The organism is bacterium (genome assembly GCA_021371935.1).
In the GTDB taxonomy this organism is placed as follows: domain Bacteria; phylum Armatimonadota; class UBA5829; order UBA5829; family UBA5829; genus UBA5829.
This window is the reverse complement of record JAJFVF010000021.1, coordinates 1-115,343: the sequence shown is the minus strand read 5'-3', so window position 1 is coordinate 115,343 and position 115,343 is coordinate 1. Positions and strand designations below refer to the sequence as shown.

The following is a 115,343-nucleotide window of genomic DNA, read 5'->3' as shown; positions in this document are numbered from 1 at the left end:
ATTGCACCTGACGCCCATCTATGCGCCTTCCTACAGCGGTTCGGCTCTGCATTTCCAGAGGCTCTCAGAGACTCTGGCAAGCCGGGGTCATGAAGTGAGCGTCATTACAGCCAACGCGCTCGATTACAGGGCATTTTGGGTCAAGAGCCTGCCGGTGAACAATCTTGCTGCCAAGGAAGTTATCAATGGTGTGCAAGTAAAGCGGCTGCCTGTCTGTCGCAGGCATTCTTCAAAAAGCTACTGGCGTCTGGTTCATTATTCTTGGAAATACAGATTGCCCGGCAGCGACTGGCTGCGTACCTGGTATGACGGTCCCATACTTCGTGGCATAGGCGAAGCGGCTCGCGGCGATTTCGATATAGTATGTGCCGGTCTCACTCCCTCTATGATGGTGGTATACGGGCGCAGGATTGCGGACAAACTCGGTGTGCCTTATGTTGTTATTCCTGGGTTGCATACAGACAATCCATTTAATACTGAGCGTGCGAACATAGCGCGAATTTTGAGGTCAGCAGACCATGTTTGCCCCAGCACTACGTTTGAGCGCGATGTGCTTATATCCGATTTTGCCATCGATCCAGACAAGATCAGCGTCGCAGGATGTGGTGTAAACCCGACGGATTTCGACAATGCAGACGGCCTGCGTTTCCGTTCAAAACATGGCATACCTGCGGATGCTCCGATAGTGTTGTTTGTTGGAGCGGAAGTGGCTCATAAAGGTCTGCTGGTGCTTGTCGAAGCTATGCGGGCAGTATGGTCTGAGTATCCAGAGGCGTTTCTTGTTATAGCGGGAGTGCGCTCATCGGCCAGTGAACAATTGAACAGGATTTTGACTGAAGATAAGAGTTTGGCTCAAAGGGTCATCAGGTGCAGTTCATTTGACGATTCGGAAAAGGCAGACATATTTGACGCCTGCGATGTGTTTGCAATGCCTTCGTGGTCAGAGTCATTTGGGATAGTCTATCTTGAGGCTTGGATGCGTTCAAAGCCTGTCATAGGCTGTCGTGGTGGTGCGGTGGAGACTGTCATATCGCATAACCAGGACGGCATTCTTGTTGATCCAAAAAACAGCAGCGACCTTACGCAAGCTCTGCTTAAGCTGCTTGGTGACGCTAATCTGCGCGCAAGATTGGGTGCCAACGGCAAAAAGAAGACCATCGAGTATCACACATGGGATAAAGTAACAGACCGCCTGCAGGAGGCATATCGGTCTTTGGGTGTGAAATGAGCGTATCGATTATCATTGTCAGCTACAATACAAAAGATTTGTTAAAAGACTGTCTAAACTCGCTTATAGCGTCCCAGACGGGCGATTACGACATTTGGATAGTTGACAACGCCTCCACGGATGGCAGCGCGGATATGGTCGAATCAGATTATCCAAATGTAAATCTTATAAGGTCGACCAAGAACCTGGGTTTCGGAAGAGCCAATAATCTGGCGGCGCTTAAGTCTGATGCGGATTATATAATGCTCCTGAACCCGGATACGGTACTTACATGTGACCTGCTCGGTCCTATGGTGAGATATTTGGAGGAGCATCCTGAAGTAGGTGTAGTCGGTCCCAAGGTGCTCTGGCCGGATGGTGACATCCAGCTTTCATGCGAGTTGTTCCCGACGATAAAGTATGAACTGGCCTGGCAGGTCCGTTCCACTTTTCTGGATAAACTCTTTAAGCCTGACCGTCTGATCGAGCATGTGCGTATGCAGGACTGCAATCACGATGTCTCGATGCCTGTGCAGTTTTTATGGGCGACATGCTGGCTTGTTCGGCGGCAGGTAATTGACGAGACCGGTCTCTTTGATGAGACGTTCAGGCTCTATGATGAGGATTTGGACTTTTGCGCCAGGCTTGCCCGCACCCAATGGCAGGCTCATTATCTGCCTTCCGTGAGTTTGATTCATATAGGGGGCATGAGCAGCACTTCGCTCGGTAAGGCGATCATGATGCGCAAGGGGCGCAGCCTGTATTATAGAATTCACAGGGGCATTTTCTATGCTCTGGCTTACAAATTGTTGATGTTCGGGTCCGGTATGCTCAAGATGACTAGGCATGCATTGCTGGGGCTGGTAAGTCATGAACACTGGAGCAGGGCCAAGACTCACTTCCATTTGGCAATACGGCGGTAGGAGATGACAGCAAACAGGCCGTTATCCATTGCATATATAGCGAACACGGGCGAGTTTGGGGGAGGCGAGCGATATCTATCCAAACTGGTGGGCTGTCCGTCGGGTGAGGGCATACGGGTCTATATGCCGCCGGGCACGGCAGCCGAGGAGTTTGCGCGAAGAACAAATGGCGCGCATGTCGAGCCATTGTCTACTAACGGCTACAGCATCCACCCTGTGTCGCTTGCTCACTCGATCAAATTCTATAAGGGCCTGGATTGTGACTTGTTTCACTTTAACCTTGCCAATCCCTGCTCTTCGACTATAGATATAATAGCGGCTCGACTGTTTACAAGGGCGCCTGTCGTGTTAACGACTCACCTGCCGACTATATCCAAAACAGTGCGTGAGAAGATATCTGGGCGTACGGCGCTTGGGTGTGCACATATGGTGATCACAGTCTGCGAGTCCGCACGTCGTTTTTTGATTGAGCGTGGCGTGGATGCCGAAAAGGTGCGTACTATATATAACGGCGTCACTGACTGGGTCACACCCGACAGCAAAGTCCGTGAATTGCGTGATGAGCTGCATATCGGTAAAGATGATGTGATAATCGGCACAGTCGCTCGCCTGGAGAGGCAGAAGAACATATCCTCTCTGCTCCATGCTTTTCAAAGTGTGAGTATAGAACATCGAAATGCGGCTTTATGCATTGTCGGCACCGGCAGTCTGCTGGACGAATTGCAGAGGCTTGCGCATGAACTGGGCATTGCCGACAGGGTTCGTTTTTGCGGGTGGCGCAGCGATACATGCGATATACTGCGGATGCTGGACATTTTTGTGCTGCCGTCTGCGTTTGAGAGTTTCCCGTTTACGATTGTCGAGGCGATGATGGCTGGGCTGCCTGTGATAGCCACACGAGTCGGCGGAGTCGATGAGGCTGTGATTGACGGCAAGACCGGCATCCTGGTCGAACCCAAGGACGATGATGCTCTGACCAAAGCCGTCAAATTGTTGCTGGATCGACCCGATATGCGCTTTGAGATGGGCAATGCTGGCCGTGGTGAGGCGCTTGCGCGGTTTACGGAAGATGAAATGCTGCGCAGGACTTGGGAGTTATATTCTGAAATGACTGCAAAGCAGAGGTGTTCGGGATGAAAGTGCTCTTTGTTGCTGCGTGGTTTCCGTACCCGGCTGACAATGGTTCCAGGATTCGCACATATCAGCTCATTAAGGCATTGTCAAATAAGCATGAGGTATATCTCGTGTCTTTGCTTCAGGATGATTCGGACCCGGTCAATGTGAAGTATTTGAGCGATATATGTAATGTTGTTTCATTGCATCCATCCCGATGGTTCAAGCCGGGCAGTTTCAAATCGATGCTTGGTTATCTATCGAGTCGACCTCGTTCGATGGTTGATATTTATGATCCCGCCGTGAGATCATCTGTCGGAAGAGTGCTAAATGAGATCAAGCCGGATGTAGTGATCGCATCTACTTTGGGTGTGGTTGAATATGTCTCTCGTCCGCTTGATATACCCTGCATATTGGATGAGCACAACTGTGAATATGCCGTTCTTCGCCGCAACGCAGCAAACATCGACGGAGCGTTGAAAAGGCTACGTTACGATGCCGGATGGAAGAAGTTTGCACGTTGGGAAAGCGGTGTATGCCGTTCGTTCGATAGTGTCGTGATGGTCTCGGATGGAGACTGCGAGCTGATGCTGGAGGCTGCACCCGATCTGAGAAACCTTGAGGTCGTTCCAAACGGGGTGGACACTGACCACTATGACCCAGCAAACCGGCATTCTGAGCAATCGACACTTATATACAATGGCGCAGTGACATTTAGGGCGAATCTTGATGCAGTAAGATACTTTACGTCCGATATATATCCATTGCTCATCCAGAGCATGAGGGACATAAAGCTGCGAATTACCGGGCGCACAACAGGTATCGACCTTAGAGGGATATCAGACTGTCCAGGCATTGAGTTTACAGGATATGTCAACGACATTCGAGATGTTTTGGCATCCAGTGCGCTCTGCGTTGTCCCACTGCGTCAGGGCGGCGGCAGTCGGCTGAAGATACTTGAGGCAATGGCGGCAGGCGTGCCGGTAGTATCGACCAGCATTGGAGCCGAGGGGATAGATGGTGTGGATGGCAGGCACCTGCTGCTTGCGGATACGCCACAAAATTTTGCTGATTGCATCCTGCGTCTTTTGAATGATGAATCGATGGCGGCTGAAATGGCAGCCGATGCAAGAAAACTCGTAGAAGAACGGTATTCGTGGTTGGCTTTGGGACAATCGTTTGTTGATATCGTGGAGTCGACGTGTCAGGCTCACATATCTAGTTGACACTGGTCGGTTGTTTGGAATAATAATAGTATAATGTAGAGTATGAAGAATGACGCTTTAAAACAATAACCTTAATGGAAGTGTGAGCATGATTGTAAAGTCGATAGCGCCAGCCCGTATACTGGATTTTGGCGGTTGGACGGATACATGGTTTGCTGGCAATGGTAGGGTGCTTAATTTTGCAGTTGATTTATATGCCAAGGTAATAATTATGCCGCGTGAAAAACCGGGTGCAAGTATTGTTGCTCAAGACTACGGTGAAGCAATTGATATCCCGGATCTTTCGGCTGTGCTCTATGACGGCAAACATGATCTATTAAAAGCCGCTCTTAATGTTACTGAAGTTGATGGGGTGGATATCAGAGTATATTCAGATGTTCCTCCTGGCTGCGGCACCGGCAGTTCGGCAGCGGTTTCGGTTGCGTTGATAGGTGCTCTTGCAGTGCTGGCGGACATGCATTTGACTCCACATGAGGTTGCTGCGTTTGCTCATAAACTTGAGACTGAGGAGCTCGGCATTCAAAGTGGTGTTCAGGATCAAGTGGCCTCCGCGACCGGTGGTGTATGTCTTCATACGATCGATCCGTATCCGTCTGTCAGCTCTTCACCGGTGCGGCTGTCTGAGGATATCTGTCTTGAGCTGGAGAGCAGACTTCTGCTTGTTTATACAGGTGAAGCTCATCTGTCCGGTGATGTGCATAAAAAGGTCATAGCGGATTATGAATCAGGAGCCGTGCGTACGGTTCGCGCAATGGATATTTTGCGGGAGACGCCGTTGTATGCAAAAAGCGCCTTGATGCGTGGAGATTTTGTAGAGCTTGCCGAAATCATGAACGTAAACAACGCTGCACAGAAGCAACTGCATTCGGATATATCTAATGATAAGACCGAAGAGCTTGAAGATGTTGCTCGCAAGACAGGAGCTATGGGCTGCAAGATCAATGGTGCCGGTGGAGGCGGAAGTATCACATTCCTTTGCGGTTCGGAAAACACTAGAAATGTGGAGTCTGCTATAAAGAGTGCCGGGTTCCGTGTATTGCCTTGTCGTCTTGATTTCCGCGGTCTTGTTACATGGGCTACAAATCGCGATGGTCGAGGCGTTCAACCCATGCGACATGGTCGAAAGGCATATACCAAAACCATATCTTTGGCGACGATGCTGGACTAAGGATTGTTTAATGCCCGATCATAGCAACAAAACGGACCGCGAAACATGGACTCCCGAGCGTATATCGTTCTTAGTTCGTAATATCGTTCTGGTAATAGTCGGAGGGATAGCACTCGGATTATTCGCGACTGCTGCCAACTTATACTATGTGGCGGCTGCGGTATTTGGTGCAGTTTTGGTTGTTGTTGTAGCGTGGCAGTTCGAGGCAGCTCTGGTAGTGTATGTACTGGTTGCATTTGTGCCTTGGGGACGGACGCCTGACATCGCGGTTGGTGGTTCCGGCGCCGGCAAGGGTGTGTTTATCAGTGAAGTAATGTTGGGTTTTCTGCTCGTCATCTGGTTTGCCCGTTACCTCTTTGGCAGCATCCCCAAAGACAGAGTCAAATCAGGTTTTTATGTGCCGCTTGCCCTGTATATAGCATATTGCATTGTCAATGTGGTGAATTCATACATATTCTGGGATCCTCATATCAATCGCATATTTCAAAATCCTATGGTCAATATCGTCGATCTGGGTCTGCGAATTTTAAGTGCGGGTGCTCTAGTGATGGTTGCCACAACGATATCCAACAGGAAGTGGCTCAAAATCACAACAATCGCTATGCTCATACCCGGCATCTACAACCTGCTGAATGCTCTCGTCGGCTACCCAGTGCCGGTTTCTGCACTCTGGTGGTCATTTCTGACTTTGCTGCCTGCGTGTTATTTTACTGCAATGGCTCTTGATATTGATAAAAAGCGGTGGCAGCGTATTCTCTGCGGCGTTGTTGTTGCGTTGTGCCTGTATGTAATCTGCTTCAAGGTAGTTTCCTGGGTGTCGGGTTGGCTTGCACTGTTATGCGGGCTGGCAGCCGTTCTGGCAATAAAAAACAAGCGTCTGTTTTGGGCTGCGTGCATTGTTTTTGTGGTTGTTGTAATTGCTGCATGGCCGTTTATCAATAGGAATGTTGTTGAGGAATCGAAGACTGGCGGCGATTATGACAGGTTTTCTCTGATGCTTGGTGCGTGGAAATACGCGACGCATTTCCCCCTGGGTGTCGGACTTGGCAACTATCGGTCTTATAACTCATTTTATTATGGCCACAAGTGGGGGACCACTGCCTACACATCTGCACATGGCACATATTCCCAATGTCTTTCCGAGACGGGCATTCCCGGGCTGATTTTATTTTTATCCATACTTGTGATGGGTTTTCGCTGGATGCTGGTACGGTATAGGGCGATGCCGCCCGGCTTTTCAAAGACATTTTTATTGGCAGTGCTCGGCCAGTTCGTTGGGATATCGATTACGGCGTTTTTTGGCGACTATATAATCCCTGCCTATCACAATGAGGGGCTGACAACTTTTGCAACCACAGTTTATTCATGGCTCTTTTGGGGCTTGGCGATCGCGCACATCAGGCTCAGTGGGAAGGACGTATGATGGACCTATCGATCTCGATAGTGAGTTGGAACACTCGTGACTTGCTGGACCGGTGTTTGGAGTCGATATATAAGTCGGCCAGTGCAATCGATTTTGAGGTCACAGTTGTCGACAATACTTCATCAGACGGCAGCGTCGATATGGTTCGGCAGAAGTATCCTGATGTGCGTGTGATCAGTAACTCCGAAAATGTCGGATTTGCACGAGCGAACAACCAGGCATATGCAATGAGTTCGGGCAAGTATTTTTTACTATTGAACCCGGACACTCTGGTCTTAGGCGATGCGCTCAACAGGCTGATTGACTTTGCCGAAAATCATGCCATGGCAGGTGCTGTGGGTCCGTTAGTGCGAAATGAGGACGGTTCGCTGCAGTATACGTGGGCGAAGTTTCCGACCATGTTGAGCGAGGTGATAGGATATCACGACAGGCGCGTTATTGGTATGGCTCGTCCGCCTTCAGATGTCGATGAAGCACGTAGTCTTGCGCCTTTTTGTGTAGACTGGGTAGGGGGATGCTGTCTGCTGATTAAGCGGGAGGTAGTTGAGCAGATAGGTCTTATGGACGAATCTCTGTTTATGTATTGCGAAGAGACCGACTGGTGTCTGCGGCTCCATAAGGCTGGTTGGCAGGTATGGGTAGAGCCATCAGCGGAGATTATGCATTATGGCGGCAGGAGCAGCGCTCAGATATCGCAAAAGTGTGAGCAGACGTTGCGCAGGAGCAAAACAAGCTATTTCCGCAAACACAATGGCCCTGTCCAAGCCTGCGTGCTCGCAGGACTGCTGGCGTCGAAATCGTGGATCAGTCATAAGATGCGGAAGAGTGTCCGATAATAATATGGAAGATGATAACCAAGTCAAGATGCCGCTAAATGGGGATAGCACACGCTGGCCTTGTTCAGTAGCGCTGGTTGTATGTGCTCTGAATCCTGGTGGCACACAAGCGGTTGTTTTGGGTCTTGGTCGTTATTTGAAATCATGCAGATGCCAAGTCGACGTTATTACAGTCGAAGAGCCGGGCGTATGGTCTGATCGTGGTGAGGAGTTCGGGCTGCGGATAATTGACCTTGGAGGCAAGGGCAAGAGCCAGTTTGAGCGTGCATGCAGGTTCATTGCATTCATGCGCAATAGCAATTATGATGTTGTTTTTACTAATAATGTGCCTTCGGCGCACGCTGCGCTCGGCGGTATACCCGATAAAATCCTGGTTGTGCCCATTCTTCATGCAACGGATGGTGCAAATGCCGACCTGGCGACTGCCAACAATGCGGCATGGAATGTTGTTGTAGGTGTAAGCCCTGCAGCCGAGCAAGAGGCGCGATTGCGTGCGCCAAACAAGTCTGTGATTTGCATAACCAATGGAATCAATTGGCCGAGTGATGTTTCCAGGCGTGAAAAACACCTATCAAGTCCTATTGAGTTGATCTGGATAGGGCGGATGGTGCAAAAACACAAAAATATCTTTGCTCTGCCCGCCATAGTATACGAGTGCCGGCAGATCGGCATCGACTGTCACCTTACAATTATTGGTTGGGGTGAGGATGGAGATGAGTTAAAGCGTCTGGTGGATCAGTATGAGGTCTCCGATTTGGTAACTTTTACCGGGCTTCTTGAACCGGATGAAACGCGGCACAGATTGGGCGATTCGCATGTGCTTCTTTTTCCATCAGTGAGCGAGGGACTAGGAATGGTATTATTGGAGTCTATAGCTGCTGGTTGTGTGCCAATCGTGTCGCGTCTGCCGGGGGTCACCGACATTGTCGTCAAGGATGGGGTAAACGGATTCCTTTGTGATCCAAAGTCGGCAATCGCATTTGCACAGGCTATAGGCGAATTGAAAAACAATCCAGACTTATGGCTGACAATGAGCAAAAATTCGGTTGCCATGTATAATGAAGAGTATACCGTGGAAGCTATGGGACGCTCATATACGAATCTCATCCGCAAAGGTTTATCCGGAGGTTACCCACTTTGCAAACGGCGCAGTCGTATGCCCAGCATTGACGTGTCTGTTTTCGCAAAATTCTCCGGTTGGCCAAAATTGGCGACTGCCGTCATATCAAGGCTTATAAGCTGTGCGGCAATGTTTTGTGCGAAGAAGTATAGAACTGAGATGAAGCAGGTATAGACAGTTCAATGACCATAACGTGTATTATAGCGACTTTTAACAGGGAGCAATTGCTGGTGCGTGCGGTAGAAAGCGTTTTGCAGCAGCAGGTAGATGCGGAGTTCGAAGTCATTGTATTGAACGATGCCGGCGAGCCGCTTCAGCCTGCCGACTGGCAGAAAGATTCTCGCGTGCAAGTCTACAACACCAACAGTGTAGAGAGGTGCTTTGTGCGAAATGCAGGTGCCTCTATGGCCAGAGGTGAATGGCTTCACTTTCTTGATGACGACGATTATATGCTGCCTGGGGCATATTCTGCTCTGTTGGAAATACCCAGGAATCCAAATGTCCACTGGCTGTATGCTGCTTACAATTGCGTTGATGACGATGGAGAGCTTATCCAGAATATATCACCGACACTTGAGGGAGATTTATATGCGCTTGCCGTTGCGGATATTGGGATACCTTTAGGCGCTTCGTTAATCAACCGGGAGGCATTTTTATCAGCGGGTGGTTTTGATCCATATCTCATACCCGGTGAAGACAGGGAGCTTATTCAGCGTATATCATTATCAGGAACTTTTGCGGCGTGCCAGGATATTGTCATATCGGTCAGGGTGGGAGTTAATGGCGCAACTACAACGCCATGGTCTCTCAGTACCAAGATGTCCCGTATGATGCGTGAGAAATGTTTTTGTAATCCTCGATGTTTGCCGAGGGTATTTGAGACTCTTCCAATGGATGGCGGCCGTGATATCGTGCGGGGCCGTTTGGTGCGTTTCTATGGTGTATCTGCGATAAGGAATATGCGCAGGTCGCCCTTGACGGCACTTAGTCGGACGATGGTTGCCATGCGGTTTTGCTTGGCTGGTATACCCAGCGGGCGCTTTTTCAGGGGGCTTTGCGGCGGCTGGTAGATAACGGAGATTGCAATAGATTGCAGAGAGCTTTGGAAGCTATGGGATGCTCATACGCAAATCTCATTCTTGGTTGGCCAAAGTAGTGGCTGCCGTCATATCAAGGCTTATAAGCTGTGCGGCAATATTTTGTGTGAAGAAGTATAGAGCTGAAATGAAGCAGGTATAGACAGTTCAATGACCATAACATGTATTATAGCGACTTTTAACAGGGAACAATTGCTGGCTCGGTCGGTAGAGACTGTGCTTGCGCAGCAGCTTGACGCCGAGTTCGAGGTCATAGTGTTAAATGACGCCGGCGAACCGCTGCAGCCTGCCGACTGGCAGAACGATTCCCGTGTGAGTATATACAATACCAACAGAGTGAACAGGTGTTATGCATGGAATGCGGCTCTGGCCATGGCCAAGGGTGAGTATATACATATTTCCGGTGATGACGATTATATGCTCCCCGGCGCATATGCGGCTCTCTTGGCGCGGGCAAGGCAGACCGGAGCGGAGTGGACTTACGGCGCATATAACTGCGTGAATGATGATGGTGAGTTCATCGAGACGATATTGCCCACAATGGAGGGTGATCTATTTGCGCACACTGTTGCGGATATCGGCATACCTATGGGTGCATCATTGATGTCAAGAACAGCCGTATTATCGGTAGGCGGCATGGATCCCGAGCTAATTCCTGGTCAGGATCGGGACCTCACACTGCGAATAGCCCTTTTCGGCAAAATTGCGGCGTGTCAAGACATCGTGGCAGCATTCAGGGTAGGGCCGCAGGGTGCGACCACAACTCCGTGGTCTCGCAGTGCCCAGACCGGGCGCATTATGCGTGAGAAATGTTTTGCAAATCCGCGTTGTCTACCCAGACTTTTCGAGAGTATATCGAAGGCTAAAAATCGCGGTGCATTACGTGGTCGGCTGGCGCGTTTCTATGGTGCTTCAGCAATCAGGCATGTGCGATGTTCTCCGTTTACAGCGCTCAGTCGGGCGCTTGTAGCTGTGCGTTTTTGCCTTGCGGGTGTTCCTGACAGGTGTTTTTTCAGGGGACTTCGCGGTGGCTGGTAGGTTATGAAAATAGCAATAGATTGCAGAGAGCTTCGCGGGCAGGCTGGTGGTTTTAGGACGTATCTCATCGGTCTGCTTGAGGGGCTTGCTGAAGTCGATACGGACAACGAATATCTATTGTATGTCTATTCACCGTCAGATTTAGAGGGTATACGCATTCCAGTGCGTTCATTAACAATCGACGTGTCGGGTGGAAGGCTTTGGTCCGACTGGTTTTATTTGCGCAAACATATAAACTCCGATAACCCGGATGTGGTTCACTTTCCGGCGAATTACGGTCTTGTCGGCATAAGTGTTCCATCTGTTGTCACGTTGCATGACTGCATATCGCTCGATTCAAAAGCGCGATGTGCGTCCGTGAAGTCTGAGATTCTCAGACGGTATTCTGCCATGATGACTGGTATATCTATTACTCGCGCAAACTCGGTAATAACGGTATCGAACTATTCTCGGGATCGGATCGCGAGCAGATTCGGATGCGATCGCAAGATTGTCGTGACATATGAGGCTGCACGGGCCAAACCAGAGAGCAGAGAGGTCTGTGTTGATCCAGACTCTGCGTCAACAAAGCCATATCTACTGGTTCTTGCGTCAGTTGACCGCAGGAAGAACACATCGTTGGTGATACAGGCTTTTTCGCAGACGCGTTTGGCGCGTGAGCAATGCAGGCTAATGATCGTGGCATCGCATCCTGCTGCGCAGCGACTTGTCGAGCGTGAGGCTAATGAGTTTGGTGTATTTTCGCTTATCGACATAAAGTCACAAGTTGATGACCGAACGCTGCAATGCTTGTATAGTGAGTGTTTGGCGTTTGTGTTTCCAAGTCTGGATGAGGGCTTTGGACTGCCGCCGCTTGAGGCAATGGCCTGTGGAGCTGCGGTCATATCTTCCGACAGAGCATCGATGCCTGAAGTTCTAGGTGATGCGGCGCTCTATTTTGATCCCGGCGACGCGGTCGACCTTGCGGACAAAATGGACGTTTTAGTTGACCATGAGGAGTTGTGTAAGAGCCTTGGTGAAGCTGGTTTACGCAGAGCATCGGCTTTTTCGTGGCATGAGATAGCCCACAGCACGCTTGCTGCATATAAGGATGCTGTCAGATGAGTTTTTGCGCGGTGAATGTATAGACACAGAGTCTGGAATGGGTAGAGTATGAACATGATAACCAAAAGGCTTTTGATAATAGCAGCGGTTTTATTTTTAGCAAATCCGGCCATATGTACTCCGACAGTGGGAACGGTTTCCGCTTCGACAAGTGTTGGGTTATACAACAAGTTCGAGGCAACTTTCTCCATAACAACGGTTGCGACGAACCCATATTGGCCATATGATGCAAGTCCTGCTGCAAACACGACCGACCATCCGAATGCGGTCCCATCTGGAGTGGGTGTAACGGTGGATGGGATTTTTCTGCCGCCGGGGGCGACGGATTGGAGCGATGCAGTTGTCCAGCCAGGCTTTTATTGTCTGGACTATTCAACTGACTCGACAAACCCATCTTTGGCAATAGACACAGGCGCATTGTGGGTGTATCCATCAGGCTCGCCTGTGTGGAAGGTCCGTTATGCTCCAACGGCGTTGGGCACTTGGTATGGCAGAATTCGCGTCACTGATGCCTCCGGTACGTCTTACGGCAACGTATTTTCTTTCGAGTGCGTTTCAAGTGACAATCATGGCTTTGTAAGAGTAGCAGAGAACGACAAACGCTACTTTGAGCTTACTGACGGCAAATATCTACCGCTGATAGGCTGCACCAGTGCCGCCACCGATCAAATGTCGACTCTTAAGAGCATAGGGGTCAATCTGGTAAGATCCTGGTGGCAGAGCAGCAGCACCCAGTTCCCGCTATTTGGCGCCGGCGGTCAGGGTGGGGATCCGGTTTGGAAGAATATCACATACAGCACGGATTATGTCAGACCGAATCACATTACTTCATGCCTGCTTCCAAACACCGGCACTGTTTGGGAGTGCATAAACACGTGGCTCCCGGTTAAGAAGAACACCACTTATCAGTTCAAGGGGACTGTAAAGACAGTGGGTCTATCCGGGTCGGACGGCTGCGGTGTATATCTGGCGGAGCTTCAGACTGGTAAACAGTCCACCAGGCTGAGCGGAAACAACGATTGGCAGGAGCTTACTCTCAGCCTGAGTTCGGGAAGCAATTACCAGTTCCGTGTATATGTCGGTGTGCTGGGAGCGACATCAGGTTCAGCCTATCTCTCTGATTTATCGCTGAAGGAGGACTTTGGCGGTGGTCAATACGGTCCCGAACTGCTGCAGCGCGCTGATTTTCAGCCTCAAAACAGCTATTCTCAGAAGATAGCCTGGAATATCGATCAGTTCGTAAGTGCAGCGCAATCAAACGATGTTTATGTAAAAGCCGTAATAGAGGAGGCTGGTGATTCGTTCTTCGGCTGTATACAGAGCGATGGCACTTGGGGGACAAAGTCTGCTGAAAATGTCTACGCAAGCGATACGCATGCATCTCGCACATACCAGACATATTTTTGGAGATACCTGATTGCCAGATGGGGTTATTGTACGGCTATACATAGTTTTGAGTTCGTGAATGAGGGTGACCCAAACAGTTCCGCGCATCAAGATGCTGTGGCGGCTCTCGGCAGATATATGAAAACGTATGATCCCAATGAGCATCTTGTCGGCTCGTCGAACTGGCACTCAGTTGCGCCGGTGATGTGGTCGGATTCGGATATAGGCATAGCTGATATACATATGTATATGGGGTGGGACGTGCCTTCCGGCGGCAATCGAATTTGGCCGGGCTGGGATGGAAGCTGGACGCTGCCATGTACTGCTACAGCGCTCAGCAGTAATTACTCTATAGATGAGACTGTCAAACACTCTGGCCGCGCATCACTGAAGGTAAATTTGCCTGCAAATCCGAGTTCAACGTTTCTTCCGCAGGACCAGTGTCCCATGCAGTTTCAGTTTGCCCAGAAAAATGGCGATCAGATGCGCTTGAATTTTTGGGTAAAGACGCAAAACTACACGCCATACTCCAACTCGGGGTGTTTCTGGTTTGATATGAGTGCAGCGCGTTATGGTGGAGATTGGCTTGAGAAGTATTCCGGTCCGCAATATGCAATTCCCTCCGGCGACAATGACTGGACATACATATCAAAGGAATGGACTGTAAGCACTGCCGAACCGGGTGCGACAATGGCGTGGTTCCGCCCCACTCATGTCGGCAACCATTCATCTGAACCCGGCACTGTATGGGTAGATGATATCAAGATCGAAAACCTCACAACCGGCTGTGTAAGCAATTACAATGGTGGTTTTGAGTATATGATTCCTGAGAGCTACGATGTCGTAGCGGATCACTGCGCCTATTCTCGAATACTGCGTGCGTTCAATTTTGGTAAACCCGTAATCAGGGGCGAGACCGGGATATGCAACACCGGTGGTTCCAACGAGCAGGACCCGATTTTGTCAAATGACAGTGCAGGGATCTGGTGGAAAAAACTTGTTTGGTCGCATACTGACCCCGGTGGCTTAATAGATATCTACTGGTGGTGTGACAGACTCTATTCTGAAAAGTTTACATATGCGGCGGCATTCCAGAGTTTCATGGCGGGCATACTTCTTGCGAACGGACATTATGTCGATGCCGATGCTGCATCAACCGACCCATACTTGCGCGCAATAGGCCAGAAGGACCTGACAAACAACCGAGCTCATCTCTGGATCGACAATGCTTTGAGCACTTGGAAGAACGCCGTCGATGGTGTCAGCGTATCACCCATATCCGGTACGGTTACTCTTACCGGCCTCAAGGACAGCGTATACGATGTCGAGTGGTGGGATACATCTACAGGCAGCGTGAGCAGCAATGATGAGCTGACATGCACCGGAGGCAGTTTGGTTTTGTCGGTGCAGAACCTGCAATCCGACATTGCCTGCAAGATATATTTGAAGCCTGCAAAGGTAGACCTGCGGATAATAGTGCCTGCTTCTGAGGTTATTCCCGGTCAGGACGTCACTGTGACGGTAGAATACACGAACAATGGTGAAACAGACGCATCCAACGTCACCATAAGTGCGCGTGTGCCGGCTGATATGACTTATAATGCGGGCAGCGCCGAACTGACGGGTGGCACATGGGACTCAGCAACTAAGTCTGTGTCGTGGGTTGTGGACCATATTGCCGCTCACGAAACAGGGACCAGGACGTTTTCAGCAAAGGTCAATTAAGCCCCGTTCAAGGAGTACCATACACCGATGCGCTATTTGTCGGCTTGCATAAAAACTCGAAAGAACAACCTGGACTTTATACGTTTTTTTGCCGCGTCACTGGTCATCATTTCTCATGCTTTCCCCTTGTCTACGGGAACAGACAAGCGTGAGTTAATGGTGCTGCTCACTCACGATCAATTGACTTTAGGGCGTTTTGCGGTTGCGGTGTTCTTTATAATCAGTGGTTTTCTGATTACTGCCAGTTACGACCGTTCGCAAAACATCAAGCGTTTTGTGAGGGCACGTTTTTTGAGAATTTTCCCCGGTTTAGCGGTGGTTGTGCTGCTTACGGCATTTGTGCTTGGTCCGATGGTGACGAGTATGCCGCTTGCAGAATATTTACACGAGCGTCAGACCTGTAGATACCTTGGCACGATGTTTCTGCGCAATTCCGATGCGCTGCCGGGTGTTTTTGTATCAAATCCCTTCCCAAATGCGGTAAACGGTTCGCTTTGGACGCTGTTTTTCGAGGTGCTTTGCTATTGTATAGTTGCCGTAATGGGGATAGTTGGGCTGCTCAAGAGGCGGCCAATACTGATTCTCTTTTTGCTTGTAATGATCGCGCCGCTGCCGGCGAGTTGGACATGGCACAGATGGCATATATCCACTATGCTTGCCTTCACCAAGCTCTTTGCGTCTGGGATGTTGTGTTATGCCTATCGCGATCATATCAGGCTCAGCAAATGGCTGGCTGTTGCAGCGCTTGTTGGACTGTTGGTATCGACTCAATTGGGCGGTCTTGACCGGCTGCTGCCGATTTTAGGGACATATCTGGTTATGTATTGTGCATTTACGCCGTGCGGCAATCTTTGGAGCTTTGCCAAGCGTGGCGATTTCTCTTACGGCATGTATATATATGCTTTTCCGATCCAGCAAACCGTGATGCTGATAAGCGGCGGCAGGATGAGTCCAATATTCAATATGCTCATATCGTTTCCGTTCGTTCTCTTGTTTGCCGCACTCTCATGGCATATCATAGAAAAGAAGTGTCTCAAACGAAAAACAGCGGTCAAAGCGTCAACTGCGTGATAAAGAGTTGCGGCATGGCAATGGAATATGGCATTATCCATTAGCGCGCATTATTCATGAGAAACGTGAATGATGCGCGGCCCGGACCCGAAATATGCTCGACGAGCATAATTCGGGTTAGGTGTCTGAAGGTATATTGATCCATTCGGTATAATTCCAATACAGGCCACAGGCGATTTGGAGTCAACAATATGTCAACAATCGATGGCATCGGCAAAGGGCATGATCGACGAGCGCGTATATGGGTATTCGCGATCATAGTCGCTGCCGTCATAATGTATATCCCGACATTTGCCTATCTGCGCAATAAATGGATGGAAGATGCGCAGTACAGCCTGGGTTTTCTGGTGCCGTTTGTCTCCGGCTATTTTGTATGGAAAAAGTGGCCTGAGGCTGTGCAGTTGAGCAAATCGCCCTCAATATGGGGACTTGTCATAATTCTATTAGGCCTATTGCTTCATCTTTCGGGCATGCTACTGGATCTCTCGGGTCCGTCCGGCGTATCAATAATAATCTTGCTGATTGGCGGGTGTCTATACTTACATGGCAAGGGACTATTAAAGCTGATGGCATTTCCGCTTGCCTATATGGTGTTTATGATTCCGGTGCCCGGCGGGTTGATCGACCGCCTCGGCCTGCCGATGCAGCTTCTCGCCAGTGGATCGACAGCCCACATACTCGGCCTCCTCGGGCTTGACGTATCTCGTGCGGGCATTCAGATATCGGTCGATGGCTACCAGTTTGAAGTGGCTCCGGCCTGCAGTGGGATGAGTTCACTTGTCGCGCTGGTTGGGGTGAGTGCGGTTTTTGCATATCTGACGCGCCTGCGTCCCGCCTATAAGTGGACACTCTTTGCATTCTCGCTTCCTATTGCGCTTGCCGCTAATATAGTCCGCATTACCACAATTGCTCTGGTCGGCTACCAGTGGGGGTGGGAGAATGCGATGCATATATATCATGAATGGTCCAGCCCGATCTTGTTTTTGGTGGCCATAATATTGCTTTTTCTGATCAACTGGGGGTTTGAATGGCTAAGCGCTCGCCGAACTACTGCCTAGTATTCATACTACTTATCATATCGACCGGAATAACATACTGGGCGCACAGCAAGCCTTTCGTCCCGGCTTCGAGTGCCGACCTTGCATCTATGCCCAGGCATATCGGAGCCTGGCGTGCGGACGGCCTTGATATCGAGCAGACAAAGAATGTATTGGGCGGATGGATGGTGAGCAAGGAAAACTTTCTCGTGCGCAACTATATTGACGATAACGGCAACCAGATAAATCTTATGATGATTTACAAAGGTCATGACAGGCGCGGCTGGCATATGTCGGAGATGTGCTTCAGCGGATCGGGCTATAATGTGACTCAGACGCGCATGCTCATTCCGTATGCCGGTCACAAGTCTCCGGCTGTCAAGCTGGTTGCTGTGGACACAAACACCGGCTCGAAGATGATATCCGTCTATTGGATGGCTCAAGGCAGACACACGGAATCGAGTTTTGCAAAACAGCAATTGTCCATGGCTTTAGCGCGTCTTCATCCGTCGAGAGATGGTTGGGCATTCATCCGCGTCACAAGCGGTGTTTACGACTCTGAATCAGAGACAATGACCCAGATTATGGACTTCATCCAGTCGGCCTCCGACCCTATGATACGAGCGATGAAATAGCGCAAAAGGAAGCTTGCTTTGACTAAGCGCCTCAAAATTCTGTTCCTGGCACACCTATTCCCTCTGCCTTTGGACTCAGGCGGCAAGATCAAGTCGTATTATACGCTCAAAGCGCTTGCAGCCGAGCATGACGTACGTGTGCTGGCGTATGTCAGGTCAGACGATGAACTTGAGCACTTGAGTGAACTTGAGTCGATATGTAAGGTCGATCTTGTGAGGTTGAACCGCAGCAAATTTAGACAGCTTTATGATCTTTTACGTGCAATAACAATGGGCAAATCGTTTATAGTCAGCCGCGACTATAGGGACGATATGCGCTGCGCATATGACCGGATCATATCGGATTTTCAGCCGGACGTGGTCCATATAGATCATCTTCAAATGGCTCAGTTTGTGGACTTTGGCGGCTCTTATAAGACCGTGTTGGACCACCATAACGTAGAGTCTATGATTATCAAACGCCTTGCCGATACGTCTGAGAGCTTGCCGGTGCGCATGTATGCGGGGATCGAGTGGCCGAAACTCCAGAGGTATGAGATGGACATCTGCCGCAGGGCATCGACGGTGCTGACGGTAAGCGATGAGGATAAATCCACACTCACCAGGCTCTGCTCCGAGTTGAACAATATAGTGAACGTACCGATAGGCGTGGATGTGGACTATTTCCAGCACATCGAGCGAACCGAGGGTTCAAACAACATACTTTCGATAGGCACGATGTACTGGCCTCCCAATATAGATTCTATGCTGTATTTTTGCCGCGACATTTATCCTTTAGTCAAGGCTAAGATGCCTGAGTGCACACTAACGATAGCAGGCCAAAGACCTGTTGAGTCGATCAAGGCTCTGGCGTCCGATCCATCGGTTGCGGTGATCGGCTATGTCAGCGATTCTCGCGATCTCGCGAAAGACTGTGGCGCATTCATAGTGCCGCTGCGCTCAGGCAGCGGTGTGCGCGTAAAGATATTGAATGCTTTAGCTATGGGCCTGCCTGTCGTATCGACTTCGGTAGGAGCCGAGGGTCTTGAAGTTGAGTCCGGCAGACATCTTATGCTTGCCGACAGTCCTGCGGACTTTGCGGATGCAGTGGTGAAGGTGCTCCAGGACCGCGAGCTTGCCGACAGCATCGGACGGAGCGGCCGTGCCCTGGTCTGTAAGAAGTATTCATGGCAGGTAGTAGGGGGCAGGCTGCTTTCGGTGTATGGTGCTCTGGCCGATGGAGTTCGATCATGAACATACTCTTCATAGCTCCATATGTTCCGAGCCGGATCAGAGTCAGGCCGTTCCATCTGATAAAGGAGCTTTCAAAGCGGCACCAGGTCACTGTGGTCGCGCTGGGTGAGACGGACGGGCGCAAAGTCGAGGGCGCGGACGAACTGCCTGATATCGTGAATGACCTGCATATCGTGCCTCACTCGAAGCTGCGCGGTCTTTCGCAGTCGCTGATCGCTCTGCCGACCCCGATACCCATGTGCGCAGCATTTTGCTGGTCACAGGCAATGAAGCGAACGATATCGAGGATAATGCGCCGATCCAAGTTCGATATTGTTCATATCGAGCATCTGCGGGCTGCCCATTTTGCATCTGTAATGGGCAATGTGCCTGTAGTGTTCGATTCGGTCGATTGTTTGACGAGTCTGTTCCGTCAGATGGCCTCCGAGCGCAGGAATCCCATATCAAAGCTGGTCATGCTCGAAGAAGAAATAAAACTGAGAAGATATGAGCCTCGTGTATTGCAGCAGTTCGCGCGTGTTGTGATAACCGCAAATACGGAGCGCGATGAACTGCTGGCGATGAACCCTTGTCTTCGGGTGGACGTAATTGGTAACGGAGTGGACACGGATTATTTTGCCCCACTGGGCACGTCTCGCAGCTCGAAACGTATTATATTCAGCGGCAAGATGGGTTACAGTCCGAATGCCCAGGCAGCAGCCTGGTTTGCAAAGGAGTGTTTTCCTATAGTTCGCAGCAAACACTCGGATGCCGAGTTCATCATTGCAGGCAGCGGTCCGTCGACTGATATTATGAGCCTGTCTGCGATGCCCGGCATAACTGTCACCGGATATGTGCCGGACATCCGTCCATATCTGGATTCGGCTCAGGTTGCGGTTGCGCCTATGCAGGTTGCGGTCGGGATACAAAACAAGGTGCTGGAGGCTATGGCGATGGAACTGCCTGTGGTCGCCACGCCCATAGCCCTGCGAGCTTTTGGTGACGACTGTCCGGGCACGATATGTGCTCAGAGTGCGGATCAAACGGCGAAAGAAGTAATCAGGCTGTTGGATAACTCTGAATCTGCACGTGATATCGGATGCACAGGCAGGCATGAGGTCATCAAACGATTTTCATGGATGTCGAGTGTTCGTAATCTGGAGCAAATATACGAAGAAGTGGTCGCAAATGGAGGAAATAGATGAGTGTCGCAGAGGATGACAGGACCAGCAGTGCGAGCCAACGTGTTCTGAGGATGCAGGGTATAAACTGGTCTCGCATACTTGCGAGTGTTGGGATATTTATTGTGCTGGGCGCTATCATGGCCGGATATTACGTGCAAAATTTTGTAGGGCTGACCACCCGCGACCAGATGGACACTGCCCAGATCAGCTTGAACATATCCACCGGCAAAGGCTTTACGACGCGTTTCATCAGGCCGTTCAACGCCGGGCTTATGAATGATATGTCCGCTCCTCTGCCTGAAATAAACCATGGTCCTCTTTACCCGTATGTTGTTGCAGCCGTGTTCAAATTGACTGCAGTCAGCGACCAGGCAGTTGTTCGGACATCGATGATATTTGGGTTTCTCACTTTAATAGCGACATTTGTTCTTGGCAGGATGCTCTTCGACTGGCGCACGGGCATATTGGCTGCGGTCGGCATGTGCATCTCTGCGTTTGTGCTGCAGTCAGCTATGTCTGCGAGTGAGTGGACGATGGCTGGATTCTGGTTCGTTTTACTGATGCTGGCAATCGCGGCACATCACAAGAGTTCGATGAGCGGCGGCAGGGCAGGTTATTTTTATGTATTCATATCGGCTATATTGATCTGCCTGCTTTATATGACGCATCAGACTCTCATATTTTTGTTTATTCCTGTTGCTCTATATTTTGCCTTTACTGGCCGCAGACGAATTCAACATTTGGTTTTGTTTTTAGTAATTACTGCAATCGCGGTTGCTCCATGGGCATACAGGGAAGCAAAGCTGACAGGTGGATCGATCTTAGGAGCAAATGCGTGGGATATAATGGCCGATACCGGTGAGTATCCGGGCAGCACTTTGTACAGGAGCATGGACGGAGTTGGCCGAGGTATGACCGGAGTCTTGTTGTATCCTATAGAGCACTTTTCTTCTTTTTCGCGAAAGCTGATGACCGGCACATCAAGCGCACTCGTCGATCTGCTGACCATACTGGGGTTAGTAATACTGCCGCTTGCGGTCGTGAGCATGCTGTATAAGTTCAAACCACCTACTGCAAACGCGGTCAGGGGGTTGCTTTATGTCCTTGCTCCGATTCTACTTGTGTCAATTGCGCTTTATAGCATTGATCATAATGCACTTGTTTTACTGGCGCCTATGGCAGCAATATACGGCAGCGCATATTTCTTTCTTTTGTTGGATGCAAAAAAACTGCACCCGGTGTTCTGGAGAGGCCTGATGATCGGCGTTATAGCGATTACTTTCTGGCCTGCTCTCGCCCAAATCATCTGGAGGGCTCCAGAAAAATATGATACTTTGCGCGAGGCATCGACGATCTTGTCCCAGGGAGACAAACTCAATATCGGGTGCATATATACTGATATTCCATGGCTTGCTGCCTGGCGCAACCTGCATATGGATGGGGTTTGGCTGCCCCTGTCCGACAAAGATATAGAACATCTTGGCCTGAACGGTTTCAGAATGCACACGATCGTGCTGACGAATGAGTCTCGCAGCCTGCCTGCCGATGAGATATGGTACAGGCTCTTTACAAGCAAACTGCAGCGTGATTTTATTGCAGACCCTGATGCGGTGTTGGAGCGGGTCCGCGTTCACAGCCAAAAGCTGGGCCATGACAGCGAGGAAGCAACGAGCATTAAGAGGTTTTTCAATCAGAGCCAAAGGAACTCAGAGGTCTTTGAGGCTCTAGAGGGTTTCAGACAGGCTGATCTTGGTCCATATGCTTCCGACGAAATACAGGTCTACGAAGCCGGTTCAGAGTAGGGCAAAAAATAAGGCGGGGCATGTGCCCCGCCAAATTATTTACAACTCGCACCAAGCTTGGCGTTCATAATTTACTTCTTGATTCGCAACTTGCGCAGTCCAGCAATACAGCTCAGACCCGCAAAGCCAAGGAGCATTGTAGATGCCTCAGGCACCACTGGACCTGCTACGACTCCACTAAATCCAAAGTCATCCTGGCAACTTGCATTATAGAAAGCCACCGGTGACCAAGGATGGTCGAACGAGAAGGTAAACGTCTCGCCGGTATTAAGGCGTTCTGCATCAGTTCCTTCCCAAGTCCAGTATACTTTAGTGGCATCTGCGTATCCGCTCCAACCGGATGCGGTTGTAGCCACATTAGAGACCAGTGCTATTACTTTGCTACCCAGAACAATGGTATATCCTCTGACATAATCAGCTGGTGACACTGGTGTCACATCGTAGCTGTAATGCCACAGGCTGCCTACCTGGGTGACGCTGGAAACAACCTTAATCGTGCCGGTTGTTCCGGTGCTGGTCAGATATGTGGTCCAATCTGTTGCCTGTGCAGCAGTGGCCAATACACAAAGTGCCAATGCAACAACAAGCAGCACTACAAATCTTTTCATTTGTATACTCCCTCCCTTCTAAAAACAATCGCGTCCCTCGAGCAGCATTGCCTATCGACCCGACGCAACAACTGACGGCAAATCCCGCAAAGTCAAATTGCCGTGCAGGTATATGCTGCCTAGCTATACTCTTTGATAATAGCCGAGATTGATACGAATGTCAATAGCAGAGACGAAAAACCAGTAATTCTAACAGGGGGATGGGCTGGCAAATGGTAATATGTGTGTGTAATGAGCGCTGTGTGTGTTAATAATGATGATATCTCGGCCTGGTCAGGATGAAGCTGTAAATTTTTATGTCGAGCACCTTGTGTTTTTTTGAAGATAATATCTGGCGCGCATTATTCACGAGAAATGTGAATTATGCTCGTCGAGCATAATTCGGGCTAGCTTACCTGAATATCCACCACAGTGGTGAAAGCGTCTGAATCGCGTTCCAGAGATTGGTTTTCTGTTTGTGCTCAGTTACATATATAACGTCTCCGCGCCGAACCAGTGGTTCGTCGGCAGCGCCTCTAATAACCTGTGTAAGGTCGACAGTAATGGATTCGCCAACTTTTGCTTCCGGGCCTGAGGCGTGCATTATTTTGACCTTTCGGAGGTCTCCGACGTTGGTAACGGCACCTCCCGCAACACCGACTGCTTCGCTGAGTGCCAGCTTTCCTTTGAATGGATACTGTCCAGGTCTATTGACGCCTCCCCATATCGTGAAATAGGATATCTCGAGTTCAGGCACATATATTGTGTCGCCTGGTGCGAGGATTACGTCAGCTGTTGGGTCACCTGCCATAGCCTTTTCATAGTCGATTTTAATCGGTTCGGCGGTTCCTTCTCTTTTTACGGTAATCTTTGCGGGATCGGCTTCAACAGTAATTCCACCCACCAGCCCCATCGCTTCACGAAAAGTCATATTGCGTTTCAGTGGGATGGAACCGACCTTGGTGACCTGACCGGAAGCAATTACGCTGCCAATCATATCCACTCGGGATACGACTATCGTGTCTCCTGATTCCAATTCTCTATTGACTGTCAGGTCTTCGCCGGAGAGGTATTTGGCGAGGTCGAGGTCAATAATCTCGTCACCTCTTCTAATGTTTACGTGAGAAAGGTCTGCTGTATCGTCATAACCGGCCTGTGCCAGTGCCTGCAGGACCCTGTCTCCCACACCGATCTCAATGAGTCCACGCTTGTTTACCTGGCCGACGACATACACCTGCATCTTGGCACGTTCCACAAATGAAGCACTCACCTGCGGATTGACTAGCACTTTATTAAGCGCCTTGGTAATAACTGCAGAAGCGTCGGTTGTGTTGAGACCGACAACCTTTACTGCGTCGACCATGGGCATCAGAATGCAGCCGTTGCCGTTGATCTGATATTGTTTAGAGAAGTCCTTCTCTCCATCAACAATCACGTCGATCACATCACCTTTAGCCAGTTTCGAGCCGTCCGCGATGGCTGCCATAGGGATAATGCAGCCTGCAAGCAGCATTATAGCAAGAATAATATAGGTTGCCTTCATTAGGTGATTGCCTCCGTGATCAGAGATTCCATAAATATTATTCCCGTGCATGGGCTTATAGTCAAGCAATTTTATGCCCGGAACCTTTATTTATTGCAGCCTGCTCATGGATACGCTGCAGGCGTTCTTAATGGTTCCTGCAAAGTTTCACTGACAGTATTCCTTGGTATAACTTCATCTGTAATGGAGAGGAAAGTGCATTGAACGACGAGCAGCAACCATCGAGACTAAGCAGATTCTTCACTTCCCACAAGAGACCGATCATTGTGGTTGGTGTAATACTCGTCTGCATCGGCGTGCTGGTATATTGGATATTGAGTCTGGGCAAGGAATCGACCGACGATGCCCAGGTCGCGGGTCATCTTGTTCCGATCAGTCCAAGGATTGCAGGTCACGTAGTCGAGATAAATGTCAGCGATAACCAACTTGTGGATAAGGGCTATCTGCTTGTTCGACTGGATCGAAAGGAGTATCTTGACAGGGTTCGCAGGTCATCAGCAGCGGTGGATGCAGCAATTGCGCAGGAGTCGGTGAGCAACAGACAGGTGTCGGTTGTGGGCAAGACGGCCCCTTCTGCACGCGATCAGGCCGAGGCTGCAGTCAGAAGTGCTCGAGCAACCGTGTCAAGTGCAAACGATCAGGTAATCGCAGCGATTGCCCAGGCAAGGTCGGCAGATGCACAAGTCCGGGCGGCGCGCGATGTTGTTGAAGCAACGCAGGCAGTTGTTAATGCCGCTGCTGCTCAGGTCACTGCTGTCGAGGCGGAGGTAAAGGCCGCTCAGGCAAATGAGAAATCCGCTGCCGCTCAGGCCAAGAATGCTGCCAGCAACTATATCAGATATAGGGATATGTACGCAGCCGGAGCAGCTTCGGCGCAGCAGTTCGAGAACTTTGAGACTGCAAACATCAGCGCCCAGGAAGCTCTGAATGCAGCCAGGCAGCAGGTAGCCAGTTCAAAAGCAGCTCTGAGCCGTACACTTGCCGGTCTGGCAGCTGCAAAGGCTGTTCTTAAACGTGACAATTCGCAGAAAGCTGCAGCAGTAGATGCATCCAATCAGGCCAATGCAGGTGTGGACACGGCAAAATCCGAAGCAGACCGCGCGCTTGCGCTTCTTAAGCAGTCGCAGGCTGCTCTTGCGGGCGCTCAGACTGTTCCCGAGCAGATTTCGATCAGCAAAGCTCAAAGGGGCGCAGCCAAAGCGTCTGTCAAGCAGGGCGTGGCCCAGTTGAACAACGACCGCCTGCTGCTCTCATATACAAATATAAAAGCTCCGGTCAGGGGAGCCGTCAGTGAGAAGAGTGTGCAGATGGGTCAATATGTCCAGCCCGGCCAGATGCTGATGGCTGTTGTCCCGCTCACAGATGTCTGGGTGGTTGCAAACTTCAAAGAGACCCAGACAGGCCGCATGCGTTCCGGTCAGAGGGTGACATTTACGGTGGACTCATATCCGGGCATAACTCTCAAAGGCCGTGTAAACAGCATCGGGGCAGCAACGGTTGCCAAGTTCAGCCTGTTGCCGGCTGAGAATGCGACCGGCAACTTTGTCAAAGTCGTACAGCGCATACCTGTAAAGATCGTCCTGGACCAGAAGCTGCCCAAGGGGGTAATTCTCAGGCCGGGTCAGAACGTGATTGCAACAGTCTATTTGCGATGATTGGGTCAATGAGTCAAAAAGTTTATGAGGATGCATCCCATATTATAGGTAAACAAGTCTATGTCATTCCCGCGAAAGCGGGGATCCAGATCGTCGGAACGCAGGTTTCTGGATTCCCAGTCATGCTGGGAATGACATGTGGCTTCATCCTGATTTTGAGATGCACCTAGATCACGATCTATTATATCCCTCCAGGTATCTTACCTGGAGGGCTTACTAGAGCCAGAAACCAGAGCTTATATGGAAGAGAGAGCAGACAACATAAGTGAGCAGGGATGGTGTCCGGTCGGCACACCGGGCATAGTTGCGATTGCGGTAATGCTGGCGACCTTCATGGAGGTGTTGGACAGCACGGTGGTCAACGTCTCTCTTTCTCACATTGCGGGCAACCTCTCAGCCACAATCGATGAGAGCACCTGGGTCCTGACCTCATATCTGGTTTCAAATGCAATCGTGCTGCCCGCCACTGGCTGGCTGAGTATGCTTTTCGGACGCAAGCGCTATTATATGCTTTCCGTCGCCGCATTCGTGGTTTCATCATTTTTGTGTGGGTTTGCTCGTTCGCTGGACTCGTTGATTCTCTACCGTGTTCTGCAGGGTCTTGGGGGCGGTGCACTTCAACCTATATCCCAGGCCATCCTGCTCGAGTGCTTCCCGGTCAACAGGCGAGGGATGGGCATGGCCATATTCGGGGTCGGGGTAGTCTTTGCGCCGATCATAGGACCAACACTCGGTGGATGGATCACGGACAACTATTCCTGGCGCTGGATATTCTATATCAACATCCCGATAGGCATCCTGTCGATGATAATGGCGCAGATATATGTCGTCGATCCGCCGTATTTGCGGCGCGGGACGATCAAAGTCGACTATATCGGTCTCGGTCTGCTTGCGCTGGGAATCGGCTTTCTTCAGGTTGTGCTGGACACCGGTCAGAAGCACGACTGGTTCCAGACATCGTGGATACTGCATCTCTCGATTATTTCTGCAGTCAGCTTGATCGCACTGGTCGTGTGGGAGCTATACACGCAGCACCCGATCATAGACCTCACAGTCTTCAAGGTGCGCAACTATGCGCCCGGTGTCTTTCTTATATTCATGCTGGGAATTGCGCTATATGCAAGTATGGTCCTTCAGCCGGTGCTGCTGCAGACTCTGTTGGGATATTCAGCCATGCAAAGTGGGCTTGCAATGTCTCCCGGCGGCATTGGGACACTGTTTTGTATGCCCATAGTGGGCTATCTGGTCGGGAAGTGGGACTCACGTTATATGATCATCTTCGGCCTGTCACTGCTTTCTTTGTCGATGTTTATAATGTCCGGCTATAACCTGCAGATCAGCTTCTGGGACGCGGCATATCCGAGGATAATCATGGGTGTCGGGCTTGCATTTCTATTTGTCCCGCTTGCCACAGTCACCTTTGCTTTTCTTTCACAGGAGAAGACAGGCAACGCCACAGGTATATTCAATCTTCTGCGCAACATCGGCGGCAGTGTAGGTATTGCAGGTGTAAACACACTGCTTGCCCGGCGTGAGCAGTTCCATCAGTCCAGGTTGGTCGAGAACATTTCGACATTTGATCCGACATTTCAGCAGTGGTTTAAGGAGGCAGTCGCGGGACTCACCGCGGCAGGCCAGAGCTATCTGAATGCCCAGAAGCAGGCCGTAGCTGTTGCCTACCAGATGGTAATCCGCCAGTCTGCAATGATGTCTTTTGTGGATACGTTCTGGCTGCTGGGTGTAGTAATGATTTTGCTGGTACCTCTGGTATTTTTGATGCGGCGCCCGCAGCGCAGTCCGCAATCGCCGACTGCGGTACACTGAGCTTGAAGCTGGTGTCGACGCGGATCAATGCAGCGCCGACACCATATGTGCAACTATCTATTCTATATCCGACTGCTGCCTGACTCTTACCAGGTTGGTCAGTTCATCACCGGACATCTCGCATGAGCTTATTCCGGTGACTGCCACAACATCACCCATACTTGGAATGCTTACACCTGTCGGAACACTCACTTTAACATTATTCAGAGATCCATCTGATATCTTGAACCAGCTCGGAGTCGAAGCTGTATCGACATCTATGACCTTTCCCCATACCCGCACCAGCAAGCCGATGTTGTTTATTCCTGCCAGCTTTTGCCATTTTTTCTCCAGCTTGCCTGTGTCTGCATTCTTGACCAATTGCCAGCCATAGATTCCCTGTTGGCCTTCACCTGTGGTTCCATCATACAAGAAGTCACCACCGCCGAGGCACTGATTTGTCATTCCCAGTGGACTGACCGATGCAGAATCAGTCAGTAGATCATACGAGGACAGCGATATAGCCTTTTCTCCGTCGATAGTAGTCAGTGTGCCGTAAATGCTTATCAGTTTTCCAAGCTCGGCTTCGCTGGGTGCGGGAGCCACCTTGATTCCGCATAACCTGTTTGTATCCTCAACATATATGCAATCGTCGAATTTCCCTGTGACCACACAATCCATTGCAAGTATTTGGCTTTCGCTGGATCTCGCTTTGGCTGTCGATAACGGTTCAAATCCCAAAACCGTACGTGGTAGTGTATTAACGGCCTCGTTACCATTACCTAATTGGCCACATGCATTATTGCCCCATGCCCACACAGTGCCGTCATTCTTTAGCGCCACTGTATGGTAAGCACCTGCTGCAATGCCAATAACACCGTCAATACCCAAAACCTGCGCTGGAGTTGACCTGGATGTATATGTTCCATCTCCTAACTGTCCGTAATGGTTGATTCCCCACGTCCAGACTGTGCCGTCGCTTTTAATAGCCGCCGTATAATACCAGCCTGCCGAGACAGCAATGACTCCATCAAGCCCTTGAACTTGTACCGGTGTCAGCCTTTTGGTAGTTGTTCCATCGCCCAGTTCGCCATGTCCATTGCCACCCCAAGCCCACACCGTGCCATCATCTTTCAGAGCTAATATATGTCCAAAACCGGCGGCGATGGCAACTATTCCAGATAACCCGGAGACTTGCACTGGGATATATGTCCCATCACCAACCTGAAAGTAGCGGCTTGTTCCCCAGGCCCATACCGTTCCATCATTTTTCAGCGCAACTGTGTGACCAGCGCCTGCAGAGATATCAACTATACTATCGAGGCCAACAACACGCACTGGAGTAAGCCTGTTAGTCGTGGTTCCGTCGCCTAGTTCACCACTGCTATTCATTCCCCACGCCCATACGGTGCCGTCTGCTTTTAGGGCTACCGTGAAATTACCACCTGCCGATACAGCGACAACTCCAGTAAAGTTGACAACTTGCACGGGAAAGTATCTGTTGGTTGTAGTCCCATCGCCGATCTGACCCCAGGCATTTTGTCCCCAGGTCCACACCATTTCGTCATTTCTGATGGCAGCCGTGCCATTGTAACCAGCCGCTATTGATTCAACTTCAGTGATGGATGTCTTAACTGGTGTAGATCTAGTAGTGGTACAAGTTCCATCTCCAATCTGACCATGGCTGTTGTCTCCCCAAGCCCATACAGTGCCGTCGCTCATCAAGGCCACAGTGTGATTGTAGCCCGCCGCAACAGAGATTGCCTTTACCGCCCAAACATTTGAACCAAGAGACAAAAACACTAGCACAAAACCGATTACAAACCCGTTCAGCTTCATCTTTTTCCTCTTTTGCTTAATAGTTGCCAGCCTGTCAGTAACACATATAAGAATATTCGTGAACCGAGAATGTTCCGCAATATATAACTCATCACCATATAATTTTAACTCTTTGCTCAGCACCATCCTGGACTAAATACTGCGGGTGAAGAAATTGGTAGCAGATTGAATGCAATGCCTGCTGATGACACTTGCAATCACACGATTATTCGGCTAGAGTAGTTTTCTATGAAAAGTCAATCAATCGTATCCATAGTGCCCTGTGCCGACTATCAGCCCGAGCATGTCTCATCGGCAGTCATAAAATCTCTGGAGCTTGCGGGTCTGGACAAAGTTATTGACAAGGCTCGAAATATTCTCCTGAAGCCCAATTTACTCTCCACTCGCCTGCCTGAGGAGGCCGTGACCACTCATCCTGCAATCGTACGTGCTATCGGGCAATGCGCACAGTCGAGCGGCAGCCGTGTATCGCTGGGTGACAGCCCACCATTTGCAGGCGAAAACGCGCAGAAATATGCAAAGCTCTGTGAACGGACAGGCATGTCTGCGGTTGCGAGTGAACTTGGTATCCCACTTGTAAGGTTTGAGGAAGATGTGGTTACGGCAGCTAACCCCGGTGCCATGTTCTACCATTCATTTGAAGTCTCGCGCCTTGCCCTGGAATCGGATTTGATAATCAACATCTCCAAGCTCAAGACCCATGGCCTGACTGCATACACAGGCGCAGTGAAGAACATTTTTGGTTGCATTCCCGGTGTGCGCAAGGGCTTGTTTCACGTTCAGTCAGCCGAGAGAAGTGAGAATTTTTCTCAGATGCTTGTCGATTTGCTGCGAGTGTTCAGGCCAGCAGTGAACGTGATGGACGCAGTTATCGCGATGGAGGGCGAGGGTCCCAATGCAGGCAGCCCGAAGCAAGTAGGGTTGATTATTGCGTCAAATGATGCAGTTGCGCTGGATGCGGTAGCCTGCAGCATAATAGGCATCGATCCAATGTCCATAGACACCACCAGGCTCGCCCATGAGCAGGGTCTTGGGTGTGCCGATCTTGACTCGATTGACATTCGCGGCGAGTCGATAGACTCCGTCCGGGTCAGCGATTTCAGGCTTTCATCGGGAAGAAATGACTGGCACAGGATACCTTCGCCGATACGCAAGATATTGAGACGCCAACTTGTAGCAGTGCCGATAGTGAACTCATCCGAATGCGTAGGCTGTGGTGATTGTGCCCGGGCCTGTCCAGTGCATGCGATCACTGCAGCCAGGCCTCCGATTATCGATCTGGACAAGTGCATTCGGTGCTACTGCTGTCACGAGGTATGCAACTTTTCGGCTATACGGTTAAGACGCGGGTGGTTGGGAAATATGTTTGACATCCTGACAAAAAGATGACCTGGCCGTTGGGCGTCCAGCCAAGTCTCAACAAATACAGGTAGTGAAAGGAGAAAAAAGAAGCACTGGTAATTATACTAGGTTTTTGGCAGGCAGTCAACCCTATTTTAGTCAATTTTGAAAAAATTTGCCGGTAATTGACCACAGTTTAAGGAACTAATCAGATTCCAGATATCTGCCGAACCATTCCGCAGCCAGTCGTGCGACTTCTTCGAGTGCTCCCGCCTCTTCAAACAGATGTGTCGCTCCAGGGACAATCACCATCTGCTTCTGCCCGCCGAGCAGTTCATATGCCTGCCTGTTCATTTGGATCACAGGCACGTCCATTCCTCCCACAATCAGCAGGGTGGGTGATTTTACCTGTGACAGGAATTCCAGGGCGAGGTCGGGTCTGCCGCCTCGCGAGACAACTGCGCCAATCTCCGGCTTGTCGGCAGCGGCCATAAGAGCTGCGGCTGCGCCTGTGCTTGCTCCGAAATAGCCGATTTGCAGGTCGGCTGTGGAGTCGTTTTTCTGCAGCCAGTCCGTTGCCATTTTCAGCCTGTCTGCAAGCAGTGCAATATCGAATACCTTGCTTCTGTCCTCGGCTTCCTCAGGTTCGAGCAGGTCGATCAAGAGGGTGGCAAGCCCTTCACCTCTGAGGTAATTAGCCACGAACTGATTTCTCGGGCTGAGCCGACTGCTGCCGCTTCCGTGCGCGAACAGCACCACTCCGATGGCATTTTCGGGCACACCCAGCATCCCTTCCAGGCGTATTCCTTTCCCCTCGATATGAACCAGCCTGTCGATTGTTGTTCTCATTGATATCACGTTCCTTCCGGGAGAACTGTCTTTTCGACTTATTAGTTTTCCCGGGGGAACGATATATCGAAACAGTTTGTGTTATTTGGCGGCTGCGGCTTCCTTTGCTTGCAAAGCGGCTTTAGCAATAGTCGATGCAGGAATGACCACGTACAAGGAGTCACCATAGCCCATCGATCTGGAAGTAGAGTCACTATCCTGGCTCTGATCCACACGGATGACCACGATCCCTACGATCTTTCCGTCTGGTGTAAACGTAGGGCTGCCGAGTCCGAAGACGCCTGACACGACGTACAGTGTGCGCGGTTTTGTCAGCACGGCTTGCACGCGGTCGACATATGCCGCCAGCGCCCGGTTTGCAATCTGGCCTAGCCTGGAGATTACAATCAGTTCATCCAGCATTTGTGGAGCGCCTGCTTTTGCCAGATCGACATAAGTCATAGGTTTTTCGGGTGCGGTTTTGGGTTTGATGAATGCAAGATCGAGGTCCTTATCACGCAGCACAATATCGGCCGGTATTTCTGTTCCGTCTGAGAGTTTCAGCTTCAGGTCGACCACGTCTACGGACATGCTGTAGCTCTCATCCTGTTCCATATAGGATGTGAACAGGGTGGGGTCTATATCCGAGAGTGACGTTACGGCCAGTCCGGATGGGTCAATAATCGTAGCAGTGCTTGTGACTTTATGCTGTTCTTTATCGCTGCCGCCTTGATAGGAGACCTTAGTCTCCAGCACAAGGTGCACTGTCGTGACTGCGTCCTTACATGTGTCTGCGACAGTCCGCCCATCACTGGCGATGTCCGCGGCGCAGGATACTGCAAATACTGAAATGCTCATAACTACCAGAGCCAGAAGCGCAATATTGCCGATGCGTTTTTCCATATTTTGTATCTCCATGATCGGTCGATTACTCTTGAACTAAGATATCAAGAATTCAACCGTGTGTCCAGCTTGCATATGTTCGGGATATCAGGAGCAAATCTTTATATTTCACGGGCGAATGCCCCGAAGTTAGTTTGATGGTTAATCGTCGAGCTTAATAAAGCTGAATCGGATCGTACGTACAGACGAAGGCGGCTCACTTTTCTTCAAAGTTGCCGCCTTCGTCATGTTTGGATGTGATGTGTCTACCGACCGCTATTTACCCCACTTTAGAAAATACTAAACAAGATTTCAGCGATCCATCGACCTGTCGTGTGCAGAGTCGGCAGCTTCAATAGCTTCGAGCACGTCTTTTTCTGATATAGGTCCGGTGAAATATGTCAATTTGCCGTCTACGAACACGCCGTTTGACATATCCTCATCCGATCTTGCCTGACCCACATCCGCCTTTGGCCTGACTTCATCCGGCGAGTGACTATCCATAACAACATCGACCACCTTACGATCGCTGACCCCGACATAGCATCTCCGACAGTCGATGATATCAATTTTGACCTTTGGAGAATCCATTGGAGCGTATGTGGGGCAAGATTTATTATCAAAGCTGAAGTAATAGAGCGTGCCCTGATCGCGTGAATCGCCCTCGACCATACCCAAATGTCGGAAGAATGCCGCAGGCATGAAATCATAACCGGCGGCAGTGCGTTTCTTGTAACCTTCGACTGCCAGTCCGGAAGCGCCGCTGGTGCGCGCATCTGCCACAGCGCCTTCAACCAGCATTCTGCCGACTCCTTTCGCCTGACAGTCCGGCTTAACGAAGAGGCATTGGACCATGTATAGCCCTTCGCCTTCAACATCCAGAGGAGCGCTTTCAATCGGGTAATAGAGAACAAAACCCGTCACGTCATCGTTGTTGTCGCGTGCAACAAGGCCTCTGAGCATATTGCTTTCCAGCCATACTTCAAGCTGTTCGTATATTTCGTTGCTGTTGGGTTTTTCCGCAGCACAATAAACGCCGTCTTTCAAGTTAGCTGTCGAAAGTGGTTCAATACGCATTTGGGTGCCCTCCTTGTGTTATGCAGGGTTTATACCCTGAAGAGCTTGTTTTGAATCCTGTCGGAGGATAAGTATTTATCGGAGTCGAATGAAGCCGTGTGACGGCTAAGATCAAAGTTGAAGATGTGTATGCGGGCTATGACGGCGTGCAGGTTCTCAGCGGCGTTTCGATGGATATTGCCGACTCGGAGTTCGTGGGCATTATCGGTCCCAACGGCAGCGGCAAGACCACACTGCTGCGAACGATGTCTCGTGCGCTTGCACCCCAGTCAGGTTTTGTGCAACTTGACTGTAAAAACATATACAAAATCCCCGCCAGAGAGTATGCGAAAAGAGTTGCCGTTGTGCCTCAAGAGACCCTTGTGGCATTCGATTTTAGCGTAATGGAAATCGTATTGATGGGTCGTTCTCCCAGATTGGGTCGATTTGCAGTGGAGTCGACAAGGGATGAATCGATTGCACTCGACGCCCTGCGCCATACAGGCACGGACCATCTCAAGGACCGGCCTATAAATGCGCTTTCAGGCGGCGAGAGACAGCGGGTGATGATGGCGCGCGCGCTGGCTCAGGAACCTGAAGTGCTGCTGCTCGATGAGCCTACTTCTCATCTGGATATCAGTTTTCAATACGAGATAATGGACCTTGTGAAGGGACTGAACCGGGAGCGTGGATTGACTGTCATCGCGGTCCTGCACGACCTCAATCTGGCCGGGTCATATTGTGACCGTTTGGTCATTTTAGGGCAGGGGAGCGTTCAGGCAGGCGGTCTGCCTGAGGAAGTGATTACGTCAGAGAATATCCGGCGTGTATATGGAGCCGAGGTCTGGGTGCGGCGTCATCCAGCCACAGGCAGGCCGTATGTGATATCCGGCATAAGCGCGAAGTCAAAGAAACCGGACAAAAACTTTGACAAACCTCTACGCATTCATGTTGTAGGCGGGGGAGGCACAGCGGCTCCAATATTTGCGAAGCTGCTGCGCCGCGGATACCAAGTTTCCTCGGGTGTTCTTAATCAAAGTGATGCAGACCAGGAAGTTGCGGACGCACTGGATATTGAGTATGTGCCGCAGCAGTTGTTTGCTCAGATAACGCCGGACTCGCATGCAAAACATTTGGAGCTTATCAAGTCTGCGGATGTGGTAATACTCACCGATGTCCCGATAGGTCATGGAAACATTCTCAATGTCGAGGCTGTGCATGACGTCGCTGTGTCCGGCAAGAGAGTGGTTCTGCTCAAGCCCGATCTTATAGGCAATCGCGATTTCACCGAAGGCAGGGCGAGCGGACTGGTTGAGGAGATATTGAGAGCAGGTGCTTATTCTTGTGAATCGGTTGATAAGCTCCTGCATATAATAGAGGAACTGAGTATTACTTCGGATCAGGCAAATAACCAGCCCTGATTATCCCGACCTTCGATAGAGAAAACTCAGCGGCGGTTCTCAAGCAGCCGAAACCATAGATTACACTTCTTCTGAAGTTGATAGACGAAGCCTCAGGGAAATATTTGGTCGGGCAGCTTATCTCACCAATCTGATAACCGAGCCATATAATCTGCGCAAGCATCTGGTTGTCGAACACAAAGTCATCCGAGTTTTTCTCCAGAGGCAGTTTTTTGAGCAGCTCGCCAGAAAAAGCTCTGTAACCGGTGTGATATTCTGAAAGTTTGACTCCCATCAGCACGTTTTCCACTGCAGTAAGAAACCGGTTAGCCGCATATTTCCAGACTGGCATCCCCTGTTTTATTGCGCGCTGATGGCCTCCGAGTATTCGTGATCCTATGACGCAGCCATATAGCCCATTCCCGATAAGACATGCCATTGCGGGAATGAGTTTTGGTGTATATTGATAGTCCGGATGGACCATGATTACGATATCGCCGCCTTGCTCAAGCGCGAGTTTATAGCATGTTTTTTGGTTCGCTCCATAGCCTTTATTTTTTTCATGCACATGGACAATAGTATTCGGCAGAGTGCGCGCGATCTTGACCGTCTCATCATTGCTTGCGTCATCGACCACAATAACCATATCCACGATTCCCTGCGTCAGAATTTCATCGTGTGTTTTGCGCAGTGTTTCCGAGGCGTTAAATGCCGGCATAACCACGATCACTTTTTTGTTTTGGAACAACCTTTATTTCTCCTTGTCAAGCTTATTTTGAGCTTGCAGCGATCTGGCATAATCGAGCCATCTCACAAATATCTTGTTTTTGGGGGATATCTCAACAGCTCTGGACAGTTGGTCTATGGCAACGTCCAGCTTACCTTTTTTGACAAACACAATCCCGAGGAACCCATGTGCTCTAGGTTTACTCGGGTATAGTCGTATAACCTTTCTTAAATGCTCCTCCGCAAGATCCAGCTTTGACTGCATAAGGTATAAAGTGCCGATCTGCAGATGCGTATATGCATCATTCGGATAAAAATGCAGAGTTTCTTCAAGGCACTCAGCCGCTTCATCCAGGCGTTTTTGTTTGACCAATAACGATGCGAGATTATGTCTGATGATATAGTACCTTGGCAGTGCGCGCAAGGCCTCGCGAAAATATTGTTCTGCGGCATCTTCATTGCCTGCTTTGTAATATGCGGAGCCAAGCAGACCATTTGCCAGACTGTTTTTGGGGACAATTTCGATCGCACGATTGAGCAGCGTGAAATCGTCATGCCAATAGCTGACCTGTCTATAGGTGCAGACAGTGAGCGCAGTAATTATTGTGAGTGCAATAAACGCGACCAGAGCCCTTCCGCGCCAGACTTTGAGCAGTGTTTCAGGCACGCTCCAGGCGATCATAATTGCTATCCCGATCATAGGAACATATGTATATCTATCCGCCATAGCCTGCAATCCCACCTGAACAAACCCGATCACCGGTAATAGTGTTATCAGGTACCACAGCCACCCGACAAGCGCGTAAGGTCTTTTTCGTGAGCGCACCAGGATGTAGGTAATCGCGACCAATGCAACCCCACAAGAGACAACGAGCCACTGGGGTAGTGTGTCCAAGGGGTGCGGATAGAAAATAGCGAGGTCACAAGGCCAGATCATCTTTCTGATATATGCAAAATAACAAACGATTGCATTGGCTGCCTTTACTCCAAAGCCGCACTTCCCCATTTCACTCGTAGCGCCCACAGATATCTGAGTCACTAGGGTAATAATGACAGCGCCCAGCGCAAGAATGGCCGGCGGCACTTTTTCAAGAACGAGCTTTTTCAACGGGACCGGTTTGGTATCATCGCATGTATGTGCTTTTGCCTTCAGCCTGCCCAGCGGCCAGTAATCGAGCAGGAGGAGAATGATCGGCAGAGTGACCAGCATCGGTTTGGCCATCAGCCCGAGTGCAAAGACGATGAGCACCAAGGCATACCTGCGCAGATTCGGCTTTTCAGCATATCGAATATAAGCAAGCGTCGTGAGCAGCCAAAATAGCGTGCTGAGCACATCTTTTCGCTCCGATATCCACGCAACCGATTCCACATGCAGCGGATGGAGCGCAAATATTGCTGCAACGAACGCACTTTTCCAGAGCGAGCCGGTCATGCGGTGCAGCAGAATCAACAACAGCAGTGCATTGGCTATGTGCAGTATCAGATTAGTGAAATGAAATGCTCCCGGATCGAGGCCAAAGAGCTGATAATCCAGCATATATGTGAGCCATATCGCGGGCTGCCAGTTGCCGTTTACGGTTCCCGTCACAGCCCAGAGTATGTTCTTATATGTCAGGCCGTTTATGTGCTGATTTTCTGTGACAAACACCGGATCGTCATAAATCACGAACTTGGACCCGGTCAACTGCCAGTACACCGCTCCGGTCACAATGGTGAGCAGAACGCAAATTATAACTATTTTTGCGCTGCAATTGAGCTTCACAAGCCGACCTCCGGTATAATCATGTTCATTGTGCTTTTTTGAGTGACTTGGCATATTCGAGCACTGTTTTGATTTCGGTGTTTTCCGGTGAAAGTCTTGCGGCTTTTGAGAGCTGTATAATGGCTTCATTGATCTTGTCATTGTTGATAAGTGCGATACCCAGGTATTCATGAGCCGTGGCGCTTTTCGGATGCAGACTGACGGCTTTTCTCAGATGCGGTTCCGCGAGTTTGGGCTTGGATTGCTGAAGATATATAGAGCCGAGTTGTATTTGAGCAAGGCCGTCATCAGGATATATTTTCAGTGTGGTGCGAAGGATTTTTTTCGCCTCGTTAAACCGGTTTTGGCCATACAATAATCTCACCAGATTGTGATATGCGAACAGATCGGTTGGTTCTATTCTGATGGCTTTACGGAAGTGCATTTCTGCTGCGGCTTCATCACCCTGGTCATAGAATTTGCTGCCGAGATTATTGTGTGCAAGATAATTGTTTGGGACAACCTCCACTGCGTGACTAAACAGCGTAATATCATTTTCCCAATAGCCCGCCTGCCGATATGTGCATATTGTTATGGCGGTAATTGCGATAATTGCCGCAAATGCAGCGATCCCAATCTTTGCATTCTTTTGTTTTTTTAGGAGAAGATCAGGTATGCCCCATGCGATGATAACAGCGATCCCGATCATAGGGACATATGTATATCTATCCGCCAATGCCTGATTGCCTACCTGAACCAGTCCGATCACCGGCACGAGTGTTATCAAATACCACAGCCAGCCGACCAATGCATACGGCTTCCTGCGCGAGCATGCAGCCAGCCATGTCAGAACAATGATGAGTATTGCGCTGTCTGCCACCACCCATGGTGACAGGTATGAGCCTGGGTGCGGATAAAAAGCTGCAAGATCGTCCGGCCAGAGAATTTTCCTGAGATAGACAACGTAACAATAGATCGCATTGGCAATTCTCACTCCAATCGGAAACGGGTTGATCTCGGCCGTCGAAAAGCCGGCCTTTTGCGTGATTAAGGTTATGACTGAAACAGCCATCGCCATCACGACCAAAGGCACTTTTTCAACAATCAGCCATTTCAACGAAACTGGCGCCGGTTGTTTGAGCTTCAGCCTGCCAAGCGGCCAGTAGTCGAGCAGGAGAAGAATAATAGGCACAGTGACCAGCATAGGTTTTGCCATAAGCCCGAATGCAAAGACAACCGCCACGACGATATATCGTCTCAGATTCGGCTTTTCAGCATAACGGATGTAGGCAAACATAGTGAGCAGCCAAAACAGAGTGCTGAGCACGTCTTTGCGCTCTGCGACCCATGCCACGGATTCCACATGCAGCGGATGGAGCGCAAATATTGCCGCCACAAACGCGCTTTTCCATAATGAGCCGGTCATCCGTTTGAGCAGATAAAGCAGCAGCAGCGTATTGGCAATGTGGATTATCAGGTTAACTAGATGAAACGCACCGGCGTCGAGTCCAAAGAACTGATAGTCCAACATATATGAGAGCCATATCACAGGCTGCCAGTTGCTGTTGATGACTCCGGATGCCGCCCACCGCAGGTTTTGTATAGTGAAGCCCTTGATATGTGGATTGTTTGTAACACACTTGGCGTCATCAAAGGACAATAGTTCAAATCCCCCGACTTGCCAATACACTGCAGCCGTCAAGACTGCAAGCAGAGCGCATATGAGTAGTGTTTTATATCTACCTGGTTTGATTTTTAGGTATTTGAGTCTCATCTGGCTGCCCTTTTCAATGATTTCGCGTATTCAAGCCTCTGCTTAATATCCGGGTCTTGTGGCGAGAGCTTTGCGGCTTTGTTCAGGCGGGCAATGGCCTCGTCCACTTTTCCTTTTTTCAGGAGCAGCATTCCTATCGCCTGATGAACCTTAGGGTCCTTGGGTGATTCACGAAGCGCCTGCCTTATGTTCTTTTCTGCCGGGTCCAGCCTAGACTGCCTAAGGTAAATAATGCCCAGCCTCAGGTAAGCGCGTCCTTCATGTGGAAAACTTCTGAGCAGTGCGTGCGTCTGCTTTATTGCTCCATCCACATCTCCCATTACATATAGCTGATTGATAATATTATATTGAGCGCGCATGCACGTCGGGTCGATCCGCACCGCCTCGCGAAACTGCTCCAGCGCGGCCTGATTTTCTCCCCGATACATCAGCGCCACACCAAGGTCGTTGTGCGCCGTATAGTTATCTGGAATGATCTTTATTGCATGGCCGAACACCGCCGCATCATCGCGCCAATAGCCGATCTGGTAATATGTGCACACTGAAAACGCGGCAATCGCTATGAGAGCTGTGGACGCTAGAATAGCAGTTTTACTCTTATTAGGATTAGTGTTTTTGTAAACCATGTCAGGCACAGCCCAAGCTGCAATAATGGCGATCCCGATCATAGGGACATATGTGTATCTATCGGCCATCGCTTGCATACCGACCTGAATGAACCCGATTACCGGCGCAAGCGATATCAGATACCAGAGCCACCCGACCAGCATATACGGGTACCTTCGAGCGCGCGCAAAAAGCCATGTCAGAGCAGCGATCAGCATCACACAAGCCATGACCTGCCATATCGGCAGCGAGTCTTTTGGATGCGGATAAAATGCTGCAAGATCGTTTGGCCAGAGCATCTTTCTTAAGTATGTCACATAGCTGAAAGCAGCATTTGCCGTCCTCACACCAAAAGGATACTTGTCGAGTTCCTGCATTGCTCCGCTGGCCTTTTGAGTGAGTATTGTCACTATCCCGACGGCAATCGCGGGCGCAATAAGCGGCAGCTTCTCAAGCATAAGCCTTTTCAATGTGGCTTTGCGATATCCTTTGGTGGACTTATTTTGCCCGGCTATTCCCAGCCTGCCGAGAGGCCAATAATCGAGCAGAAATAGGATAATCGGCAGTGTAACCAGCATAGGCTTTGCCATCAGTCCCAGTGCAAAGACTATGAACACCAAGATATACCTGCGCAGATTCGGCATTTCGGTATAACGAATATAGGCCAGCATCGTGAGCAGCCAGAGGAGTGTGCTGAGCACATCTTTGCGTTCGGATATCCATGCCACGGACTCCACATGCAGCGGGTGGAGGGCAAACATAGCTGCCACAAACGCGCTTCGCCAAAGTGAGCCGGTCATTCGTTTGAGCAGATAAAGCAGCAGCAGTGTGTTGGCAATATGGATTATCAGATTTGTGAGGTGAAACAGTCCCGAGTCGATCCCGCCGATCTGTGAATCGAGCATATACGACAGCCATACCGTCGGCTGCCAGTTGCTATTGACCACACCCTTCATAGCCCAGCTTATGTTGGACGCGGTTAGGCCGTTTATTCTTGGGTTATTGACCACATACAGCGGGTCGTCATATACAAGGAACTTGAAACCGACCACCCTGCAATATACGATGCATATCAAAAGCATAAGCAGAGCGCATACGATAAAGGTGGTCTGCCTGGTAGTATCGGGCTTCATTTTTTGCCTGCGGCCTTGCGAGCTTTTAGTGATTTTGCGTATTTATACCTTCGCTTAATATCCGGGTCTTCTGGCGAGAGCTTGGCAGCCTTGGACAACCAACCCAAAGCCTCATCGACTTTCCCTCTCTTAAGGAGCAGCATTCCCATTGCCTGATGAGCCTTAGGGTCCTTGTGGGATTCACGAAGCGCCAGCATTATATTATCTTCTGCCAGATCCAACTTTGACTGCCGCAGGTATATAATGCCGAGCCTCAGGTAAGCGCGCGCCTCATGTGGATATTGATTTATCAGCTTGTATGTTTGGTTTATGGCTTCATCCACATCGCCCATCATGTATAGCGTATTGATTACATTAAACTGTGCACGCATAGACCTGGGTTCGAGACGTGCCGCCTTGCGGAAGTGTCTTAAAGCGGCTTCGTTCTTTCCCCGCATCAGCAGAGCGGATCCCAGGTTATTGTGCGCAAGGGAATTGTTCTCAACGGCTTTCACAGTATAGCTGAACAATATGTAATCATTGCGCCAGTATCCGACCTGATGATACGTGCATACGGAGAAAGCTGTAATCACCACGATGGCAAGCAGCGCAATCGGGCTAATGACCTTATGATCTTTTTGTGGGAAAATACTCGGGACGCCCCAAGCAACCATTATTCCGATTCCTATCATTGGGACATATGTGTATCTATCTGCCATAGCCTGTGCACCAACCTGGACAAGGCCGATCACCGGCAGCAGCGTTATTATATACCAGAGCCATCCGACAATCGCGTAGGGGTGTCTGCGGGACCTTATGACAAGCCAGGTGATGGCGATGATGAGAATCGCGCTGCCTACCACCTGCCATGTCGGCAGTGAGTTTGCAGGATGCGGATAAAACGGTGCAAGTTTGGTCGGCCATATTGTCTTGCACAGATATGCAATACAACTATACACTGCATTTGCCACTCTCACACCAAGCGGGAATATACCGAGTTCCTTCAGCGACCCGCTCGACCTCTGAGTTATAACCGTCACAACCCCGACAGCAGCTGCAAGCACAACCAGCGGCACTTTTTCCAAAATAAGCCGCCTCATCGAAACCGGCGCGCAATCATCGGTTTTGGGAGTGTTTTTTTGCCTGCGTTGGAGCCTGCCGAGAGGCCAGTAGTCGAGCAGAAAGAGGATTATCGGCAGTGTCACCAGCATCGGTTTTGCCATAAGTCCGAGTGCAAAGATAACCGGCACCCATATATACCTGCGAAAATTCGGCTTTTCGGTATATCGGATATAAACCAAAATGGTAAGCAGCCAGAACAGAGTGCTGAGCACGTCTTTGCGTTCGGTCACCCATGCCACCGACTCCACATGGAGCGGATGGAGGGCAAAGAGTGCTGCCACGAATGAGCTTTTCCAGAACGATCCGGTCATCCGGTTCAGTAGGAAGAGCAACAGCAGTGTGTTTATGATGTGCAGCATCAGGTTGGTGAGGTGAAATACGCCGGGGTCGAGTCCGGCTATTTCTGAATCGAGCATATACGACAGCCACACCATCGGCTGCCAGTTGCTGTTAATTACTCCGGTTACTGCCCATTTTATGTTTTTTGCGGTAAAGCCGACAATGTGGTGGTTGATTTTGATGCACAAGTTGTCATCAAAGTCCAGGAACCCGAAACCTGCCACCTGTCCATATACGATGCCCGTCACCAACACCAACAGGGCTGCTATGAGAAGTTTGGATCGCTGACTGCTGCTCAATTTAATGACCTTGAAGCTCAGATTATTGAAAATATTATATCACATCGCATTTTTGTGCGGGATGAAGAGTTCTACGCTATTTGCCGTAATCTTCATCTCGCTCTATAATTAGATATAGCAACAATGGTAAGCGTCGGCCATAACCGGTCAAGCGAGACCTTTGCGCTCTGTTTTATGCGCAGGGTCTTTTTGTCATATAGTGTAGACCGACAATTTTGGGGAACAGTTCAGTTTTATTGGAGTAAACAAACCTCAGCGAAAGTTTCATCCTCCCAATAATACGCGTAATGGGAGGGCGAGGCTCCCGCCGAGCCGAAAACTCCATTATGACCGGACTCTATCTGAGGAGACTTTAACTTGAGCGCATTCTGGGTGTCTTTGGCCGGTGTATTCGGCCTTGAGATGGGTGACAAAACGCAGCTCGTCGCCTTATGCCTTGCCAGCCGGTATAACACTCGTGTCACTCTCGCCGGCATATTCAGCGCCACTTTAGTCGTGCATGTTTTTTCGGTGCTTTTAGGTGGTGGGGTGGGCAAGCTAATGCCGCCGGAGTGGGTGCAGTTTGCCGCCGGTCTTGCATTTATTGGTTTTGGATTGTGGACACTGCGTGGAGACAGCCTAGAGGAAGATGAGTGCAAGAATATTCAGAGCAGATCGCCGTTCTGGCTGATATTCACCACATTTTTCCTGGCCGAACTCGGCGATAAGACAATGCTCGGCACGGTCGCTTTCGCAGCGGACAGGCCATTGATACCTGTATGGCTGGGTTCATCGATGGGGATGGTAATCGCCGACGGCCTGGCGATAATGGTCGGCCAGTTGATGGGCAGACACCTCCCTGAGCGTCCCATAAAGATCGGCGCCGGGGTAATATTCTTAGGCTTCGGCATATTCAAGACAGTCCAGGGTGCACTTGTTATAGGATCATACTCTTGGGCTTTAGCCGGATTGATTACAGCTGTTCTGGCGGTCTTCTTCCTTCGCGGCGGCGGACCCGATAAGGTCGAATCAAGGGAAGAAGAGGACGATAACACGCCTGCGCTTCACGTTTGACAGTCCCAGCCGCTTACCGTAGAATAAAATAGGGCGGGGGATGCATAGTCGTCCCTCGTTTTGTTGTTAATAATGTATTAACTGAGCAGTGGATCATGTATTCATTTTTCAGCTCAGCTTTCAGCAATTATGGAGCATTATCAGATGACCGAGTATGTTGCCCCTCGCGGCACCAGAGACATATTGCCTGACGAGACCCCTCGCTGGCAATATGTGGAATCGAAGTTCAGGCAGACATGTGGTCTCTACGGCTACCGTGAGGTCCGCACGCCCACCTTCGAGCACACCGAGCTGTTCACGCGAAATCTGGGCGAGGCTACCGATGTCGTTTCCAAGGAGATGTATACATTCGAGGACCGCGGCGGGCGCAGCATTACATTGCGTCCCGAGGGCACTGCTCCGACCGTGCGAGCATATGTCCAGCACAATCTGGGTGCATCACTGCCGGTCAACAAGGTGTACTATATAGGCCGAATTTTCAGGTATGAGCGACCACAAGCCGGGCGTTATCGCGAGCACACTCAACTCGGCATAGAGGCATTCGGCTCGATCGACCCTGCAATAGACGCTGAGATAATCTCTATGGCAGCGCAGTTTTTCACCAGCATCGGGATCGAAACATGCGAACTCAAGCTCAACTCGATTGGCTGCCCGGACTGCAGGCCGAAATATCGTCAGGCTCTGCTCGAGTTTGCAAAAGGCAGAGTCGACAAGCTGTGCCAGTCCTGCACTCAGCGCTATGAGCAGAACCCTATGAGGATGCTCGACTGCAAGAACCCGGACTGTAAATCCGTGCTTAAGGAAGCTCCGAAGCTGCCGGAATATCTGTGCGATGAATGTGCCGAGCACTTCGATAAGGTAAAGGTTTATCTTTCAGCGCTGAATATTGATTATGATCTCGACCCGAATCTTGTGCGCGGTTTCGATTACTATACCAAGACAGCCTTTGAGTTTATATCGGGCGAACTTGGCGCGCAGAATGCTATAGGTGGCGGCGGCAGGTATGACAATATGGTCCACGAGATAGGCGGCCAACCGACCCCTGCGATGGGTTTTGGTCTGGGTTTGGACAGACTGATGCTGACCCTGGACACCATGGGCATCGATCTGCCGGTCGATTCCAGCACGACTGTGTTCATCACGACAATCGGAGATGAAGCGCACGATGCAGCAGTCAAGCTCGTCGCCAAGCTCAGGCATGACGGGATTTCGGCTGATATGGACTATACAGGCCGCAGTCTGAAGGCTCAGATGAAGATAGCGGACAAACTCGGCACAAAATATGTAATCATTCTGGGCGAGGATGAGGTAAAAAAGCAGCTCGCCACAGTCAGGACCATGGCCACATCCGAGCAGAGCAGCGTGCCATTTGTCGAGCTTTCGGAGTCACTTATTTCTTAACTTTTTGACTTACCAACTCCCCGGAGGGAATAATGGAACACAGAACCAAATACTGCGGCGAGGTATCCGCTGAAGATATAGGAAAACAGGTGACGCTGCACGGCTGGGTGAACAGCAGCCGCGACCATGGTGGACTGATCTTTATAGACCTGCGTGACCGTGAGGGTCTTGTGCAGACAGTCATCGACCCGGAGGAACAGCCGAAAGTATTCAAGATTGCCGAGAGCGTGCGCAGCGAGTTCGTGCTTGAGGTCATGGGCAAAGTTGCGCATCGACCCGAGGGCACCGAGAACCCGAATATCCCGACCGGCCAGGTAGAAGTTCACATCGAAAAGTTGAACATACTTAACACCTCGCTCACGCCTCCGTTTGCGATCCAGGACGGTATCACGACAGACGAGATGGTAAGGCTCAAGTATCGTTATCTCGATCTCAGACGTCCAGAGATGCAGAAGCGGCTGATACTGCGCCATAAGATGGTCAAGCTGATGCGCGACTATATGGACGAGCGCGGCTTCATCGAAGTCGAGACACCGGTCCTTATCAAGAGCACACCTGAGGGTGCACGTGACTATCTTGTGCCTGCGCGGCTCTATCCGGGCAGTTTTTATGCTCTGCCGCAGAGTCCTCAGCAGCTCAAGCAGCTTCTGATGGTATCGGGCATCGATAAGTATTTCCAGATCGCGAAGTGCTTCCGAGACGAGGACCCGCGTGCAGATAGACAACCTGAGTTCACACAGCTCGACGTGGAGATGTCGTTCGTGAACAAAGAGGACGTTTTCGATGTGATGGAGCCCCTGCTGATCGAGATAGTGGAGACGCTTTCGGACAAAAAGCTGATGTTCAAACCTTTTCCAAGGCTCACATATCAGGACGTGATGGACCGCTACGGCATCGATAAGCCCGACCTGCGCTTCGGCATGGAGCTTTTCGACCTGACTGATATAGGTCATGCCAGTGAGTTCAAGGTTTTCCAGAGTGCCGAGCAGATCAAGGGGATCACAGCCGAGGGCTGCGCGAACTACAGCCGCAGCCAGATAGACGAACTCACCGAGTTCGTGAAGAAATATCGAGCAAAGGGTCTTGCCACCATCGCACTGACCGAGGACGGATCCGTCAAGTCTCCTATAGCCAAGTTTTTCAAAGATGAAGAGATCAAGTCTATCATAGAACGCGCCGGTGCAAAGACAGGCGATTTGATATTGATAGTTGCCGATAAGCCCAAGATTGTGGCAGATTCTTTAGCAAACCTGCGTAATCTGATGGGCACGCGCCTCGGTCTGCGGGATGACAGCATTCTTGCCATGGCGTGGGTCATCGACTTCCCGCTTGTCGAGTGGAAGGAAGAAGAGGGCCGCTGGGATGCCGCTCATCACCCGTTCACAATGCCTATGGAAGAGGACATGGACCTGATGGACACCGATCCGGGCAAAGTCCGCTCTCAGGCATATGATCTTGTCTGCAACGGCAGCGAACTTGCCAGCGGCAGCATCAGAATCCATCGCAGGGATATTCAGAACAAAGTCTTTGGCCTGATGAACTATTCTGATGAGGAAGTCCAGGCACGGTTCGGCCATATGCTTGATGCATTTGAGTATGGCGCGCCGCCGCATGGTGGCATTGCTCCCGGCATCGACAGGCTGGTCATGCTGCTCACGGATGATGACAACATCCGCCAGGTAATGGCATTTCCTAAGACAGCCAGCGGCATCGACCCGATGACGAATGCACCTTCGCCTGTAGATGATGCGCAGCTCAAAGAACTGCACATCGAGTGTGTGGAGTAGGAAACAGGTAACAGGAATCAGGAAATAGGTAACAGGCAACAGTTACCGTTAACAATGATCTGAAACTCCCTCTCCTGGGGGAGAGGGTTGGGGTGAGGGCGCTACCCGATTTAGTATTGAGTATATCGTATTGATTATTTTAACAGCATTTCGTTTACTGTCATTCCGAGCGAAGTCGAGGAATCTGCTTTTGATTTTGACCGACGACCGTCAACCGACAACGAGGTTTATACTTGATAGCAATAGTAGATTACAAAGCAGGAAATCTGACAAGTGTGCGGCTTGCCCTGGAGCATATCGGAGCCGCGTGCGAGGTAACAAATGACCCCGAGCGCATTAAAATTGCCGACCGGGTAATATTTCCCGGCGTAGGGGCCGCAGCCGAAGCCATGCGCAATATACTAAAGCTGGATCTGCTCGACCCGCTCAAAGATGCGGTGAAAAGCGGTAAGCCGTTTTTGGGAATATGCCTTGGCACGCAGGTCATCTTCGAGCATTCCGAGGAAGATGGCGGAGTAGATTGCATCGGCCTGGTGCCGGGTCGAGTCAAGCGCTTTATTACGACTAACCGCTCGTGTAAGATTCCGCAGATGGGCTGGAACACAGTCGAGTTCAAGCGTCGGCATCCGGTCTTTGACGGCATAGAGGACCGCAGCGAGTTCTACTTCGTCCACAGCTATTATCCCGACTCATCGGACGAAACGTATATAGTGGGCGAGACGGAATATGCTGGCGTGCGGTTTGCATCGGCAGTGGGCAAAGACAATCTCGTCGCGACTCAGTTTCACCCGGAGCGCTCGGGCCGAATAGGTTTGAGACTCTTAGAAAACTTCAGTAAGTGGGACGGCAAATGTTAAGCAAGCGAATAATTCCATGCCTGGATGTGCGCAATAAAAAGGTCACCAAGGGCGTGAAGTTCAAGAATAATGTCGAACTGGGCGACCCGGTCGAGATGGCCGTCGCTTACTCCGACGGCGGTTGTGACGAACTCGTATTTTACGATATCACAGCCTCAGCCGAGCGCAGGCCGATTGATATCGATATGGTCCGCGATGTCGCGCGGGTAGTGCATATACCGTTTGCGGTCGGCGGGGGAATAGAGACGTTGGATGATATGTATCGTGTGCTCCTTGCGGGCGCAGAAAAGGTGTCTGTGAACTCGCTTGCGGTCAAGAACCCGGATATTATTGCCGAGGGTGCAAAGATATTCGGCTCACAGTGCATAGTGCTGGGTATGGATCCGGTTAAGTCTGATGACCCCAGGTTCCCCAGCGGATATGAGATCACGATTCGAGGCTTCCGCGAGAGGACCGGCATGGACGCTCTCGAATGGGCAAAGCGCGCCGAGGAGTTGGGGGTAGGGGAGATAGTGGTCAACTCGGTAGATGCAGACGGCACACGTGACGGCTTCGAGCTTAACCTCACCCGCAAGATTTCTACAAACGTCCACATTCCGGTAGTTGCTTCCGGCGGCGCAGGCACACCCCAGCATCTGATAGATGTCTTCAATAAAGGCGCAGCCGACGCAGCGATTATCGCCAGCATGATCCATACAGGTGAATACACCATCAGGCAGATCAAGGACAAACTGGTCAAAGCAGGAATTCCGACACGGGAGAAATGGTGATATGGGTTACTGGGAAGCACTGGACCGATTGGTTGCTGAAGGCAAAATCATAATCGACCGACCGAAAGGCAGCGCGCATCCAAGGTATCCCAAACTCATCTATCCCCTTGATTACGGTTACCTTGAAGGCACGACTTCAGGTGATGGTGACGGAATTGATGTCTGGATCGGGAGTCGGCAGGAGAGGTCTTTGACAGCCATCGAGTGCACATACGATCACAATAAGCTTGATATGGAAGTCAAGTTGCTGATCGGATGCAGCGCTGAAGACATCGAACAAATTTTAGCCACCCACAACTGCGCCGGCATGCATGGAATTCTTGTAAATCGGCCTCAATAAAGAGCAGACCTTTTGATCGCACACAGATCAGTTTTTTAGTATGTCCTCAAGTTTTGCTGGAATCTCACAAAATAAAGTTGAGCGAGTTGCGTCTAACAATTAGTAAGCGAGGTCTCCAACCTCTAAACGGCAGCGAGGAGTGTACAAATGCGGTTCTTGAAATCGGCAATTCTATGTTTTGTAGTTGTGTGTTTGGTGGGTTGGTTACCACATACCGAGGAGAATAAATAAAAAAATGGTCGATGTAATAGGACACAACCGATATGCCTGGGATAGACTTGTGGAGCAGGGCGACCGTTGGGCCAGGCCGGTTTCTGCAGAGCAGGTGGCTGACGCCAGAAATGGACGATGGGATATCATCCTTACCCCGACGAAGCCTGTGCCTAAGAATTGGTTCGGAGAACTGAAAGGAGCGTCTGTGCTCTGTCTGGCCGCAGGGGGTGGTCAACAGGGACCGATCCTATCAGCCGTCGGAGCAGATGTCACTGTATTCGATAATTCGCCGGCCCAACTTGCGCAGGATAGACTCGTGGCCGAGAGGGACGGGCTGGACCTTCGGCTGGTGGAAGGTGATATGCGTGATTTGTCATCCTTTACCGACCAGACGTTCGATCTGATAGTGCATCCGGTATCCAATGTCTTCGTACCTGACGTGAGGCCGGTATGGAAAGAGGCATTCCGTGTGCTCAAGCAGGGAGGATGTCTGCTCTCTGGGATCGACAATGCGGTTATCTACATTTTTGATCCGAAAGCTTACGAACAAGGAAGCCTGGTAGTTGCGCATTCCCTGCCCTACTCAGATGCTGATCTGCTATCTGATGCGGAAATAGCCAGTCGAAAGGATAGAGGCATCCCCCTTGAGTTTGGGCACACTCTTGAGGATCAGATTGGCGGCCAGATAGATGCCGGATTCACAATCACTGGCTTCTACGAGGATCGCTACCCTCCGGAAGACGATGAATTACTAGATAGATACATGCCAACGTTCATTGCTACCAGAGCATACAAGATTAAGATAGAGGAATATCCCAAAGCGCCCATGTTGTAAAGAGTATGTCTGAGATTACTTTCTGCTGTTTCGGAACCTGTTCCCAAAATTCGTGTAAATTTCGGTCTTTCGGGATTTGAGGAGCGAATAATAGCTAGTCGCTTATGAAATCATGTGTGGAATCGCTCCGGAAATCCCGAAGAAACTTTTGATTATCAACAGATATTTTTTTGTATATACGCAAAATTTAACTGTGATATCGCTAATAAATGACGAGTTACTGCGTCTAGCAACTATTAAGCTTGACCTCTGGCCTCTTATCTTCTTACCTCTAATCCCTGAACAACAGCGAGGAATATACATATGCGGTTCATGCAATCGGCAATTCTATGTTTGGTAGTTTTAGTCTCGATGTATGCGCAGGCTGAAGCTGTTGGCGTGGTCAAAGTCGATCCGAACACAGTAGCAAAGTCCGGGCCGAAAGAAGACCTACGCCTGTCGCAAAAAATCACCTATGACAGCGGCTACAAGCGCCTTAATTATGTCACGGATGACCTTAGCCGCATGACCGGTGTGAACATACTCTGTGGTCAGAACAAGAATGACTGGAAGGTGCGCGACATACCGGTCGTGGTCTGCGTAAAAGACTTGCCGCTTGGTAAGCTCCTGAGAGCAATTGCAGACGCAACACACACGAGGTTCACATCCGAGAAAATAGGCGATAATCCTGAAAAGAGCTACCGTATCTATCGCAGGTCGACGGATCAGGAACAGCTTGACGTATATGTACAGAAACAGCACGATTATTCTTTAGAAGATGCTGCTTGGCAGTGGGATGCTCTGACAGCCTATGGCAAATCCAACGATAATCCTCCTGACGACTCTTCACTCAGAGATACATGGTTGATAGCTCGAATGATCGCTGGCCTCGGCTCAGATTCCAAGGATAAACTGCTCGACGGTGATACGCTTACGTTCCGAGGCACCGACCCGGCAAACAGCGCGTACCTGGAGGAGTATTACCGTCATATTTGCGAGCAAGCATACAATCCTTCGCATACGTCTTGTCCTCAATTTGAGAATGTAGAAAACGCGCCTCTTGGCATCAAACTGGTGGATAACGGTGTTGAAGCCGGAATAGAAATGCTGTTTAGCCCAGGCCCAATTAAAACTGACGATGGTACTTATATCGGCTTTTCCATTGGAGGCAATCTTCACGATGCTGGAGCACTGCAGGACAAGGTCACAGGCTTGCCGCCGCGTCCAAAAGCAGCGCCAACACCGAGCTTGGATGACGAAATTGCCAACCCTGAAATGACTCCATTATCAGGCCGTATGCCCGATGACACAACAAACGACTCATTCCTTATGACCAAAATTACCCTTGAAGAATCGTTGAGTGCGACAGACTTAACGTTTGCGAAAGCAATCCAAGCCATTGCGCAAACCGGTCAGTGTAACATCGTGACCGAGGATTTCACAAGCCAAAAAGCCCAAAAATATCAGTGGCTCAACAGCAACCTCAGAGACCATACAAAAAAATCAGTCTCAGACATACTAAATATGTTTGGTGGCAGCACTTGGTTTGTTAATGAAGATGACAGTCTGATCATAGGCTGGCAGAATAGGCGGCAAAACTGGCGGGAACACCATGCCAACCTGCTGCCTGAGGAATACCTGAATGGGCTCATGACAAAACTCAACGGCGAAGGCCTCACATTGGAAGATGTAATTCATATGTCGAATATTCCGGAGCCATCAGCCAAGGAATGGGTGGTCTACACGGATGATTTCAAGGATTTGTATCAGTGGAAATTGGATCCTGCGTGGAGACTTTATGACGCGCTCACACTGGAAGACAAGCAACTTGCCAAGTCAAATGATGGTCTCCCGCTCGGCAAGTTCGATTCGACCTGGATAGCCGACTTCTTCCGGGCTGAGAAGATGCGACAACTTCCATCTCTCGAGCCTGCATACTTCGCTTCTCCCGGAATGGACATTGAAGCTTACAGAGATGGCGTCAAGCAGAACAATCTGGCTCTGAGTGATCCGGCGATAATTTCGACCATGGTAATGCGTATTCAGAAGAAGCCGGCAAAGGAAAGATATGCAGAAGTTAATGGAGTGGGTACATCAGTCGAAATTCCTAAAGGGCTCAATCTCTCCCGCTATGATATGGTGATAACTTATAAGTTGAATGGCGAAGAGCGAAGCATACCGATATACGGTACTCTTCTCGCTTTTCCTGTCTGGTCTGCTGAACATGAGGCCGAAGTAGTCAAAGCCACATCGGCAGGAAACAGACAATAGAAGACAGGCAATAGAAAATAGGCAATAGAAAATAGAAAATAGAAAATGAAAAGATCGTCCGATGTATTCTTGCCTCGGACGAAGTTTGTAAGAGACATTCCTGCCCCGGCATTTGTCTTGTGAGATGCATCTTGCTTGTCCCTGTCCGCCATTCACCCGTAACACCCCCACGGATAAATGCACGTCAGCTTGTGTCGGCATATCGATATCCTGTCCTTTAGCTATAAGTGCTGCAAATGCTATATAGAATGTGTTCTTGTTTAATAAAGCAATAGCAATGAACGATAGGTGCATTGATCTTAATTGTATTGAGGACTTATATGAAAATTTACAACACATTTGAGAATGGCCCAGTCTATGTCGACCTCAACATTGGTGAATCATTCGCTCGCGGCAATGCCATGCCGGTTCAGCTTCTTGATATCGGCTACCAAGGTCCTGTGGGTAAACCCGGCAGAGCTGAACTTGGCTGGCTAAAAGTCGCGATAGGAACGGAGATAATGGATATTCCATTGGGATGGTGGCGAGTCATCGGTGGCGTGCGCATCGCAGCCGAGCTGAATGCGGTCTACAACTCTGAGGCAAGTAGAAAACGTTGGGAGCAGGACTACTGGCGGTTAGAGCATGATGGACGCCTAATGCTCAGTGATAATATGAGATCGTTGACTCCTGCCAAGAAGTATGTTTTTCCAATGGTCAGTGATGCATGGTCATGGGGCTATACGCATAATTGGCTTAGTAAATACTCCGGCACACTTGGGCTGAATCCCACTCATTATGGAATCGATATTGATTGCCCGATAGGTGTGGGCAATGTGCAAGCCGTCATTGGAGGCGAGATTGTATATGTCGGAGGTTACAAGGAGCCGGATGAGATTGGCAGCGAGGGTATCGTAGTTTCGATAATCGGAGAAGATGGGCTTGGTTATCTCTATTGTCATATGAGTGTCATCGGCGAAGAAATCAGGGAGGGTAATACAATACCCACCGGATATCAAATAGGTCTTTCCGGGCAAAGCGGATTTGAAAATACCAACACCACGCCGCATCTGCATTTCGAGATGGTCTGGGGTGAATCTCGAGAAGCGATCACTAAGTTAGTTCAGCCGCCATGGTTCGATGCCAGCCACGCCACATTTGCTTTCTACATTAATCCGTTGCCATATTTATTTCAGTGGTTTGAAGAATACCTGTCCATGTTCTGAGGATCTTGTAAGGGGCATTCCTGCCCCGGCATTTTTCTCCACTAGAACCCTCAAATTCTCAAACCACCAGCCCCCGGTAACTATACCTGGAACTAGCCCGATTACTAGCCCAAAAACCTGTTAATAACGCCTGTTTTCACCTCCAAATACCTGTTTCCACCTCATCAAAGCCCCTCTGGTATGGCATTTGCAGAATATTGACATACTAACCCGGATTTTGCGGGAAGCGCATAATCCGGGTAACCGACCTGAGCAATCAGGCAGTCAATTAAATATCAGGACCAATGGGCTGAGTATCGCCCATTGACAAGGAGGGTAAACGTGACACAAAGCTTGAGAACAAGGCTCAATGTTGAGCGCATAAATCACGGACTTCCGCTAATTTCCGCCGATCCCAATGGCTGGGATAACGGATTCACCCTCAACCCGACTGCAGTACGTCTGCAGCGTTCACCCGTCAACGACGACCTGATAAGGGGTCTGCTGGGTCAGCATGCCCTGGATGGCGGCGGCCTTCAGGACGGTGTGATTGCAGTGTTTTATCGCGGCATACCAAAGGAAATTCCAGGACGTCCGCTCCTCAGATCATCCGTGGGATTGGCGGTTTTCACACCGACCATGCAGCTCATTAAGAGGTTTGCATATCCAGTCGTCGTTCCCACAGACGATCCGATGGGCTGTGATTATAACGGTGTCGAGGACCAGCGCATAACCCGTATCGGCGATACTTTCTATATGCTCTACTGCGGCTACAATCCCAATCTGCCGATAGAGCACAACATACACATTTGCATGGCTGTCTCCACCGATCTGCTTCGCTGGACGAAATTGGGTCCGATAAATGGCGATGTGAACAGCTATCCCAACAAGGACGGTGTGCTGCTGCCGGATATGGTGGACGGCAAGTATATGATGTTTCACAGGCCGATGATCGGCTCCCAGAACGATTACGGTGTCTCCCTAGCCGTCAGCGACTGCCCGACCGGCGAGTGGAAGGACCTTGGAAATGTGATGAAGGCCGAATCAGACCCGCGCTATTGCAAGTCATGGATGGGTGCAGGTTCCGCGCCTATTCCATTGGGTGATAATCGCTACCTGACAGATTTCCACACAGGCAATTATCTCGCAACCGGTGAGAGAGACTATTATTCCGGCTATGCCATCTTGAACTTCAGTGACATTGATGCGGACAATCCATCCAGCATAGTCGAATGCCGATGCAGCAGTATAGTTGAGCCTCAGACGCCGTATGAGATGCATTCACCCTGGCCTCATGAGAAGAACCTGAACTGTGTCTTTTCCTCGGGCAGTTTTGAGTATGGTGATGAGGTCGTATTGCTCTATGGAGGTGCGGACGCATATGTTCTTGGTGCGCGTTTTGATCGCAGTGAACTGGTCGACTACCTGAGGACATCCGGCTCAAGGTCAAACACTTCAACAGCCACTGCCTCGGCGGTGTAAATAAGTTATAAAAGCCCGCTGAAACCTTTCAGCGGGCTTTTTTGCGTGTATGGCGCACCCGGCGCGATTCGAACGCGCGGCCTTCTGCTCCGGAGGCAGACGCTCTATCCACTGAGCTACGGGTGCCTTTGACCCTATGATTATATCACCTGAGTGAGGGCTGTCAAGAAACGTGTATTGTCTGATAGTCGATCGTATATTGTTTTTGATTGCCTATAGCATGAATGCCTTGGGAGGGCGAGTCCCCCGCCGAGCCGAAAACTATCTGATAACTGAACTCTATTGTTGTAGATGCGTTTTCTTGATATCCATTTATCCTAAGTGCTATAATGACCACAGTTAACATGAACTGGTAGAGTGCCCACTCTACCAGTTTACGTTGTGTACTCGGGAGATGTGAATGTCTATTCTGGTGACAGGCGGGCTGGGCTATGTAGGCAGCCACGCCGTAAAGATGCTGATGGAGCGCGGTGAGAGCGTTGTCAGCCTCGATGACCTTGTGTTCGGCCACAAAGAGGCCGCATCCGGCAGCGAGATAATAATCGGTGATATTGGCGATAAGGATTTGCTCCGGCAGATTTTTTCGAGTCATAAGATCGAAGCGGTGATGCACTTTGCCGCGTTTGCGGACGTAGGTGAGTCCGTTGCCGACCCGAAGAAGTATTATGTCACCAACGTCTCCAAGAGCCTTGCCATGCTCGATATGATGCTTGAGTTTGATATAAAGATGATGATCTTTTCATCCAGCGCAGCCACATTCGGCGAACCCAAGGAGATTCCTATTCCCGAGGACCATCCCAAAGACCCTACCAACCCCTACGGTCGTTCAAAGCTTATGCTCGAAGAGATATTGAAGGAGTATGAGCATGCATATGGCCTGCGGTCGATCTCATTTCGATATTTCAATGCTTCAGGCGCAGACCCATCCGGCCTGATAGGCGAGGACCACAAGCCCGAACATCATATAATTCCGCTGGTGCTTGAGGTGGCGTCAGGTAAGAGAGAGCAGTTCAATATGTTCGGCACGGACTGGCCGACCCCCGATGGCACATGCATTCGCGATTACGTCCATGTCACCGATCTCGCCCAGGCGCATGTTCTTGGGCTCGATGCATTGCGTAACGGCAAGCAGACTACCGTATATAATCTGGGCAACGGCAGCGGCTATTCAAACCGTGAAGTAATTGCTACAGCCGAGCAGGTGACCGGGAAAAAGATAAAAGTAGTCGATGCTCCGCGGCGTCCGGGAGACCCTGCGGTCCTTGTGGCGAGTTCAAAGAAGATCATGGCCGAATTGGGCTGGTCACCGAAGTATCCCGATCTCAAGACAATAATTGAGACCGCCTGGAACTGGCACAGCAGCCATCCGAACGGTTACGGCAGTTAGCGATTTAGTAATTTAGATGTTATATTGAGTATTTTGGAGAAGATTGCAAAACTGCATGTATTGCAGATAAGTGTTCAAATCTGTCATTCCGAGCGAATGCCGGCCTTGTTCCCTCTCCTGGGGGAAAGGGTTAGGGTGAGGGCGCAGCTGATCTAGTAATTGATATTTTGTATTGATTATTCAAGCGTTTCAATGGCAGTCATTCCGAACGAATGTGAGGAATCTGCTTTGAACCCGACATTACAAAAAGCAGATTTTTAGCAATTTGAACTGGGGATGCCGAAAAATCATATATAGTATCCCTCAATTCGTATATGAGGGGAATGGACAAGAAGATGACGGTAGAGGAACTATCAACGCTCAGACACAGCACATCGCACGTAATGGCGCATGCGGTCAAAAATCTATTTCCGGATGCCAAGATCGCGATAGGTCCGTCGATTGAGGACGGTTTCTATTACGATTTCGGGGTCAGCCGCGCGTTCACTCCTGAAGATTTGGAGCGCATTTCCGAGGAGATGGCAAAGATAATCGCAGGCAAGAGCGAGTTTGTCCGAAAGGAGATAAGCCGCGACGAGGCTCTGGAGATATTCAAAAACGAGCCATATAAGACCGAGCTTATCAAAGAACTGCCCGATGGCGAGACCATCAGCATCTACGAGGAAAACGGCTTCGTGGATTTGTGCCGTGGTCCGCACATTGCCAATACCGGCGAGGTCAAGGCATATAAGCTTTTGCATGCGGCTGGAGCGTATTGGCGCGGTGACGAGCGCAACCCTATGCTCCAGAGGATTTACGGTACGGCCTTTGTCACTCAGAAAGACCTCGACGAATACCTGCTCAAGCTCGAAGAGGCCGAGAAGCGCGATCACAGGAAGCTGGGTCGAGAGTTAGATTTGTTTTCGATTCAGGAAGAGGCCGGTCCAGGACTTGTGTTCTGGCATCCCAAGGGCGCGCTCGTTCGCAAGATCATAGAGGACTACTGGCGCAACGAGCACTATGCCAACGGCTATGAACTGGTCTACACACCGCATATCGCCCGTCAGGACCTCTGGAAGACCAGCGGCCACCTGGATTTCTTCACCGAGAACATGTTCCAGCCGATGGAGGTCGAGGGACAGCCGTATCTTATCAAACCGATGAACTGCCCGTTCCATCTGCTGATCTATAAGTCGACCGTGCGCAGCTATCGTGAGCTGCCGATCCGCTGGGCCGAACTAGGCACGGTATATCGCTATGAGCGCTCCGGGGTATTGCATGGCCTTATGCGCGTGCGAGGCTTTACACAGGACGATGCGCACATCATCTGTACACGCGACCAGCTCGACTCCGAGACAAAGCGTGTATTGGACTTTGTTTTGATGATCCTGAAGCGTTTCGGCTTCGAGCAGTTCGAGATATATCTGTCCACCAGACCGGAGAAATCCGTCGGCGAGGACGATGTCTGGGAACAGGCAATGGATTCGCTCAAAGCGGCTCTGGACAGTTCCGGTCTCGAGTATAAGATCGACGAGGGCGGCGGAGCGTTCTACGGTCCCAAGATCGACGTCAAGATCAAAGATGCAATTGGCCGCGTGTGGCAGTGCAGCACAATCCAGGTCGACTTTAACGAACCAGAGCGGTTCGACATCACCTATGTCGGCCAGGACAACCAGCAGCACAGGCCGATTATGATCCACCGAGCGCTCTTCGGCTCACTGGAGCGCTTCATGGGCGTCCTTATCGAGCACTATGCGGGTGCATTCCCGCTCTGGCTGGCGCCTGTCCAGACAGTGGTGATTCCTATTGCCGACAGACACGTCGAATATGCCGAAAAGGTTGCGTCAAAGCTCAAGGCCGAGGGTCTTCGTGTGCAGGTCGATGACCGCAATGAGAAGACCGGCTACAAGATCCGTGAGGCTCAGATGCAAAAGATACCGTATATGCTGGTAGTCGGCGACCGTGAAGCCGAAGCGGACGCAGTCTCCGTCAGATCACGCGCTGAGGGCGATAAGGGTGCAGTTTCCGTCAGTGACCTGATAATCCAACTGAAGCAGGAACTGTCCTGATTTAGTAATTGATATTTTGTATTGATTATTTGCTGTTCCCTCTCCCGGGGGAGAGGGCAAGGGTGAGGGCGCAACCATACGCAGATAGGCATTGTAAAAAATAAGTGGGAGGGCGAGGCTCCCGCCGAGCCGAATTCCATGTAAACTGGACAATGACTTTACTGTTTTGTGTTAATTATCTTTGCTGATCATCGGGGATTTGAATCCCCGACGTAGCATATGTGGGACTTTAGTCCCTGATTCACTGTTGTAATAGGGGATATTTAATGGCCAAAAGTTCTGAAAAGCGCGCAGATGAGCTGCTTGCTCAGATGACACTCGATGAAAAGATAGACTATATTGGTGGGACGGGCTTCTCTGTAAGAGCCGTTGAAAGGCTCGGCATTCCCGAGATTATTATGTCCGATGGCCCTATGGGCTGCCGATGCTATGGCAAGACCACCGCATATCCGGCAGGCATTGCTCTTGCGGCCACGTGGAACACGAGCTTCGCCCGCAGAATAGGCGAATGTTTGGGCAAAGACTGCCGTTCTCGCGGCGTACACATCCTGCTTGCCCCCGGCGTAAATATATACCGTTCGCCCAAATGCGGCAGAAATTTCGAGTATATGGGCGAAGACCCATATCTGTCCTCCACGATGGTCGTGCCGCTTATCGAGGGCATCCAGTCGCAGGAAGTACTGGCGACGATCAAGCACTTCGTCTGCAACAACCAGGAGTGGGACCGCCACAACATCAGCTCAGAAGTCGATGAGCGCACCCTTCGCGAGATATATATGCCCGCATTCAAAGCAGCGATCCAGAAGGCCAAATCTAGGTGCCTTATGAACTCGTATAACCTGCTCAACGGCACCCACTGCTCCGAAGACGACTGGCTGCTCAACAAGGTTTTGAGAGACGAGTGGGGCTTCGACGGCTTCGTTATGTCGGACTGGGAATCAGTATATGACGCCGTAAACCCGGCCAACCATGGTCTGGACCTGGAGATGCCCGTCGGCAAGTTCATGAACAAAGAGAACCTAATGCCTGCGATCCAGGACGGCAGGGTCAAGGAATCGACAATAGATGAGAAGGTGCGCAGGATGCTGCGTATATTTATCGCCGCCGGTTTCTTTGATCGACCACAACTCGACGAGTCCATTGCCAAGGACAATCCCGATTGTGCAAAAGCAGCTCTTGAAGTCGCGCGCGAGTCCATTGTATTGCTCAAGAACGAGGATGATGTTCTGCCGCTTGATCGAAACAAAGTCAAGTCGGTGGCCGTGGTGGGTCCGAATGCGCATCCTGCAGTCTATTGTGCGGGCGGCAGCGCATTCACCGATACATTCCACTCTACCAGCATCCTCGACGGCATTCGAGGCATCGTCGGCAATTCCGTCGATGTGCCCCGTCCTCAATATCTCGGCTTTGCATGTCCGTTCAAGATGGAAGTGTTCGACAATCGAGATCTGGATGGAACTCCGACAAAAGTCACCCAGGCAAGCGACATCAGTTTCGATTGGTGTCAAAATCCTCCCGAGGGCACGAGTGGGCTGTACAACTATTCAGTGCGATGGACAGGCAAAATACGGCCTCCGCTTGCGGCCAAATACACGTTCAATACGAAGTCGGACGATGGAGTGCGGGTGTATGTCGATGACAAACTCATAATCGACGATTGGAAAACGCACGAACCTCGTTCGTCGCAGGCTTCGCTTGATCTGGAGGAGCGCGATTACGATATTCGCGTCGAGTATTTCCAGGCCGAGGGAGGCGCTCAAGTCTCGTTTGGTTGGAAGCGTGCGCTGGATGTGACAGGTTTGGCCGACAGTCTCAAGGACGTAGATGCAATAGTTTATTGCGCAGGTTTCAGCCGGGAAACCGAGGGCGAGGGATACGACAGACCCTTCGAGCTTCCACAAGAGCAAATTGATGAGATTTGCGTATTGTCCAAGTCACATCCAAAAGTAATAGTCGTTCTCAACACGGGCGGCGGTGTGGCATGGGCTGGCTGGCTGGAGCATGTCCCGGCGGTCATCGAGGCGTGGTATCCCGGCCAGGAGGTCGGCAGGGTAGTCGCGGAGGTCATATTCGGCGATGTGAATCCGTCCGGCAAACTTCCCGCCACCTATGAAAAGCGCGAGCAGGACAACCCGACTGCTCCATATTACAACGTTAATGACGACGGCAAGACTCCATACACCGAGGGAATATTTGTCGGCTACAGGGGATATGATAAGAACGAAGTGGAGCCGCAGTTCTGCTTTGGTCATGGCCTTTCCTATACGACATTTGAGTTTGGCGATCTGAAGATTGCCGAAAAGGGCAGCGGCTATTCAAGGACAATCGAGATCACGTGCTCCGTCAAAAATACAGGCAGCCTAACAGGGGCTGAAGTTGCTCAACTCTATGTAGGCGATGTAGAGTGCAGTGTTCCCCGTCCGATACGCGAACTCAAGGGTTTTAATAAGCTTGTGCTCGAGCCTGGCGAAACGAAGACAGCGAGCTTTACGCTCAGCAAAGACGACCTTGCATATTACGACGTCGGTAGCAAGTCATGGGTTGTCGAACCTGGCAACTTCAATGTGTATGTCGGTTCGTCATCCAGGAATTTGCCGCTGGAAGGCTCGTTTGTTTGGTAAATTATAGGGGCTAAGCATTTGCCATTCAAGACGGTTTTACTGCCAATACAAGCAGCAAATGCATCGCCCTGATATAAGTGTAAATTATTACTTGACAACGACCGGGTATTTTCGCTATACTTAAGGTCGGCCTGTCGGAAGAGGGGAATGCATGCGCTCGACCGGCAGAGACTCTTACGGGGTGATGTAGTTATACAAAAGGACCTCAGGGTAAATGAACGCATTCGTGCGCGGGAAGTAAGGCTCATCGACGAGAACGGCGCTCAGGTCGGTGTAATAGGTTTTCGCGAGGCTCTGGCTTATGCCAGAGAGCGCGGCCTGGATCTCATCGAGGTTGCCGGTAATGCGGCTCCGCCCGTATGTCGGGTAATGGACTACGGCAAGTTTCGATATGAGCAGGGCAAGCGCGAGCGGGACGCCCAGAAGAAACAGAAGATGACTGAGCTCAAGGGCATTCGCATGCGACCGGGTACGGACGAGCATGACTTTATGTTCAAGCTCAGAAATGCCATTAAGTTTCTCAAGGCCGGGCACAAGGTGAAGATCACGGTAATCTTCCGCAGTCGGGAGTTTACTCATCCCGAGTTCGCGCGGGATTCTCTGAACCGTATGGCCGAGATCGTCAAGGAAGAGGGCGCAGGTACTGTCGAGAGGCCGGCCCTGATGGAGGGCAGGACTATGACGATGGTTCTTGCTCCGATTGTCGAGACGCCGATAAAATAGTGAAAGTATAGACTCCGCATGGGGTAAGATAACGAGGTATACACGTGCCTAAGATCAAGACAAGAAAAACGGCGGCGAAGCGGTTTGAAGTGACCGCAAATGGTAAGATTCGCCGAGGCAACACCGGTATGAACCACTTGAAGATGAAAAAGTCTTCGAGTGCCAAGCGGCGCCTTTCTATGAAGAGTGAAGTGACCACAGGTGAGAAGCGCGTAATCAGACGTCTCATCCCTGGTCTATAACTTACCAAATAATTAATTCTAAGTAAGGGGATTTAAGATATGCCACGGGTGAAACGCGGCACTATGACGCATAAGCGTCATGCTAAGATACTAAAGCAAGCAAGCGGATATTGGGGTGCAAAGAGCCGACTGTTCAAGACCGCCAAAGAGCAGGTCATGAAGTCGGGCAACTATGCATTCCGCGATAGAAGAGCCAAGAAGCGCGATTTCCGCAGGTTGTGGATCACGCGCATCAGCGCCGCATGCCGCATGAACGGGATGCCTTACGGCAGGTTTATCGAGGCCTTGAACAAGGCCGAAATAAATCTGGATCGCAAGGTTCTTGCAGAGATGGCGGTTGTAGACGCACAGGGTTTTGCTTCTCTTGTCGAGAGGGCCAAGACCCAGTTGGCGAGCGCTTAATAAATAAATTACTCAATATCAAATAATCAATAATAAATTTAGATTATCGCCCAGCGTCCAATAGCTCGAGGTCGGAAGGTCCGGATTGATAACGTCGATCGGGATCTACTGAGCTTCTGCAATTGGGCGCTGGTTGCTTATTACGGCAAGGCGGTTACAAAATGAGTGAAAAAGACGAATTGACAGGCATACGTAACACGGCATTGGACAAGATACGCGCGGCATCTTCAAGCGGCGAGCTTGACGCATTGGAGACCGACTATCTTGGCCGCAAGGGTGAGCTGACTCTCCAGCTCAGAAAAATAGGTTCACTTGCACCCGACGCGCGCAAAGACTTCGGCCAGGCCGTCAACGATATAAAGAACGAGCTTGCTTCTGCCATTGAGAGCAGGAAGCAGGCTCTTTCGACAGTGGAGTCAAAGGCTGCTCTTGCGGCTGAAGCAGTGGATGTCACACTTCCGGGCCGCTTCTATCAGACAGGCCGGCCACATATATTGATCGAGACGATGAACAAGATCAAGAACATATTCATCGGTCTGGGCTATGAGATGTTCGACTCTCCCGAAGTGGAGGAGTATGCGTATAACTTCCAGGCGCTAAACTACCCGCCTGAGCACCCGGCAATGGACGAGCAGATGTCATTTTATGTGAATGATGAAGTGCTTCTGCGCACCCACACCACCGCGTATCAGCATCGGGTCATGAAGGGCCGAAAGCCTCCGATGCGGGTGTGCACGATCGGCAAGTGCTATCGCGTAGATGCGGTAGATGCCACTCATGGCCACACATTCCATCAGGTCGACTGTTTCACCATCGACCATGGCATCACGATGGCCGATCTCAAGGGCACTCTGCAGCAGTTCGCGACCCAGATGTTCGGCGCGAACGTAAATGTCAGGTTCAGGCCGGACTTCTTCCCATTCGTCGAGCCGGGCGCTGAGGTTGCTGTCACTTGCACCATATGCGGCGGGTCGGGCTGTAACGTATGCAAGGGCAGCGGGTGGCTTGAGCTGGCGGGAGCTGGCATGATCCATCCCAATATCCTTGAAGGTGCAGGCATCGACTCCGAGGAATATACGGGCTTTGCATTCGGGTTTGGAATCGAGCGAATGCCGATGCTTATGCATGGCATAGGCGACTTGAGATTGTTTATGGAAAACGACCTCAGATTCTTGAGACAGTTCTGAAATTCAGTATTGAGTATTTTATATTGAGTATTGACATGTTCGGGTGCGATATCTGATCGCGACCGAAAAAGAATCCGGCGATTTCTGATCGCTAAACATATCTTTGAATAATATGCGCGATGTGTTCGCCCTCTGTCATTCCGAGGAGGAACGACGAGGAATCTGCTTTTAGCGTTATAGGTTAAAAAAATGAAACTATCAACTAATTGGCTTAGAGAATATATAAACATAAACTACGCGCTCGACGAGCTTGCCACGAAGCTCACTATGGCTGGTCTCGAAGTGGAGGAGACGATCCCTCTGAGCAAAGAGGCCATCGCCAAGGCGGGCGGCAGCGGCACATCTGATGACGTTGTCTGGGACGTCAAGGTCACTCCGAACAGGGGCGACTGGCTCTCAGTGCTTGGTGTAGCCAGGGAGTGCGCGCCTCTTGTCGGCGCGAACGCGAAAATGCCTGCGACAGACGTCAAGGGCAGCGAGCCGCCGACTTCGGAGTATATCAAGATTCGCATTGACGACCCGGACCTGTGCAGGCGATATGTCGGCATAGTAGTCAGGGGAGTCGAGATAAAGGAGTCTCCTGGTTGGCTCAAAGACCGTCTGATTGCGGCAGGCATGCGCCCGATCAATAATGTCGTTGATGTCACCAATTACGTAATGCTCGAACTCGGCCAGCCTCTGCATGCATTCGACTATAAACTGCTGCACGATTCTCAGATAATTGTCCGCCGCGCAAAGCCAGGTGAGGTGATTGTCTCGCTCGACGGCCAGGAGCGAAAGCTCGAAGAGGACATGCTTGTGATAGCCGATTCGGACCGCGCCGTAGCTCTTGCGGGGATCATGGGTGGAATTGATTCAGAAATTAGCGAGCAGACGCAGGATATTTTAATAGAATCGGCTAACTTTAATAGTACAAGTATAAGGCGCACCTCAAAGCACCTTGGGCTTGTAACGGAGTCGTCATACAGGTACGAGCGTTCGGTCGATCCTTCAATTGCTCCTATAGCGGCCATGAGGGCTGCGCAGTTGATAGGCGAGTTGGGGAATGGCACGGTTTCAAAGGGGATGGTGGATATATATCCGTCTCGGGTGGAACCGCTTGAGATCACAGCCAGGCCGAAGCGTGTGAATGATATACTAGGGACCGACATCGATGCGTCTTCGATGGTCGATTACCTGAACAGCCTTGAAATTGAGGCATCACTGCAGGATGGTTTGCTCATCTGCCGGGTGCCGACTTTCAGGGTAGACATAACTCGTGAGATAGACATAGTCGAAGAGGTCGGCAGGGTATACGGCTACGAAAGCTTTGCTGCCACGCTGCCGAAGTCTTCTTTGCAGGGCAAAGATAGCCCCGAGGGGCTTTTCAGAGACAGAGTAAGACGGATACTGATGACCTGCGGGTGTCAGGAAGCTCTCACCCATTCACTGGTGAGCAGCTCGCTGACCGCAATGACCGGCAAGTCAGATATTAGTCTAGGGGTCAGAAATCCGCTGACCGAAGACCTGGATGCTATGCGCACGGACCTGTTTCCAAATTTGCTGCAGGTCATCGCGAGGAACCAGTCATACGGCACGAACGACGTCTCGGTGTTCGAGGTAGGCAAGGTCTACTTCAAGACGCAGAATGCGGATCATGGCGAGCGGCTCTCGATTGCGGGGGCAATGATAGGTAATATGGCGACAAGCGCCTGGAGTTTGCCCGAAGAGGCATTGCAGGTGGATTTCTATACTTGTAAGGCCATTGTCGAGAATCTGTTAGATGGATTGGGGATCGAGAAAGCCGAATATAAAGCGGCTGAGGTCCCGATGTTGCATGCAACGCGCGCGGCAAAGATTATCATTGAAGATAACGAAGTCGGAATACTTGGCGAGGTCGCGCCGGATGTGAGGGAATCGTTTGATCTTAGGGGAAGGCCATACGTCTTTGAGCTGGATTTCAACGCTCTGATTGCGGCATCTCCCAAGATTATAAAATACAAGGAGCCGGCACGATTTCCGGCTCTATACAGGCACCTTGCAGTTGTAGTTGATGATAAGGTGGAATATACTAAGCTTGAGCGTCTTGTCCAAGGATCGGGCAAGGGTTTGGTTGCGGACGTCGATCTGCTGGATGTCTATAAGGGCGAGCAGATTGGGTTGGGGCGTCGAAGTTTAACAATATCTATTGTGTTCCGATCTCAAGAAAAGACTCTGACGGACGACGAAGTAAACTCAGTCCTGACTGGCATCAAGGAAGTCCTGACGGGAGAGTTAGGAGCCAGCTTCCGCTAGTTGGGATAGCAGTTAGAGGAAGGAGGTCCGCAACATGGCAGTGGAACGCCAGGTTAGCGCAGCCGACATCGAGTCTATAATAAGCAGACTCAGGGATGTTATTGCGGCCAGCGTTGTGGAGGATGAACGGGGGGAGATAGCCGAGATACATGTGCTCACAGGCTCGGACAGGTCTGCCAAACAAGTTGTGCGCGATGTCGAGTCGGCTGTAATGGCACGTTTAGGCATCGCAATAGACCATAAGAAAGTATCTGTAGCGCAAGTGGCGGGCAGTTCATCGCCCCGCTACGATCACTCAAGACTGAAGTTCACCGACGTATCAATATCCCTCAATGGAAGCAGGACGGAGGCCACGGTCCGTCTCACCAAGGACGGCATCATATGTTCTGGTTCCGCCAGCGGCACACCAACGCCGAATGGTCAAATGAAGCTCATTGCAAGTGCCACTCTTCGAGCAGTCGAGGATTTTGGGCAGGCGGAGTGCAGTTTCGTTTTAGAGGATGCAGTCGAAGCACAGATAGGTGGCCGCAGAGCCGCGGTTGTGCTGGTGAGTATGATTGCGAACCGTGGTGAAGATTTATTGACAGGAAGTGCACTAATCAAGCAGGATGTTTGGAAGGGCGTGGTGAATGCTACATTGGATGCGATAAACCGGCGTCTTTGTGTTGCTGAATAATTGGTTTGTGGTTTGATGACTGTAGAGGACAGTCAAACCATCAGACTAAACAGGTATATCGCTTCTTCAAATTTTTGAGCCAACGGCGATAGCGAGAAGGCAGTAAGCGAAAACTCAACCCGAGCGAAGCGGTTTTATCGCGGTCTGTTGAGCGATACAGACCAGCAAAGACCGAAAGGGGTTGAAAATCATGAGTCGCTTGTTCAAGGTTCTTTTGGGGCTGGCCGCTCTTGCAGCATCTGCTGGAGCACCCTGGACCATTCTTCCTCCAAGAGGATAATTGTGTGGTTCATTGCTGTTGAAAAAAACGATTGTGACTCTGCCCGCCGTTGGCTCAAGTAAATCCTGCATACATCAGTATTTCGTGCCATAATTACTAATAGACATATTGTCTACAAAATCACGATCTATCAGTACAGTACAACCATGAATAGTAATGAGCTGTGGCACAATCTGCTTCATCGACATAAATTAGCTCATATTCCCTTCTTTTTGGCGTATGGTGTCTATCTATGAGCAATCAGATGAGGTATTACATAGCAGTATGTGCGTCATTGTTCATAATGGCTGCCGCACTTACTGTTATTGTATATTACAAGACACCAATAATCGGAAACCCTTGGTCAGGTGTTGCATGGTTTTCTATTGCGATCGCTCTGGCAGAATTTTTGGCGGTGTATGTTGACCAGGAGAAGGGTTATATTGTTTCGCCAAGCTGCCCATTATTTTGGGCAGCAATATGTGTGCTTGGGCCATTTCCTGCAGTAATATGTGCCATTATAACTGGTCTTGCCGTTTCCCTGAGTAAACATATTTCCCATATTGTGATCGAGCGTATTGACGAAAAGAGCCTCTCACATTTTCTCAATAGCAAGCGCAAAATCCTACCTCGTTTGTTCATCAGGTTCTTGCATTCACTTATTTCCTATATGAAGGATTTGGCTGGTCAGCTTCGATCAAAGAATTCATTCTGGGCAGATATTGTAATGCATTTTCAGTTTATTAGCTGCCTGGTACTGTTTGTTGCTCCCGCTGGTTTGGCTTATTATTATGTCGGCGGACAAAACTTAACTGCCACAGGTTCTGATTTTTCAACTATTAATAATTTTCTATTGCCTTTTATTGCGCTCGTAACTGTGTCTGTTTTTACAGATGTATTTACAACAATACCTATAGTGGTCGCTGTAAACATACCTGACGGTAGAGCATCTTTCCGCGAGATAATTCTCAGTGCAAAATTAATAGCGGTGGAAATGTTCGTTCCGCTTGTCAAGCCCCAGCTTTTCCTGAGTGTCGTGGCTCTCTCTCTAGCCTATCTGTATGCCAATCTGCACCTGCTTGGTTTCCTGGTAGCTGCCACACCGGTGATAGCTCTGAGGGACTTTTTCAATCAGTGGGTAGCTGAGCGTGAGGCATACGTAGGCACAATCACGACCCTAGCGACCTACATGCAGCACTATCACCCGTACACCAGAGGACATCTGAAGCGTGTAGCCGACTTATCGGAGAGGCTTGCGCGGGAGCTGAATTTGCCCATTGAGAGCATACGGTTTATCGGCACAGCAGGCATGCTTCATGACATCGGCAAAATCGGTGTAAGCGAGGAGATTCTGGATAAGACCGGCAAGCTCACTGATGACGAGTGGCAGCAGATCAAGGAGCACCCAGTCAAGGGCGCCGAGATCATCAGCCATCTGGAGTTCCTGGACTCGATAGTGGACTGGATCAAGTATCACCACAAGTGGTATAACGGCAGCGGTTACCCGGTCACGAATGGAAATGGTTCATCAATCCCTCTTGAGGCGATGATAATAGCGACTGTGGATGCGTTTGACGCCATGACTGACGATCGCGAGCTGACTCTGGCATGGAAGTGTGACTCGTGCGGTTATGTGCCCGCTGATGGTCAGCGTCCCGACATATGCCCGGTCTGCGGCGCGCCCAAGCGCAGAACATATCGTGAACCGAAGACTCTGGATGCTGCGATTGACGAACTCAGGCGTGGTTCGGGCAGTCAGTTTGACCCGACGGTAGTGAAGGCATTTTTGACAATGATCGACCGGGACGGGGTGAAGACAAATGTCTAATATAAGTTTGACCCCCGGTGTATTGATATTTGTATTCATGTCGCTGAGCATATCGGTGCTGAGCCTGTATGTATCGCGTATTTTCCTGCCCAGGAAAATGAAGAGCGCTTATTTGAAATCGATCACGGTCCTTGCGGCTGCGGTTGAGACGCGGGATTCAGGTACGGTGGGCCATGCCCAGCGTGTTGCGCAGTTGACTGTTGCGATAGCCCGCAGACTGGGCATGCGCGGCAGGATACTCGAGCGCATCGAGTATGCCGCTTTATTGATGGACATAGGCAAAGCAAATGTACCGCAGGCGATCTTGAACAAAAAGGATCCGCTCACCGCCGAGGAGTGGGATATGGTCAAGAGTCACCCTGCCATGGGCGCTGAAATGGTAGCTGCGGTTCCGTTTCTAACAGACCTGGAGCGATACATCTTGCATCACCATGAGTATTGGGACGGTTCCGGCTACCCGGAAGGTCTACGGGGTGAAGACATACCTCTTCCGAGCAGGATTCTGGCAGTAGCATCGGACTATGACGCGATGATCTCTGAAAGGCCGTATCACCCGGTGCCGATGACCCGCGAGGAGGCTCTGGCTGAGATCAAGCGTCACAGCGGCACAAAATACGCACCCGACGTGGCCGAAGCGTTTGTTCAGATGCAGAGTGAGCGAGAATCGTCCATGAAGCTTCCGGCTTCATCACTGTAGATGGAAATGATCTGAATTGTAGTGTATTACTGTTGGACAGTGGGTCTGGACCCTCCGTCCTCAGCTGTTTTTGATGGAGTAGTAAATGAGAGTTCTACTTTTGCATCCGCCAACGGCGGGCAAGGTGGGCAATTACAGGACCGAGAGCCTTGGCATAGGATATATAGCATCTGTGTTAAGGGCAGATGGCCACGAAGTTGAAGTATTCGACGCTCATATGAGGTGCCTGAAGACGGGCGCAGTTATCAACGAGCTGCTTTCCAGAGAATATGATTGCCTTGGAATCACTGCCATGCACCAGCACAAGGACTCCGTTATGGAGACTGTGCGTGCCATCCGCAAAGCCAGACCAAGCCTGCCGATTATTTTAGGCGGCTATCTGCCGACACTTGCCACCGAGCTTTTTCTGAAGGCATGTCCTGAGATCAGCTTTATGGTGCGAGGTGAGGGCGAGAACGTTACCCGCGATGTTTTCGGCAGGATAGACAGGGGCGAGGACTGGCACGATGCGCCGGGCGTAGCGTTTCTTGATGGCGAGCGTGTTGTAGTCAATCAGCCTCCACCTCTGATAAAAGACCTGGACAGCCTGCCATTTCCAGCGCGCGATGCCCTTAAGCAGAAGCACCGTTCCGTGATGACCCAGGCTCTGATTGCGGGCAGCAGAGGGTGCTATAACAACTGTTCTTTTTGTTCTATCAATTCGTTTTATGCAGTTTCGGGCGGGCATGGTCCACGGTTTCGCAGCCCGGCCAATTTCGTCGATGAGATCGAGAGTGTGATCGAGGAGACAGGTCACCGTGACTTTGAGTTCATTGATGATGATTTTATAGGACCGGGAGAAAAAAGCCAGGCTCGTGTGGTTAAGATAGCCCAGGAGATAATAGACCGCGGCCTCAAGATCAAGTTCAACACAGAGGCTCGCGCCGATGAGATGAACGAGGAGACTCTAAAAATACTCAAGCGGGCTGGTCTGCTGTGTCTGTTTTTGGGGATCGAGTCCGGGGTGCAGCGCCAACTGGACACATATGGCAAACGCATCAGCGTCGAGCAGAACAGGCGAGCAATCGAGATATGCCATAATGCAGGCGTGCGAGTGGAACCGGGTTTCATCATGTTCGATCCATATGCCACCATCGACGAGATCCAGGAGAATATGAGGTTTATAAAAGAGACCGGGCTTTATCATGGTCCGGTGCCCATGTCGAAAGTCCTTCTCTATCATGGTGTGCCTCTGGTGGATAAGATTCGTGAAGACGGGCTGTTGGTTGAAGACGGATTGAACCTGGACTATCGTTTCAAAGACCCACAGACCGAACTCGCATGGAAAGTGGCCAGAATAGCAAGTATATTCAATAAGTTCATACACAATCTCCGGCTCCGCCTGGGCGGCAAGAACCCGCGTGATAAAGTTTCTGTTGATTGATCGTGTTCAAATTGTCGATCAGGTAACAACAACGGCAAGTCGTATAACGAACCCGTAGGGTCGAAGCATTTGCCCTGTACTTCGGGTAAATTACGCCGCAAATGCTTCGACCGCCGTCTATGAGTATATTGAAATCTGGAAGCAAAATCTGGGAGGGCGAGGCTCCCGCCGAGCCATATTTGCTTCCCACAACTTAACCACTTCACGATGCCCTAGCCCGTATTATGCGGGAAGCGCATAATACGGGTCTCCGAGAGCATTATTCACGTTCCTCGTGAATAATGCGGGCTAGATTTGACATAACAAGCTGGCACTGATAAACTACCCAAGGGCGTCCGAAAAATCGGTCGCCTTTCTTTCAGGTGAGGTAACCGGATGAAATTGGCTATTGCGGCGCTGCTATGGCTGGGGCCTGCACTGGTGTTGGTTTTTATGTCTATTCCGCTGATCTTAGGTAAGATACCGCCTAATAAGATGTATGGTCTCCGAGTAAAAAAGACACTTGAGAGCCCGGATATTTGGTATCCGGCAAACCAGTATGCCGGATGGGCGATGTTATGGGCTGGTGTGACAACGTTGATTATGACGACATTGCTGGCTTTCATACCGCAGGTGAGCATCGCGGTATACGGTATTGTATGTCTGGTTGTATTTGTGGCGGCTGTTGTTATTTCGGTAGTGCTCAGCTTTATAAACTTGAGCAGGTTGTAGTATGGACAAAGTCGAGCTTGTCTCTTACGCCAAAGTGAACCTCACTCTGGAGGTGTCGGGCAAACGTGCTGACGGCTATCATGAGATCGACAGCATCGTCCAGACTATAGACATCACGGACGACCTTATAATGACCAAGGCCGAGCCGGGCGTGATAAGTGTTACCTGTGATACGGCTGGTGTGCCTGAGGGAAGCGGCAACATCATATATGCAGCCTGCAAAGAATTTTTTACTCGATCAGGACTGCATGCGGGAGTCGAATGCCTGCTGCGGAAGCGTATACCCATGCAGGCGGGTCTCGGCGGCGGGAGCGGAAATGCTGCTGCGGCAGTAGCAGGGCTCAATCGGCTGTATGAATGTGGTCTTGAGGCGAAGGAGCTTGCGGAGATAGCTGCTGCTGCGGGCTCGGATGCGCCGTTGTTTATATACGGCGGCACGATCCGCATGCGAGGCAGGGGTGAGATAATCGATCCGCTGCCGGATGCTCCGCAGATGCATATAGTAGTGGTCAAGCCCGGAGTTGGCGTTTCGACTGCCTGGGCATATGCTGAACTGGACAAGTCGAATATCAGCAGATGCGAGTCGGCAAGTCAAAGGGCTGAGAGAGCGATTCGTGAATCCGATCGTGACGGCCTTATCGCAGGTATGTGCAATGACTTCGATCCAGTGGTCACTGCCGAATTTGACGAGGTGAGGCTGGCAAAGTCCAGGTTGATTGAGACGGGTGCTCAGAGGGCAATGCTCTCCGGGTCGGGATCGGCAGTTTTCGGAGTGTTCGACACCTACGATGCTGCACGGCAGGCAGCGATGGACCTTATGGGCGAGTTTGCGCAGGTGTTTTTGACGCGCACGGTTGGCAGGGACAAGTCATCTCTGATCTGGTAGTAATTATGAGTAAAATAGACGCGATAATACTGGCTGGAGCGCCTGCGGGCGAAGATTTGAACCCGACCGATCCTTCCAAGAGCCGTGCCATGGTCGATATTTGCGGCAAGAGCATGCTCGGCTGGATTGTCGATGCACTCAAGGCTTCGCCGTCAATCGGCAAAATAGCGGCTGTTGGCGATGTTGTCGCAGACGGTCTGGATATGGTTATCAAGCCCGGCGACAGTCTGGTGAGCAACATCAAGCTGGGTATAGATGCGCTCAAGTCCGAGGGCAGTGTGCTTATTGTGAGTTCGGATATCCCGCTCATCACTCCAGAGGGTATCGAAGACTTTCTGGAACGCGCTGTGAGGCTGAATGTGGATTTTGCGTTTCCGGTCTTGCCCAAGGCGCACTGCATCAAGCGATACCCCGAGCTTCGCCGAACATATCTAAAGACCGGTGATGGAGTGTTTACCGGCGGCAACCTTATGCTTGCAAGCCGACACTTTTTTGAGCACAGTTGGGATGCCATCGCCGGGGCATATGCCGCAAGGAAGCACGTTATCGACCTTGCCAGGATGATTGGGCTGGGAGTGCTGCTGAGGGTCATCATTGCCCAGATGATCCCGCAGGTATTGAGAATATCTATGCTTGAGAAGGCAGTCTCTCGAATGCTCGATGCGAAGGTAGCCGCTGTTGTCAGCGCATATCCCGAGATCGGCGAGGATGTGGATAAGCCCTCCGATCTGGAAGTAGTGAGAAGAATTTTAGGTAGTTGATATGGATAAGAATTACTCGGTCCTTAACAAAATAAACACCCCGGCTGATCTTAAGGGGCTTAACGACATACAGCGAAAGCAGCTTGCCGATGAGATCAGGGCGACCGTAATCGATACGGTTTCCAAGACCGGTGGTCACCTTGCCTCCAACCTGGGTGTGGTCGAGCTGACTATTGCTCTGCACAGTGTGTTCAACTCACCCGCCGACAAGATGATCTGGGATGTCAGCCATCAGAGCTATGCACACAAACTGCTCACAGGCAGGCGTGAGGCTTTCTCGACCCTGCGCCAGGGTGGAGGACTCTCGGGCTTCACCAAGCGCGAAGAGAGTGAGTATGACCCTATGGGCGCGGGTCATGCCAGCACCTCTATCTCGGCTGCTCTGGGTCTGGCCAAGGCGCGTGATCTGCGCGGAAGCAGTGAGCATGTGATCGCAATTACAGGTGATGGTGCATTGACCGGCGGCCTTGCTCTGGAGGGTATGAACAACGCCGAGCAGCTCAAGACGGACGTGATAGTCGTACTAAACGACAATAAGATGTCTATCTCCGAAAACGTCGGCGCTATGGCGCTACACCTGAGCAAACTGCGGATGGCCGAGCTATATAAGAGGGTCGAGACACGCGCCAAGGAAGTTGTCGGCAAGATGCCCGCCGGCAAGACTCTTACACGCACCGCCGAGGGCTTGAGCCACGGCGTGACACGTCTCCTCGGTTCCAAAACAGGAGTCCTTTTTGAAGAGATGGGCTTTACATACCTCGGCCCGATTGACGGTCACAATACCGAGGTTTTGATGGACGTCTTTGAGAATGCCAAACGTCTCAAGGGTCCGCTGCTGATCCATGTGGTGACCCAAAAGGGCAAGGGCTATGAGTTTGCCGAAAACAACGCCCGCGTATTCCATGGCATCTCAGGTTTTGACGTGGCCGACGGCAACATAGAGCGCGCCGCAGGCAACATCAGCTATACAAAGGTTTTTTCTGAGACTCTGGTCGAGATGGCTGGTCGAGACGATAAGATAGTCGCGATCACAGCTGCCATGCCCGACGGCACCGGCCTTGCCAAATTTGCTGAAGCATACCCGGACAGGTTTTTCGATGTCGGCATCGCGGAGGAGCATGCGGTCACCTTTGCGGCAGGCCTTGCCGCAGGCGGGCTGCACCCGGTGGTAGCTTTCTACTCAACATTCCTGCAGAGGGCGTACGACCAGGTCATACACGATGTCTGCCTGCAGAACCTGCCCGTCACATTTGCGATTGACCGGGCTGGCTTGGTGGGTGAAGATGGTCCGACCCATCATGGCGTCTTCGACCTCTCTTACATGAGGCATATCCCGCACATGGTAGTGGCAGCTCCCAAGGACACGATGGAGCTTCGCGATCTCATGGCCACGGCTATCACTCATGACGGTCCGATGGCTGTGCGATACCCGCGCGGCGGTGGACCAAGCGTTTATGAACCGGGCGAGCCTCAGATTCTCTCGATAGGCAAGGGTGAGAAGCTCACTGACGGTGACGACCTCGCGATAATAGCTGTTGGCTCGACAGTCTATCCGTCACTCGAAGCAGCCGGGATTCTGGATAAGCAGGGCTTGAGCGTTGAGGTTATCAACGCGCGGTTTGTCAAACCCCTCGATGAGCAGTTGATCCTGAGCGTATTCGAGCGCGGGCTGCCTGTGCTGGTGATAGAAGATAACACCATAGTCGGCGGTTTCGGTTCAGCCATACTCGAACTGGCCTCATCCAAAGGCTATCCGCTCAACACCGTCCGCAGGATCGGCGTACCGGATGCCTTTATCGAGCACGACAGCCCGGAAGTCCTGCATGAAATGCTTGGTCTGGCTGCAGACAAGATTGCGGAGACAGCCAGAAGGCTGCTCAAAGTCAAGAGCCTCGTATAGTTGACGTGTACCCTTTTTGGCTGACACCTTGTTAGCTAGTGTTATCATAGTTGATGAGGTGAAAGATGAAACGACGAAAATACACAAACGAGTTCAAACTGGCAGCAGTGAAGATGGCCGAGCGAGGCGACGTTTCAGTAGCGCAGTTATCGCGAGACCTCGGGATTTGCGAGACGGTGTTATACAAGTGATTCGCAAGTTCGGAAAGAACTCAAACGGCTTGCGTACGACCCCAGATGAGCACGATGAACTGATTTAGCTGCGTCGCGAGCTCAGACGCGTTACAGAGGAGCGTGATATACTAAAAAGGCAGCTGCGTACTTCGCGAAAGAGCAGTGTGAAGTACGATTTATTGCTGCTCATAGAGTCGAGTTCCGACCTAGATCGATGTGCTGGGTGCTTAAAGTCTCTGCCAGCGGGTTCCACAAGTGGCGAAACCGTCCGAAAAGCTCTCGTGATGCTGAAAACAACCGGCTCGCCGAGAAGATCAAAGAGGTCTTCAAGGCAAGCGGGGAGAGTTACGGCTCTCGACGAATGTGCATCAGCTGATAGCTGACGGCGGGACTTGTTCCAGATGGCGTGTTGCCAGACTGATGAAGAAACACGGGATTCGTCCTAAGACGAAGCGCAAGTTCAAGGTGACGACACAATCTGCCGGTGGCGGATAACCTGCTGAATCGTCAGTTTATCTGTGCTGATCCTAACCGAGTGTGGGTGAGTGATATCACCTACATCTGGACAAGTGAGGGCTGGCTGTATCTGGCTGTGGTGCTGGATGCGCTGAATCTGGCTGTGAAGCGGCGATCTCCGGGCGCAGGCCTGATTCATCACTCGGATGGGGCCTGCCAGTATGCGTCTTGGGACTATAAGAAAGCCCTTGAGGGTTATGAAATGCTTCACTCGATGAGCCGCAAGGGTGACTTCTGGGACAATGTTGTTGCCGAGAGCTGCTTCGGCACTGTGCATAAACGGCTATATCGGACTCGCGACGAGGCAAGAATGGATATTTTTGAGTATATCGAGAAGTTCTATAACAGGATCAGGCTGCACTCGGCATTGGGTTACAAATCTCCGGTAGACTTCGAGGCCGCAGCACAAGCAAAAGCTGCCTAACAAAGTGCCCGTACAAACGGGGACAGGTCAAATTTGCTGGCTCCCCTGGCAGGACTCATATCGAACTTTTTGCATGGGCAACAAACTTTGAAAGGATTTATCGAGACAGTTAGATCATTGCATCGCGATTGACCCTGACATATGACTCGTGTATGGGTCAGCTTGATCTATTACGCAGTAGTCCTGATACTGCCCTTCTTGATTAACAACTGTCGAGTAGCTTTGACCAGGGCTCAAGTATGGGCTTTCGAACTTACCGTCCGTATCAGGAGTTCCGCTCAGTGTGAACGTGCAGGTCGTTTCCGGAGTATCTGAAAGGTAGAATGTATATTCACCCACCCTCGAAAAATAGCACCCATCGACATAACATTTCAGAATATCCTTGCAAAATATCTGAGTGCCGGTTTCATCGATAATATGTAGTTCAACAGTTTTACTACTCAAGTTCGACCACAAGACTGCGCGTGTGCTTATATAGAGATTTTTAGTAGTCGGAGTAAACGAGCCGTCCTCTGCGATTGTAAAATCTGGTAGAGGAGGAGGCAATGCACATTCGTCCGTCGACGGCGATGGGACCAATATTCCGCCGCTTACGATCTTCACTGTGCGCGATGTATTGTTTGTCCAAGTGACACTGCCGCCCCTTGCAAGCGAGAAGTCTCTTGGTGAAAGGCCTGATGCAGTGATGCTTACGGATGCGTCGCTGACAACTATGCTGCCACCGGAACCTCCACAACCAACTATTGTTGCAACTCCCACAATTCCTATAAGTAGTGACACGCAAATCCGCATTAGTGCTCGGACTAATTGCTTCAATCGCCTTTGTCTCCCATCTTAAAATACATATACTATTCTCAATGGTCGGACGCTATTTTCTCTCCACAAGTTCCATCAGATAGCCTGTGATGTCTGCATTCTGTAACGTAGACTTCAAATATCGAAATCTAGTAGACGTAGTTGATAAGTGTGGAGAGTTTGTTTTCAGATAGCATTTTCTGGTACACATCTAATAGTTATCTCAAACACATATTCGGTGTTGTGTCCCCAAAATTCTCCTGATTCTCTCCATATCCCATATGCTTAGTGTATGCAATGGCCATTGTTATGCTTCTTTTCTTGAAATAGCCAGTAAATGCGTTGACAATCCCATAATGCTTTCGTCTTTTTCGCACATTCGCACAACACGCATAACGCTTTCCCGTTTTGTTTCGTCTTTCCATACTTCGTCCAAATCAGGCACAAGCCATGCCGGGCCGATTATGCCGCGTACATCCGTTCCGATAAATCCTGCCGCCTCGATCTCCATTTTCAGCTCATCAGGCAGATGAAAATATGATCTACCCATACCATTATAGCTTGATGACGGATTTTTGATATGCTGTCCTGTTTTAATTTCGTGTTCTATCATGTTAAAAAATCCATGTTCATCAAGAAGATGGTGTTTTGTGCCATACGTCGTTACCGCCCAAAGTGTGGTTGCATAACGGCTAATCGCCGCCGTATACAACAACCCACCCGGTTTCAATAGACGGCGGCACTCGTTGAGCGCGAGTTGCCTCTCGCCGTAATCGACGATATGGTATAATGGACCGAAAAACAAAACCGCATCGGCGCTTTCGTCAGGACGGTTGATACTCCGCGCATCGGCAACCTCCATCGTTTTCAGATTCGCCGAATATTCTTTTGATAATTCCTTTGACATTTCTATATTCTTTTCTGATATGTCGTACAAGTAAGCTTCGTACCCCAATGACGCCAGCCAGAAAGAATACTCACCGTACCCGCCGCCGATGTCGTATATTACGGCAGAAGGCAGTGGCAGCGTCTGTTTTAGGATTTCTTTTGTGCGCTCAAATTCGATCAACCCCAAGTTGGTGTGTAACCGGCCTTTTTCGATTCCAGCGTTATATTTAGCCAGTACGTCTTTGTCAATGCTCTTCATGGTATTCCTCCGTTTTATATCCGGCTAAGCCAAGCTCGAGATGAAGCTCTGCAAATTTATTTTAATTATATCGATCTATTCGTTAGAAATGGTATTTTTCAATCGGATGTAGCGATGCAGCCCGGTCGTGACGGGTAACCGGATCGTTTTTGTGAAGACCAGCCGCTTTGGCAATATCATTGGTTCTGTAAGTTTGCATTTCAAGAGCAGCCCTCATTACCAAATTATACAGTTGCTCTACCGCAAGCTGCAACATTCTCTCTTGTTGTGTAGTGAGTGCAGCTAGCCCGGATTATGCGCTTACCGCATAATCCGGGTCTCTGAGAGCATTATTCACGAGGAACGTGAATAATGTGGGCTAGTGAGGTTTCTTTTTGCCGGAGAGAATCTGGGGATTCGTGGAGATTCTTCCAGGGGAATGACCAGATGCTCAATTCAGAGTTATAGACAGCCAACATCTTTGCAGAGAACCAATTTGAGCTCACAGATACGCAAAAACCGCCAGATATGTCTCCGGCGGCTGGTTAACTTCGTGCTATTGTAACGAGAAAGCAGGAGTGACCCCCTGGCTGGACTCATTTAGAACTTTTCTGGCTCAGGTATATAATCAACTTGATAATTACTGCCTAAACGCCAACTATCTCAATTTTGGTTTCGAAGTCTTTTGAATAGATTCATCAGGCGAGTAAGTGTGGGCGTTGGATGAATGTAATGTATAACTGCTTCTTCGAAGTCTGCCAGGCTTAAGCTGGGGCCTGGCTGCTGTTTTGTGGCTGCATCCACTTTGCCATATTCCCTTACAAGAAACGCCAGCAGTGTTTCGTTAACTTCCCTCCAACTACGGGCTTGTCTAGCTAGACGCATAAATGCGGAAGAAAAGTGCGGTGACAGCTGGAATTTTCCTGCTTCCTCCGCAACGTAACCGCCAGTTGTAAGTTTCGCTAGACCCAGGCCGAACTCTTCGAAAGTGAAGACTGCATGCATTATTGCGTCTCCGGCAGCGATTATTTTTTCAATCGTCGCAGGTTGTTTTCTGGCAGCCATTGCTATTGCCTGCAAAAGCCAGGCATCCGTCCAAGTGAAATGTATTTCTTTGTGGGAATCACCGTTATTCACAACTTATATCTCCAAGAATGCAGCATGCCGCATCTGCTAGTAATATCAAAACGCCTGCCCTGTGCCTGCTACTTCTGATCTTCAAGGCACATTTGTTGCGAAAACAGCTGCATATTTCATCTGAGACACAGAGCTCTTGTCAATAGGTGTGTAAATAGATTGCATCAAGTGGTCTCCTTTCCCGGCCTTTACCGACCGGGCTCTTTCATCAGAGAAAGGATACCACCGCCTTCTCAAATCAGCAATTTACACACCTTTTGATTGTAGCTCGAGACACATAAACAAAAAAGCAGAGCAATTATATAATTGCTCTGCTTCCAATACTCAATATCAAATTTCAAATCCAAAATGTGTTGGCTCCACTGGCTGGACTCGAACCATACCACACCGTCATATGCCACTTTATTTTCCGAAACTGGCCAGCCTCCAGTAGCTAGCCTCGATGCCGAAGCAACATTCACGTCTACTCCCTCTTAGAATGCGACAATATCGTATTTGTTGCATATCAGGATAAGCCGTATCCGCGAACCTGCCGACATCTATAACTGATATATGTTGATCCACTGAATGTATAGTAGTCCCTGCCTCACTCGGCATGCAGCACTTGACTGTGACCCTGCTGCTGTCACCTATCACAAAATGAATCGATGTCGGCACTGTGCTTTAGCGCGCATTATTCACGAGAAACGTGAATGATGCGCGGCCCGGACCCGAAATATGCTCGACAAGCATAATTCGGGTTAGGTCTCACAATATCATCATTCATGCTCTATGCGGCCGGTCAATTGAGCTTACCACCCTCATGACATGCTCCAAATCCGCCAAAATGAAGCATGGAACCCAAGCAATTTACGCCATGTAAATTGTACGTCTTGGTCTGAATTTCGTATATTCAGAATACATATCTCTAATACAAGTTCAATGACGTGATTTACTTAGGAACCGGCAGTCTCGCAAAAGACGTATTGACTCTGGTATAATATTACATTAGAGTTTTTGTGGGGCAAAGGTTTCTAACCTCTTACTTCTTTCTGGGGAGGCATGTTTCGATCATGCTGGGACTAAAGCGGCGCAAGAGACAGGAAGGCTGGGCGATGGATGTCGATCCGAACGACGAGCGTCAGAATGTCGGATGTCTTCAGCGCATATCGGATAACAACAAACTCTGGGTAGGTAGTTTAATTACCGTCTGCTTACTGGCGATTATTCTTGTTTGGACGTCTTCAAGAGGTGTGCAGCCGCCGCAGGAGTATGGCGGCCAGCCGGGTTACAGCGGCAAGGGTACTTATAATGATTCCGACCACACCAAATTCGCCGTTAGTTTTGCCAAGAGCAAGTCATACGGCACGGCCATCGACACAGCTCAGTTTGTCGACCAGGAGCATTTTGAGATAATAGTGAGCCAGGGTGTGAGCGCCGATGAGATCGACTACGCCGCCAGAATGGCTGCTCAGATCATCTTGGAGAAGTTCCGCCAGAGAGTCATCGTCGAGGTATATGATGAGGATGCGGCGGGCAAGCATTTTTTGGCGAACACGCTCTGGAATGAAGAGAAGTTGGGCTATGTAGTTAAATTCAACAAATCCAGGTTCGGCACGCGATAATCTCAGGATGAGTTTTAGCGCCTCCGGGTATAATAGCGGCAGACCGCTATTACTCGGAGGTGTTTTTATGTACCGTATTTACATTTGTGCAGTTGTGACAATGCTGCTGCTGCCTGCGATTGCTGCTGCGGATGCGACAGGCATAGTGGTAACCGGCTCGGGCGAGGTCAAGGCTCAACCTGACATTGCTTACGTGACACTCGGTGTGAATACTCAGTCCGGCGATGCTGCAAAGGCTGCAAAGGATAATGCCGGGATAACGAACGCTGTAATCGCCGCGGTTATGAAAGCGGGGATTGCCAAGGACGATATTGAGACCGCCGACTATTCCGTCAATCCTATTATGGACTACAAAAAATCGCCGCCTATGACTGTGGGCTACAACGTGTCCAATCGGGTACGCCTTACGATCAGAGACATGACGCAAGTAGGCTCAATAATCGATATCGGCGTCAAAGCAGGTGCGAACAATGTTCAGGGCATCGACTTTTCAATCGAGGATGATACCACGCTTTGCCGTCAAGCTTTGTCGAATGCGGTAGCTCAGGCTAAGTCCAAGGCGAATTCGATGGCCGAGGCAGCGGGTGTGAAACTTGGCAGGCTCATCTCCATGTCAGAGGCCGGAGGCTACACCCCCAGACCGATGCTGGCAGGCTTGGCCAAGTCCGAGGCAGCGCCGACCCCTGTCATACCCGGCGAACTGACTGTTACCGCATCCGTCACCATGGTCTACGCGATATTGTAGTGGCTTCCGACCGTATATCGACCAGATTCGTCCATTTTGGCGCACACAGCCTTGAATGTGATACAATGGGGCGAAAATACGGATTCAGGTGATGCAATGAGAGTAGGGATCGTGGGGCTGCCGTCGTCCGGCAAGACCACTTTATTTAAGGCTCTGACGAGGGGCACGGTAAAGATCGAGGAGAGCTACGGTCAGTCGGCAAAACCCAATATCGGTGTGGTGAGCGTTCCGGACAGCCGCGTGGACTATTTCGTCGAGGAATATCATCCCAAAAAGATAACATACGCAAGCATTGAGTTTATAGATGGCGCAGCAAAGATAGCGACTGACCAGGGCAGGACCAAGTTCGGTTCGGATTTCTTTGCGGATGTGCGTCAGGTGGATGCTCTTGTGCATGTGGTGCGTGGCTTCACCGGATCTGTTGGCGAGGAAGCGAGTCCTGTGGCCGATCTTCAAAATCTGCAGAATGAACTTATGCTTGCCGATCTGCAGCTTGTTGAAAACCGCATCCCGCGCGTGGAGAAACAGCTTCATGGGGTCAAGAAGGGTGCAGCAACCCCTGCGACCATGGAGATGGACCTGCTCGAACGCATCAAGTCGGCCTTGGAGGAGGGCAAATCTCTCAAGGCACTGGATTTCACCTCCGAGGAAGAGAAGACGATTCGCGGCTACGACTTTCTCACCCTGAAGCAGATGATCGCGGTGCTCAATATTGCGGAGGATCAGATCGGCTCGACTGACGATCAGATACTTGCGTTCCGAAAGGCATGTGAAGAGGCTGGAGTGCCCGTGATCGAGCTGTGTGCGCAGGTCGAGATGGAGGTCTCGCAGTTGAGCGATGAAGAAGAGACCGAGTTTTTGCAGTCAATGGGTATCGAGGAGCCTGCCAGAAATGTTCTGATACGGGCTTGCTATAAGGCTCTGGGTCTGATATCATTTCTTACCGCCGGTGAGCCTGAGGTGCGCGCCTGGACAATCCATGCGGGCGATAAAGCGGTTGATGCTGCCGGGACGATCCACTCTGATATCGCTCGGGGTTTTATCCGTGCCGAGATAGCCAATTTTGAGGATGTAAAAGCGGCAGGTGGCTGGGACGCCGCCAAGCAAAAGGGCATAGTCTCTCTCCAGGGCAAGGACTATGTCGTTCAGGACGGCGATGTGATGTATATACGTTTCAAGGTTTGATCGTATGACTGCAGTGGGTGGCGAGGCTCCCGCTGAGCTTTGTTTGTTTTCATAAAACAAGACTGTGGGAGGGCGAGGCTCCTGCCGAGCCATATATTCGGTAATCCGACCTTACTTGTAAGATAGTTGATCGGTATGATATAATTGCTCAAGCTAGGGGGTATAGTAAACGAATGAAACGCACATACCAACCCAAGTGCCGAGCGCGCAAGCGTGAGCATGGTTTTATGTCACGCATGTCTTCGCGCAACGGGCGAAGGGTATTAAAATCAAGGCGCGCAAAAGGCCGCTGGGAACTTACTGTATAATGATGCGCGGTGGCGCGCCCTTATGGTTGGGGCGCGCGGTCGCCCAAAGCGGCGAGGCAGATTAATGTTACCCTCGGCGTGGCGATTGCGGCTAAAGTCGCAGTTTGCGAAAGTGTATTCAAAAGGGAGGTCCGCTGCAACGGACCTCATTGTAGTGTACACGCTTGTCAATAACGAATCGATAACGCGTGTGGGTTTTTCTGTGAGCAAGAAACTTGGTGGCGCTGTCAAACGCAACCGGGTAAAAAGGCTCTTAAGGGAGACAGTCAGGCTGAGGCTTGCGGATATCGCCGATGGATACGATGTTGTGATTGTGGCGCGGCGAAGGGCTGCTGAGGCGGCACTGGCCGAGTTTGAAGTGTCTGTCGACAGGCTTTTTCGGAAGCTGGGTATTCTGAAGTGATTAGAAAGATAATCCTACTGCTTATAAGGGGTGTTTACCAACAGGCTTCAAGGCGATTATGGCCACGGACCTGCAGATATTTGCCGACCTGTTCCGAGTATACGGCTCAGGCGATAGAAAAATATGGCTGCCTTAAGGGCATCTGGATGGGAATCTGCAGGATATGCCGCTGTCACCCATGGTCTGACGGGGGCTATGACCCGGTCAAGTAGTCATCTACCTGTTCAATGCAAACTATGAGACTTCTGAAGAAATCACTCGCATCAATATTTATCCTCCTGATTGCTTTCGGCGCGGCGAATGTGAGCTTTGCCTCCAAGGCGGATGTACTCTTCGCTAAGGCAGAGAAAACGATTGCGGCTGCAGAGAAATCGACACGCACTTCTGATAAGAATGACAATTATCAGAATGCGATCCGCAGCCTCAATGACATAGCTGGTGATAAGAAATATTCCGGCATGCCGGAGGGTGCGAAGGCTCTCTATGAGATGGCTATGATTTATGGGACTGCCGACAAGCGTACGAAGACCTATAATCTGAACACATCCGTAGAGACTTTCAAGAGGCTGATAAACAATTATGACCGGCCAAAATCGGAATTGCTCAATGACATGGAAGAGCCCGAGGCCAAGCAGGTTCTTGATTATGTAGCCGACGCGAAGAAGATGCGTCTAAAGTTTGCGAAAGAGCTTGACAAGCATAACTCCACTGGAATCTTGTACAAGATTATCGATTTCTTTGTGGCCCTGACTGGTCGTGTGCCGTCATTCAGCTACTGGTTTGCGATAGTCCTGATAACGATCATCATCAAGATTCTGATCACGCCGCTCACCAAGGCGCAATTCAAGAGTATGAAAGAGATGCAAAAGATTGCGCCTCTTGTTAAGCAGCTTCAAGAGAAATATAAGGGCGATCAGAAGACACTCGGCGAAAAGACGATGGACTTGTATAAAGAGCATGGCGTCAATCCATTTGCAAGCTGTCTGCCGCTGCTGATTCAGCTTCCGATACTGATGATGCTCTTTTATATGATAAATGCCTACAAGTTCCAGTTTGAGCAGGCGTCATTTTTCTGGATTGGGAGCAAGCTATCGCATTTGTGGGGACAGACTCTGCCGATTGGTCCGGTGGGGGGCAAAGTATGGTTTACCGCCGGAAACCTGGCCGAAGCCGACCTGATATTGGTGGTGCTCTATCTGTTCAGCATGTATATATCGACGAAAATGTCCGCAGTCGACCCGACGCAGGCAGAGCAGCAGAAGATGATGTCGATAATGATGCCGCTTATGTTTGCGTTTATCTTTGCTGGTTATCCCGCTGCATTTTTGCTTTACTGGCTGGTGCTAAACATTTTGCAGACTGGGCAGCAGTATCTGATACTGCATGCTCCAGAACCGCCCGCCGAGGGTGCTGGGGCACCTGGCGAGCCGAGCGCGCCTGCTCCTACCGATACGACAGACAGGGCATCACGTTCCAGGCGCAGACGGAGAAGATAACCGTTTGGTCAGATAGTCTGATAGTTTCTAGTTTCATGGTTCGTAAATGTATATAACGGAGTTGGGCGTTATAGCCCCAATACCTAAGCTCCCAACACCTATAACCTGATATGGAGGCGTCAATTGAGTACAGTTGAGGCTAGTGGAAGAACAATAGAAGAGGCCGTGACGACAGCCGCCCAGCAGTTGGGCGTGAGTGTTGACGGTGTTGAGTATGAGATAGTGGAGGAGGGCACCAAGGGTTTTCTCGGCCTGGGTCAGATGCCGACCACGATCAAAGCGCGGGTTAAAGAGGGTTACACGCCCAGTACTGCGTCTGTTGAAATAGCTGAAGAGGTGCCGGTGGAAGTGTTGTCGGACGAAGAGCCGGCTGGTTTTTCAGGTGAGGGCGATGTCTATGTGGACGAGACGCTGCGCATAGTCGGTGACGTGCTCAAGGCGATGAAGGTCAATGCCAAACCGGTCTTGAAGTCCGCGGATGACGAAGAAGTCGTGATAAACATAGCAGGTGACGACGTCGCGATCCTGATAGGCAAGCATGGTCAGACTCTCGACGCGCTGCAGTACATTGTCGGTCTTGCCGTCGCCAAGTATTCCGATTCGCGCCGAAGATTGATTCTAGATGCTGAAAACTACCGTGCTCGCCACCAGGAAATAATCGAGGCCAAGGCTCGCGAGTATGCCGATGCAGTCAGAGCCGAGGGCAGGGAAGCTGTGTTGGACCCGCAGAATCCTCGCGACCGCAGGATCGTGCACATGACTTTGGCGGACGACCCGGATGTATATACTTACAGCGAGGGCGAAGGCGACTATCGCCACGTTGTGATTTCACCAAAGAAATAGCAGTCGGCGGTCTGCAGGACCGTCGGCTATGCCGGCGCTGCGCCGACTGCCGACAAAATCATGCAATTTACTGATACTATTGCCGCAATAGCCACTGCTATAGGGTCCGCAGGTATAGGTGTGATACGCATAAGCGGACCCGAGGCGTTCGTCTCGGCTTCGCGCATATTTAGCTCCGGCGACAAAGATATAGCGAAACTGCCCACACATACCGCCCACCATGGCGCTCTGATCGACCCCAAGACCGGAAGCGCGATAGACGATGTGGTCCTCACGATATTTCGCACGCCCGCAAGCTATACAGGTGAGGATGTCGTCGAGATATCCTGCCATGGCGGGATCGCGATATTGAAGCATGCTCTCTCTGCGGTATTGGATGCGGGTGCGAGACTTGCCGAACCAGGTGAGTTTACCAAGCGGGCATTCCTCAATGGCAAGATGGATCTGGCACAGGCTGAGGCGGTCAATGACCTGATCCGTGCCCGGACGGATGATGCGCGCAAAATGGCCCTGCGCCAACTGGACGGAGCGCTCTCGAAGCGGGTGGGGGATATCAATGCACGCATATTGGGTGTGATTGCCGCCATAGAGGCTGCCATAGACTTCCCCGACGATGTTCCCGAGCCTGAAACGGGCTGGATCATGTCCGGACTCGAATCAGCGCGGGATGATGTCGATGATTTGCTAAAGTCATTCGGCAGTGGGCGTGTCTATAGAGAGGGCATGAGGCTGGTTATTGCGGGTCGAGTGAATGTGGGCAAGTCGAGCTTGCTCAATGCTCTGCTGCGGCATGCGCGCGCGATAGTGACCCCTATTCCCGGCACCACTCGCGACGTGATCGAAGAGAGCCTGGAAATCCACGGCATCCCGATTGTCGCAATGGACACTGCGGGGCTGAGAGTGACGGATGACCCGGTGGAAAAGATAGGTGTCGAGCGGTCCAGGGAGTCGATCTTGTCGGCTGATCTGGTTTTGATGGTGTTGGATGCGACAGGCGATCTTGATGTTACTCTGCCTAAAGAGTGCGAGGGCAAACCCGCGATAGTGGTGGTCAACAAAGTCGATCTCATGCCTGAGAGCGAATGCGGGAAATTATCTGTAGACAGCCCGATGCCCATAGTCATGACGAGTGCATCGACCAGTCAAGGGATCGACGAGTTGGAAGAAAAGATTGCTGATATTGCAGTCTCATCAATATCGAGCGAAAGTGTGCTGGTCAGCAATGTCCGTCACCAGCGCTCACTTATTTCTGCCCATGAGAGCATCAAGAACGCCATTGCGACGCTGAAAGGTGGCCAACCAATTGACCTGCTGAGTGTGGACCTTACATCAGCGCGAAGCAGCCTTGGCCTCATCACAGGTGAAACCGCAAGTGAAGACCTGCTCGACAGGATATTTTCAGAGTTCTGCATAGGCAAGTGAAGGCTGAGTAACAAAGGATGCATCGCTATGTTCGGGCGCGATATCTGATCGCGACCGAAAGAGAATCTCGCGATTTCAAATCGCAAATTACTTCCGCACCTCTGCAATTCAAATCAAACCAGCGCCTGCCCGAGATTCTCCATTTCAGACTCGCTGAGTTTTTGGCCATCTTTGCTGGTGATGTAGAAGACATCACGCGCCTCATGCCCCCATGTTGCCACTCGCGCGGAATGTATGTCGAACCCCAACTCTGAGATTTTCCGCGTCAGATAGTGCAATATCCCATGCGCATCGATTGCCCGGACCTCAATCACGCTCTCATGGTCAGAGAGATTATCGAGCACGCTCATCGTCAGCTTTTCGGACTTCTCGAACCGTTTCTTGCCCCAGCGGCTCAGCAGTTCGTCAACGCTCACCTGACCCGTAAGCACGCTTGTCAACTCGCCTTCAAGCTGCCACTTTTTCATCTGAGTTAGCTGGCGTCCCTCGAAGTCGATGAAGAGAATGTCGATTGCGATATGGTCGGTCGAGTGGCGGGTGAATATCTGCGCCGCATGAATGTCTATGTGCATTGCGTCGAGAGTCCCTGCAATCTCGCTCAAAAGTCCCTTTTTGTCTTTTGTTACCACCGTCAGCAGCGTAAACTGGCCGGTCCGGTCATCCCTGACCTCTATAGCGGGTGAGCCATCACGTGCATTGCGCACATAACCGATATGGGCCGCAAGCTCATCAGGCGGAGTGTTGAGCAGATAGCTGGCGGGCATGGATGCGCAGTGTTCGTCTACCTCATCAAGCGGCAGGTTTGCAAGGGAGAGTTCTCTGCGTACTCTACGTTTGTGTCTGTCCAGGTCCGGTGTGGCAGATTCGGGTGAGCGCAGAGCCGCCATTGCGCGCTCATGAAGTTCCATCAAAAACCGCACTTGGACCTGGCTCCAATTGCGTGTTCCGACCGCTCTATTATCTGCCACAGTCAGCAGAAAGAGCATATCCAGCAGTTGTGTATCTTTGACGACCGCGACGAAGTCTCTGATCGTGCGTTTCTGGTGCAGGTCGCGAAGCCTGGCGGTCTCAGCCATCCTCAGATGATTCTTGACCAGAAATTCGACGATTGCCTGCGACTGTTCGGGCATGCCGAGCGCGGCAGCAGCTTTACGTGCGACCGATGCGCCGACTTTTGCATGGTCTCCTTTTGAGTTGGCTTTTCCAACGTCATGAAGCAGCGCAGCCAGGTACAACACCTCCAGCTTCTGGACGCGGGAGAACACATCCGAAAACATCTCGTCGGAGTCTGTAAAGAGCGCATCCAGCTGCTCGACAGTCCGCAGAGAGTGCTCCCCGACGGTGTATTTATGTGCTGCATCACCCGGAACGATGGTCATCAAATTTTTGAATGATGGAACGACGGCTTCCAATACGTTAAGTTCTGCCATGGAACGTAGTACTGCCCCGGCTCCCGGAGAGGATATGACATCGATAAAGCTGCGGAGGGCTTCCGTGCCGGACTTGCGGCCATTGGTGCTGCCGGTTATCAGGTCACTCGTTTCACGATGGATGCGCAGGTCATATGTGCGTGAATGTTGAAAGACTCTCAGCAGTGCGGCAGGCTCACGGGTCAACAGGCTACGGTCGAGAATTCGCAGCATCCCCGCGTGAGCGAACATCCCCGGTTCAATTTCCAGCTGTTGTTCGAGGCATGCCTGCGCGACTTTATGATAGACATGCCATATCTTTTGCACATGACCATAGAATGCCGCCAGGAATTTGTTCGGTGTTGGGTCATTATCGCTGCAGCAGCCCATCTTCTGAGAGATTTCCAGATGTCTGCCCGCACTGAGCACATCCATCCCACGTTCCGTGAGTAGATGGAGATTGTTACGAGTCTTGGCCAGGAATTCGGTTGCTCCAAGCACGTCTTCGATATCGCCGTCGGAGACGATCCCTCTGGACCTTAACCCATCCCACACGTCCGTCCCGGCAAGATCGAATGCCACCTGCGCAATCCAGCGAGCCGCATGCAAATCACGCAGGCCGCCGCGGCCTTCCTTGATGTTCGGCTCCACAAGGTATGGTGTGTTGGCCGATGATCCTGAACTGTGCCTGGCGTTTATATGTCCGATCACGAATGCTGCTGGGGTGATTGCTCTGCGCAGTGCCGACTCGAATGCATTGAAGAGCGCCTTATTGCCGGATATCCATCTTGCGTCGAGCAGAGCTGTCTCTGTCTCCAAAGGCAGGTTTTCAACGTCGTCAACCCGCCTGTATGAGTATCCGACCTTGAGCTGCGCATGTTCGAGCACATCCATCAATATCCTAAATGCGCGCTTAACGACCAGGTCTATCTCATCGTCATCGCCAGTGCCTGCGATGAACGTGACATCGACGTCCGAGAACGGCGACATCTCTCTTCGCCCATAGCCGCCGACCGCTGCTATAGCGATTTCACGCAGAGCTTTTTTCGCAGTGTTGGGGTCGTCCTGTTCGGCGGCTGTTGCGGCTATCTGAAAAATTCTTCGGACGAGAGCATCAGTGAGGTTGCTGTAGGCATGCATCATCTCGATGCCGCCCATTTCGGCCAGACATCCCGCCAGTTCTTCGCGGGCGTCCGATAGTCTATCGGCCAGTTGTCTGGCGTCGGATGAGGTCTCGAACCGTGCTTCGAGTGCGGCTTTAGTTAGGTCCATTTCAATACCCTGTAGAGGAAAATGTTCGGGCACGATATCCGATCGCGCCCGAAACAGAAATCTCGCAATTTCAGATTGCGAAACTGATTATATAAAAGCAGACGTTACTGACTTAGTCATTCCGAGCTTGTAATCCGAATTGCAGAATTTTATTTGTGGAGATGTAGCTGCGCGAGGAATCTGCTTTGAACCTGACGTTACAATAACAGATGTCTCATCGCATCTATACGCTAATTGTCCGGTAGAGAGTCTGGACTTCTCCACTCTCCGCTTTCCACTTTCAGCTCTATATAGCGACCTCGCCGCGTTCTCCGGTTCTGATTCGGATCACGTCATCGATCTTGCTCAAGAAAATCTTGCCATCGCCGATCTCGCCGGTAAATGCGGCTTTAGTGATAGCCTCAACGACCAGTTCGACCTTGTCATCAGGAACAACCGTCTCGATCTTGGTCTTATCGAGCAGGTTCACCACATACTCCTGGCCTCTGTAATACTGTGTCCTGCCGCGCTGTTTGCCTGCGCCCATCACGTTGATTACCGTAAGTCCCTTGACTTCGATCTCGTCCAGTGCGTCTTTAACATCATCCAGCTTGCCCGGTCGAATAACCGCTTCAATTTTTGTCATGTGATCTCCTCCTTACAGATTATAACCGACTTCACCGTGCTGACTCAAATCGAGACCGGTATCCTCGTCGGCTTTGCTGACTCGAATCGGAGTGAATATGTTGATGACTTTCAGGATCACGAATGTCACGATGAACGAGTATGCCATCACAGAGGCGATTGCGATAAGCTGTTTGCCGAGCAGGGCGGCGTTTCCATGGAAGAGGCCGTTTGCTCCAGCCGGGTTTATCGCCACACTTGCGAACAGACCCGTCGCGATTGCGCCCCATGTTCCACCGACTCCGTGCACCCCGAAGACGTCCAGGGAGTCATCGTATCCGAGCTTGCCTTTGAGCATGATCGCTCCGTAACAGACAAGACTGACAATTGCGCCGAGGATCACAGCCGCCATCGGCCCGACGAACCCGGAAGCCGGCGTAATCGCGACCAGTCCCGCCACAGCTCCACTGGCGAATCCGAGAGCGGTAGGTTGGCCTCTGTGTATCCATTCTATGATGACCCATGCAATCGCGGCAGTTGCGGCGGCTGTGTTGGTGACCACGAATGCATTGACCGCAAGTCCATTTGCCGCCAGTGCGCTTCCCGCGTTGAACCCGAACCATCCGAACCAGAGCAGTGCGGTTCCCATGAGTGTCATAGTGAGGTTATGGGGTTTGAACTCTTCGTGTCCATAGCCTTTTCTGCGGCCTATCACTATTGCGCAGCACAGAGCCGCGATACCCGAGCATATGTGGACTACGGTGCCGCCCGCAAAGTCGAGTGCGCCCATTTTGAGGAGCCATCCTCCGGGTCCCCAGACCCAGTGCGCCACCGGGCAATATACCACGGTCAGCCAGACTATCATGAATATGAAGAACGCTTTGAAGGGAATGCGTTCTGCGAAAGCGCCTGTTATCAGGGCAGGGGTAATGATGGCGAACATTGCCTGGAATATCATAAATGCCTGGTGAGGGATTGTCTGCCCGTCGAGTGGAGTCATTCCGACACCTCTGAGACCGACATATTCCAGCGATCCAATGAACCCGCCATGATCGGTGCCGAAGGCAAGGCTGTATCCCCACAACACCCATATAACGGCAGCCAACCCGCACATCATAAAGCTCTGCAAGATTGTGGCCAGGGCATTTTTCTTTCGCACCATACCTGCATAAAACAGTCCCAGACCCGGCGTCATAAACATAACCAGCGCGCTCGACGCCAACACCCATGCCGTGTCTCCGCTGTCTATTTTGCCTGCCGATTCCGCAAAAGCTGTTTGCATGCCTACCAGCATGCACAATATTGTTGCAGCGGCCGTCCTAAAGTTAAATAGCCTTCTCATCCACGCTCCTCCTCATGTAATCTCTGCTTAAAGTCTAGGTAACACATGTTTCCGGCAAGTTTCGGCATAGTTACGCTTTGTTTGCGAAGGTGTTACAGATAAGCTCGTAACGAGCGTGACGGGAGGGCGAGGCTCCTGCCGAGCCTTGTTTTGATGAATAATCCACAAACGTGGATTGCATGTGTTCCTGTGCTATACTTAACATAGGCTGTGGCCAGGTTTAGCTTGCCGCTGCAAACAATTTTGAGGCATTAACTTAATGACACTCCTTGATGTTGAATATATCCAACAATTCTTGCCCGGCTGCCCGGATGACAAGAACGGCTGCTGCGGCCCGGCATCCCTTACGATGTGCGCATGTTATGCCCTCGGCAGGAATCCACGGTCGAGCGATATCTTATCAATCCTGGCAAGCCTGAACCACAGGCTCGACGGCACGGGCGGCGGCACGCGCTGGACCGAGCTATTGAGCGCTGGCAAAGAAGTCTTCGGTCTTGATGGTCTTGCGAAAGAGATGTGGGGTCTCGATGAGATCAGATCAGAGATAGCGGTCGGCAGGCCGATGATCGTGGGTCTGCATTCGGGCTTTCTGACAAATCGGAATTATGAGTTTTCAGGCGGCCATTATGTCGCTGCAGTCGGTTTTGATACTGATTATATCCTGTGTCTTGACCCAGCCGCCAGGTCGAGCGAGCCATTTTATTACAGCAATGCAGATATGCAAGCAGCCATGACTGCTTTGGGTGAGAATGTGCCCAATGGAGTGATGCACGGCTTTATTCGCACGAGCGTAAATGCCTGATATTTGGGTGCTTGTTCAAACCAGCAAACTGTAGGGAGGAAGCATTTGCCCTTTGCACTAGACAATGCTTCTCAATTAATGTCGCAAATGCTTCATCCGCCCGACTTCTATACCGGACTGTCGTCTCTAATCAATACCGGAAATACTAAGCCATCCCTGTCATTGGAAAGTGGAATAGCCCACTTGATATTCCGAACGCATTGCTCCAGTCTCATCACCGGACAAAGTTCAGGCCTCTCGTCAGTCGGGTAAGACCCCTGATCGAGAACAGCATTAATAGTCTTTGTTGAGTAAGCGCGATAGTAGAAGACAGTCCAATCCGGTCCTTCGTGTCGGATCGTGTGTTTCCACAAATTGAAGGTGATGCCGGTTTCCTCCGCAAACTCACGGCACATGGCGTCCACCGGGCACTCGCCATCCTCGATTTTGCCACCGATCCCATTTAGCAAACCAGCCTGCCATTGCGGCCTGGCCTTACGGATCAGCAGAACGTTTGCCCCTTCATCATCAAACAGGAAACCGTCTACATATCGCATATACCAATCTTCGTTCGTCAATTGCAATTACCCTGCCAAAAAAGGAGGTATTTCCCAGATGGCTGACAGAAATTCAGATAGCAACAAAGGAGAATCTGATGGTTAATCTCGTGCAAAATCCTGTCATTATCAATGCAGCGGGAGACCCACCCAAGCAGATAGAAGAATTCTTTGGGCGCGCAAGCACTAAAGAAAATGGCGTAAGCATAGCTCGCATGGTCAGCCCGGCAGGCTGGTCTGAGCCTGGACAATGTCCTGAGTTTGATGAATACACAGTGGTGCTGAAAGGCGAACTGGTGATCGAGACAGAGGACACTACATTGCATGTCAAGGCAGGTCAGGCGGTTATGGCCGGACGTGGCGAGTGGGTCCGCTACAGCACGCCGGAATGCGCTGAATACATCTCAGTCTGCATCCCTGCTTTTGGGAACGATGGCGCTCACCGTGATTGACTGAGTCCCGAATTAGGATGGTATTCGATAATGTCAGTTGCATACACCTGGGGAACCACACCCGAAGAACGAAAGCTGGAATATGCCTGTGACCGGTTTTGGGAAAAGAAGGGCCGGGAGTGCGCATTCTATAGAGGCGTGACCATAAATGCTTCGCCGGAGGTCATCTACAAATGGCTCTGCCAGATACGCGTGGCGCCATACAGCTACGACTGGATAGACAACCTGTGCAGGCGCAGCCCACGGACCCTCACTCCGGGTATTGATGACCTGTCAATCGGCATGCATATACAGGAAATGTTCGAGGTAATCGATTTCGAGCGCGATCGGAGTATCACTGTGCGCGCAATCCCACGCAAAATGGAATACATGAGGCTCCTGGATATGGTCGTCACCTACATGATCGTTCCCCGGTCCGATGCGAATTGCAGATTACTGGTAAAGGGGTATTGCAACTTTACAGATGATCCTCTGGGTCGTTTGTCGCACAAGTTTCTGTTATGGGGGGATCTCATAATGATGCGAAAACAGCTGCTCAATTTCAAATCGCTTGCCCAAAAGACTCGGTCAGCGCTGCCCCATCCATAAGAAGGAAGAATCCCACGAATGCCTAAGCAGTCATAGAGTGACTTACCATTGTTGAAAGGAATATCAAGATGGCCGACAACTACAAAGCCGAATATAACCTATTAGTCGACAAGCTCGCCGCGCGAGGCGTCGACGTTGATAAAGTCAAATCGAAACTCAAATCGCAGAAGATAGAGACCCCGAGCTGGGGTTTTGCCGATTCCGGCACAAGGTTCGGACCATATAAACAGCCCGGCTCGGCAGTCACCATCGAAGAGAAGATCGCCGACGCAGCTCAGGTGAATAAGTTTACAGGCATAGCCCCGACAGTGGCAGTCCATGTCCTCTGGGACTTTCCCAATGGCCTGCAGGATGCCGACAAACTCGCCGCATATGCCAAGTCATTGGGTGTGCAAATAGGCGCGATCAACCCCAATGTTTTCCAGGATCGAGACTACTTTTTTGGTTCGGTCACCAATGAGGACCCGGCTGTGCGCAAGAAGGCCGTCAAGCATATGATCGACTCGATCGAGATAGGCAAGAAGCTCGGTTCCGACGTGCTCTCATTGTGGTTCGCCGACGGCACCGATTATCCCGGCCAGGGCGACTTCCGCCGCAGAAAGCGTTATGCCGAAGAATGTCTCAAAGAAGTATACAACGCCATGCCGGCCAATATGCGTATGCTCATAGAGTATAAGCCTTTCGAGCCTGCGTTCTATCACACCGACTTCGGCGACTGGGGCATGAGCTATTCTTTCGCCAACAAGTGCGGCCCCAACGCACATGTGCTGGTAGACCTCGGTCACCATTTCATCGGCCAGAACATAGAGCACCTGGTCTCCTTCCTGATCGATGAGCAGCGGCTGGGCGGCTTCCACTTCAACAACCACAAATACGCCGATGACGACCTGACTGTCGGCTCGATCAACCCGTATGAACTCTTCCTGATCTACAACGAGTTGGTCAAGGCTGAGGATAATCCGAACAACAATCCGCCGGTTGCCTATATGGTCGACCAGGCGCACGTCACCAAAGCCAAGATCGACGCCATGATCCAGACGATCATGCATATCCAGAGCGCCTATGCCAAGGCCATGTGCATAGACCGCAAGAAGCTCTATGATGCGCAGATCGGCCAGGATGTTGTGACTGCTGAGTCATGCATGCAGGATGCTTTCAATACGGATATCGAGCCGCTGCTGAAGGTCGTTCGTGAGGAGATGGGTCTGGACCCGAACCCGCTTGAAGCATTCCGTGCAAGCGGCTACTGGGCGAAAGTGAGCAAAGAGCGCGGTTTCCGCTCCGGCGCAGGACTAGGAGCCTGAGCAATTTAGTATTTGGGATTTTATATTTTATATTTCAGGTAAATTGATGGGTCGGGGAATCTCTCCCCGACCCTACATATACGGCGACTTCCAATCGACCTCAACTATTATTTCTGAACTCTCACGACTTGAATTCTGGTAATCTTCTTTTCTTTGTCTGTCGAAATATTGACTGCGATCTCTTCGCCATTATCGCCGGCAACTGAGAATACAGCCATTTTGTTGCCGTCGGTGTTCTGGTTGAATGAGTTCTTTACATTCTTGAGATTCGATTTATAGAACTCATAGACTTTTTCAAAGTCGTCCGAAGTCGTCAGCATACAATTGTGCATTTTTTCACTCTGGCCCTTATTGCTGCCTTCATAGCTGCCGGCAGTCTCAACCTTTGCACCGGTATACACGGGCACTCCAAGCTCTTTTTCAGTGATTTTCTTTTTAGCGACTTCAATGGTCGCTTTACCGTCGGCTGTCTGAACCTCAACCTTTTTTGCTTTTCCCTGCTTCTCACTTACGGTCACTTTGCCGCCCGGAGCAATATAGGTTTGCTTTTTCGCGCATCCCGCCGAGATAACTGCGATCAGAATCAATGCAATTGCAACGATTCCCAATCTATTCATACAAGCCTCCCCCAATGAAATATAATCAGTCACTTCAACAGTTATGTATGGTTCTCCTCTATAAGGCTCACATTTACTGCCGAAAGCTGCCAGGCAAGCTCCTTTGGGATGCAATGATCCTTTATTGCTTGCTGCGTCTTTTTAGTCTGATATGCTGCTTTCCTATCAGAGCAGCGATTCCCACTGCAAGACCGATGCATGTAGCCGGTTCTGGCACTGCTGACGGCACACTCGTCGGGTCGACAGGGTTCAATCCGTTTTGCCGGTACTGCTCGTCAGTTTCGAGCACGACGGCTCCACTTATGGGAGTAACTATTCTGTAAAGAGCTGCAAGGCGTGAGATGTTTATTAACTGGGTTTCATTTCTCGACCGGCACACTCTGGCAACTTCCTCTGCTGCCCAAAGCCTGGCTATGTCAAGTGATCCCTCTCTAGTCTGTTTTGGACATGGCTCTTTGGTGCGGACGACTCTTAATTGTTTATGTCCTTTCCACTGCCCAAACAGCGCTTCAAGGTCCTGCCTAAGACTCGCCATTCGCGGATGAACTGTTACAGCACCCGTCTTTTCCATATCTGCGAGGATCGAGTTGCGGCCTGCAACAGCCTCGACTGATATTATCTGCGGTGCATAGGTTCTTTCCCATAACTGCATAAGTTTATCTGCATTTTGGCCGGAGGAGAGAGGTTGCGGACCGTGTATCCAGACAATGACGCTTCCGCTGTCTTTCGTGGCGTCATAGGCCTTGATCAGAGCAGGTCTATTATCGATGCCGCCGACAAACCTCATATCTGAAACCATATCGGATGCCTTATCGACCGAATCAGATGAGTCGGATAGTGTCTCCACTTTTTCGCCGGCCTGAATCACTGAAAATTTGCAGGCATGGGGCAATCCCCTAAGAGCTTGGGCTATCTCATTCTTATACTCGCCGACTTTCCTTGAGCCGTCTATCACAACAACCACTTTCGATGGTGCCGGTTGGGTATACTCCACAAGTTTCTCGACAATATGGCAAACACTAGGTTGCACAATATCGTCTGTACAAAGTGAGCGAACATCCGCATTACGCGAGCAGACGATGACTCTTTTTGAACTGCCAAGCGCACTATCGTCAATTGTCGCCCTCAAACAGTTCTGCACTAAACCATTTCCATTAGCAAATCTCATTTCTTTTGGCGATGAAGCGACTAATGAATGCTCTATACTTTCATCGATCTTAAAGTTACGCTCAATGAAATGCGGAAGTACAAACAATCCCTTCGAGTAACCTTGAGGCACGAGGGGTGAGGTTATTCCGATTCGGACTTTCATTGTTCCATTCGCCGGGACAGGGAAGCACTGCATCAGCACTCTGTCGGGACCACAGGTGGTTACCAGCACCGGGTCTCTCTGCTGCACCACTGCAACCTGCTGGTAAGCCTGACGGACCTTACCCCTTGAAGAAAACGCTGCCTCACGCTCTTCGCCCGCAACCCACAAAGTCAGACGGGAGACTACTCCGCCGGGCGGCAGTGCAATTTCCGCTCTGGCTTCACGTTCTGTGAATGATGAATTGGAGAATGTCATTGTCCACTCGGTATATCCAGTGAGTGAGTCCGGCTGAATAGACGCATCCATTCTCGATGAAGCCAGCGACAGATTTTTGACTATGCCGTTGACTGCTGTCCCGCCGACGTCCGAATCCCATTCCGAATCTTCGACAAGTCTTGCGCGGGAGCCGAACATCTTTGGCGGGGGGACCGAGTTGAATGATTCACCGGTGACTCTGTAATAGACTTCGCGCGCCTTGTTTCTGTCTGCAGGCGTTGTATTGGAGAAAAGCCCATCATCAGGACCGGCACGCAGGCCATAGCATGCGCGCAGTAATGCGTTCTTGTTGCCGAACGTCCTGATCATTCTGATGCCGCGCAGGCTTTTCTTTTCGTTGGCGGAGGAAGCAATATCTAGACCACTGTATGTGACATAGTTTGAGACGGCATACACAATCAAAATTAATGAGGCTGCAATAATTCCCGACCACAATGCCCAAGCGCGCTTTCTTGACGGCTGCGGATAAAGCTCTTTTAGCCGATTGCCGCTTACTATTGATGCTGCAAATGCAAGGAATGGGCTGAGTCCGCACAGGCCAATCCCATACGCCATGGTTCCGATAATTGAAATTGGAGCGAGCGGAACAAATACGATACTGTAGCAGAATTCGATCCCGATAGATGCGCCTGCCATAAATGTGAGCAGGGTCACATATCGGTCCGAACGTTTGCTATATAAAATCAGAACGGCTATATTCGTAATCGGCACGAGCGCAAGGAAAACGGCATGCCATGCAGTGGGGATAGGATCGAAGAAGATGCTGGAGCATAATCGGGTTGCAAGTTCAAAGCAGAATACAAACGCAGGAAACGCAACGCCTGCAAGCACAACAAAAAGCATCCAGTTTCGACTGATCGGTTTCTTGTTGCTGGTAATAGTTAGATCACTTTCCAACGACTCGCTCATAATTGTCACCGCCCAATATCATTATTAGTAACAGGATTTAATGTCTATACGCCTGCCTTTCCAACTTTTGTTTCCACTGTGCAGAAATGATTTGTCATGGTATAGACCGCCCGCTATCATTACCCGTTGTTTCACTTGTTGGACGTCTCTGCATGTTCTTGGTAACATGATCCCACATTATCTCCAGAGGTATGGACGAATTGGCAAAGACGGAACTACTTGCACCGGCCGGAAATCTCGAAAGACTCAAGTGGGCTGTCGCATATGGCGCTGATGCCGTATACTTCGGTGTCACTGACTTCTCCCTGAGGAGCTACGCAGGCAATTTTACACTTGAGGACGCCGGCATAGGGCTGGACTATCTTCACAAAAATGGCCGTAAGGGGTATGCCACTCTCAATATATATCCATTTTCCAACGAGTATGATGAGCTTATGCGCACAGCAGCCGCTCTCGACGAGATGGGCGCAGATGCATTCATCGTCTCTGACGTGGGTGTAATGCGCTCACTGCGTCAGTTGAACATACATACGCCTATTCATGTCAGCACCCAGGCCAACACTACCAGTTGGCAGGCAGTTCTTGCCTATCGTGACCTGGGCGCGAAACGTGTGAACCTTGCCCGTGAGCTTTCTATGGATCAGATCAGAGAAATCCAGCATAACCTTAATGGCGAAGATGTCGAGACTGAAGTCTTTATCCATGGTTCCGTGTGCTTTTCCTATTCAGGCAGGTGTGCGATCAGTGATTACCTGACGGGCCGTAGGGCAAACCGTGGGGAATGCACCCAGCCATGCCGCTGGAGCTATGCCCTCATGGAGGAAAAACGTCCAGGCCAGTATTTCCCTGTCTTCGAGGACAATCGCGGCCTGTATCTTTTCAACAGCCGCGACCTGGCTCTGTTTCCATTCGTGCAGGATTTGGTGGGTTGTGGAGTCGCCTCACTCAAGATAGAGGGGCGCATGAAGAACGTGCACTACCTGGCTGCAGTGCTTTCCGTCTATCGAGCCATTTTAAATGGGAAATCCGTACCCGAAGATACTGTTTACGAGCAGTTGGGGCGTGTGAGCAACCGCGGTTACACATTCGGGTTCATGAAGGGCCGGATAACACCAGAGGATTATGAAACAGCCACACATAAATATCAATCGACTTCCGTTATGGTAGCCAGCACCACGGATCGAGTCCATGACGGCATGAGAGTGTGCAGAGTGAAAAACACGCTCAAGGCAGGCGAACAATTGGAACTGCTGACACCTGATGGAATATCGGATTACAGCCTGCCGGTTCCATTGATTACCATCGAAGGCGAGAGTGTTGACCATGCAAATAATCAAGATACCATACTGCTTGATAATGCTCTGCCGCCTTATGCTGTTTTGCGGAGGGTAACCAGTCCCTAACGCACTATTCCACTTAGCCGCCCCGCGAACATTTCTGTTAATTTTGAAGTCTATTATGTATCAGCAGGCCTGCTAAGGAGGAAATGTGTTATGCAAACGCAATCAGCTCCTAAGGAAATGTCTACGTGTGGACGACAAACAAACGGTTCGCATCCAGACGTTTTTATAATCGAAACAGGTGGGCAACCCCCACTGGGGGCTCACAAGCGAGTTAGTGGTTCCTGGCTAGTAAATGCTCTGATAATAATCGCACTGATTTTCGTGTTAGGTGCTGTATTACTTCCGGTATTTGCCCCACATGGTCACTATTCTTCGGCTTCAAACTGCATGTCCAACATGAAGCAAATAGGCAATGCGGTTAAGATGTATTTGTCTGATTGGGATTACCATTTTCCCACAAATCGACCACTGGAGGGCAATGATAAGCTCGGTGAGATACAATCCAGTGTAAAACTCACTCCACCTGCAGTCAACAAAAACAACAAGCCTGTAAGGTTCAAATATGGCGTAAACTGGGTGGAGGGGTTATACAATTACGTGGAGCCAGTAACCGAGCAATATGACGAAAAATCAATCTGGAAGTGTCCCGTAAGCACACTAAAACCATACCCCCCAGACTCCAAAACAGCCAACGTTTCCTATGTGTTCAATCGTAATCTGATTGAGAAAAAGAGCAAATGGGCTTCAAACTTGATGATGATCCGCGAATCCGACCGTCTGATGGAGTCTGACCTCCGCCCTACAAACAACACCACCTGGACCAGTAAAAAGGTTCCCATATGCCCATTTCTCACTAAGCACGATGATCTGATAGGCAGCACCAGTTTTGAGATTCATTTAGATGGCTCGATGATTCTATTTGCAGACGGCCATGTAAAGCGTTTTAACAGCACCGAATTCCCAGGCGAAATCACAAAAGAAAAATGCTGGGACCCCGAGACATCTCAGTGGTATAACCATGTCCCGGTAGACACCACCAGCATTGCAATCACGCCATAGAAAGGAAGGAATCCTGTTATGCGCACACTGCAAACCCGCCGAGGTATCACTATATGGGAAGCGCTGCTGATTGTCTTCATTGTTCTTGTCTTAGCGGCAATATTGTATCCTGCTTTTTTTGCACGAACCTCGGACAGTGCAAGAAAAGAGTCGTGCCAAAACAACTTAAAGAGTCTTGCTGTTGCTCTGCTGCTCTACTGCCAGGACTACGACGGTCAGCTGCCATCATCGGCATTAGTGAACCACTCCAAGAAGTGGAACAGAAGCGATTTTCTCAAGTTCACTAAGACTACAGGCACTCTTCCACCCACATCCAGGCCACGTACGTATGTCCAAGTTATCTACGATCACATTAGATACAAGGATAGGGATATATGGCATTGTCCATCTGATTCTGTTTATCCCACCGATAAAAATGCGCCGTGTTCATACTGGTGGAAACTGGCTGTGGACAAGGCCTGGTATGGCGAGGGGTGCAAGAAGCCCTGCCGTAATGAGGCCGACTTCGTCTACATTTCCAGTCAAATTCTCTTGTATGAACGGACCGGCTGGCACTTCGGTGACACTAATGGTCTCAAAGATAGCCTGTGTATTAGTGTCGCTTATCTTGATTCTCACATAGAGACAATCCGCCTTCGCAACAGCGGGAGCAAATACATCACGACTCCCGCTCCAAGCGCAGGCGAACCGGCTTATTTCAACTGCAAACTCTCACCAGATGGGCAAACCCCACTGCCTTTGGCCGAGGACAAACAGGCAAGATATATCGATCCGGGTCAGTGTTGGGATAAGTTCTGATTTGCTCCAGTGCGAATGCTGCTCCGGCAGAAGTCGTCTTTAGTGACTTTGCGATCTTGGCCGAGTTTGCTGCCGGAGCAGCCGAACACACCTCTATGCGCACTAACCCAAAATCTCACAATCCTCACTTCAAAAGGTCTTGCTTGCCCATATATCGAATAAATTCAGGTGAATTGAGTGAACCATATTGCATTTGCCGACATCTATTCTATATAGTATGGGAAGCGCTGCACGCCAATTGACGAGGGAGGGTTGTTGTGAGGAAGGTTTTTGCGTATGCTTTTGTTATTTTTCTGCTTGTAGGCCGATGTGTTTGGGCAGCCGGCAAGACGACTGTTGATCCAAACAGCTCGGACCAGGCCGTGATCGCACAGTGGGAGAGCGATACCCGCCTGGCTCAAAAAGTTACATATGAAGCCAGACACAAGGCAGTAAAAGTCATACTTGCCGACCTATCGGATATGACCGGCGTTACCCTAAATGCCGGTTTCAATAAGCAGGACTGGCAGGTCCGCGACCGCAAGATGAACATCTTCGCCAAGGATGTTCATCTTGTCGATCTGATAAGTTCCATTGCTCGAACGATGAAGTTCAAGTGGAGCATCAACAAGACCGATGTCCCATGGACATACAGGCTGTATATGGACAGAAAGACACTGGCATCAGCCAACGCTGAACTCAGTAAGGCACAGGGGGAGTATGACAAGGAAGTGCAGCGGCGGCGCGAAGATTTCCTTAATACGATGGAAAGCTGGGATGACGACCTCACGGATGATGAACTGGAAGCATTAAGAGAGGACGATCCCTATACATATAGGCTGCATACTTCTGGTATGGGCGCTGCTTTTAGGGGGCTGCTCAATGACGTGCCGGGTATGAAGGAGAATTTCCTCAACAAGCAGGACAAGGCATATCCGATCGCAGAACTCTCGCCTGAGACGCAACAGCTTATTTTGAATGTCGTAAAGTCTGAGTATGGCGAAGACTTCTCGGGGGATAGCGAATCCAAATTCACACTCGGAGGTGTGGGTCTCGATCTTGAACCGGACGAGTTTGACTGGAAGGCATACGAGGACAAAAAATTTGCCGGCATAGGCATCAACATCTATAAAAAGTTCTTTGTATTGGATGCTTTTTTAGGCGATCGATCCAATCCGATGGTTCAATGGATTGCTGAGAAGAACTTGCTCAAGCAAGAAAAGGGTTTGTCTTCAAGACAGGCTTGGGAACAGATGCGGGACCGATATTTTGATGCCTGCATTGAGGATGCCAAGCAGACTGAAAAGAACTATCCGACGGAACCTCAGCCCGATGTGCCTGATGAACCGGACCTGCACAAGAAGATTAAAGTGGAGCCGGAGGAGAAGAAATGGCTCGATCTTGTCGACTATCAAGCTGCAACTGCAAAAGCAAGTGATTTCGCAGTAGTATCCGACAGCTACAAGTTTATTGAGGGCTATGCCGGAATCAGCAAGTCTGAGACCGAACTGCTGGACGTTCTTTCCGCGATTTGTGAGGGATATCGATATAACTGGGACAAGCACGGCTTGATAATCGAGTTCAGGAGCAAGGACTGGTTCAAAAGACGCACGGCTCAAATCCCCGATGAGTGGGTTGAGAAGTGGCGGGCTAATCTCAAAAAGAATGGTTATATGTCCATCGATGACTATGCTCAGATAGCCACTCTCACTACGGAACAGATCAGAGAGAATTTTCAGACGGACAATGATTTTCACAAATTGGGAATTTTTACCGGCCCCGGCTCCAAAGAGATATGGTTGATGAGGTTATATGCAACCTTAAGTGCGTCCCAGAAGAAGGAATTGTTTTCCGATATAGGTCTGAACGTATTGACGCTCGGTACAGATCAATGGGAATATGTGCACAGGACCTGCCGGGAGATTACCAGTGGCAAGTCCACAATATTACGCTGTTCCGCTTCAACCGATGAGAATGGGACTCCCGCATATGCATTCCGGTTGACCGATACGGAAACACGCGACCGGCTGGGAATATGGACTGTTTCAATGCTCAAATATGAACCGCCGGAGCCTGAAGAGCCGAAAGCTGAGGAGAAAAAGACTGACAGCGCATCCGGTTCAAGCGCGGCTGATACTACTGAGAAAAAGTGATGGATCCATAGGTTGGAGGGAGATTATTGTGAGGAATGCTTTATTTATTTCTGCCCTTGCCCTTTTAATTTGCGGAAGCGCATGGGCAACCGGCAAGATTACTGTAGACCCGAATGCCTCGGATCAGGCTGCAATCCAGGAGTGGGAGAGCGACACTCGTCTTGCTCAGAAAGTGACGTATGAAGCCCGGCACAAGGCTGTCAAGGTCATACTTGCTGATCTGTCTGATATGACCGGTGTCACGTTCAACGCAGGTTACAATAAGCAGGACTGGCAGGTCCGCGATCGCAAGATGAATATCTTTGCCAAAGATATTGCTCTTACCGATCTGATGAGTTCCATCGCTCGGACAATGAAGTTCAAATGGAGCATCAACAAGACCGATGTTCCCTGGACTTACAGGCTGTATATGGACAGAAAGGCCCTTGTTTCTGCGAATGCGGAGCTCAGCAAGAGCCAGGAAGAATATGACCGAGAGGTAAATCGGCGGCGTGAAAACTTCCTGAATATGTTTGAGAACTGGGATGATGACTTGACTTCGGGCGAACTTGCAAATCTCAGAGACGACAACCCATATGCGTATATGTTGAATACGCAAGGTATAGGCGCACTTATGCAGGGAGTGATCAGAGACATTCCCGGCTTTAAGGACAAATTCCTCAGCAGAACAAACGACATGTTGTCCAAAGTCTCGTCTTTTTCTCCCGAGACACAGGAAGCGCTTCTGAACGCAGCGAAGCTTTCGTTTTCTGTAAAAGATGACGGTGTTGCAGGCAGTGGGGGAGCATTTCCAGAGGATTGCGAAAAGGCATTTTCCAAGGGAGAAGTGTATTTCGACATATCGCCGGACGAGCTTGGTTGGAAATCATATGAGTTCAGCAAGCTGGCAGGCTTGGGGCTGTATATCAACGGCCGTTTCTTTTGCCTGAACAGCTATTTAGGGGATCCTTCCGACCCATGGGTGCAGGCTTTTGCGAAGAACAATCTTCAGGCCGTTGAAAACGGGGTCTCGATACAGCATGCCTGGGATCACAGTGAAGACAGGGTTCAAGCAAGGATTGCAGAAACACAAATGCTCGAAAAGTATTTTCCAACCGAGCCCCAGCCCGACGTTGCGGACGAGCCCGATCTGCACATTAAGATCAAGGTCAAGCCTGAGCCTGAGCCAAACAGGCGTGTGGATCTAGTCGATCTTGAGGCTGCTGTGGCCAAAGCGAGCGGATTTGCGGTCGTTTCGGACAGCTACAAGATTACTTATGGTTATGCTGCCGTCAGTGACTCGGAGACCGAGCTAAAGGACGTCTTGACCACAATCGGAGACGGATACCGCTATAACTGGGACAAACATGGCGACATTATCGAGTTTAGGAGCAAGGAATGGTTCAAGAAGAGAACAACCCAAATCCCGGATGAGTGGATCGAGACGTGGAGAGCCGATCTCAAAAAGTTGGGTTATATGCCTCTTGAGGACGGCGCGCAAATCGCGGCGCTCACCACCCCCCAGATAGAGGAAAACATTCACACGGACAGCGATCTGTCACAGTCCGGTTTGTTCCGCGATGGGTCAAGGGATATCTGGCTGTTGAGACTATATGCCTCACTAACCACAACTCAGAGAAAAGACGTATTTTCGGACATGGGTTTGAATACATTTGCGCTTACACAGGACCAGTGGCAACTGATGCGCAGAATATATGATATTAACTTTGATCCAAATGTGCTTTTGACATTTCTGCGCAGCTCCAGAATGGCTCCCAATAAGTATGTCTTTTCAATATATGGTGCCGCAAACAACAATCTGCTTGGAAAATGGTCATTGTGGCTGCTTGAATATAAAGAACCGCCCAAACCTGAGCCTGAGACTCCAGAAGCTCAGGACAAGGGTGAGAAAGCCACTGCGCCCGCCTCAGATTCTCAAACAAAGACCACAAAGTAGAGAAATACCTCAAAAAAACTCGAATGGCAGCAGCTCTATGTCAAGGGTTGCTGCCAATTAACGTTTAGTCCCGCACAAAAAAATTATGGCAGGTTGTCTCACTAAGTATTGACAAGATATATGCCGATATGATATATATCTATTAGATATATAACTTCAAGAGAGATACCTAAAGGTGCCAATATGATTAGAAAGAATAAAACGAAATATGCCATATTGGGGTTGTTGTCGCATCAGCCTGCTTCGGGATACGACATCAAGAAAGCCTATGAGCATTACATCGGCAAGTTTTGGAGTGAGAGCTACGGTCAAATATATCCTGCGACCAAATCTCTGGTTGATGAAGGCTATTCCACTTGCGAGGTCGAGCGGTCTGACGGCAAGCCTGACCGTCATGTGTTTTCCATTACCGACAAGGGGATGGAGGAATTGCGAGAATGGCTTGCTCAACCGACTGAGCCGCACAAGGAGCGGCTGGAGGTATTGCTAAAGCTGATGTGCGGAGCGCACATGCCAATCGAGGCTAATATCCGGCTGATCGAGCGGTTTCGCGATGAATGGCAAAATCATCTCAAGAGCTATGCCGAAATCCGTGCTGACCTGCATTCCGAATATGAAAATAATCACCATCTGCCTTACTGGCTGATGGCCGTCAACTGCGGTATGTACCTCGGCAACGCTTACATTGCCTGGTGTGATGAGACCATTGCGACACTTAAGTCCAAGGAAGAAGATCACAAAGAACCGTCAAAGCAGTGAGATGACTCGATGAGAAGAGAAGATAATCCAAAGCATGTAACAACATTTGCTCTAATTGCAGGGTTTGTTATCATATTTTCGTCTTCGCTGTGGGCGCAGACTGACGGTAATGCCGCTGCGGCGCCGCCAACGCTCACCTTGCAGCAGGCGATTGACATGGCCATTACCGGTAATAGACTGCTCAAGAACTCCAGTTTAGATGTGAGCAATGCAAAATCTGAGATAGCGACCACCAGGATCAAGGGAAAGCCAAACATGGCGATTACGGCTGCCGGCTCTCAATTGCTTGCGCCGGTCCATTTCAGTTTTTCCCAAGGCATATTCGGTGATTTTCCCGTGATCGGTCCCATACCGCCGACAAACACAACCGTAACCTCTCCCGCGACATTTTCTGTGATTGCGAACGCCACTCTTTTGCAGCCTCTGACGCAGCTCAGGCGCGTGCATCTTGGTGTCAGGATGAAAAAGGCTGCAGCCCAGATATCTCAGGAAGACTGGCGTTCGCAGCGTAATGGCCTGGTATCGAACGTAAAGCAGCTTTATTACGGGCTTGCCCAGATCCAGAGTGCGCAGGATACCGTAAAGGAGAGCATCAAGTTCCTAACTGAACTGGAGCGGTTTGTAAGCGACAATGTCACGAACGGGACTGCGCTCGATTCGGATTTGCTTGAGGTCCAGGCCAAGTTGGCCAGGCAGCAGCACGAACTTGCGACCCTTAACAGCTCATACGCCGGCACAAAAGAAAAGATGAATGTTGTTCTCGGACGCGAAATATCCACTGATTTTTCCATCACCAGTGTGCCGGAAGCCGCTGCTCCCGCCAAATCTCTGGCCGAGCTTCAGTCTCAGGCGTTGGAATGCAGACCTGAGGTCCGGCAGGCAAAGCTCAAGGCTCGGATCGCCGGTGATGATGAAATGTCAAAGCGAAGCGAATCGACGCCCGACATCAGCCTCGGGCTCACATACACCCGTCAGCAAAATATTGATGTCGTTCCGCAGGAATTGATTACTGCCGGTGTCATAGTTTCATGGCAGGACCCATTTGACTGGGGTCGGAGGAAGCTCGAACGGTCGGAGAAGTCGAGGATCGTCGAGAAAGCGAACAACGGGCTTCAGGAGACCAAATCTCAGGTCCTTGTGGACGTGAATATGAAATATAGAAACCTTCAGGATGCGCTTTCTCTGCTGGATGCGGACCGCCTTGAAGTAAAAGCTCAGGAAGAGAAGCGCAGAGTTACTATGAATCGCTATAAAGAGAATTCGAGCCTGCTGAAAGATGTCCTCGAAGTGGATACTTCGCTTGCCGACGCCAATCGCCAGTATCTGCAGGACCAGCTCGACGCCGCAACGGCCAGAGCCCAACTGGACCAGGCAGTAGGGGAGGACTAAATGCGCAGAAAGCAGCTTATTGCATTACCTTTGATACTTATTCCGCTTTTGGCGGCGGGTTGTTCAAAAGATGCCGGTAATAAAGAGGTCACACCCGTCATGGTCTCTCAGGTCGGTTATTCAGGGAGTGCTGAAACCGGCCGAATTTACTCAGGCACCATCGAGCCGAGAGCCATGGTGCCGGTGGCATTCACGGTCGGGGGTTATGTTCGCGAGATTCTGAATGTGACCGGAGGCGACGGCCAACCAAGGCTGGTGCAGCAGGGTGATCGAGTGAAAAAGGGGACGATGCTTGCTCACATAAGAGATGTCGATTACGCCTCAATGGTGAACCAGGCCGCTGCACAGGTCACCGGCAAAGCTGCACTCACACAACAGGCTCAGTATGGCATGCAGCAGGCACAGGCATCTCTCGACCGTGCAACTGCAGGCATTTACGATGCAAAGGCTGCTCGCGACCAGGCTCAAACAGGCTATGCGCAGGCCAGGGCAGGGTTGGCAGCCGCTCAGTCTCAACTTGTCGAAGCAAAAGCCGCTTCCCAGGCAGCCGATGCGCTTGTGGATCAGGCAGAAGCGGGCAGGGAAAAGGCGCAGAATGACTTTTCACGGGCTGAGCGCCTGTATTCGTCAAAAAGCCTTACGCGTGCCGACTATGATGCCGCAAAGGCGCAGCTAAAGGTTGCGGAGGCGCAGGTGAAGGCTGCAAAAGAACAGCGCAACGTCGCGAATACCAAGATCGAGCAGGCGAAGGTGCAGATTGATGCAGACAGGTCCAAGATGGACGAGACCAAAGCCATTATCGCGCGCAGCGATGCGGCAATGAAGAGCGCTGTCGCTCAGCGCAGTGCGGCTCTGGCTGCCGTGAAGGGCGCGAAGGCTCAAGTCGAGGCCAGTGCCGCAAGCATTCGTGCAGCCAAGGCTCAACTCAATCAGGCGGAGACTCCTCTGGGCGATGCCCGTCTCAAGGCTCCAATAGATGGGATTGTGCTGAAGAGAAATGTGGAGATAGGCAACCTGGTCGGTCCAGGCACTTCCGGATTTATTATGGCTGACGATTTTTCCGTGAAGGTGGTCTTTGGCGTGTCGGATGTTGCGGTAAACAGCGTTCATATTGGTGATCCTGCGACGGTGCGCATCCAGGCTTATGATGACCGAGTATTCACGGGCAAGGTGACTGCCGTATCTCCTGCTGCCGATGCTGCGAGCCATGTTTTTCAGGTCGAAGTCACTCTCCCAAACAATACACGGACCTTGAAAGTCGGCATGATCGCGAAAGTGGAATTTGCGGGACCCGAGAGACCCGGTTTCAGTGGAATCAAAGTTCCACTCTCTGCTGTTGTGCGTTGGCCTAAGAGCAGCAGTGACTATGCAGTATATGTCGTGCAAAAAGAACACGGAAAGCTGGTTTCAAGGGTGCATAAGGTTGTGCTTGGCGAGACATATGGCAACAAGATCGAGATCAAATCCGGGATATCGTACGGAGACAGGGTGATAACGAATGGAGCCACTCTCGTGCGAGACGGTGGGTTCGTTAAGGTAGTTAAATAGACGGAAAGGCGGACAAACGTGAGTCGGAAAGAGAACAAAGTGATCGACAACAGCAAAAACAATATCTCACGTTTCTTCGTGGAGAACAAGCAGCTCTCCTGGGTGCTGCTGATCGCCACCTGTCTGTGGGGAATATTTTCATATGTGAACATGCCGCAGCGCAAGGACCCTGAAATACTGGTCAGGAAGGCTGTCGCGGTCACTCCGTGGTATGGTGCAAACGCCGAGAAAGTAGAGCAGCTCGTAACCAAAAAGGTCGAAGAGACAATAGGCAAGAACGCCTCGATAAAGAAGATAGAGTCGATATCCAGAGACAACCTCTCAATTGTTTTCTGCGAGATCGATGACAATGTAAACGACACTAAGCTCCAGTTGGACGATATCGCGCTCAACCTCCAGGGACTGGATGACCTGCCTAAGGGTGCCGGTCCGGTCAATTTTATACGTGATTTTGGCGACACTGCGGCGCTTATGCTCACTGTCGCAAGCCCAAAGGTCGACGATGTGCAGCTTTCAATCAAAGCGCATGAGGTAGCAGACGCGATCAAACGGGCGAGGTCGAACAGGTCGACAGCACAGTCCGGTTCTCCGGTTTCGATTGTCGTATGCCTGCCCTCATCGGTTTCGACCGGTGTCCTCAACGATACCAGCGCAGCTTTTGCCGAGTATGCGCGAACGTCCGGCTTAATTGCGTCTCCGCGTTTATTCCGGGGAGAAGGGTTCATCGGGCTGGACGGCTTTTCGACACGCACCAATAAGCAGATATCCGACGCTCTGCAATACTACATCCATAACAAGCTGCAGGTCTCGGAGATCCACCCGGACGCATGGTATCCTGCGATCATCCGCAGTCCGGGAGGGACGCTGACTGCACTAAGGCTGGTCGCCGGTGACAAATACTCATATCGCCAGATGGATGATATGACCGACTACATCGAGCGCAGCCTCAAGGGTGTCAAGCAGGTCTCGAAAATCACGCGAAGCGGGGTGCTTGGCGAGCAGATCGGCCTTTTATATTCACAGGAAAGACTGGCGGCATACGGAGTGCAGCCTTCGCGTCTGCCGGATATTTTGAATGCTCGTAACATAACTCTGCAGGGTGATTCACTGGATGCCGGAGGTAAGCGGGTCACGATAGACCCGAGCGGAGAGTTCAAGACCGAAAAGGAGATTGGTGACGTATTGGTTCCGTCGCAGAACGGCGTACCAATGCACTTAAAGGACATAGTGAGTGTGGTTCGCGGTTACGAGACCCCAAGGTATTTGAACTACTTTTCATTCAAGGACAAGGACGGTCACTGGCGGCGCACCCGCGCGATCACTCTTGCCGTTCAGATGAAAGCCGGCCAGCAGATCGGCCAGTTTGGCAAAGAAGTCGATCAAAAGCTCGATGAGATCAAGGCTCATCTGCCCGACGACATCATTTTAGCCCGAACTTCGGATCAGCCCAAGCAGGTCACGGAGTATGTCAGCCTGTTTATGAACAGCCTGTATGAGGCGATTGTCCTGGTTGTTTTGGTCTCATTGATCGGTTTTTGGGACTGGCGATCGGCTCTCCTGATGGCATTGTCCATCCCCATAACGCTCTTTATGACCTTTGGTATGATGCATCTGCTGCACATCGATCTTCAGCAGGTTTCGATTGCAACGCTGATTGTCGCGCTTGGTCTGCTTGTGGACGTGCCTGTAGTGGCTGGGGATGCCATCAAGCGTCACATGGCCGAGGGCAGGCCGCTCTCGGAAGCCGCATGGCTCGGCCCGACCAAACTGCGTAAAGCGATGATCTTCGCGACTCTCACCAATGTCGTGGCATATCTGCCGTTCCTGATTTTGAGCGGCAATGTGGGCAAGTTCCTATATAGCCTGCCAGTCGTAATAGCATGTTCGTTAATCGCCGCCTTTATCGTATCTGCGACATTCATTCCATTTCTCAGCTCGTATATCATGAAGCCGGGACGGATGGAATCTCCTGCTGAGTTCAGGTCAAAGGGGTTCGGGGCTTTTTATAGCAAACTCATAGGCCGGTTAATTGACCACCGTTGGCGGGTGCTTGCGGCATCGATGATCATATTACTGCTGGGGATCTTCTTCTTGTCAAGACTCAATCAGCAATTCTTCCCAAAAGACCTGTCATATCTTTCATATGTAGATGTCTGGCTGCCTGAGGACGCCACTTTCTCGACAACCAATGCTGCCGCCTCGCGGGCAGAATGGATCATCGAGAAAACAATTGCTCAATATGCCGGAAAGGAGCATAGACAGGACGGCATACTGAAGTCTCTCACCACATTCGTGGGTGGAGGTGGACCGAGGTTCTGGTTTTCTGTCGAGCCTGTGATTCAGCAGACGAATTATGCCCAGATAATAGTGGAGGTCAATGACCGGCATGACACTAGTAAGCTCGTAGATCGACTTCAGAATGCTCTTACGTCGCAGATGCCTGGGGCAAGGGTGGATGTCAAGCAGCTTGAGACGGGCAAACCGGTAGGAACGCCGGTGGCTCTCGAGATATCCGGTTCCGATATCAAAACACTCAGAAGCCTTGCAGAAAAGGCGAAAACTGTCTTGCGAAGCACAAGTCTCTCAGCGCGCATCAGGGATGACTGGGGCGAGCCGGAGTTTGCAGTAAAGCTCAAGACCGACCCAGACCGTGCCAATATGTCCGGTATCACAAATCTGGACATAGCGGCGGCGTCCGCGCTCGGCATGTATGGTTATCCGATTACGACGCTGAGGCAGGGCGACAAACAGATACCTGTGGTGGCACGGCTTCGCATGGACGAAAGGTCTCAGCTATCGGATATTGAAAACCTTTATGTATATTCCCTGCAGGGCACAAGCAAAGTGCCTTTGAGACAGGTGTCGGATCTATCCTACAGCCTCCAGACACCAAAGATCAGGCGGATCAACCAGTTTCGCACCATTACGGTAGCGTGCTTCCCGACCGATGGGCATCTGTCGTCGGAAGTGATGACTGCGATCCAGCCGAAGCTCAGTGAATTTGAGCATAGTCTGCCGGTAGGGTATCACCTGCACATTGCCGGTGAAAAGGCTGAGCAGGATGACGGATTCAAAGAACTCGTAGTCGTGCTGTTGATATCGGCGGGATTGATCTATATGTCTTTAGTGGTTCAGTTCAGGCATGCCGTCAAGCCGTTCATAGTCTTTGCAGCTATCCCGTTTGGAATTGCGGGGGCACTTTTCGTGCTTTGGTTGATGGGTGCTCCGTTTGGGTTCATGGCGTTTCTTGGGGTCGTAAGTCTGGTTGGTGTCATTGTAAGCCATATAATCGTGCTCTTCGACTTCATTGAGGAGCAGCACGATCTGGGCAAGCCGTTCCGTGATGCGGTGATAGATGCCGGGATCCAGAGGCTGCGCCCGGTGGTGATTACCGTTGCGGCGACAGTAATCGCGCTCTTCCCACTGGCTATGCATGGAGGACCGTTATGGGAGCCGATGTGCTATGCTCAGATCGGCGGACTGACTGCGGCAACATTCATCACGCTGCTTCTGGTGCCTGTAATCTTCGCGATCTGTGTAATGGACCTGAAAGTAGTGAAGTGGGTAAGCCGTGAGGATGCGACAACAGAGCATTAGTGCATCAGTAGTAGCGTGTTTAGTTTTTTAATGTTGCCGGTTTCTTGACAGGTGTTCCATGCGGCGGTATAGTTTGACCTGGACTCTACTTAATATCGCTCATATGGGTCTCACGCTCATTTTTTGCAAGGGAGAGATAAATCGATGAATATACTTGTGATAAACGGCAGTCCTCATGGCGCTCAAGGCAATACTGAAGTGCTTGTCAAAACCTTTCTGGAGGGTGCGCGTGAGGCTGGAGCGGAGTATGAGACTATATATCTCAAGGATAAGAATATCCATTCTTGCATCGGCTGTTTCAACTATTGGTTTAAGACTCCTGGTGTCTGCATTCAGCAGGACGATATGCCTGAGCTGATGTTGAAGGTCCCGAATGCAGATATTGTAGTATATGCGGTTCCGCTATATGTTTACACTGTCTCTGGAATCATGAAGAACTTTATAGATCGCTTGGTTCCGCTATCACAGCCTTTTGTGGACATTGTGGATGGATTGAGCATTCATCCACCACGTTTTGAGCAAGCAGCAAATCGTTCGGTCGTTCTGATCTCAAACAGCGGTTTTCCAGAGCCGAACCATTTCTCGGGGTTAAAAGAGACATTTCGATGCTGGGTTCGCGGAGGAAACCGCAAGATGGCAGGCTCAATCTGCTGTGCCGGTGGAGTTCTGCTGCAGGTTCCCGAGTTGAAAGAGAAAATTCAATGGTATATAGATGCGACAAGACTGGCTGGTCGAGAAGTCGTAGAAAATGGTCAGATTTCATCTGAAACTCAATCTGTCCTCGATCAGCCGCTTGTAAAGGACCAAAAGTTTTTTGCAGACAGAGCGAATGCATATTTCGAGAGTATTGGAATCAAGCGTATCTGAAGAGAATATACAAAAATATGGATCAACGCCAATAGGCGCAGCAGATTGTCTTGGCTACCTGGCTGGACTCATTCAGAACTTTTCTGGCTCAGGCGGCTTAGTCTGTGGCATCTATGGAAGTACATGCCGCACCAACGAAAGCGACACCCCATTCGGGAACACCTGTGTTGCCACTACGGTGAAGCCGTGCGCAAGGTAGAACTGGGTCGGACCGGAGCAGTAGTCGGAGGAATCATTACGCCCATAGGTCTCGATAACTCTAAATCTTCGGTCACTGACCTCGTCGATCACTTCTTCTAGCAGTCGGCGACCAAGCCCCAAACGCCGCTGAGCTGGGACAAACAGGCATGATATGAACACACCGCTCATATCCACATGCTTTACCAGCTCATCATATTCGGAAATGTCGGGTATGTACTTCGGTGGAGCGTATTGGCAGTATGCGGCAGGCACGTCATTGACATATAACGCTTTCCCGCATGGATTGAAATCCACCTGAGTCTTCTCGAACCACTCCGCCTTAAGCTTCGTTTCTTGCTCAATGTGCTTGCCATGAGAAAACTGCTCCCGGCACTCCCAATAGCAGCATGTCCGGCAAGGCTCGACGATATCGGACAATGTCATGGTATCAATGCTGACTATCTTAATCTCCATCGTGCCCCATCTTCCTTGAACTATGTGTTTACTGCTGGATTTCGGTGCTTCGGGAACTTGTTCCCGAAACGATCACCTAAATATGAGAAAGGCAGAGCAATTATACAACCGCTCTGCCTTAATCTTCAAATTTATTTACTGCATACTAGACATTCAGAACGATACCGTCATACGCCACTTCTATACCATACTTGCCTGCGGCTTCTTCGAGTTCATCATGTAGCAGGCCGATGTTATGTGAGAAGTGAGTTATTATCGTGCGTGTCGATGATGAGACGGCGCCGGCGTTTTCGAGGTGTTTTCGCAGCGAGACCACTGCGTCCAGGTTCATATGTGCGGTGGCAGAATGGGGGCTAATCAGCCCGAATGTACATTCCACAATCAGCAGATCGAACTTAAGACCGGATAGATAATCCAGAGTCTGCTTGCAATAATCGCCCGTATCGGAGGCATAAAGGACTCTGGCACTGCCGGACTCTATGACATAGTTCAGGCACTGTTCATT

97 protein-coding genes and 1 tRNA gene (1 of these 98 running past the window's edge) are annotated in these 115,343 nt (G+C 50.6%); 75 read left to right on the top strand and 23 right to left on the bottom strand.

Annotation, left to right across the window (positions count from 1 at the left end; translation table 11 throughout):
* The 18 genes from LLG46_14440 to LLG46_14355 form a co-directional block, all read left to right on the top strand.
* Positions 1–1,228 carry the 3' portion of a glycosyltransferase family 4 protein gene (locus tag LLG46_14440; GenBank protein MCE5324496.1) on the top strand. 8 nt of this gene lie to the left of the window's left edge, so the window shows 1,228 of its 1,236 coding nt (coding positions 9–1,236); the start codon falls outside the window, past its left edge; its stop codon occupies positions 1,226–1,228.
* The gene (locus tag LLG46_14435; GenBank protein ID MCE5324495.1) at positions 1,225–2,130 is read left to right on the top strand and encodes a glycosyltransferase family 2 protein; all 906 of its coding nucleotides are present in this window, start codon (positions 1,225–1,227) and stop codon (positions 2,128–2,130) included. The genes LLG46_14440 and LLG46_14435 overlap by 4 nt, the downstream gene beginning before the upstream one ends.
* Before the next feature lie 3 nt (positions 2,131–2,133).
* Positions 2,134–3,267 (top strand): glycosyltransferase family 4 protein, encoded by a 1,134-nt coding sequence (locus LLG46_14430; protein MCE5324494.1) that lies wholly within the window; start codon positions 2,134–2,136, stop codon positions 3,265–3,267.
* The gene (locus LLG46_14425; GenBank protein MCE5324493.1) at positions 3,264–4,469 is read left to right on the top strand and encodes a glycosyltransferase family 4 protein; all 1,206 of its coding nucleotides are present in this window, start codon (positions 3,264–3,266) and stop codon (positions 4,467–4,469) included. Before LLG46_14430 ends, LLG46_14425 begins: the two co-directional genes overlap by 4 nt.
* Before the next feature lie 88 nt (positions 4,470–4,557).
* Positions 4,558–5,637, top strand: coding sequence for a GHMP kinase (locus LLG46_14420; GenBank protein MCE5324492.1), 1,080 nt, complete (start codon positions 4,558–4,560; stop codon positions 5,635–5,637).
* A gap of 10 nt (positions 5,638–5,647) precedes the next feature.
* The gene (locus LLG46_14415; GenBank protein MCE5324491.1) at positions 5,648–7,060 is read left to right on the top strand and encodes an O-antigen ligase family protein; all 1,413 of its coding nucleotides are present in this window, start codon (positions 5,648–5,650) and stop codon (positions 7,058–7,060) included.
* Positions 7,057–7,896, top strand: a complete 840-nt coding sequence (locus LLG46_14410; protein ID MCE5324490.1) for a glycosyltransferase family 2 protein — start codon at positions 7,057–7,059, stop codon at positions 7,894–7,896. The genes LLG46_14415 and LLG46_14410 overlap by 4 nt, the downstream gene beginning before the upstream one ends.
* The gene (locus LLG46_14405; protein ID MCE5324489.1) at positions 7,886–9,190 is read left to right on the top strand and encodes a glycosyltransferase family 4 protein; all 1,305 of its coding nucleotides are present in this window, start codon (positions 7,886–7,888) and stop codon (positions 9,188–9,190) included. The genes LLG46_14410 and LLG46_14405 overlap by 11 nt, the downstream gene beginning before the upstream one ends.
* 8 nt (positions 9,191–9,198) lie before the next feature.
* Complete coding sequence (locus LLG46_14400) at positions 9,199–10,086, top strand: glycosyltransferase family 2 protein (protein MCE5324488.1); 888 nt, start codon at positions 9,199–9,201, stop codon at positions 10,084–10,086.
* Between the two features lie 177 nt (positions 10,087–10,263).
* Entirely contained in the window at positions 10,264–11,151 is an 888-nt protein-coding gene (locus tag LLG46_14395; GenBank protein MCE5324487.1) for a glycosyltransferase family 2 protein, read from the top strand.
* 3 nt (positions 11,152–11,154) lie between these two features.
* Entirely contained in the window at positions 11,155–12,255 is a 1,101-nt protein-coding gene (locus tag LLG46_14390; GenBank protein ID MCE5324486.1) for a glycosyltransferase family 4 protein, read from the top strand.
* A gap of 54 nt (positions 12,256–12,309) precedes the next feature.
* The gene (locus tag LLG46_14385) at positions 12,310–15,366 is read left to right on the top strand and encodes a DUF11 domain-containing protein (GenBank protein MCE5324485.1); all 3,057 of its coding nucleotides are present in this window, start codon (positions 12,310–12,312) and stop codon (positions 15,364–15,366) included.
* A gap of 27 nt (positions 15,367–15,393) precedes the next feature.
* Positions 15,394–16,437, top strand: coding sequence for an acyltransferase (locus LLG46_14380; GenBank protein ID MCE5324484.1), 1,044 nt, complete (start codon positions 15,394–15,396; stop codon positions 16,435–16,437).
* 191 nt (positions 16,438–16,628) lie between these two features.
* Positions 16,629–17,495, top strand: a complete 867-nt coding sequence (locus tag LLG46_14375) for an exosortase/archaeosortase family protein (GenBank protein ID MCE5324483.1) — start codon at positions 16,629–16,631, stop codon at positions 17,493–17,495.
* Positions 17,465–18,109, top strand: a complete 645-nt coding sequence (locus LLG46_14370; GenBank protein ID MCE5324482.1) for an EpsI family protein — start codon at positions 17,465–17,467, stop codon at positions 18,107–18,109. The genes LLG46_14375 and LLG46_14370 overlap by 31 nt, the downstream gene beginning before the upstream one ends.
* 18 nt (positions 18,110–18,127) lie before the next feature.
* Entirely contained in the window at positions 18,128–19,342 is a 1,215-nt protein-coding gene (locus LLG46_14365; protein MCE5324481.1) for a glycosyltransferase family 4 protein, read from the top strand.
* Complete coding sequence (locus LLG46_14360; protein ID MCE5324480.1) at positions 19,339–20,526, top strand: glycosyltransferase; 1,188 nt, start codon at positions 19,339–19,341, stop codon at positions 20,524–20,526. The genes LLG46_14365 and LLG46_14360 overlap by 4 nt, the downstream gene beginning before the upstream one ends.
* Entirely contained in the window at positions 20,523–22,307 is a 1,785-nt protein-coding gene (locus LLG46_14355; GenBank protein MCE5324479.1) for a glycosyltransferase family 39 protein, read from the top strand. The genes LLG46_14360 and LLG46_14355 overlap by 4 nt, the downstream gene beginning before the upstream one ends.
* A gap of 71 nt (positions 22,308–22,378) precedes the next feature.
* On the opposite strand, the gene LLG46_14350 is transcribed toward LLG46_14355, so the two are convergent.
* Positions 22,379–22,915 (bottom strand): hypothetical protein, encoded by a 537-nt coding sequence (locus LLG46_14350; GenBank protein ID MCE5324478.1) that lies wholly within the window; start codon positions 22,913–22,915, stop codon positions 22,379–22,381.
* Between the two features lie 391 nt (positions 22,916–23,306).
* Complete coding sequence (locus tag LLG46_14345) at positions 23,307–24,437, bottom strand: SLBB domain-containing protein (protein MCE5324477.1); 1,131 nt, start codon at positions 24,435–24,437, stop codon at positions 23,307–23,309.
* Between the two features lie 200 nt (positions 24,438–24,637).
* Here LLG46_14345 and LLG46_14340 point away from each other — a divergent pair, with 200 nt between their 5' ends.
* Together LLG46_14340 and LLG46_14335 are read left to right on the top strand one after the other, a co-directional pair.
* Positions 24,638–26,092, top strand: coding sequence for an HlyD family secretion protein (locus tag LLG46_14340; protein ID MCE5324476.1), 1,455 nt, complete (start codon positions 24,638–24,640; stop codon positions 26,090–26,092).
* Positions 26,093–26,332: 240 nt separating this feature from the next.
* Positions 26,333–27,916: a DHA2 family efflux MFS transporter permease subunit gene (locus LLG46_14335; GenBank protein MCE5324475.1), complete on the top strand. Its 1,584-nt coding sequence runs from the start codon at positions 26,333–26,335 to the stop codon at positions 27,914–27,916.
* A 57-nt stretch (positions 27,917–27,973) separates the two neighbouring features.
* Here LLG46_14335 and LLG46_14330 read toward each other — a convergent pair whose 3' ends face one another.
* The gene (locus tag LLG46_14330) at positions 27,974–29,734 is read right to left on the bottom strand and encodes an RCC1 repeat-containing protein (GenBank protein ID MCE5324474.1); all 1,761 of its coding nucleotides are present in this window, start codon (positions 29,732–29,734) and stop codon (positions 27,974–27,976) included.
* A 228-nt stretch (positions 29,735–29,962) separates the two neighbouring features.
* On the opposite strand from LLG46_14330, the gene LLG46_14325 reads away from it, so the two are divergent.
* A complete protein-coding gene (locus LLG46_14325; GenBank protein ID MCE5324473.1) occupies positions 29,963–31,123 on the top strand; it encodes a DUF362 domain-containing protein in 1,161 nt (386 codons plus the stop codon).
* Between the two features lie 156 nt (positions 31,124–31,279).
* Here the strand turns inward: LLG46_14325 and LLG46_14320 are convergent, their stop codons facing one another.
* The 3 genes from LLG46_14320 to LLG46_14310 form a co-directional block, all read right to left on the bottom strand.
* Positions 31,280–31,924: a dienelactone hydrolase family protein gene (locus LLG46_14320; protein ID MCE5324472.1), complete on the bottom strand. Its 645-nt coding sequence runs from the start codon at positions 31,922–31,924 to the stop codon at positions 31,280–31,282.
* Between the two features lie 81 nt (positions 31,925–32,005).
* Entirely contained in the window at positions 32,006–32,806 is an 801-nt protein-coding gene (locus LLG46_14315; protein ID MCE5324471.1) for a serine protease, read from the bottom strand.
* Between the two features lie 291 nt (positions 32,807–33,097).
* Entirely contained in the window at positions 33,098–33,862 is a 765-nt protein-coding gene (locus tag LLG46_14310; protein MCE5324470.1) for a GNAT family N-acetyltransferase, read from the bottom strand.
* A gap of 98 nt (positions 33,863–33,960) precedes the next feature.
* On the opposite strand from LLG46_14310, the gene LLG46_14305 reads away from it, so the two are divergent.
* Complete coding sequence (locus tag LLG46_14305) at positions 33,961–35,262, top strand: heme ABC transporter ATP-binding protein (GenBank protein MCE5324469.1); 1,302 nt, start codon at positions 33,961–33,963, stop codon at positions 35,260–35,262.
* On the opposite strand, the gene LLG46_14300 is transcribed toward LLG46_14305, so the two are convergent.
* From LLG46_14300 to LLG46_14280, 5 genes are read right to left on the bottom strand one after another with little or no spacing between them, the layout of a single operon-like run.
* Positions 35,231–35,989 carry a glycosyltransferase family 2 protein gene (locus LLG46_14300; GenBank protein ID MCE5324468.1) on the bottom strand — a complete coding sequence of 253 codons (759 nt, stop codon included), beginning with the start codon at positions 35,987–35,989 and terminating at the stop codon, positions 35,231–35,233. The two genes, LLG46_14305 and LLG46_14300, sit on opposite strands and share 32 nt — an antisense overlap.
* Positions 35,990–35,992: 3 nt before the next feature.
* Positions 35,993–37,729: a tetratricopeptide repeat protein gene (locus tag LLG46_14295; protein MCE5324467.1), complete on the bottom strand. Its 1,737-nt coding sequence runs from the start codon at positions 37,727–37,729 to the stop codon at positions 35,993–35,995.
* A gap of 25 nt (positions 37,730–37,754) precedes the next feature.
* On the bottom strand, positions 37,755–39,482 hold the full coding sequence (locus LLG46_14290) for a tetratricopeptide repeat protein (protein ID MCE5324466.1): 1,728 nt from the start codon (positions 39,480–39,482) through the stop codon (positions 37,755–37,757).
* Positions 39,479–41,221: a tetratricopeptide repeat protein gene (locus tag LLG46_14285; protein MCE5324465.1), complete on the bottom strand. Its 1,743-nt coding sequence runs from the start codon at positions 41,219–41,221 to the stop codon at positions 39,479–39,481. The genes LLG46_14290 and LLG46_14285 overlap by 4 nt, the downstream gene beginning before the upstream one ends.
* Positions 41,218–42,960 carry a tetratricopeptide repeat protein gene (locus LLG46_14280; protein ID MCE5324464.1) on the bottom strand — a complete coding sequence of 581 codons (1,743 nt, stop codon included), beginning with the start codon at positions 42,958–42,960 and terminating at the stop codon, positions 41,218–41,220. The genes LLG46_14285 and LLG46_14280 overlap by 4 nt, the downstream gene beginning before the upstream one ends.
* Before the next feature lie 357 nt (positions 42,961–43,317).
* Between LLG46_14280 and LLG46_14275 the strand changes: the two genes are divergently transcribed.
* The 10 genes from LLG46_14275 to LLG46_14230 all read left to right on the top strand — a co-directional run bounded on the left by LLG46_14275 (position 43,318) and on the right by LLG46_14230 (position 55,132).
* On the top strand, positions 43,318–44,013 hold the full coding sequence (locus LLG46_14275; protein MCE5324463.1) for a TMEM165/GDT1 family protein: 696 nt from the start codon (positions 43,318–43,320) through the stop codon (positions 44,011–44,013).
* Positions 44,014–44,157: 144 nt separating this feature from the next.
* A complete protein-coding gene (gene hisS, locus LLG46_14270; protein ID MCE5324462.1) occupies positions 44,158–45,414 on the top strand; it encodes a histidine--tRNA ligase in 1,257 nt (418 codons plus the stop codon).
* A 32-nt stretch (positions 45,415–45,446) separates the two neighbouring features.
* Entirely contained in the window at positions 45,447–47,201 is a 1,755-nt protein-coding gene (gene aspS / locus LLG46_14265; GenBank protein MCE5324461.1) for an aspartate--tRNA ligase, read from the top strand.
* A 233-nt stretch (positions 47,202–47,434) separates the two neighbouring features.
* Complete coding sequence (gene hisH / locus LLG46_14260; protein MCE5324460.1) at positions 47,435–48,058, top strand: imidazole glycerol phosphate synthase subunit HisH; 624 nt, start codon at positions 47,435–47,437, stop codon at positions 48,056–48,058.
* Positions 48,052–48,828, top strand: a complete 777-nt coding sequence (gene hisF, locus LLG46_14255; protein ID MCE5324459.1) for an imidazole glycerol phosphate synthase subunit HisF — start codon at positions 48,052–48,054, stop codon at positions 48,826–48,828. The genes hisH and hisF overlap by 7 nt, the downstream gene beginning before the upstream one ends.
* Before the next feature lies 1 nt (position 48,829).
* Positions 48,830–49,168, top strand: coding sequence for an inorganic pyrophosphatase (locus LLG46_14250; protein ID MCE5324458.1), 339 nt, complete (start codon positions 48,830–48,832; stop codon positions 49,166–49,168).
* Between the two features lie 235 nt (positions 49,169–49,403).
* Complete coding sequence (locus tag LLG46_14245) at positions 49,404–50,216, top strand: class I SAM-dependent methyltransferase (protein ID MCE5324457.1); 813 nt, start codon at positions 49,404–49,406, stop codon at positions 50,214–50,216.
* A gap of 303 nt (positions 50,217–50,519) precedes the next feature.
* Positions 50,520–52,466: a hypothetical protein gene (locus LLG46_14240; GenBank protein MCE5324456.1), complete on the top strand. Its 1,947-nt coding sequence runs from the start codon at positions 50,520–50,522 to the stop codon at positions 52,464–52,466.
* A 320-nt stretch (positions 52,467–52,786) separates the two neighbouring features.
* Positions 52,787–53,671 carry a M23 family metallopeptidase gene (locus tag LLG46_14235; protein ID MCE5324455.1) on the top strand — a complete coding sequence of 295 codons (885 nt, stop codon included), beginning with the start codon at positions 52,787–52,789 and terminating at the stop codon, positions 53,669–53,671.
* Positions 53,672–53,992: 321 nt separating this feature from the next.
* Positions 53,993–55,132, top strand: coding sequence for a hypothetical protein (locus tag LLG46_14230; GenBank protein MCE5324454.1), 1,140 nt, complete (start codon positions 53,993–53,995; stop codon positions 55,130–55,132).
* Positions 55,133–55,182: 50 nt separating this feature from the next.
* On the opposite strand, the gene LLG46_14225 is transcribed toward LLG46_14230, so the two are convergent.
* A tRNA-Arg gene (locus tag LLG46_14225) sits at positions 55,183–55,258 on the bottom strand.
* Positions 55,259–55,532: 274 nt separating this feature from the next.
* Between LLG46_14225 and galE the strand changes: the two genes are divergently transcribed.
* The 20 genes from galE (at position 55,533) to LLG46_14125 (ending at position 76,270) form a co-directional block, all read left to right on the top strand.
* Complete coding sequence (gene galE / locus LLG46_14220; GenBank protein MCE5324453.1) at positions 55,533–56,519, top strand: UDP-glucose 4-epimerase GalE; 987 nt, start codon at positions 55,533–55,535, stop codon at positions 56,517–56,519.
* Between the two features lie 314 nt (positions 56,520–56,833).
* Complete coding sequence (gene thrS / locus LLG46_14215; GenBank protein ID MCE5324452.1) at positions 56,834–58,567, top strand: threonine--tRNA ligase; 1,734 nt, start codon at positions 56,834–56,836, stop codon at positions 58,565–58,567.
* Positions 58,568–58,833: 266 nt separating this feature from the next.
* Entirely contained in the window at positions 58,834–61,188 is a 2,355-nt protein-coding gene (locus LLG46_14210; protein MCE5324451.1) for a glycoside hydrolase family 3 C-terminal domain-containing protein, read from the top strand.
* A 147-nt stretch (positions 61,189–61,335) separates the two neighbouring features.
* Entirely contained in the window at positions 61,336–61,911 is a 576-nt protein-coding gene (infC, locus tag LLG46_14205) for a translation initiation factor IF-3 (GenBank protein ID MCE5324450.1), read from the top strand.
* A gap of 44 nt (positions 61,912–61,955) precedes the next feature.
* Positions 61,956–62,153 carry a 50S ribosomal protein L35 gene (rpmI, locus tag LLG46_14200; protein ID MCE5324449.1) on the top strand — a complete coding sequence of 66 codons (198 nt, stop codon included), beginning with the start codon at positions 61,956–61,958 and terminating at the stop codon, positions 62,151–62,153.
* Positions 62,154–62,192: 39 nt separating this feature from the next.
* Positions 62,193–62,555 carry a 50S ribosomal protein L20 gene (gene rplT, locus LLG46_14195; protein MCE5324448.1) on the top strand — a complete coding sequence of 121 codons (363 nt, stop codon included), beginning with the start codon at positions 62,193–62,195 and terminating at the stop codon, positions 62,553–62,555.
* Between the two features lie 161 nt (positions 62,556–62,716).
* Positions 62,717–63,742, top strand: coding sequence for a phenylalanine--tRNA ligase subunit alpha (pheS, locus tag LLG46_14190; protein MCE5324447.1), 1,026 nt, complete (start codon positions 62,717–62,719; stop codon positions 63,740–63,742).
* 189 nt (positions 63,743–63,931) lie between these two features.
* Positions 63,932–66,016 (top strand): phenylalanine--tRNA ligase subunit beta, encoded by a 2,085-nt coding sequence (pheT, locus tag LLG46_14185; GenBank protein ID MCE5324446.1) that lies wholly within the window; start codon positions 63,932–63,934, stop codon positions 66,014–66,016.
* 34 nt (positions 66,017–66,050) lie between these two features.
* Positions 66,051–66,692, top strand: a complete 642-nt coding sequence (locus tag LLG46_14180) for a hypothetical protein (protein MCE5324445.1) — start codon at positions 66,051–66,053, stop codon at positions 66,690–66,692.
* 512 nt (positions 66,693–67,204) lie between these two features.
* Entirely contained in the window at positions 67,205–68,779 is a 1,575-nt protein-coding gene (locus LLG46_14175; protein MCE5324444.1) for an HD domain-containing protein, read from the top strand.
* Complete coding sequence (locus LLG46_14170) at positions 68,772–69,476, top strand: HD-GYP domain-containing protein (protein ID MCE5324443.1); 705 nt, start codon at positions 68,772–68,774, stop codon at positions 69,474–69,476. The genes LLG46_14175 and LLG46_14170 overlap by 8 nt, the downstream gene beginning before the upstream one ends.
* Positions 69,477–69,561: 85 nt before the next feature.
* Entirely contained in the window at positions 69,562–70,899 is a 1,338-nt protein-coding gene (locus LLG46_14165; protein ID MCE5324442.1) for a B12-binding domain-containing radical SAM protein, read from the top strand.
* 375 nt (positions 70,900–71,274) lie between these two features.
* Complete coding sequence (locus LLG46_14160) at positions 71,275–71,610, top strand: SdpI family protein (GenBank protein MCE5324441.1); 336 nt, start codon at positions 71,275–71,277, stop codon at positions 71,608–71,610.
* 1 nt (position 71,611) lies between these two features.
* The gene (gene ispE, locus LLG46_14155; GenBank protein MCE5324440.1) at positions 71,612–72,496 is read left to right on the top strand and encodes a 4-(cytidine 5'-diphospho)-2-C-methyl-D-erythritol kinase; all 885 of its coding nucleotides are present in this window, start codon (positions 71,612–71,614) and stop codon (positions 72,494–72,496) included.
* A 5-nt stretch (positions 72,497–72,501) separates the two neighbouring features.
* Complete coding sequence (locus LLG46_14150; protein ID MCE5324439.1) at positions 72,502–73,257, top strand: NTP transferase domain-containing protein; 756 nt, start codon at positions 72,502–72,504, stop codon at positions 73,255–73,257.
* A 1-nt stretch (position 73,258) separates the two neighbouring features.
* On the top strand, positions 73,259–75,157 hold the full coding sequence (dxs, locus tag LLG46_14145) for a 1-deoxy-D-xylulose-5-phosphate synthase (protein ID MCE5324438.1): 1,899 nt from the start codon (positions 73,259–73,261) through the stop codon (positions 75,155–75,157).
* Between the two features lie 65 nt (positions 75,158–75,222).
* A complete protein-coding gene (locus LLG46_14140) occupies positions 75,223–75,348 on the top strand; it encodes a transposase (protein MCE5324437.1) in 126 nt (41 codons plus the stop codon).
* A gap of 205 nt (positions 75,349–75,553) precedes the next feature.
* Positions 75,554–75,706, top strand: coding sequence for a hypothetical protein (locus tag LLG46_14135; protein MCE5324436.1), 153 nt, complete (start codon positions 75,554–75,556; stop codon positions 75,704–75,706).
* Positions 75,694–75,825 (top strand): IS3 family transposase, encoded by a 132-nt coding sequence (locus LLG46_14130; GenBank protein ID MCE5324435.1) that lies wholly within the window; start codon positions 75,694–75,696, stop codon positions 75,823–75,825. Before LLG46_14135 ends, LLG46_14130 begins: the two co-directional genes overlap by 13 nt.
* A 46-nt stretch (positions 75,826–75,871) precedes the next feature.
* Positions 75,872–76,270, top strand: coding sequence for an integrase core domain-containing protein (locus LLG46_14125; GenBank protein MCE5324434.1), 399 nt, complete (start codon positions 75,872–75,874; stop codon positions 76,268–76,270).
* A 114-nt stretch (positions 76,271–76,384) separates the two neighbouring features.
* Here LLG46_14125 and LLG46_14120 read toward each other — a convergent pair whose 3' ends face one another.
* From LLG46_14120 to LLG46_14110, 3 genes are all read right to left on the bottom strand, one after another.
* Complete coding sequence (locus LLG46_14120; protein ID MCE5324433.1) at positions 76,385–77,086, bottom strand: hypothetical protein; 702 nt, start codon at positions 77,084–77,086, stop codon at positions 76,385–76,387.
* Between the two features lie 286 nt (positions 77,087–77,372).
* On the bottom strand, positions 77,373–78,212 hold the full coding sequence (locus LLG46_14115) for a class I SAM-dependent methyltransferase (GenBank protein MCE5324432.1): 840 nt from the start codon (positions 78,210–78,212) through the stop codon (positions 77,373–77,375).
* 642 nt (positions 78,213–78,854) lie between these two features.
* Positions 78,855–79,328 carry a hypothetical protein gene (locus LLG46_14110; GenBank protein MCE5324431.1) on the bottom strand — a complete coding sequence of 158 codons (474 nt, stop codon included), beginning with the start codon at positions 79,326–79,328 and terminating at the stop codon, positions 78,855–78,857.
* A gap of 1,052 nt (positions 79,329–80,380) precedes the next feature.
* Between LLG46_14110 and LLG46_14105 the strand changes: the two genes are divergently transcribed.
* The 9 genes from LLG46_14105 (at position 80,381) to mnmE (ending at position 87,334) form a co-directional block, all read left to right on the top strand.
* A complete protein-coding gene (locus LLG46_14105) occupies positions 80,381–80,932 on the top strand; it encodes a hypothetical protein (GenBank protein MCE5324430.1) in 552 nt (183 codons plus the stop codon).
* 67 nt (positions 80,933–80,999) lie between these two features.
* A complete protein-coding gene (locus tag LLG46_14100; GenBank protein ID MCE5324429.1) occupies positions 81,000–81,677 on the top strand; it encodes an SIMPL domain-containing protein in 678 nt (225 codons plus the stop codon).
* A gap of 96 nt (positions 81,678–81,773) precedes the next feature.
* Positions 81,774–82,862, top strand: coding sequence for a redox-regulated ATPase YchF (gene ychF / locus LLG46_14095; GenBank protein MCE5324428.1), 1,089 nt, complete (start codon positions 81,774–81,776; stop codon positions 82,860–82,862).
* 173 nt (positions 82,863–83,035) lie between these two features.
* On the top strand, positions 83,036–83,170 hold the full coding sequence (gene rpmH, locus LLG46_14090) for a 50S ribosomal protein L34 (GenBank protein MCE5324427.1): 135 nt from the start codon (positions 83,036–83,038) through the stop codon (positions 83,168–83,170).
* Between the two features lie 64 nt (positions 83,171–83,234).
* On the top strand, positions 83,235–83,573 hold the full coding sequence (gene rnpA / locus LLG46_14085) for a ribonuclease P protein component (GenBank protein MCE5324426.1): 339 nt from the start codon (positions 83,235–83,237) through the stop codon (positions 83,571–83,573).
* Positions 83,573–83,785: a membrane protein insertion efficiency factor YidD gene (yidD, locus tag LLG46_14080; GenBank protein ID MCE5324425.1), complete on the top strand. Its 213-nt coding sequence runs from the start codon at positions 83,573–83,575 to the stop codon at positions 83,783–83,785. Before rnpA ends, yidD begins: the two co-directional genes overlap by 1 nt.
* Positions 83,786–83,809: 24 nt before the next feature.
* Positions 83,810–85,069 (top strand): YidC/Oxa1 family membrane protein insertase, encoded by a 1,260-nt coding sequence (locus LLG46_14075; GenBank protein ID MCE5324424.1) that lies wholly within the window; start codon positions 83,810–83,812, stop codon positions 85,067–85,069.
* Positions 85,070–85,192: 123 nt separating this feature from the next.
* Positions 85,193–85,912: a protein jag gene (locus tag LLG46_14070; GenBank protein MCE5324423.1), complete on the top strand. Its 720-nt coding sequence runs from the start codon at positions 85,193–85,195 to the stop codon at positions 85,910–85,912.
* Between the two features lie 60 nt (positions 85,913–85,972).
* Positions 85,973–87,334, top strand: coding sequence for a tRNA uridine-5-carboxymethylaminomethyl(34) synthesis GTPase MnmE (gene mnmE, locus LLG46_14065; protein ID MCE5324422.1), 1,362 nt, complete (start codon positions 85,973–85,975; stop codon positions 87,332–87,334).
* Between the two features lie 113 nt (positions 87,335–87,447).
* Here mnmE and LLG46_14060 read toward each other — a convergent pair whose 3' ends face one another.
* The 3 genes from LLG46_14060 to LLG46_14050 form a co-directional block, all read right to left on the bottom strand.
* Positions 87,448–90,015, bottom strand: a complete 2,568-nt coding sequence (locus LLG46_14060) for an HD domain-containing protein (GenBank protein MCE5324421.1) — start codon at positions 90,013–90,015, stop codon at positions 87,448–87,450.
* Between the two features lie 286 nt (positions 90,016–90,301).
* The gene (locus tag LLG46_14055) at positions 90,302–90,640 is read right to left on the bottom strand and encodes a P-II family nitrogen regulator (GenBank protein ID MCE5324420.1); all 339 of its coding nucleotides are present in this window, start codon (positions 90,638–90,640) and stop codon (positions 90,302–90,304) included.
* 12 nt (positions 90,641–90,652) lie between these two features.
* Entirely contained in the window at positions 90,653–91,867 is a 1,215-nt protein-coding gene (locus tag LLG46_14050) for an ammonium transporter (protein ID MCE5324419.1), read from the bottom strand.
* 352 nt (positions 91,868–92,219) lie between these two features.
* Between LLG46_14050 and LLG46_14045 the strand changes: the two genes are divergently transcribed.
* Positions 92,220–92,762 (top strand): C39 family peptidase, encoded by a 543-nt coding sequence (locus LLG46_14045; protein ID MCE5324418.1) that lies wholly within the window; start codon positions 92,220–92,222, stop codon positions 92,760–92,762.
* A 107-nt stretch (positions 92,763–92,869) separates the two neighbouring features.
* Here LLG46_14045 and LLG46_14040 read toward each other — a convergent pair whose 3' ends face one another.
* Positions 92,870–93,319 carry an NUDIX domain-containing protein gene (locus LLG46_14040; GenBank protein MCE5324417.1) on the bottom strand — a complete coding sequence of 150 codons (450 nt, stop codon included), beginning with the start codon at positions 93,317–93,319 and terminating at the stop codon, positions 92,870–92,872.
* A 77-nt stretch (positions 93,320–93,396) separates the two neighbouring features.
* Between LLG46_14040 and LLG46_14035 the strand changes: the two genes are divergently transcribed.
* The 3 genes from LLG46_14035 (at position 93,397) to rhaI (ending at position 95,642) form a co-directional block, all read left to right on the top strand.
* Positions 93,397–93,750 (top strand): cupin, encoded by a 354-nt coding sequence (locus LLG46_14035; protein MCE5324416.1) that lies wholly within the window; start codon positions 93,397–93,399, stop codon positions 93,748–93,750.
* Positions 93,751–93,780: 30 nt separating this feature from the next.
* Positions 93,781–94,338 (top strand): hypothetical protein, encoded by a 558-nt coding sequence (locus LLG46_14030; GenBank protein ID MCE5324415.1) that lies wholly within the window; start codon positions 93,781–93,783, stop codon positions 94,336–94,338.
* Between the two features lie 68 nt (positions 94,339–94,406).
* Positions 94,407–95,642, top strand: a complete 1,236-nt coding sequence (gene rhaI / locus LLG46_14025) for an L-rhamnose isomerase (protein ID MCE5324414.1) — start codon at positions 94,407–94,409, stop codon at positions 95,640–95,642.
* Positions 95,643–95,749: 107 nt separating this feature from the next.
* Here the strand turns inward: rhaI and LLG46_14020 are convergent, their stop codons facing one another.
* Positions 95,750–96,259 carry a hypothetical protein gene (locus tag LLG46_14020; protein MCE5324413.1) on the bottom strand — a complete coding sequence of 170 codons (510 nt, stop codon included), beginning with the start codon at positions 96,257–96,259 and terminating at the stop codon, positions 95,750–95,752.
* A 121-nt stretch (positions 96,260–96,380) separates the two neighbouring features.
* Complete coding sequence (locus LLG46_14015) at positions 96,381–98,756, bottom strand: hypothetical protein (GenBank protein MCE5324412.1); 2,376 nt, start codon at positions 98,754–98,756, stop codon at positions 96,381–96,383.
* A gap of 191 nt (positions 98,757–98,947) precedes the next feature.
* Between LLG46_14015 and LLG46_14010 the strand changes: the two genes are divergently transcribed.
* The 10 genes from LLG46_14010 (at position 98,948) to LLG46_13965 (ending at position 114,184) form a co-directional block, all read left to right on the top strand.
* Positions 98,948–100,159: a U32 family peptidase gene (locus LLG46_14010; protein MCE5324411.1), complete on the top strand. Its 1,212-nt coding sequence runs from the start codon at positions 98,948–98,950 to the stop codon at positions 100,157–100,159.
* A gap of 336 nt (positions 100,160–100,495) precedes the next feature.
* On the top strand, positions 100,496–101,158 hold the full coding sequence (locus LLG46_14005) for a hypothetical protein (GenBank protein MCE5324410.1): 663 nt from the start codon (positions 100,496–100,498) through the stop codon (positions 101,156–101,158).
* 18 nt (positions 101,159–101,176) lie between these two features.
* Complete coding sequence (locus LLG46_14000; GenBank protein ID MCE5324409.1) at positions 101,177–101,956, top strand: DUF1559 domain-containing protein; 780 nt, start codon at positions 101,177–101,179, stop codon at positions 101,954–101,956.
* Positions 101,957–102,213: 257 nt separating this feature from the next.
* Positions 102,214–104,088 (top strand): hypothetical protein, encoded by a 1,875-nt coding sequence (locus tag LLG46_13995; protein ID MCE5324408.1) that lies wholly within the window; start codon positions 102,214–102,216, stop codon positions 104,086–104,088.
* Positions 104,089–104,116: 28 nt separating this feature from the next.
* Positions 104,117–106,024: a hypothetical protein gene (locus LLG46_13990; protein ID MCE5324407.1), complete on the top strand. Its 1,908-nt coding sequence runs from the start codon at positions 104,117–104,119 to the stop codon at positions 106,022–106,024.
* 183 nt (positions 106,025–106,207) lie between these two features.
* Entirely contained in the window at positions 106,208–106,783 is a 576-nt protein-coding gene (locus tag LLG46_13985) for a PadR family transcriptional regulator (protein ID MCE5324406.1), read from the top strand.
* 9 nt (positions 106,784–106,792) lie between these two features.
* Positions 106,793–108,172, top strand: a complete 1,380-nt coding sequence (locus tag LLG46_13980) for a TolC family protein (protein ID MCE5324405.1) — start codon at positions 106,793–106,795, stop codon at positions 108,170–108,172.
* A complete protein-coding gene (locus tag LLG46_13975; protein ID MCE5324404.1) occupies positions 108,173–109,720 on the top strand; it encodes an efflux RND transporter periplasmic adaptor subunit in 1,548 nt (515 codons plus the stop codon).
* Positions 109,721–109,738: 18 nt separating this feature from the next.
* The gene (locus LLG46_13970; GenBank protein MCE5324403.1) at positions 109,739–113,317 is read left to right on the top strand and encodes an efflux RND transporter permease subunit; all 3,579 of its coding nucleotides are present in this window, start codon (positions 109,739–109,741) and stop codon (positions 113,315–113,317) included.
* 144 nt (positions 113,318–113,461) lie between these two features.
* Positions 113,462–114,184, top strand: coding sequence for a flavodoxin family protein (locus LLG46_13965; protein MCE5324402.1), 723 nt, complete (start codon positions 113,462–113,464; stop codon positions 114,182–114,184).
* 111 nt (positions 114,185–114,295) lie between these two features.
* Here LLG46_13965 and LLG46_13960 read toward each other — a convergent pair whose 3' ends face one another.
* Both LLG46_13960 and LLG46_13955 read right to left on the bottom strand, forming a co-directional pair.
* Entirely contained in the window at positions 114,296–114,838 is a 543-nt protein-coding gene (locus tag LLG46_13960; protein MCE5324401.1) for a GNAT family N-acetyltransferase, read from the bottom strand.
* A 145-nt stretch (positions 114,839–114,983) separates the two neighbouring features.
* Positions 114,984–115,343 (bottom strand): hypothetical protein (locus tag LLG46_13955; GenBank protein ID MCE5324400.1); only part of this gene is annotated, 360 nt, incomplete at its 5' end.

Excerpts from the sequence above, each read along its gene's own strand:
- LLG46_14175 (MCE5324444.1), top strand. The coding sequence starts at position 67,205 with ATGAGCAATCAGATGAGGTATTACATAGCAGTATGTGCGTCATTGTTC.
- LLG46_14000 (MCE5324409.1), top strand. The coding sequence starts at position 101,177 with ATGCGCACACTGCAAACCCGCCGAGGTATCACTATATGGGAAGCGCTG.
- LLG46_13960 (MCE5324401.1), bottom strand. The coding sequence starts at position 114,838 with ATGGAGATTAAGATAGTCAGCATTGATACCATGACATTGTCCGATATC.
- LLG46_14020 (MCE5324413.1), bottom strand. The coding sequence starts at position 96,259 with ATGAATAGATTGGGAATCGTTGCAATTGCATTGATTCTGATCGCAGTT.
- LLG46_14140 (MCE5324437.1), top strand. The coding sequence starts at position 75,223 with ATGAAACGACGAAAATACACAAACGAGTTCAAACTGGCAGCAGTGAAG.
- LLG46_14015 (MCE5324412.1), bottom strand. The coding sequence starts at position 98,756 with ATGAGCGAGTCGTTGGAAAGTGATCTAACTATTACCAGCAACAAGAAA.
- LLG46_14325 (MCE5324473.1), top strand. The coding sequence starts at position 29,963 with ATGAAAAGTCAATCAATCGTATCCATAGTGCCCTGTGCCGACTATCAG.
- pheT (MCE5324446.1), top strand. The coding sequence starts at position 63,932 with ATGAAACTATCAACTAATTGGCTTAGAGAATATATAAACATAAACTAC.
- LLG46_14390 (MCE5324486.1), top strand. The coding sequence starts at position 11,155 with ATGAAAATAGCAATAGATTGCAGAGAGCTTCGCGGGCAGGCTGGTGGT.
- LLG46_14310 (MCE5324470.1), bottom strand. The coding sequence starts at position 33,862 with ATGCGTATTGAACCACTTTCGACAGCTAACTTGAAAGACGGCGTTTAT.
- LLG46_14410 (MCE5324490.1), top strand. The coding sequence starts at position 7,057 with ATGATGGACCTATCGATCTCGATAGTGAGTTGGAACACTCGTGACTTG.
- mnmE (MCE5324422.1), top strand. The coding sequence starts at position 85,973 with ATGCAATTTACTGATACTATTGCCGCAATAGCCACTGCTATAGGGTCC.
- LLG46_14335 (MCE5324475.1), top strand. The coding sequence starts at position 26,333 with ATGGAAGAGAGAGCAGACAACATAAGTGAGCAGGGATGGTGTCCGGTC.
- aspS (MCE5324461.1), top strand. The coding sequence starts at position 45,447 with ATGGAACACAGAACCAAATACTGCGGCGAGGTATCCGCTGAAGATATA.
- LLG46_14315 (MCE5324471.1), bottom strand. The coding sequence starts at position 32,806 with ATGGAAAAACGCATCGGCAATATTGCGCTTCTGGCTCTGGTAGTTATG.
- LLG46_14395 (MCE5324487.1), top strand. The coding sequence starts at position 10,264 with ATGACCATAACATGTATTATAGCGACTTTTAACAGGGAACAATTGCTG.
- LLG46_14250 (MCE5324458.1), top strand. The coding sequence starts at position 48,830 with ATGGGTTACTGGGAAGCACTGGACCGATTGGTTGCTGAAGGCAAAATC.
- LLG46_14355 (MCE5324479.1), top strand. The coding sequence starts at position 20,523 with ATGAGTGTCGCAGAGGATGACAGGACCAGCAGTGCGAGCCAACGTGTT.
- LLG46_14420 (MCE5324492.1), top strand. The coding sequence starts at position 4,558 with ATGATTGTAAAGTCGATAGCGCCAGCCCGTATACTGGATTTTGGCGGT.
- LLG46_14400 (MCE5324488.1), top strand. The coding sequence starts at position 9,199 with ATGACCATAACGTGTATTATAGCGACTTTTAACAGGGAGCAATTGCTG.
- LLG46_14075 (MCE5324424.1), top strand. The coding sequence starts at position 83,810 with ATGAGACTTCTGAAGAAATCACTCGCATCAATATTTATCCTCCTGATT.
- infC (MCE5324450.1), top strand. The coding sequence starts at position 61,336 with ATGCATGCGCTCGACCGGCAGAGACTCTTACGGGGTGATGTAGTTATA.
- LLG46_14240 (MCE5324456.1), top strand. The coding sequence starts at position 50,520 with ATGCGGTTCATGCAATCGGCAATTCTATGTTTGGTAGTTTTAGTCTCG.
- LLG46_14170 (MCE5324443.1), top strand. The coding sequence starts at position 68,772 with ATGTCTAATATAAGTTTGACCCCCGGTGTATTGATATTTGTATTCATG.
- LLG46_14435 (MCE5324495.1), top strand. The coding sequence starts at position 1,225 with ATGAGCGTATCGATTATCATTGTCAGCTACAATACAAAAGATTTGTTA.
- rplT (MCE5324448.1), top strand. The coding sequence starts at position 62,193 with ATGCCACGGGTGAAACGCGGCACTATGACGCATAAGCGTCATGCTAAG.
- ychF (MCE5324428.1), top strand. The coding sequence starts at position 81,774 with ATGAGAGTAGGGATCGTGGGGCTGCCGTCGTCCGGCAAGACCACTTTA.
- LLG46_14210 (MCE5324451.1), top strand. The coding sequence starts at position 58,834 with ATGGCCAAAAGTTCTGAAAAGCGCGCAGATGAGCTGCTTGCTCAGATG.
- LLG46_14370 (MCE5324482.1), top strand. The coding sequence starts at position 17,465 with ATGGCTAAGCGCTCGCCGAACTACTGCCTAGTATTCATACTACTTATC.
- LLG46_14385 (MCE5324485.1), top strand. The coding sequence starts at position 12,310 with ATGATAACCAAAAGGCTTTTGATAATAGCAGCGGTTTTATTTTTAGCA.
- LLG46_13985 (MCE5324406.1), top strand. The coding sequence starts at position 106,208 with ATGATTAGAAAGAATAAAACGAAATATGCCATATTGGGGTTGTTGTCG.
- LLG46_14005 (MCE5324410.1), top strand. The coding sequence starts at position 100,496 with ATGAAGCAAATAGGCAATGCGGTTAAGATGTATTTGTCTGATTGGGAT.
- LLG46_14380 (MCE5324484.1), top strand. The coding sequence starts at position 15,394 with ATGCGCTATTTGTCGGCTTGCATAAAAACTCGAAAGAACAACCTGGAC.
- LLG46_14330 (MCE5324474.1), bottom strand. The coding sequence starts at position 29,734 with ATGAAGCTGAACGGGTTTGTAATCGGTTTTGTGCTAGTGTTTTTGTCT.
- LLG46_13980 (MCE5324405.1), top strand. The coding sequence starts at position 106,793 with ATGAGAAGAGAAGATAATCCAAAGCATGTAACAACATTTGCTCTAATT.
- LLG46_14245 (MCE5324457.1), top strand. The coding sequence starts at position 49,404 with ATGGTCGATGTAATAGGACACAACCGATATGCCTGGGATAGACTTGTG.
- LLG46_14430 (MCE5324494.1), top strand. The coding sequence starts at position 2,134 with ATGACAGCAAACAGGCCGTTATCCATTGCATATATAGCGAACACGGGC.
- rnpA (MCE5324426.1), top strand. The coding sequence starts at position 83,235 with ATGTTACCCTCGGCGTGGCGATTGCGGCTAAAGTCGCAGTTTGCGAAA.
- LLG46_14320 (MCE5324472.1), bottom strand. The coding sequence starts at position 31,924 with ATGAGAACAACAATCGACAGGCTGGTTCATATCGAGGGGAAAGGAATA.
- LLG46_14350 (MCE5324478.1), bottom strand. The coding sequence starts at position 22,915 with ATGAAAAGATTTGTAGTGCTGCTTGTTGTTGCATTGGCACTTTGTGTA.
- LLG46_14055 (MCE5324420.1), bottom strand. The coding sequence starts at position 90,640 with ATGACAAAAATTGAAGCGGTTATTCGACCGGGCAAGCTGGATGATGTT.
- thrS (MCE5324452.1), top strand. The coding sequence starts at position 56,834 with ATGAGGGGAATGGACAAGAAGATGACGGTAGAGGAACTATCAACGCTC.
- LLG46_13975 (MCE5324404.1), top strand. The coding sequence starts at position 108,173 with ATGCGCAGAAAGCAGCTTATTGCATTACCTTTGATACTTATTCCGCTT.
- LLG46_14115 (MCE5324432.1), bottom strand. The coding sequence starts at position 78,212 with ATGAAGAGCATTGACAAAGACGTACTGGCTAAATATAACGCTGGAATC.
- LLG46_14375 (MCE5324483.1), top strand. The coding sequence starts at position 16,629 with ATGTCAACAATCGATGGCATCGGCAAAGGGCATGATCGACGAGCGCGT.
- dxs (MCE5324438.1), top strand. The coding sequence starts at position 73,259 with ATGGATAAGAATTACTCGGTCCTTAACAAAATAAACACCCCGGCTGAT.
- LLG46_14150 (MCE5324439.1), top strand. The coding sequence starts at position 72,502 with ATGAGTAAAATAGACGCGATAATACTGGCTGGAGCGCCTGCGGGCGAA.
- LLG46_14160 (MCE5324441.1), top strand. The coding sequence starts at position 71,275 with ATGAAATTGGCTATTGCGGCGCTGCTATGGCTGGGGCCTGCACTGGTG.
- LLG46_14425 (MCE5324493.1), top strand. The coding sequence starts at position 3,264 with ATGAAAGTGCTCTTTGTTGCTGCGTGGTTTCCGTACCCGGCTGACAAT.
- galE (MCE5324453.1), top strand. The coding sequence starts at position 55,533 with ATGTCTATTCTGGTGACAGGCGGGCTGGGCTATGTAGGCAGCCACGCC.
- LLG46_14045 (MCE5324418.1), top strand. The coding sequence starts at position 92,220 with ATGACACTCCTTGATGTTGAATATATCCAACAATTCTTGCCCGGCTGC.
- pheS (MCE5324447.1), top strand. The coding sequence starts at position 62,717 with ATGAGTGAAAAAGACGAATTGACAGGCATACGTAACACGGCATTGGAC.
- LLG46_14165 (MCE5324442.1), top strand. The coding sequence starts at position 69,562 with ATGAGAGTTCTACTTTTGCATCCGCCAACGGCGGGCAAGGTGGGCAAT.
- LLG46_14105 (MCE5324430.1), top strand. The coding sequence starts at position 80,381 with ATGCTGGGACTAAAGCGGCGCAAGAGACAGGAAGGCTGGGCGATGGAT.
- LLG46_13965 (MCE5324402.1), top strand. The coding sequence starts at position 113,462 with ATGAATATACTTGTGATAAACGGCAGTCCTCATGGCGCTCAAGGCAAT.
- LLG46_14415 (MCE5324491.1), top strand. The coding sequence starts at position 5,648 with ATGCCCGATCATAGCAACAAAACGGACCGCGAAACATGGACTCCCGAG.
- LLG46_14290 (MCE5324466.1), bottom strand. The coding sequence starts at position 39,482 with ATGAGACTCAAATACCTAAAAATCAAACCAGGTAGATATAAAACACTA.
- LLG46_14360 (MCE5324480.1), top strand. The coding sequence starts at position 19,339 with ATGAACATACTCTTCATAGCTCCATATGTTCCGAGCCGGATCAGAGTC.
- LLG46_14030 (MCE5324415.1), top strand. The coding sequence starts at position 93,781 with ATGTCAGTTGCATACACCTGGGGAACCACACCCGAAGAACGAAAGCTG.
- LLG46_14100 (MCE5324429.1), top strand. The coding sequence starts at position 81,000 with ATGTACCGTATTTACATTTGTGCAGTTGTGACAATGCTGCTGCTGCCT.
- LLG46_14345 (MCE5324477.1), bottom strand. The coding sequence starts at position 24,437 with ATGAAGGCAACCTATATTATTCTTGCTATAATGCTGCTTGCAGGCTGC.
- ispE (MCE5324440.1), top strand. The coding sequence starts at position 71,612 with ATGGACAAAGTCGAGCTTGTCTCTTACGCCAAAGTGAACCTCACTCTG.
- hisS (MCE5324462.1), top strand. The coding sequence starts at position 44,158 with ATGACCGAGTATGTTGCCCCTCGCGGCACCAGAGACATATTGCCTGAC.
- LLG46_14235 (MCE5324455.1), top strand. The coding sequence starts at position 52,787 with ATGAAAATTTACAACACATTTGAGAATGGCCCAGTCTATGTCGACCTC.
- rpmH (MCE5324427.1), top strand. The coding sequence starts at position 83,036 with ATGAAACGCACATACCAACCCAAGTGCCGAGCGCGCAAGCGTGAGCAT.
- LLG46_14035 (MCE5324416.1), top strand. The coding sequence starts at position 93,397 with ATGGTTAATCTCGTGCAAAATCCTGTCATTATCAATGCAGCGGGAGAC.
- LLG46_14180 (MCE5324445.1), top strand. The coding sequence starts at position 66,051 with ATGGCAGTGGAACGCCAGGTTAGCGCAGCCGACATCGAGTCTATAATA.
- LLG46_14285 (MCE5324465.1), bottom strand. The coding sequence starts at position 41,221 with ATGAAGCCCGATACTACCAGGCAGACCACCTTTATCGTATGCGCTCTG.
- hisF (MCE5324459.1), top strand. The coding sequence starts at position 48,052 with ATGTTAAGCAAGCGAATAATTCCATGCCTGGATGTGCGCAATAAAAAG.
- rhaI (MCE5324414.1), top strand. The coding sequence starts at position 94,407 with ATGGCCGACAACTACAAAGCCGAATATAACCTATTAGTCGACAAGCTC.
- LLG46_14060 (MCE5324421.1), bottom strand. The coding sequence starts at position 90,015 with ATGGACCTAACTAAAGCCGCACTCGAAGCACGGTTCGAGACCTCATCC.
- LLG46_14010 (MCE5324411.1), top strand. The coding sequence starts at position 98,948 with ATGGACGAATTGGCAAAGACGGAACTACTTGCACCGGCCGGAAATCTC.